This window comes from Actinoplanes sp. NPDC049118, assembly GCF_040648555.1.
GTDB lineage: Bacteria > Actinomycetota > Actinomycetes > Mycobacteriales > Micromonosporaceae > Actinoplanes.
This window is the reverse complement of record NZ_JBEZDY010000004.1, coordinates 317,478-427,450: the sequence shown is the minus strand read 5'-3', so window position 1 is coordinate 427,450 and position 109,973 is coordinate 317,478. Positions and strand designations below refer to the sequence as shown.

Sequence of the window (109,973 nt, the reverse complement as noted above, 5' to 3'; positions counted from 1 at the left end):
GATCCGGGCAGGGCGGCGGCGTTCAACCTGTCGGTGGGTACGGTGCACGGTGCGGCCGGTCAGTTCAACGCGCCGGTGTCGTTCGACCAGCGGACCCAGCTGCTCCCCCCAGCGCCGCCGGTGGCCGGGTAGGGGCAGCGGCCGCCGGCGCGGACCCGCCCGGCATGGACATCGGCACCTCCTACGGGGCGGCTGGGGTCTTCAACGCCCCGGTGACGGTCAACGGCCGCGCCCTGGCGGAACTGCCACACCGGGTCGGGGCGGTGCCCCGGCTCGCACACAACCGCCAGCGGCGCCCGGCCGACGATCTGCTGGCCACCACGATCACCGGTGGGGGCACCGCGGTGGTGTGCCAGGTCCTCGCCGGGATGGGCGGGGTCGGCAAGACCCAGCTCGTCGCGAACCTGGCCGAACAGCTATGGCAGGCCAGGACCCTGGACCTGCTCGTCTGGGTGACCGCGGGCAGCCGCGACAACATCATGAACACCTACGCCCAGGCCGCCACCGACATCACCGGGGCCGGCGATCCGGACCCGGTACAGGCCGCGCAGCGGCTACTGGCCTGGTTGGCCGGCACCGATCGGCGGTGGCTGGTCGTGCTCGACGACGTCGCCGATCCGCAAGATCTGGCCGGGCTGTGGCCACCCGACACCGCCTCCGGACGCACCGTCGTGACGACCCGCCGCCGCGACACGGCCCTGCTCGACGGGCGGCGCCTGGTCGACGTCGGCGTGTTCACCAAGCAGGAGGCGGCCGACTATCTGCGGGGGCGTCTTGGCGACAGCCCGCACCGCTTGGACGAGGCCGACCAACTGGCCGCCGACCTCGGCTTCCTACCGTTGGCCTTGGCGCAGGCGGCCACTTACATTCGCGACCAGGACCTCACCTGCGCCGGCTACCGCCAGCGACTACGTAAGAAACGCCTCGACCGGCTGCACCCGAAGACGCTGCCCGACGGGCAGCAACAGGCCGTCGCCGAAACCTGGGGCCTGTCGATCGAACTCGCCGACACCGACACCGACGGCCTGGCCGGGATCGTGCTGCAACTCGCCGCGATCCTCGACCCCAACGGCATCCCCGCCAACCTGTTCACCACCACCGCCGCGCTCGGCCACTACCGGCAGCGCCTCGGCCGCGAGGTCGACGGCGACGACACCCACGACGCGGTACGCGTGCTGTACCGCCTCGGCCTGGCCGACACCACCACCGACCCCGACGGCGCCGGCCTGCTGCGCGTACACGCCCTGGTCCAACGGGTGGTCCGTGAGGCCACCCCCGAACCGCAGCAACCCACCCTCGCCCACACCGCCGCCGACGCCATCAACCAGCTGTGGCCGGGCATCGAACGCGACAACACCACGACCCGGCTCGGGCAACTGCTCCGCGCGAACACCACCACCCTCGCGGACGTCACCGGCGACCACCTGTGGCACACCGCCGACGACGTACACCAGGTGCTGTTCCGCGCCGGCCAGAGTCTCGGCGAGATCGGCCTGGTCGCCGCCGCCCGCGACCACTACGAACGCCTGCACGCCGACAGCGCGCGGGTGCTCGGCCCCGACCACCCGCACACCCTTGCCGCCCGCAGCCACCTCGCCCGGTGGCGGGGTGAGGCCGGGGACGCGGCCGGAGCCGCCGCCGCGTTCGAGCCGCTGCTCGCCGACTACCTGCGGGTGTTCGGCGCCGACCACCCGCAGATCCTGACCACCCGCCACCACCTCGCCCGGTGGCGCGGCGAGGCGGGGGACGCCGCCGGAGCCGCCGCCACGTTCGACCAGCTGCTGACCGACTACCTGCGAGGACTCGGCCCCGACCACCCGCACACCCTGACCACCCGCAGCAACCTCGCCTACTGGCGGGGCGCGGCCGGTGACGCCGCCGGAGCCGCCGCCGCGTTCGAGCCGCTGCTGGCCGACCGGGTACGGGTGCTCGGCCCGGACCACCCGGACACCCTGACCGCCCGCCTCCACCTCGCCTACTGGCAGGGCGTGGCCGGGGACGCCGCCAAGGCCGCCGCCGCGTTCGAACAGCTGCTCGCCGACTACCTGCGGGTACTCGGCCCGGACCACCCGCACACCCTCGCCGCCCGCAGCCACCTCGCCCGGTGGCGGGGCGTGGCGGGTGACGCGGCGGGGGCCGCGGCCGCGTTCGGGCCGCTGCTGGCCGACAGTGTGCGGGTACTCGGCCCGGACCACCCGCACACCCTCGCCACCCGCCACCACCTCGCCCGGTGGCGGGGCACGGCGGGGGATCCGGCCGGGGCCGCGGCCGCGTTCGAGCCGCTGCTGGCGGACTACCTGCGGGTGCTCGGCCCGGACCACCCGCACACCTATGCCACCAGCAGCAACCTCGCGTACTGGCGCCGCAAGGCAGGCGACACAGGAGACGGAAGCCCACCCGTCGACGCCGCCTGACAGAGCCCAGCGGCTCGCTGATCACTCACTTGGACGATCACGCCAGATGCGCGTCAGTCAATTCAGCTCTCTGCGGCCCTGAGGGCTCCCCGGCCCTGCTGGCGGCGACGATTGCCGGGTCGGGTCAAGCCACCGCTTGGGCGACGAGTTGACCGTCGACGAAGGCGTAGACCGGTTGGGCTCGGAAGCCGGCGAACAGCGCCTTGCGGTGCTTCTCGATGCGTACCTGGTGCTGCTCCTGCGAGCCCACCACGAAGTCATAGCGCTTCACCAGGTCGATCGATGCGAGCCGCACCGTGTTGACGACGTTGACGCCGTCGACCTTGATCGACAGCCCGCCCCAGAACTTGTTGAACGAGAACACGACCTGGTGGCGCTCGCTTACGCCGACATCAAACGTCATCTGCACCCCGACACTGTATGGCCGCGCGGCCGGGGGCATCGGCCGTCACCCGCCGTCAGTACCTTGATGATCAAGGCCTGATGATCCACGGGGGAAATGATGTCGTTCTGGGTGGATATACCGGGGGCGAGCAAGCTGCCGCCCGCACTGGACCGGTTGGGTGTCGACGCCCGCGCCGGCATGACGTTTGTGAAGGACAACACCGGCCTCGCCTACGGCGACGGGCTGCTGAACAAGATCAAGGACAGTCATGAGGCCGTCGTGTCGGCCGTCACGTACCTTCTCGAGGACATCGCCAAATACCCCGCCGAACAGGGCAGCGCCGCGGTGACCCTGGCGCTACACGCCTACGAGAGCGCCGACCGTGGCGCCGTGACGCGGCTCGATGACGCCGGCCGCGCCGTCTTCGTCGACCGCACCAAGTTCTCGGGCTACTACCGGATGGACGGCGATCCGACGAGCTTCACCGACGCCTACGAACCCCAGGGCCGGTACAAGGCGACGATCGCCGACTACAACAAGGCCGACCAGTTTCAGTACGCCCCGGCCCTGTGGGACGTCGCCAGCCCGACCTCATGGATGCGCGACGCCATCTGGGGTGCCACCGAACTCGGCGCCAAGATGGGCATCTTCGACCGCGCCTACGACCCGTTCGAGTCCTGGGTCAAACCCCTCGCGGGCGACTGGGCCGGCGTACGGGCCTGCGCCGACGTGTGGGACAGCATCGCCCTGGCTCTGGAGGATATGTCCGGCAACCTCCGACGCCATGCCCTCGGCGTCGACGGCGTGTGGGGCGGAAATGCCGCCGACGCACTCATCTCCCACTGCTGGTACAACGGCGAGAAGATCCTCGACGTCACCACACCAATGCGGGGGCTCGCCGCACGCTACCGCGAATCAGCCGACGCGATGTTCGAGATCGGCAAGGTGATGGGCTCACTCATCGCCGACCTCTGCGACGCTGCGATGATCTTCATCAGCGAGGCGTCCCTGGCCGCCGCGACCTCCGAGACCATCGTCGGTGGTGTCGTCTTCGGCGGCGCCGCCATCTACGAGGGCTACAAGATCTGGGACATCGTCAAGGAGTGCCTCGACCTGGTCGGCCGCGCAGACTCCCTCACCAGCGCCCTGAGCTCCGCCGGAGGCGACTTCGGGCTCATCGGCGACGTCGGCAACCTGCCTATTCTCACCGGGCCACTCGACCTACCGATCCCCGCGAGGTGACCGACGTGCCGCGAGAAACAGACCGCCTCAGAGACATCGTCGACGCGCTCGACGGCACCCCGTACGGCAGCGTTCTCCGCGACGAACGCCGCCGGCGCCAGATCGTCTTCGAGGCCATGGCGGGCAGCACCGATCCGATGACCCGCGAGGTCGGAGAACAACTCCTCTCCGGTGCGACCACGCCACGCGAGTTGCTCCAGCACGGCGACTACCGGCAGTTCCTCACCGACTCGTTGGCGACTGCCCAAAACCTCGACCTCGACCGGCTGCAATCCGACATCGCCGCCGCCCGAGCGGATGAACGGCTCACCGGCGACCCCGACCAGGACCTGCACGCCGGCGAGCCTCCGGCACGCCGCGAGGACGAGCCGGACAAGGACCACCGGCGATGACCGGACCCTCGCGGAGCCGGTCCACGACGATCACCGGCCGTACCCTCGTCGCCGTCGGAGCGGCCATCGTCCTGCTCTGGGCACTGCTACTCGGCAGCGCCTACTCCGGCGACTACAGCACCGCACACACCATGACCACTACACCCGGCTATCTCAACGGCGACGCCCGCGACGACGCCCGGAAATGCCGGGTCACACCCGCCAACGGGGAACCACGGGACATCACCGTCCCCGCCATGCCCCAACGCGGCATCGACATCAACGGTGCCCGCATCGACGCCTGGTTCGAAGGCGAAGCCGCCATCGCCTGCGACCAGCCCACCCGGTTCACCCAAGGCACCCTGGTCCGTTTCCATCCCCTCGTCGAGCAATGGATCGTGCTGCTGGTCGGCCTGCTCATAGCCGGCGGCGGCCTCTATCAACTCGGACTGTTCCGGCACGTATCGCGCTACCCATGACGGACTCACTCGTCCGGCCGCCCTGCACCGTGGAGGTAGGCGCGGCTCTTCGTGCCCGCACACTCGTCCGCTACTTCAGCATCGACTCGTGCCTTGAGGGACGTTCGGACAGCGTTCTACTCCGGCCACCGGTCGCGAGAAGAGTGAAGTTCTGGAGAGCTTGCGAGATCCGACGTCAATAGACTGCGTCGAATGGGCCAAGCGACACCGCACACGGTTCGGTCCCTGGCGTCTGACCTGCGCAGGCTCGGCATCGCCTCGGGTGACGTCGTGCTCATGCACTCGTCGTATCGGAGCCTCGGGTTCGTTGCCGGAGGCACCCAGGCGGTTGTTCAGGCATTGCTGGACGCGCTCGGCCCAGAAGGCACCCTCGTCGTGCCGACACAGACGTTCGAAAACACCGACCCGGCCGGGTGGCGGCATCCGCCCGTGCCAGAGGCGTGGTGGCCGGTCATTCGTGAGCAGACCCCCCGGATTCGACCCGGCGCGGACTCCGAGCCGTGGGATGGGAGTCATCGCCGAGACGGTCCGCACTTGGCCGGGAGCATTGCGCAGCGATCACCCCCTGGTCTCGTTCGCCGCGGTGGGCGCACGGGTCGCCGAGATCGTCGGCGGGCATCGGCTCGACGACGCGTTCGGCGAGGCCTCGCCGCTCGGCGCGGTGTACCGGCTCAACGGCAAGGTGCTGCTGCTCGGATGCGGCCACCGCTCCAACACCTCACTTCATCTTGCGGAGTGACGGCAGACGTCCCCGGCGCGTGCGGTCACCGGATCGTCGGTCCGGCAGCCGGACGGAACGCACAATGGACCACCTGGCTCGACGTCGATGCCGACGAGAGTGATTTCGAGCGGCTGGGCGCCGAATTCGACGCCACCGCTGCCGCGATTGTCGGCCGGGTCGGCGATGCGACAGCACGCCTGATGCGTCAGCCCGCTGTAGTCGACTTCGCGACGGCGTGGATGGCCGTCAACCGGGGCCCAGGCGGCAGCGAGGACAGGAACACATAGCGTCCTTGAGCAGGAAATCGACGATGACGACATACGACCAGTGGCTCGACGCGTACAGCGCCGCCTACGACATGGTTCCCGGTCCGCTGATGGACGGGTGCCCGAACTGCGGGCGCCGCTGCCTGCAGCTGGTCTTCACCGGCGATCTCGACCGGATGGTGGGCTACGCGCACTTCTGGTGTGACAACTGCCTGCAGGGCATCGGCATTTCCCGCACCACCATCCCGGACGATGCCGTCATCCAGGACATTCGGCAACCCAGCGAGCAGCGCGAACCGAAGATCCCCAACTATCGGCTGGTTCAGTGACCACCGCACGGCGATGCCTTGCGGCCTAAGTTACCGATGAGTAACGTCGACCTCCTGTGAACGGTGCACCGCACCCCACCGCTGACGAGGAGCCGACGTGCCAACACTCGACCGCCAGAACGACGTGTTCGTCCTCGATCTCGGGGATGGCGAGAACCGGTTCCACCCCGACTGGATCGCCTCGGTCAACGCGGCCCTGGACGAGGTGGAGAAGGCGGACGGCCCTCGCGCCCTGGTGACCGCCGCGACCGGGAAGTTCTTCTCCAACGGCCTGGACCTCGAGTGGCTGTTCGCGCACGGCGACCAGTACCAGGAGTACGTCGTCAGCGTCCACGAGCTGTTCGCGCGCGTTCTCTCGCTCCCGCTGATCACGGTGGCCGCCCTGCAGGGGCACACGTTCGCGGCCGGCGCGATGCTCTCGCTGGCGCACGACTTCCGGGTGATGCGCGCGGACCGGGGCTACTGGTGTCTGCCGGAGGCGGACATCGAGATCCCGTTCTCGCGGGGGATGTCGGCGCTCATCCAGGGCCGGCTCGCCCCGCAGACCGCGCACGAGGCGATGACGACCGCCCGCCGCTACGCGGGCCCGGACGCGCTCACCGCCGGCATCGTCGACCGCGCCGTCGACGAGGACGCGGTGCGCCGGACCGCCGTGGAGATCGCCGAGTCCATGACCGGCAAGGCCGGCGACACGCTCGGCACGATCAAGACCCGCATGTACGCACCGGCCCTCGAGCTGCTGCGCGACCGGGAGAACCCCCTGGGCTGAGCGCGTCGGGGCCCCCGGCACCTGCCGGAGGCCCCGCGCCGGCCGTCAGCCGCCGGTGATCGTGAAGCCCGAGCCCGGCTGGATGACGATGTTGCCGTCGGCCGAGTTCGTGATCGTCACGTTCGTCAGCGTCGCGTTTCCGCGGGCGCCGCTCATCGCGAGGATCCCGGCGCCGTTGGTGGATCTGTCAATCCTGACGTTGGTGATGGCGACGTTCGGCATGTTGCCGCCGCCGTTCTTGAACTGGATGCCGTCGTAGGTCGAGTCGGAGATCTCGGTGTCGCGGATCGTGACGCCGGTGATGTCCCTTGTCGACGGGAACAGGGTGATCGCGCCGAACTCCTGGTCCTCGTTCCAGAACGCCCCGCCCGTACGGTAGAGGCCGTTGTTGGCGATCAGCGTGGTCCCCCCGAACGGGAGCGGGCTGTGGTCCGTCGCCAGCATGATGCCCGGGTAGTTCATCGTGTCGTAGATCAGGTTGTTCTCGATCGAGTTGTTGGAGCCGCCGTAGATGGCGATGCCGTTCGCCCGCCACGGCAGCTGCACCGTGTTGTTGACGAAGTGGTTGTTCGACGCGATGTCGACCGCCTGGTCCTTCACGTACGGGTTGGCCCAGACCGCCAGCGAGTCGTCGCCGGTCGTACGGAACGACGAGTTGAACACCCGCGAGTTGCGCGTGCCGTTGCTGAAGTTGATGCCGTCCGCGTACGTGTTGCGGATCCGCATGCCGGAGAAGTCGAGCCCGTCGCCGGGGTTCCAGTAGGCGGGCGTGTCCGAGTAGTCGCGGCCCACCCAGGCGCCGACGTTCACGTGCTCGATCCAGACGTTGCTGATCTTCGTGTTCCTGCCGAACCGGCCGTTGAGGCCGTGGCCGCGGTTCGCCCGGTTCTGGGTGTTGCCGAAGATCGCCAGGTCGGAGATCTGGGTGTTGTCGTCGATGTCGAAGCCGACGTTGCCCTCGTGCGGGTGGTTGATGTTGCCGACCACGTTCTGCGGCTGGGTGTTCGTGTAGAGCTGGGAGTGCCACATGCCCGCGCCGCGGATCGTGACGTTGCGCAGGCCCTTCTGGTTGTACTGGCCGCGGGCCGGGTCCGGCGAGAGGATCTTCTGCTCCTGGCGCCACTGGCCGGCCGGGATCCAGACGCAGCCGATCACACCGTTCTGGTTGTCCGTCACGGCTCGCTGGATCGCCGCCGTGTCGTCGTTGCCGTCGTTCGGCACCGCGCCGTACGTCGTGATCGAGGTGCAGCCGGCCGGCTGGCTCGCCGCCGGTGCCACCTGCTCCAGGTCGATGAAGTCGATGATGTAGAACGAGGCGTTGTCCGCGGCGTCCCGCTGCAGCTTGAAGCGGGTTCCGGCCGGATACGACTGCGAGAGCAGCGCGTGCGACTCGTCGAAGAGCCGCCGGGCGTCGGCCGAGGGCGAGTTCGACAGGGACTCGGTGTCGTCCGTCGTGCCGTACAGCCAGCTGTTTCGCGACGAGAGCGTCAGCTTCTGCGCGAACTGGTCGTTGATGTAGAGGCTGATGCTCGCCTCCTGACCGCCGCCGCCCGGTGCGTCCGGGATGGAGTTGCGGACCACGATCGAGTTCGACTGGTTGACCGACGTGAACTCGACGAACTGCCCGGTGCCGGTCAGCCGCACCGACCTGCGCCCGGACGACTCCGTGGCGAAGTTGGTGTGCCCGAACGTGCGCAGGGCGTCGGTCTCCAGCAGGGTGCCCTGGTAGCGCGCCGCCTCCGCCTCGTACTCGACGTACGGCACCGCCGCGCCGCGGCCGACCACGACCGAGCGGGTCAGCACGTTGTTGCTCTCGTTCGTCTCGGCGACGGCGCCGGTCGCGTCCGCGGTGGCGGTGAGGGTGGCGCCGCCGCTGGTCGCGGTCCAGGTGCCGGCGATGGCCACGTTCGCGGTGGCGCCTGCGGCGATCGCCGGCGTGCTTCCGTTGAGCGTCGTGCCGCCCGCCGTCAGGCGGGTCGTCGAGGCGCCCGCGCCGCTGGTGCCGCGGTTGTTCACCGCGACCGTGAAGGAGACCGCCGCGCCGACGGCGGGGTTCGCCGGGTTCGTCGTGATGCCCAGGACCTGCAGGTCCGGGCCGGGCGCCTGGCCGACCACCAGCTGCGTGGCCGCGGTGAAGGTGTTGTTGTCGTTGTTCTGCTCCGCGACCGTGTTTGCCGGGTCGACCACCGCCGCGACGCTGTAGCTGCCCATCGGCTGCGCCCCGACGTTCGCCGAGACCGTGGCCGACGCGCCGGCCGCGAGGGCGCCGACCGACGCGCCGCCGACGACGTTGCCGCCGAGCCTGAAGTCGACCCGGGTCGCGGCCGCGGCCGCCGTGCCCTGGTTCCTGACCGTGGCCGAGAGCGTGACCGCGGTGGCCTCGCTCGGCGACGCGGGCGTCCAGGTCGCGGCGGTGACGACGAGGTCCGGGTTCGGCGCCCAGCCGCCGAGCACCTGGAAGTCGGCGACCTGGCCGCCCGGCGCGCCGGTGTTGCTGAAGAACTGCAGCTGGAGGTCGGCGGCGCGGCCGGTGACCGGGATCGTGACCGAGTTCTGGTTGGTGGCCGGGTTGAACGTGTAGTCGGCCCGCGCCTTCAGCGACGTGAAACCGGTCGCGGCCTGCGCGCGGCCGAGGACCTGGATGTTCTGCGTACGGGTACCCCAGATCGGGTCCGGGTTGAGCTTGACGACGACTCCGGTGACGTCGGCGTCGGCACCGAGCTTCACGGTCAGCGTCGCCGGGTAGCCGTTGGACTCCCAGTAGCTGGTCGGGCTGGTGTCGTTGGCGTTGCCCGCCACGAAGGTGAACACCGACGACGACGCCTCGATCGGCTTGCCGCCGGCCAGGTTCGTGCCCGTCGGCGGGTCGCCCGGGTCGCCCGGGTCCCCGCCGGCCACGCCGTAGATCTCGAACTCGGAGACCTGCGCGGCCGGCCAGCCCGTGTTGGCGGTGATGTGCACGCGTACGTATCGGACGGTCGCCGCGGCGAAGTCGATGGTGACCGTGTTGGCCGAGGCCGGATCGAAGACCCGGCCGGCCGAGGCCGAGAGAACGCCGAAGCCGCTGCCGTCGGTGCTGCCCTGCACACTGAGCGTCTGGGTACGGGCACCCCACGCCGTCGCGGGCGGCAGCTTGAGCACGACCTGATCGATGGCGACGGCACCGCCGAGATCGATCTGCACCCATTGCGGGAACGCGTTCGACGGGCTCTCCCAGTACGTCTGCGGGTTGCCGTCGTTGACGTTGCCCGCGACGTACGGGCCGTTGGCGCCGCTGGCGGCGACCGGCCTGCCGGCGGAGAGGTTGGGTCCGCCGGCCGCGAGGGCGGGCGTCGGGGTAAGCGCCGCGGCGGCGACCAGGCCCGCCGCGAGGAGGCCGCTGAGCAGCCTCCGGCTGAGTTGCTTCCGTTTCATGGCGTCCTTGTTCTGTGAGAACGACAGAGGGGATTGCCACGGGTCGACACCGCCGAGGGGGTGTGCGGCGGCGTGACGCGTGGCAGAGGTGCGCCGAGTCGGGGAACGGGGCTATTTCGGGGGAAACACGGATGACAGGCGCGTGAGCGATGCGCTTGCCTCGATCTTTCGGGCCACTCCGCAGAAATTGCGTGGTGTCTGCCAACTTCTTGCGGCGCGAGGCATCCAATGTTTCAGATGTGTCACTGTTTCGTCAACGCCCGAGGCAGATGTGAACGGCGTCAGATCGGGAGGGTGACCGCCGTCGGGGATCCGGCGACGCAGGTCACCGTCATCCGGATCCGGCTCGCCACGTGCTTGAAGACGATCGAGGCCGTGAACGCGGGTCCGGCGCTGACCCGCTCCACCTGGTACGGGTCCTTCGGCGCCCAGGCGACCAGCTTCGCCTGGCCGGAGTCGTCGCAGCTCGCCTCGACCGTGCCGCCGGGCGACGTGAACGTGCGCACCTTCGCGATCGGCTCCGCCGTGGCCGGCGCGACGGACGGCGCCGGCTCCGCGCTGGGCGCCGGGCCCCCGGACGCCTCCGGCGCCGAGGCGACGGCGGACGGCGCGACGGACGGATCCGGGTTCTGCTCGGGCGCGATCGGGGACCGGGCCGCCGCGGTCGGTCCGGCAGACGGCGCACCGGTCGCCGCCCGCGCGGGTATCGACGGCACCCCGGCCGGCGCGCCGCCGGCGTCGTCCTGGGCGCCGATCGACGGCAGCAGCCCGGCCATCGCGATGGCGACGACCACCGCCGCGGCACCGCCGACGAGCAGGCGCTTCCGCGGCCTCCCCGGCGGCGGCGCCGGCTCCCCCTCGGGGACCGCGACCGTGGCATCGCGCTCCGGGGCCGCGACCGGCGGATCCTCCTCGGCGGCCCGCTCCAGGATCGCGGCGGCCTCGGCCGCCGTCGGCCGCTCGGCCGTCTCCTTGCGCAGCATCTGATTGACCAGGGCGGTCACCGCCGCCGGCACGTCCGCCAGCGGCGGTAGCGGCGCGGGCTCCACGTAGACATGCGCCGTCAGCATCTGCGTCGTCGTGTCGACGCTCCACGGCGACTCGCCCGCCAGGAGCCGGTACATCAGCACGCCCAGCGCGTACACGTCGGAGGCCGGCTCGACGGCGTCGCCGGTCAGCCGCTCGGGCGCCAGGTAGGCCGGGGTGCCGAGCAACTCGGCGTCCGGATCGGCCGGCCCGACGGTAGCGGCGATGCCGAAGTCGACGACCTTGGCGCCGTCCTGCGTGACCATGACGTTGGCCGGCTTGATGTCGCGATGCACCAGCCCGTCGGCATGTGCGGCGGCGAGCGCCGCCGCCACCTGGCCGCAGATCCGGAAGACCTGCCTCGGCGCGAGCTTGCCTGACTTCACCCGCTGCTGCAGCGTGATGCCGTGGATCAACTCCATGACCACGTACGAGACCGGGCGCCCGCTCTCGTCCGACTCGCCGAAGTCGTACACCTGGGCGATGTTGCGGTGCGACAGCGTGGCGGCGGCGCGGGCCTCGTCGCGGATCCGGGCACGCCACTGCGGATCTCCGGCATAGCGACCGGCGAGCACCTTGACCGCCACCGCGCGCCCGAGGACCTCGTCGCGGGCACGCCAGACGACGGACATGCCGCCGCTGCCGAGCTCGTCCATGAGCACGTAGCGGCCGCCGAGTGTGCGCTGCCGAACCTCCATCCGAAGAAGTCTGCCGACAAATTCGCGGTTTCGCACCGTACCAGGCCGGTGAAAAAGCTTCACCTTCGCCAATTACATACCAATAACGTCCAAATCAGACTTCGATCATCACGTACGGGATGAGGCGCACTCCACACGGCCGGCCGCCGGCCGACCCGCACGGCGCTGGCGAGCGACCCATCCGCCGCCGACCCCCACTCTCCGGCCGGACCGCGCCGGCCGGGTCGCCGCACCGGCACCAAGGTGAGCGATCATCTGAACCGTGTGTTCCCGCCAAGGAGTTACATGAGAATCGCCGACCGCGTCCTGTCCCGCCTGCTGGGCCTGCCACCCGCACGCAACGGGTACACGGTCGACCACGGCCTGCGGATCCCCATGCGCGACGGCGTCGACCTGCGTGCGGACCACTACTCGCCGCAGACCCGGGACCCGCGCGGAACGGTGCTGGTCCGCACCCCGTACGGGCGGGGCTTCCCGGAGTCGGCGCTGCACGGCCGGATGCTGGCCGCCCGCGGTTACCACGCGCTGATCGGCAGCGTGCGGGGCACGTTCGGCTCGGGCGGGGCGTTCGAGCCGATGGCCCAGGAGACGGCGGACGGCCGCGACACCATCGCCTGGCTGCGGGAGCAGCCCTGGTTCGACGGCCGGCTGGCGACCGTCGGCGGGTCGTACCTCGGGTGGGCACAGTGGACACTGCTGCAGGATCCACCGCCGGAGCTGCGGACGGCGCTGGTCTACGTCGGCCCGCACGACTTCCGCGAGGCGGTCTTCGGCACGGGCGCGTTCACGCTCGGCGACTTCCTGAGCTGGAGCCACCAGATCGCCGGCCAGGAGGCGCGCGGGCTGCGGCGGCTCACCGCCCGGGTGACGGCCCGGCGCCGGCTGGAACCGGGCCTGCGCGACCTGCCGCTGGCCGAGGCGGCGGAACCGGTACTGCGGGGCCGGGCGCCCTGGTACCGCACGTGGCTCTCGCACCCGCAGGGCGACGACCCGTTCTGGGGTGCGTACCGGGCCGGCGCCGCGCTGGAACGGGTGCGGGTGCCGGTGCTGCTCGTGAGCGGATGGCAGGACCTCTTCCTGGACCAGACACTGATCCAGTACGAGACGCTGCGGGCGCGCGGCATCGAGGTGTCGCTGACCGTCGGGCCGTGGACCCACGTCGGCACGGCCGTCTCAGGCGCGGGCCTGGTGGAAAACCGGGCCCTGGCCTGGCTCGACAGACACCTGGCCGGTCCCGCCGACAGCATGGCCGGTCCCCTGCCGGCAGACCCCAGCGACCCGACCAACGCCGAGAGCCTCCAGGTGCGCGGTCAGTCCTTCCTTGAGCACCACCCCAACTACCACGGCACCACCAACCCCACACCAGCAAACCACCGAGACCCAACCAACCCCGACTACCCCAACGACCACCACGCCAGCCGCCCCACACCAACAAACCCCGACCACCCGACCGTTGCCGGCCACCCCAACGACCACCACACCAGCCGCCCCACGCGAACAGACCGCGGCCGGCCGACCGTTGCCGGCCACGCGAACGATCGCTGCGCCAGCGGTTCTGCGCGGGCGAGCGGGGTCGCCGAGCCGGGTGAGGCGCCGGTGCGGGTCTACCGCACCGGTGAGAAGCGGTGGCACGCGATGGCGGTCTGGCCGCCCGCCACGGCACCGGCGTCGTTCGTGCCGGATCCGGTCGGCGGACTTTCCGCCGGCGACTCGGTCGAGGGCGAGATCAGCTTCCGCTACGACCCGGCCGATCCCACGCCCTCGGTCGGTGGGCGGGTGCTCTCCGGCACCGCGGGCGTGCGGGACAACCGCCGGCTCGAGGCCCGGCGCGACGTGCTGACGTTCACCACCGCTCCGCTCGCCGCCGACCTCGACGTCGCCGGCCCGCCCATGCTCGAACTCGCCCTGTCCGTCGACAATCCCCACGCCGACGTCTTCGTGCGGCTCTGCGACGTAGATCCACGCGGCCGCTCCGCCAACTTCTCCGACGCGATGCTGCGACTCGATCCGGGCGTGCCCGCCGGCGACGTGCAACACCTGCGGCTGGCCCTGGACGGCTGCTTCCACCGGCTGGTCGTCGGACACCGGCTGCGTCTGCAGATCTCCGGCGGCGCACACCCCCGCTTCTCCCGCAACCTCGGCACTGACGGCACGTTCGTCGACGGCGCGAAACTCGCCACCTCCCTGCACACCGTCCACACCGCACAGACGCGGCTGGTCCTGCCTATTTCTTCGGATGTTCCATCCACCACTCGGTGAACTGGCGCGCCTGGCCGGAATGGTCCAGGCGCAGCACCCACATGTTGCTGTAGGTCCGCGGCGGATCGCGATAGACCGTCCTGGCCTCGATGATCGCGAGATCATCGGTCACGATCAGCGGATGCCACTCGAACGTCGTGTCGCCGGGCTCGTCCTTGTTCTCCAGCCAATTCGCCACGATCTCGTCGCGGCCGAGCCAAGGCTTCGCAAAGGGTTCGGTGAAGTAGGCGGCATCGTCGGCGAAGAGCCCGCCGACGTCGTGCGGGTCGTTGGACTCCCAGGCCACCCGGTAGCTCTGCACCCACGCGGTGACAGCATCAAGGTTGGTCATCGTCGTCTCCCTTTCCCGCCGGGAACCACGCCTGGAGCGTACCCAGCATCACCCCCGCCGGCGGCTGACGATCTCGTCCGGTTTTCGCATGGACCGCAGCCGTAGAGGCCACGGATCCCCGCGCTCCGGTGCGAATGCCCGAACCCTCGACAACCGACACGCCCCGCGCCGCCACCGGCGGGGGCGAAGGCTGTGTGCCGGAGGGCTTCGTCTGCTGCTCGGGCCGGCGCGGCCAGGGGTCTCCGCCGTGCGCTCGATCGGCGGCATGGTCGGGGCTCGGGTGATTCTCGGGATCTCCGTCAGGTGTATGCCAGTTCGCGGAACTCCTTCATCGCGCCGTTCCACATGAAGTCGGTGACCTGGGTCATCGCGATCGCGGTGAGCTCCTCGTGCGGGTCGTTGAACCAGTGGGTGCCGTAGCCACCGCTCCAGCCGTATTGCCCCGGGGCGGCGGCGGGTGGGGACGGGGTGACGGCCACCGCCATGCCGAGGCCCCAGCCGGAGTTTCCAAGGATCGTCCCGCCGGTGGCGGACTGTTCCGGCGTCAGCCGGTTGGTCGTCATCAGCTCCACGGACTGCTCCGACAGCAGCCGGGTGCCGCCGTGCACGCCGCGCCGCAGCAGCATCCGTGCGAAGGAGTGGTATTCGTCCACGGTGGACACGAGGCCACCCGAACCCGAGGGGAAGACCGGCGGGCTGCTCCACACCGTGGGCGGGGTGGTCGCTGTCCGATCCTTCATCTCGTTGGTCTCGGAGTCGGTCATGTAGTAGGAGGGGAGCTGCGCCGCCCGCTCGGCGGGCAGCCAGAAGCCGGTCTCGGCCATTGCGAGCGGATCGAAGAGCCGTTCGCGCAGGAGGTCGCCGAGCGGCTGGCCGGCCGCCCGGGCGAGCAGCACACCCAGCACCAGGGTGCCGGCGTTGTACAGCCAGCGCTCACCGGGCTGATACATCAGCGGGAGCGTGGCGAAGCGCCGGATCCACTCGTCGGGGTCGTGCGGAGTCCGCGGATCGGGCTCGGCAAGCACGAGCCGCAGCTTCTCCGCGGCCTCCACGATCGGGAAGGGCGGGTTGAAGGTCGGCTCGGTGAGCGTGCCGAAGCCCATCCGGAAGGTGAGCAGGTCCTCGATCGTGACCGGGCGGACCGCCGGGACGGTGTCGTCGAGCGGGCCGTCGATGCGGGCCAGCACCCGCTGGCCGGCCAGCTCGGGCAGCAACCGGTGGATCGGCTCCTCGAGGTCGATGAGGTCGTCCTCGACCAGGATCATCGTGGCGGCCGCGAGCACCGGCTTGGTCAGCGACGCGATCCGGAAGACGGTGTCGCGCCGCATCGGCACGTCGCCGCCGAACGCGGTCGTGCCGATGGTGTCGACACGGACGTCGTCGCCGCGCGCGACCAGCGTGACGATCCCGGGAAACCCGCCGCTCTCGATGCGTGCCGCCATTGCTTTGTGCAACGTCATGCCAGTCACCTTGCCAGGAGCCTCTGACAATATCCGGGATCCGGCGGGGACGGTCCGGATGATCGCCGGACCTACCCGACGGAGGCATGTGCTCGGCGCGGGCCTCGGCGTCGATCCGCCGATCCGCTCCGCAGGGGACGGCTGCGGGCGGTGGGCTCCGCTGCGCCACAGGGTGATCGGCAACATCGACCGGGCTCCCGCGTGGAGGCCGGGAATTGTCGGACCCCGGGGCTAGCGTCGAAGCGTGACGAACCAGTGGCGGCATCTCCCCGCACCCGCACGGCCGATCGCCGCGGCCGTCGACGCCGCGGTGACGGCGGTGCGAGCTCACGACACCGAGGCCCTGGCGTCGGCGGCGGGCGAACTGGCCGCGCAGGACCGGGCCCAGGCCGCCCTGATCCTCGGCACGACGGTTCGGCTGTTGCTCGAGGCCACGCACCCGGACGGCCTGGACGGCGACGCCGTCCGCGAGGTCCTCGAGCAGTGCGTCCGCGCGTCTGCGCAGTGGCACCCGGAGGTGGATCCGCACGTGGTGCTGATTCTGCTGGCGGGTTCACTGGGTGTGCACGACGACGAGGAGCCGTCCCCGAAACCGGACGCGCTGGCCCTGCACTCGGCGCTGCTCATCGCGTACCTGCTCGGGCCGCGCCCGCTGCCGGAATTTCTGACGCTGGCGCTGGGCGAGATCGAACGCGCCCAGCTCAACGACTAGACGAGCGAAAGGGGTCGGTGTCTGATCCACTCGCCCTACGTGATCAAGCCGTCCGAGGCGATGAGAGGCTTCCGGGTGGTCGGCCTGGTGGTCGGGGGCACGGCGAGACCGTCCGCCTGCAAGTCGCGCACCAGCGACTCCCCGGCCGGGGCGCCGTCCAGCCGGGATGTGTAGTCCCGGGCCTGCGGATCTCGATGGTGGCGGTCTTGCTCAGGCCGAGCAGGAGCGGGACAGGACCCTTCCCGCGAGGTAGCCGGCGTTCGAAACCGTTCGCGCGACGTCCGCCGTTGTGGATGTTGGCGGGTAGGGCGCGGAGCTCACCGTTTCTCCGCAAACTTCCACCTGTCTCACACCCCGCTCTCGTTGGGTCCCGGAGGTGGCGCTTGCCATCCGGATCCGGTGGGCGGGTCACCCGACAGGGTGATCCGGCCGGGCGGGCCGCAGCCGGCTCGGCACGACGGCTGGGGGTTTCGTCTGCGCTGGGCGGTGATCGTCACGCCGATCGACACCCGGTCCGGTTCCGGGATGGATGTGGCCCTGGATGCCGATCCGGTGAGGATCGGTGCCACGCCGCGGGGCGCCGCCGGATCCGCGGACCCCGGTTGTCGGCCGGGCGGTCGGAGGCTGATGACGGCCCGCCCGGGCACGGGCTGATTAGCACGGCGGGATGTATCGATGAGCCCCACGGGTCGTTGAGTCTTTCGGCGGCGGCATCTCGCCGGCGCCGAACGTTCGCTCGACAGGAGCCCGCCATGGCCAACAAACGACCGGTTCCCTCCGGCAGAAAGCCGGCGAACGCCCGGGGTAGGCAGAGCGCCCCCGACAGTCCGGCACGCCCGCAGGCCGCGGCGGCCACTCCCAGCCCGCGCCGTCCGTCGTCGTCGGGTGGGCCGTCGGACCCGCGGCCGATCGCGGCGCCCTTGATCAAGCGCACGATTCCGTCAAGCCCGCCCGAGCCGCAAGCGCCGAGCACCCCGGGGGGCAACGAGCCGACGCGCGAGCCTCACGCTGCGGCCACCCCGGCCAACGTCCACTCCACGGCCAACCCAGCCACCGCCACCCCTTCCAGCATCCAATCCGCGGCCAGCCCGACCACCATTCACTCCGCGGCCGACCCAACCACCGCCCAACCCGCGGCCAACCCGACCACCGCCCCCTCCGCGGCCAACCCGACCACCATCCAATCCGCGGCCAACCCGACCACCATCCATTCCACGGCCAACCCGACCACCATCCATTCCACGGCCAACCCGACCACCGCCCGCTCCGCGGCCGCAGCCCGCGGTGCGACCGCGGCCCGCTTGGCCAGCTGGCCGCAGCCCGGCGCTCAGCGCAGGTCACGGACGGACAAGGCCGAACAAGCCCCACCCCACGCCGACAGCCGAGGCCCGGCCTCCGGCGCGACCGCCGCCGTAGCGACCGGCGCGAAAGCCCAAGACGCAGCCCTCGCCGGAGCAGCAGCCGCCACCCCCGAAGCGGCCCCTATCGCCGCCGCCGGAACGGCCCCCGGAACGGCCCCCGGAACGGCCCCCGGAACGGCCCCCGGAACGGCATCCTCCTTCGGCCTGGCACACACCGGCCGGGCGCGCGTGGATCTCCGCGGCGTCCGTTCTCCCGCCAGTCCCGCCGGCGGGCACAGCACCGAGCCGAGCACCGGCCCAGGCACGCACCGGCCCGAGACGATCGGGGGCGCCAAGGTTCCGCCGCCCCGGCCCTTCCTGCCGGGGCTGCAGCTCCAGCCGATGGTGCATGTCGGCGACATGGCCACGGCCGTCGCGTTCTACGAGAAGCTCGGCGGCGAGATCAACCACGGCGACCGGAACGGCGACTGGGTGCTCATGCAGGTGGGCACCGCCCAGATCGGACTGGTCACCCGCCCGCCGGACGCCGCGCGCGGCGCGAGCACCGTCGAGCTCAACTTCTCCGCGACCATGCCCCTCGACCGGCTCGAGCGGTGGCTGCGGGACCACGGGGTCAAGATCGTGGAGGTGGCCCGGGACCTGGATCTCGGCACCCAGTTGCACGTCGAGACGCCGGACGGTATGCCCATCCGGATCCACCAGGTGGAGTCGGACCTCATGGTCTAGGACACATTCAGGACTACGCCGCCGCCTCCGGAGATTGGCATGGGTGGAGATACGGAGGATCGGCATGAAGATCGGCATCATCGGCGCCGGGCACATCGGTGGCAACCTGGCGCAACTGCTCGTTCAGCATGGCCACGAGGTCGTGATCGCCAACTCGCGCGGACCGGCGACGCTCGGTGCCGTCGCGCAGCGGACCGGTGCCACCCCGGTCGAGGTCGCGGACGCGCCGCGGGACGCCGAGGTCGTCATCGTCGCCGTGCCGCTCAGGGCCGTCGCCGAGCTGCCCAAGGGGCTGCTGGACACGGCGCGGCCGGGCGTGGCCGTGATCGACACGAACAACTACTACCCGCAGCGGGACGGGCAGATCCGGCCCATCGACGACGGCATGACCTCCGCGCGCTGGGTGAGTGAGCAGCTCGCCCGACCGGTCGTGAAGGCCTTCAACAACATCGTCGCCCAGCAGTTGCTGGACCGGCACACCAAACCCGGCACCGAGGGCCGGCGGGCGCTGCCGGTGGCCGGCGACGACGGGGCGGCCAAGACCGTCGTGCTCGGGCTCGTGGACGAGATCGGCTTCGACGCCGTCGACGTCGGCGGCCTCGACGAGTCGTGGCGCTACCAGCCCGGGACGCCGGCTTACGGCCCGGACGTCACCGCGGCCAAGCTGATCGAGCTGCTGGAGGGGGCCTGAGCCGACGCCGCCCACTCGCAGATCGCGGCCAGGGGTTCCTCGAGCGTCCTGCCGAGCGGCGTCAGGGCGTACTCGATGTGCTGCGGCGGGTCCACTTTGAGCACCCGCCGCTCGACCAGGCCGTCCGACCGCATGCCGCGCAGCGTCTCGGTCAGGACCTTCTGCGTGATTCCCGGCAGTCTTCGCCGCAGGGCTGCCGGCCGTTGCGGGCCCGCCAGCAGGGCGTAGATCAGAAGCACGCGCCACTTCGCGGAGAGCCGCTCCAGGGCCTGCCGCGTCGCGCAGGTCTCCTCGAGCACGTCCGGAATCATCAGCGTCATTCGAAACCCCCGAAAGCGGACGGAGAACCCGCGAAAGCGGGTGGGGAACCCGGGAATGCGGATGGGCACCGCCAGGTGCCTACTGGCAGGCGGCCTCCGCCGAGCCTAGCGTCGATGCGTGGACGACATCCGTACCGAAGAAGTGACCTTTGACAGCGACGGCCTCACGCTGATCGGCACCTTGCGGGTGCCGGCCGCGGCGGACGGCGGCGCGGTCGTGCTGACCGGGCCGTTCACCGGCGTGCAGGAGCAGGTGACCGGGCTGTACGCCGACCGGCTGGCCCGGCAGGGCCTGATCACGCTGGCGTTCGACCATCGCGGCTTCGGCCGCAGCGCGGGCCGCCGGGGTCACGAGGACACCCAGGGCAAGCTCGCCGACCTGCGGTCGGCGGTCGGTTTCCTGCGGGCGCGGCGCGAGGTGGATGCGGACCGCATCGGGGTGGTGGGCATCTGTCTGGGCGGCGGGTACGCGGTGAGCGCGGCCGCAACCGATCCCCGGATCCGAGCGGTGGCCGGGATCGCCGGCGCCTACAACAGCCCCGCCTGGTTCGCGGTCGACACGTCCGGCTACCGCGCGGCGTTGCGGGGCTTCATCGACGCCTACGACGACTACCTTCCGGCGGTCGCGCCGGACCACGGCGAGGCGGCGATGGCCGGCGACGAGCCGTGGTCCTACTACGGCACCGCCCGGTCCGCCGCGGTGAGCTGGGAGAACCGGGTCACGCGTGGTTCGCTGCACGCGCTGATGACCTTCGACGCGCTCGGCCGGGCCGCGCTGCTCGCCGAGACGCCGCTGCTGATCGTGCACGGCCGCAAGGACGACTACTGCAGCCCCGAACTCGCCGCGCGGATGCATGCCGACACCCCCGGCGACAAGGAGATCGTCTGGCTGGACGCCGACGAGCACGTCGATCTGTACGACGTGGAGCCGTACGTCACGCAGGCGGTGACGGCGACGACGGCCTTCCTGCGACGCACGTTGCGCGGTGCCGCGGCGACGGCACCGCCAGCCGCAGGATGAGCAGGCCGAGCAGCGCGCCGCCGGTGTTGGCGATCAGGTCGTTGACGTCGACCGTGCGGCGGCTGCCCAGCGTCATCCCGAGCGCGAACTGGGTCAGCTCGATCGCCAGGCTCACCGCCGCCGCGTGCGCGGCGAGCCGGCGTACCGCGTCGAGGCGGGGCCTGAGCAGCGGCAGCAGCACCCCGAACGGGATGAACATGATGACGTTGAGGACGAAGCTCGGGCCGTCCACATCGCCGGGAATCAAGTGGATCGTCGTGCGCCACGGCTCGTCGGCCCAGTAGGCGGCTGAACGGACCCGGATCGGGAAGATGGTGACGGCGACGACGCTCGCGGCGTACAGGAGAAGGACCGTGATCGTGACCCGCCGCCGCAGCATGATCTGTCAAACGTAGGCGAACGCTGTCCGTTTCGGCACCTGGGTGACGGCCGTCACTTGCAGCCTATAGAGGTTCCGTGGGCGTCCTGGTTGGCCGGTGGCACGATCCGTCCGGGTCGAGTCGAGGGCCGCCGACGTGCCGGCGTACGAACTGGGCGCGACCACGTCCTCGCTCACGTTCTTCCGGTGCATGGGCGGCGCGATCGGCGTCAGCGCCCTCGGCACGGTCCTGGCCAGCCGGTTGACCATCCTGACGACCGAGCGCTTCGGCCCCGGCAGCGCCCGGCGGCGGGGGTGCCCGACCTTGCCGCCCTCCCGCCGCAGGTCCGGGCCGTCCTCGACCAGGGACACTGCCGAGTCGTTCCTGTAGGCGCGCCGGTCGCGGCCCTCGTCGTGATCGCGGTCCTCTTCATCAGGGAGAAGCCGCGGGGCGGCTATGCCCCGCGTGGGGCGTACATGATGACGCCGACGCCGGCCAGGCACAGCGCCGCGCCGATCAGGTCCCAGCGGTCCGGCCGGAAGCCGTCGAGCAGCATCCCCCAGCCGAGCGACCCGGCGACGAAGACCCCGCCGTAGGCGGCGAGGATCCGGCCGAAGTTCGGGTCCGGCTGCAGGGTCGCGACGAAGCCGTACGCGCCGAGCGCCGCCACGCCCGCGCCGACGAAGTGCAGGCCACGGTGCTCGCGGATGCCCTGCCAGACGAGCCACGCCCCGCCGATCTCGGCGAGGGCGGCGAGCAGGAACAGACCGATGGAACGCAGCACGGACATGCGCTGCATTCCAGCACAGGGCCGCCGGTCAGCTGGGCCGCAGGCCGACGGACGTACGCGGGGACGACGGCTCGGCGCAGCCGAGCAGGCCGACCAGGCCGGAGATCCAGAGCTGGCGGTAGACCGTCGGGCTCGGGTGGCTGACCACGAGCTTGACGCCGCTGGCGGCCGCCGCGTGGAAGCAGGCCACCAGGATGCCGATGCCGATACTGTCGATCAACATCACCCGTTGGAGGTCGAGGTCTATCTTGCCCGGCGTGGTGCCGGTCAACACGTCGTTGACGGCGTCGCGCATCACGTGGGCGTTGTCGAGATCGATCTCGCCGCTCGGCGCGATCTCGACCGTGCCATCGGCCAACTGGCGAGTGGTGATCGGCAGATACACAGCTGCCCTCTTCCTGGCGTCGTGCGGGCGACGCCACCTTCGCGCGGGTCTCAGCGCCGACAGCGCAGTTCGGCACCTCACCCAGGCGCCGACCGGACACCGCATCCCAACAACAGTCCGCTGGTCTGCAAGTTACGCCAGGTAGGCGCGGAACGCCAGAGTAGTTCATATGGCCAGAATGTGCTGGAACGGCCAGCTGATGGCGTGAACGTTGACGACGTACCAGTCAGAACCAAATACTCACCGTATGCGTAGGAGCGCCTCACGAGATGGGTGAAGCTAAATTCAGGACGGTATCGTCCGGTTCGGCATCCCCGACGACCGCAAGCTTCAGCAGCGTGGACATCGATGACACGCGCTCGTTGCTGAATCGGTTCTACTATCCGCTCGCCGTGGGTGCGCCCGAGGGCGCCGAGGGCTTCCGGTTCAACGCCGAAGTGATCAAACTCGGACCGCTCACCGTGGGGCAGCTCGGCTTCGGGGCTCCCGTGACGCTCATCGCCTCGGAGCTGGACGCCTACCACGTGACCATTCCGACGGCGGGCCGGGTGCACGCCCGGCACGCCGGCCACGAGGTCGTCGCCGGGCCGTCGACCGGCATCGTCTTCGGCCCCGGCAGGCCGGTGTACACCCTGCATGACGCGCACTCCGCCGAGCTGGACGTCAAGATCGAACGGCCGGCTCTCGAGAACGAGCTCGCGGCGCTGCTCGGCCGCCCGGTGGTCGGCCCGATCGACCTGCCGCCGGCCATCGACCTCAGCGGCGGGGCGGTGCAGAGCTGGGGCCGGCTGGTGCGGCTGCTCAGCGGCGAGAGCGAGGACCCCGGCAGCCTGATCTGGCAGCCGCTGATCGCCGACCTGCTGCGGCGCAGCGTGCTCAACGGGCTGCTGCTGAGCGTGCGGCACCGCTACAGCGACGAGCTGAACGCGCCGGTGGCCGCCGGTCCGCCGCAGGCCGTCCGGCGGGCGATCGACGCGATCCAGCACGAGCCGGAGCGGCCGTTCAGCGTCGCCGACCTCGCCCGGATCTCCGGCATCAGCGTGCGGTCGCTGCAGGAGGGCTTCCGGCGGCACGTCGGTTGCGCGCCGATGGCCTACCTCCAGTCGGTGCGGCTCGGCCGGGCGCACGACGCACTGCGTCGCGAGGACCCGGCCCGGGTCACCGTCGCCGCGGTCGCGCACCGCACGGGCTTCGCCCACCTCGGGCGCTTCGCCGCCGCCTACCGGGCACGCTTCGGCGTCTCACCGTCTCAGACGCTGCGGGGGCCGGCGTAGGGGCCGCGGCCTACTCGCCGGGGTCGCTGCGGCGCCGGGGCCGCGGCATCTCCTTGACCCGGGGCGCACCGGCCATCTCGCCGAACAGGTCGCCCCGCGGCGGCACCCAGTGGCGCCAGGGCCCGAGCCGCGGCGGCACGGTGGCGGCGACGCCGTCACCGGAGCCCTGCAGGGCGCGCAGATACTCCAGGACCCGGGCGGCCGACACGCCGCCTTCCAGGGCCATCCCGAGCATCGCCTGGGTGTCGTCGTCGAGCACGAACTCCCGCCGGCGCAGCAGCGCGGCGAACGCCGCCAGCAGCTGCACGACCTCGTTCGCGTCCCGCTCGGCGTCCGGCAGGCTGCTCACCGCTGCACTTCCCAGCGATCGATCATGTGTCACGTTCCCCTCGCGCCACGTGCCGCGAGTCGCCGCCGGCGGCCCACGCATTGAGTGATCCCCGCCGGAACACTCACACACGCGCCAACGCAGAAATGTATTCGTCTCGTAACTCACAGTCCATCCGATGCGCGCGGCGGCTGTCCGAATCACGCTCGCTTGGCAGTTGAAGTGTTTGATCGTCCGATTTATGGGGACGCGTCAGTGAGTCGCTGGTCAGCGGGGGCACGACGGGGTAGGAACTAGGGGAAGGGCATCCACCGATGGAGGAGCCATGACCGAGCAGAACCCCGACGACCCGGGACTCCTGCGTTCCGGCGCGAAGCCGGTGCTTCGTACCGGGGCGGACCAGCCCTGGGATCCCGAGGACCTGGCCCTGGCCGAGGGCCGGGACCCGACACCGGAGAACATAGAGCGGGCCCGCAGGGAGCTGGAGCGGGACGGCCCCGCCGCCATCGAGCGCACGGTGCCCTGACGGCCGCCGGGCCGACCAGAGGCGGCCTCAGGTCAACGGGACCTGGGCGACGATCTGCGACGCGGTCGGGACGCGCGAGCCACCGGACGGCTCCACCGAGACGGCGAAGACGTCGTTGCCCGGCACGCCGTCCACCACCCGCACGGCCGACGCCTGCCCCGCGGGCAGCACACCCGCATCCACCGCCGGGCCGGTGCCCCTGATCTTCCACATCTGGAAGGCCCGGTCGGCGGACGGCGCCTCGTCGGCCCGCAGCGAGACCACGCTGGCGCCCTGCTGCTCCGACGAGGCCACGGTGACCCGGCCGCCGCCGATCATCGGTGCGGTGCGGACCACCAGGTCGGCGGCGGCCAGGATCGCCTCGGTGCGGGCCTCGCGGGTGCGGGCCTCCGCAACCACGGCGCTCTTCTCCCGTACGCGCTGCTCCTGTACGGCCCACACGGCCGCACCCGCCCCGGCGGCCAGGATGCCCGCCGCGGCCGCGGCCGCCGTGTACCGCCGCCAGCGCGGCGCCGCCGCGCGCGCGTCCGCCCGCGGTCGTGCCGACTCCACCGGCGGCAGCTGTCGGGTCCGCCCGACCGCGGCCAGCACCTCGGCGCGAAGCCGGGGAGGCGGGACGGACCAGGTGCTGTCCGCCAGCCGCGATGCGGTGCCGCGCAACTCGTCCACCTCGGTCCGGCAGGTCTCGCAGTCGGCGATGTGCCGCTCGAAGGAGACCCGCTCGAGGTCGTCCACTGCGTCCAGCGCATAGGCGCCGACCAGGGCGTGAATGTCGGCGGTGGTCACGCGGTCACCTCCACACCCAGGCAGTCGCGCAGGCGGATCAGGCCGTCGCGCATCCGGGTCTTGACCGTGGGCAGCGGGGCTTCGAGCAGGTCGGCCACCTCCCGATAGGAGTGACCCTGGTAGTACGCCAGCGTCACGGCCTGGCGTTGCAGCTCGGTCAGGCCGTCCAGGCAGTGCCGGACCTGCTGGCGTTCGAGCCGGCCCGCCACCTCGTCGACGACCTCGTCGTACGGGGTGTCGACGGAGGCGACCCCGACCTTCATCATGCGGTCGGCGGACGCCTGCTCGGCGCGGACCCGGTCCACCGCGCGGCGGTGCGCGATCGTGAATATCCAGGAGGTGGCCGAGCCCCGGGCCGTGTCGAAGCGCGCCGCCGTGCGCCACACCTCGACCAGCACCTCCTGGGTCACCTCCTCGGCCTGCGCCGGGTCGCGCAGCACCCGCCGGATCAGGCCGTAGACCCGCGGGACGACCAGGTCGTACAGGCGGCCGAAGGCACCCTCGTCGCCGCGGGCGACGAGGCGGAGCAGGTCGCCCGCGTCCGCCGGCGGCCCGGACCCGGGCACGGCCGAGAGGTGGTCCGGCCGGCGGGCGGCACCGCGCTCGGTCATGGGTCAGCCCTCTCCATCGTTCCCGCAGATTCAACCCTCATTCGGCGCCGGGAGCTACTCGGATTGGTCCCAGCCGATTGCGAACCCGAGGGTCTACTAGTTTTCGGAATCACCTCTCCGGAAGACCACAAAACGGAAGACTCCTGGCTTGGGCCCTATCACCGGGGCCGCCGGAGCAGCATGACCTGATGCCGTGACCTGTGCACCAGTTGGTCAGAGGCGGGCGCGGTCGGCCTGTCCGGCCGGTGGGTTCTGGTCGATCGGCGCGGGGTTCGGGTTATGACTTTGTTGGCGGAATCGTTCGACCCGGCGCCGTCGTGGCGCGCCCAGACGAGCATCGCCGTGGTGGACTCCACCGACCTGCCGGCGGACATCGAGCTGCTGGCCGTGCCCGTGTCCAGTACCGGCGACGTACCCGCCGAGGTGGGCATGGCCTGGGATCGGCTGCGGGGTGCCGGATTCACCGGCCGGGTCGGCCAGTCGCTGCTCGTGTCGGTGCCGTCCGGTCCGCCGCTGGTCGTGTACGGCGTGGGTGACCCGGCGGCGCTGGACGCGGCGGGAGTGCGCGACGCCGCGGCGGCCTTCGCACGCGCGGCGGGGAAGCAGTCCCGGCTGGCCATGGTGCTGCCGGGCGGCGATCGCGCCGGGGAGGACCACGCGCAGGCCGCGGTGGAGGGCGCCCTGCTGGCGCGGTACGCCTACCGCGGACTGCGGAAGGCACCGGAAGAGGTCGCGGTCACCGAGCTGACGCTGGTGGCCGACCCGCGGTCGAGGACCGCGGTCGAGTCCGGCGCGCAGCGCGGTGCGGCCTACGTCCGGGCGGCGTCGCTCGCGCGGGACCTGGCGAACGGTCCGCCCAGCCTGCTGACCGCGGCGCGGATCGCCGAGTACGCGCAGGCCCTGGCGCCGGAGTGCGGCCTGTCGGCGGAGGTGTTCGAACGCGACGCGCTGGTGGAGCTCGGCTGCGGCGGCCTGCTGGGCGTGAACGCCGGCAGCGTGGACCCGCCCCGAATGATCAAGCTCAAATACGAGCCGGCGGGCGACGGGCCGGACGTGCCCCGGCTGACGCTGGTGGGCAAGGGCATCATGTACGACTCCGGCGGCATCGCCCTGAAGCCCGCGGACGCGGTGCACGCGACGATGAAGAACGACATGTCGGGTGCCGGGGCGATCCTGGCCGCGATGTCCGTACTGCGCGACGTGGCCTGCCCGGTGGCGGTGACGGCCTATCTGATGTGCACCGACAACATGCCGTCCGGATCGGCTACGAAGCTCGGTGACGTGCTGTCCATCCGGGGCGGCATGACCGTCGAGGTGGTCAACACCGACGCCGAGGGCCGTCTCGTGATGGCGGATGCGCTCGTGCTCGCCACCGAGGAGCCGGTGGACGCGATCGTGGACATCGCGACCCTGACCGGTGCGTGCATGCGGGCGCTGGGCACCCGGATCGCGGGCGTGTTCGGCAACGACCAGGTGCTGGTCGACCAGGTGAAGGCGGCGGCGGACCGGGTGGACGAGCCGGTCTGGCAGCTACCGATGGCGCGCCGCTACCGCAGCGAGATGGACTCGCACGTCGCCGACATCAAGAACATGGGCGGCGCGAACGGCGCGGCGATCCACGCCGCCCTGTTCCTGGAGGAGTTCGTCGCCGGCCGGCCGTGGGCACACATCGACATCGCCGGCACCGCCCAGAACGAGTCGTCAACCGGGTGGCAGTCGGCGGGCTGCTCGGGCTTCGGGGCGCGGCTGCTGGTGGAGTTCGCAGTTAACTTCAGCCGGCCGCAACCGGGTAAGCAGGGGGATGAGCGGGGATGACGGCGGAAGCGACCGGGAAACGGACGTTCAGCCAGCGGATGCTGGACGGCATCGAGAAGGTCGGCAACAAGGTCCCGCACCCAGTGATGATCTTCCTCGGGCTGATCGGGGTGATCATCATCCTGTCGGCGGTGTTCGCCGCGATGGGGGTCAGCGTCACCTACGAGGTTGCCGAGCCGGCGCCGGTGGTCGGCGTTGAGACCTATCCGGGTGGCACCCAGGAACCGTCGGTCAGCATCGAGCCGAGCGAGTACTACCACCCCGAGATCGAGACGCACACCGAGACCACCGAGATCAAGAGTCTGCTGACCGCCGACGGGATCCGGTTCATCTTCACCTCCGCCGTCACCAACTTCACCAACTTCGGCGTGGTCGGTGTCATCCTGGTCGCGATGATCGGCGTCGGGCTGGCCGAGCAGGCCGGACTGATAGGCGCCCTCATCCGCAAGCTGGTCGCGGTCGCACCGAAGTGGTCGCTGACGTTCATCATCGTCCTGGTCGGCATCCTGTCGTCGATCGCCTCGGACGCCGGCTACCTGGTCCTCATCCCACTGGGTGCGGTCGCGTTCATGAGCGTCGGCCGACATCCGCTCGCCGGCCTCGCCGCGGCGTTCGCGGCCGTCGGCGGCACGTTCATGGTCAACGTGCTGATCACCCCGACCGACGGCATCATCACCGAGATCACCAATGAGGCCATCGCGCTCGCCGATCCGGCGAAGACGATCAGCCTCACCTCCAACGTCTACTTCGCCATCGGGTCGTCCCTGTTCCTCGCCGTGCTGATCACCTTCGTCACGGAGAAGGTCATCGAGCCGCGCCTGGGCACCTTCACCGGCGCCGTCGAGCGCGGGGCCACCGAGATTCCCGACGCAGATCCCCCGGAGGCCGAGGTCACCCCGGCGGCGCAGGCCCGCGGGCTGCGGCTGGCGCTCTACGGCTTCCTCGGGGTGCTCGCGGTGCTGGTGCTGCTGTCCGCGCCCAGCTGGGGCATCCTGCGCAATCCCGAGACCGGCAGCCTCATCGAGGACTCGCCGCTGATGGACAGCCTGATCTTCATCATCATGCTGATCTTCCTCGTCGCGGGCCTGTGCTACGGCGCCGGCGCCGGCACGCTGAAGGGCAGCGCCGCCGCGATGGCGGCCATCACCAAGACGTTCGCCGGCCTCGGCGGCCTGATCTTCATGCTCCTCGTGATCGCCCAGTTCATCGCGTACTTCAACTACACCAACATGGCCACCATCGCCGCCGTGAAGATGGCCGACGGCCTCGAGTCGGCGAACATCGGCCCGCTGTGGCTGCTCATCGGCTTCATCCTCGTCACGCTCGTCCTCGACGTGATCATCCCCGGCGTGATCCCGAAGTGGGCGATCTTCGCGCCCATCTTCGTGCCGCTGTTCCTGCGTCTCGGCGTCGCGCCGCAGACCGTCCTCGCCGCCTACCGGATCGGCGACTCACCGGTCAACGTCATCACCCCGCTGATGGTCTACCTGCCCTTCATCGTGCTGCTCGCGCAGAAGTACAAGAAGGGCGCGGGGGTGGGCACCGTCGTGTCGCTGATGATCCCCTACACGCTGATCATCGCCGTCGCCTGGACCGTCTTCTTCGTCGTCTGGTACCTGGTGGGCATCCCGCTCGGCCCCGGCGCACCCGTCGAGCTCCCGTAACCGGGCACGTGCGACCACGGCGCGGTGACGGCGGATGAGTGACGCGGTGATCTGCCTGCTCGTCCTGGCGGCCACCCTCGTCATGTTCGTGTGGAACAGGTTGCCGGTCGAGCTGGTGGCGCTCGGATCGGCGGTCGCCCTCTACTTCACCGGGCTGCTGACCGCGGGGCAGGTGTTCGCGGGGTTCGGCGACCCCGTCATCGGCTTCATCGCCGGGCTGTTCGTCGTCAGCGCGGGGCTCAACGCATGCGGCATCACGGCGTGGGCCGGGCAGCAGCTCATCGCCCGGGCCGGCACCGAGCGGCGCCGGCTGCTCGTGGCGATCATGGTCCTCGCGGCCCTGATGACCGCGCTCATCGGCGTCAGCGGCACCACCGCGGCGCTGCTGCCGATGGTGGTCCTGCTCGCGGTGCGGCTCGGCCGGTCGCCGTCGGGCCTGGCGATGCCGCTCGCCTTCGCCGGCCACGCCGGATCCCTGCTGGTGCTCACGGGCACACCCATCAACATCCTCGTCTCGGAAGCGGCCGCCGACTCCGGGTCGAGGCCGTTCGGATACTTCGAGTTCGCGGTGGTCGGCATCCCGCTGACGGCCGGTGTGGTCCTGATCGCGGTGCTGTCCGGGCGGCGGCTGCTGCCCGAGCGCACGCCCCGGTCGCTGCCCGCCGACCTGAGTGGACACGCGCGCGTTCTCGTCGGCCAGTACGGCCTGGGCACCCAGGCCGTCGGCCTGCGGGTGCCGGCGGGTTCGCCGGCGGTCGGCGTACCGGTCACGGAGCTTCGCCGGCAGGACGCCGACGGGCCGCTCGTGATCGGCGCCGCCGGCCACGGGGCACCGCGTGGCGATGCGCCCCTGCGGGAGGACGACGTCATCGCCGTGCACGGCGCCACCGCCGCGATCGACCGGTTCGCCGAACTGCACGGGCTCGAACGGGTGCCGCAGGGTGTCACGCCGCAGCTGGAGCAGATCGTGCTCAACCGCTACGTCGGCGCCGCCGAACTGGTCCTGGGTCCCCGGTCCGCGCTCGTCGGCGACACCGTCTATCCGGGCATGACCACCGACAGCGGCGAGCTGGTCATCCTGGCCATCCAGCGTCAGGGGCACGAGCTCGGGCCGCGGCGCGAGGTCCTCGCCGCCGGGGACATGCTGCTGGTGCAGGGCACCTGGGCGGCCATGGAGCGTCACCTCGACCCGTCCGAGGGCGTGCTGATCGTGGACTCCCCCGCAACCGTGCGGCGCCAGGCGGTGCCGTTCGGCCCCGAGGCCGTCCCGGCGGTCGTCATCGTCGTGGCGATGGTGGTCCTGCTCTCCACCGGCCTGGTCCCTCCGGCGATCGCCGCCGTCCTCGCCGCCGGGGCGATGGTGCTGACCAAGGTGCTGACGATGGATCAGGCCTACGAGGGCATCTCCTGGACGCCGCTCGTCGTCGTCGCCGCCATGTACCCGATGTCGACGGCGATGGCACAGTCCGGCGCGGCGGACGAACTCGCCGCGATGGTCGTGACGGTGTTCGGCGGCTACGGCCTGTTCCTGCTGCTGGGGCTGTTCCTGCTAACCGCGGTGCTGGGCCAGGTGATCAGCAACACGGCGACCGCGCTCATCGTCATCCCGATCGCGGTGTCCGCCGCGGCCGAGGTCGGCGTCTCGGTTTTGCCCGTGATGATGTGCGTCGCCGTCGCCGCCTCCGGTGCCTTCCTGACACCGATCGCCACCGCGGCGAATCTGATGGTCAAGCAACCCGGCGGGTACCGGTTCGGCGACTACTGCCGGTTCGGGCTACCCATGATCACCTGGTTCCTGGTGATCGCCGTCGGGCTCGTCCCGCTCGTCTGGCCGCTCTGAGCGGCGTGCCCAACGGCTACCGGGAACCCTCGGCGGCCTGCGAGGCGAAGAGGTCCAGGCCCAGCCTCCGCGACAGGAACGCCGCCGCCAGCTGGCCCTTCACGCTGTTGCCCGCCTCGTCCAGCAGCGGGGCGAAGGTACCCAGGCCGCCCTTGCCCGGCGACACGGTCACGATGCCGCCGCCGATGCCGCTCTTACCCGGCAGCCCCACGTCGTAGAGCCAGTCGCCGGACGTCTCGTACAGGCCCGCCGTGGTCATCACCGCCAGGGCGCAACGGCAGCTCTCGGCGCTGATCACCTGCACGCCGGTGATCGGGTTCAGGCCGCCGTCGGCGAGGGTCGAGCCCATCACCGCGAGGTCGCGGGCGCTGACCAGCAGCGAACTCTGCCGGGTGTACAGGTCGAGGGCCTCGGCCGCGTCACAGCCGAGGCCGCCGAAGCCGTCGAGCAGGTGGGCCATCGCCCGGTTGCGCTGGTTGGTCTGCGACGCCGACGCGTACATCTCCGCGTCGAGGGAGAGCGGCCGCCCGGCGAACCGCGACAGCCCGTCGGCGAGAAAGCCCCACCGGGCTTCCGGCGTTCCGCCCGGAGCCAGGCTCGTGGTGGCGATCGCACCCGGATTGACCATCGGGTTGGTACGCCCGGCCGGGCCGCGCTCGACGGCCGCGAGGGAGTTGAACGCCAGGCCGGTCGCGTTTACGCCGATCGCCCGGCGCGCCTCGTCCGCACCGATGGCGTCGCAGACCAGTGCGAAGACGAAGGGCTTTGCGATGCTCATGACCGTGAAGAGCACGTCGGCGTCGCCGGCCGCGTAGACGTCGCCGGCGGTTCCCGTCGCCGCGACCCCGAACAGGCCGGGCGGCACCCGGGTCAACGCCGGATAGACCGTCGAGAGGGAACCCCGGTCGTCGGACGCGTACCGCTGATGTGCCTGCCGGACCAGGTCCGTCACGACCTCCGAGGGCGGAAGCCTGCCGGTGGAGACGAACGGCGGTTCCCCACGATCAACGAACATCTACCGGAGGCCTACCCGCTGTCCCGCTTGGCCTGACGCCGCGCACCCACGGCCTTGGTACCGGCGTGGCGCTTGCGCATGGCCGGAGCCGACGCCGGAGCCCGCTGCGGCCGCTGCGGTTTCGCCGGCGCGGACGCCGGCCGGCGGACCGCCTTCGGCGGGGCGGCGTTGCGCTGGGCGCGTGCCGCCTCCAGCCGTTCGGCCTTCAGCTCCGCCGCGGCCTGCCGCGCCGCGGCGGCGAGGTGCCGGCTCACCCGGGCCAGCGCGTCCTCGAACACCTCCGCCTTCTGCGCGTTGCGGGTGTTCTTCGGACGAGCCTTGCCCCGGCCGCCCTGCTCGGCCACCTTCATGCTGGCCTCGCGCCGATACGACTTCGTGTATTTGTTGCGGGCCCGCCGGACCCGCGTGTGCAGCTCGACGAGTCCGTCCTCGTCCAGCTCCGCCAATTGAGCGGTCTCAGTCTCGCGGACCAGCAGGAACTCCGCCTCGGTCAACGAATTCAGCAAAGCATTCATGGCCCGCCCCGATCATTCCCACATAGCGGTGAAGGACGTCATCAAGAGCAACCCTAACCACGAAAGCGGCGTTATGTGAGCAGGACCCGCATTTCGCCGAGCTGTCGGAATGCCCTCTGCGGACATTGCCAGGCTCCGCCCCTAGCCGAGCTTGACCGTACGGCCGGTCTTGATCGACTCCGCCGCGGCGGCCAGGATCTTCACGACCTCGGTGCCGAACGCCAGGTCCAGCGGCGACGCCGGTCCGCCGCCCGCCGCGCCGATCAGCGCGTCCACGGCCCGGGTGAAGGCCTCCACCGGCAGCCACGGCACCGGCGGCACGTCCGCCACGCCGGACTCGCCGAAGAACGCCGCGTCCTCACGCTCCAGGGCCGCCGGCGCGTCGACCGACAGGGTCAGCGTGCTGACCGCGCCGCTCGCGTGGCCCAGCAGCACGTGGGTCATGTCGCGGGCACCGGCCAGCGCGGTCACCTCGGCGACCGGGCCGAGCACCGGAAGGATCAGCGCGACCGCGTGCGGGCCGACGTCCCAGAGGCCGCCGCTCTCCTTGCGCCACACCGACGCCCCGAACGGGTTGCCCGGCTGGAAGATCGAGCCGAGGTGGTCGATGCGCGCCTCGAGCCAGCCCTCGGTGGCCTGCGCCCGCTCGATGAAGTGCTGGATCTCCGGCATGAAGCGGCGGGTGAAGAACACCACGCCGGCCACCTCGTGCTCGGCGGCGGCCGCGACGATCTCCGCCGCGGCCTCGGGGGTGAACGCCACCGGCTTGTCGAGGAGCAGGTGCTTGCCCGCGCGGGCCGCCCGCAGGGCGATGTCCGCCTGCACGTCGGGCGGCAGCGCCACCGCGACGGCGTCGACGTCGGCGATCAGGTCGTCGATCTCCGCGTACGGCTTGGCGTCGTGCTCCTGCGCCAGGGCCGCCGCCTTCGCCGGGTCGCGACCCCACACGCCGACCAGTTCGACGTCCGGGTGGGCCGCCAGCGCCGGAGCGTGCGCCTGGTGTGCCCAGGGTCCCGTACCGAAAAGTCCGAACCGCATCCTCGTGCCGCCTTCCATTCAAGATCACACCCGGCCGAAAGCTAACACGCCGGATGGGCTCAGTACGCTGTGCCGGTGATGAACGGCCCACTATCGACCGCGACGATCGTCGTGGCCCTGCTGCTGGGTATCTGGTATCTGGTCCGCTGCACGCTCGACCGCGCGCCCAGCAACACGGATCTTTGGGCCATGCTAGGCCTGAGCGCGCTGGTCGCGGTGCTCGTCGTGGTGGCGGTCGTCGGTCTCTTCGTCGGCGAGCGGCCGAGCGACTGGACGACGTTCGTCGGCTACCTGATCACCACCGTCGCGTTCGCCCCGGTCGGGTTCTATCTGGCCCGGCTGGAGCCGACCCGATGGGGCTCCCTGATCCTCGGCGTCGCCTGCCTGGTGCTGCCGGTCCTGGTGCTGCGGCTACAGCAGATCGCGGAGGCGACCGGTGCCTGAGCCGTCGACCGCACCGGCCCGGCCGCGGGACGCCGCCATCGGCACCGGCGCCGGCCGGGTGCTGCTGTTCGTCTACGGCGTCTTCGCCGTCTCCGCCAGCGCCCGCGCGGGCGTGCAGATCGCCACCAAGTTCTCCGAGGCGCCGCTCGCCTTCCTGCTGTCGGCGTTCGCCGCGCTGGTCTACATCGCGGCAACGATCGGGCTCGCCGTCGGCGGCACCCGGGGGCGGCGCATCGCGCTGATCAGCTGCTCGATCGAGCTGGTCGGCGTGCTGGTGGTCGGCACGCTCAGCATCTTCGACGAGGCCGCCTTCCCGGACGCCACCGTCTGGTCGCAGTTCGGCAGCGGCTACGGCTTCGTCCCGCTGGTCCTGCCGCTCGTCGGCCTCTGGTGGTTGTGGCACAACCGCCCGCGCGCCTGACCCCGCCGATCCTCAGGAATCGCTCGCGCCGACGGTGTGCGGCAGGAAGTTGCAGCGGTCCTTGGTCACCAGGCCGTCGGCGCCGAGGCCCTCGCGGATGCCCATGCCGGCCGGCTCGCCGTCGATCAGCCACGCGCCGATCACCGGGTGGACCGTGCCCTCCAGTCCCTCGAACGACGGAAGCTCCAGCAACTCCTGCACGACGTAGCGGCCGTCGGTGCCGTACTCCGACGGATTGTCCGAGATGGTGACCCCGTCCTTGACCAGGGTGACCGAGCCACCCTCGCGACCCCAGACGGGCTTTTTCGCGTACGAGGTGAGCGTGGCGGCCGAGGACGACTCCGCGAAGTAGGCCGGCAGCAGGTACTTGCCGCGTTCCGGGTCATCGCCGAAGAGCTTCCACAGTACCGGCAGCAGCGCCTTGTTGCCGATCAGCGCCGCCTTGTACGGCGGTTCCATCCAGACCGTGCCGCGCTTGGCGGGGTCGGCCATGTTGCGGAAGAAGGCCTTGCCGCCCTCCTCGTTCCAGAACCATTCCCACGGGTACAGCATGAAGATGACGTCGATCGGCTGGGCCTTGTGCTCCTGGCCGGGCGCGGGCACGAAGAGCACCCGGTCGCCGGCAACGTCCCAGCCGATCTGGCTCATGGCGATCAGCTCGACCGGATAGCCGGCCTCCTCGGCGGTCGCCATCAGGTAGGCGACGTTCATCCGGTCCTCGCCGGTCGTCTCGCTCGTCTCGTACGCAAAGAAGATCTTGGGTTTCTCCGGCAGCCACGGGCGCGCCTCGCGCAGCTTGCCGATGTTGCGCCGCCAGGCGCCGGGGTTGGCCGGCTCGCCGTCCGCGGCCTCCCAGCCGACCAGCCGGTCGTGTATGGAGTTCCACTGCCGCCACGGGTGCTTGGTCAGATTGGTCTGGTCGACCCAGTGCCACTGGATGACCGCGGCCTCGACCAGCGACGTCGGCGTCTGCGCGTTGTACTCGAGCAGGCGCGGCGTCGTGCCCGCGCCGTTGTACCAGAGGTCGAAGCGTCCGTAGACGGTCGGCGAGAAGTCCGGCGTCTGCATCGGCAGGCGGCCGTCCGGGTCCTTGTCCTGGTGCGTCCAGGTCTCGGCGTCACCGTCGAACCACGTGCGGATGATCTGCTCGTGTGCGTACTCCGGGATGCCGATCTTCGTCAGGAAGCAGGTCTCCGGGCCGCAGATCGAGGCGAAGTAGCCGTCGCGACGGCCCTGCGCGGTGTGCCGCGGGCACTGCCGCACCATCCAGTCACCGGCCTCGATGCACATGCCGTCGAGGACCGCCGTCGCCGTCTCCAGCTCCTCGATCTCGGCCTCGGTGAAGTCGTAGTACGGCCCCTCCTGCCAGTACGACATCATGGTGCCGTCCGGCAGCTCGGTGTCGTTGTAGGTCAGGCCGAGGCTGTAGTTGGTCAGCCGCCAGCCGTCGCGGACCGGCCCGTAGGGAATCCGGCGCAAGGTTCAGCCACCGGACTTGCTGCTGGAGCCGCTGCCGCCCTTGCCGACCACGCTGGTCTTGACCGTGCCGTTGCTGACCCGGCCGGTCGACGGCAGCCCGTACTTCGCCCGCGCGACCTTGTCGTTGTAGGCGAACTTGGCGCCGCCGGCCGGGAGCTTGGAACCGATCGGATAGCCGGGCCGGTAGCCCGCCGAGTGCCAGAGGAAGAAGGCGCCACCGCCGCCGCCGAAGTCGTCGTCATCCTCGTCGCAGTAGTCCTCGTCGACGATGACGCCGTTCTCGTCGGCGCAGTAGAAGCCCTCGTCCTGGTAGTCGTCCCCGCTGTCACAGGCAGCCGCGCCGCCCGCGGCCAACAACAGAAACGTGCTGCTCAGAGCCACGCTCCGCGAGCTCATCCGTCGATTCACAGTCCGCTTCTCCGCCCTTTCACCGTCCGGGGTCGCATCATCATGTGTAGCGCCCCGGATCAAGCCGGAGCGCTAGTCGCGGGGGCCACCCGCCACGTAGATGACCTGCCCGGAGACGAACCCCGCTCCGTCACTGACGAGGAAGGATACGGTGTTCGCGACGTCTTCGGGACGGCCCGCCCGGCCGACTGGAATCTGACCGATCGCCGCCTTCTGGAAGTCGGCGAAGTCGACACCCACCCGCGCGGCGGTCGCGGCGGTCATATCGGTGACGATGAACCCCGGCGCGACCGCGTTCGCGGTGACGCCGAAGCGGCCCAGCTCGATGGCGAGCGTCTTGGTGAAGCCCTGCAGGCCGGCCTTCGCGGCGGCGTAGTTGGCCTGGCCCCGGTTGCCGAGCGCGGAGGTGCTGGACAGGCTCACGATGCGGCCCCAGCCGGCCTCGACCATGTGCTTCTGCACGGCCCGGCTGAACAGGAAGGCGCCGCGCAGGTGAACCGCCATGACGGTCTCCCAGTCGTCGTCGCTCATCTTGAACAGCAGGTTGTCCCGCAGCACGCCGGCGTTGTTGACCAGCACCGTCGGTGCGCCCAGCTCGGCCGCGACCCGTTCGACGGCGGCGGCGACCTGTACGGCGTCGGAGACGTCGGCGCCGACGGCGAGCGCGGTGCCGCCGGCGTCGTGGATCGCGGTCACCGTGTTGGCGCAGGCGCCCTCGTCGAGGTCGACGACGGCGACGGCCATCCCATCGGCGGCGAGCTTGCGCGCGGTCGCCTCGCCGATGCCGCGAGCGGCCCCGGTCACGATCGCTACCCGATTCGGCTGGGTCATCCTCGGCCTCCCGCTGCGGTCGAAAGCAAGTCCGGCCGACTCTAACCCAGTAGTTACCCGCGGGTTACATGGCGGGTTCTTCTCACAAGTGGTTGCACCGGAGCCATTCTCGCACTAGTAGTGCAAATTCACTCAGGCGCGGCGGCGGAGCCTGATCCAGCGGTAGCCGTAGCCCGCGATCGCCAGCTTGTCGAGCTTGCCGGGCTCCTCGTACTCCCGGTCGGCGAGCACGTCGTTGGGGAACTCGGCCTCCGGGCGCAGGCTGCCGAGGTCGACGACCCCGTCGGTGTCCGAGAGGTTGTGCAGGAACAACATGGTGCCGGTCACATCGTCGGCGCGATGCACCAGCACGCCCGCCGGTGCGGGCACGTCGACGTGCGTGCAGCTGCCGCTGCCGACCTCGGGCGCCTCCCGCAGGGTACGGATCATCCGCTCGAACCAGGACAGCAGCGACGCCGGATCGTGCCGCTGCGTTGTCGCGTTGACCCGCTCGTAGCCATACTCGCCGCCGGAGATCACCGGGCGGACCAGGTCGCCGGGCTTCGCGCTGGAGAAGCCGCCGTTGGGCAGCAGGGACCACTGCATCGGCGTACGGATGGCGTTGCGCCCGTCCTGCGACAGGTCCTCGCCCATGCCGATCTCCTCGCCGTACCGCAGCACCGGGGTGCCACGCAGGCTGAACTGCAGCGCGTAGGCCAGCTCGATGCGCCGGCGGTCGCCGCCGAGCATCGGGGCCAGCCGGCGGCGGATGCCGCGGCCGTACAGCCGCATGTTCTCGTCCGGGCCGAACTGCTCGAACACCTCGTTGCGCTGCTCGGCGGTGAGCCGCGACAGGTCGACCTCGTCGTGGTTGCGCAGGAACGTCGCCCACTGCCCGCCGGCCGGCAGCTTCGGGGTGTCGTGCAGCGCGTCGATGATCCCTTCGGGGTTGCCGCGGGCGAGCGCGAGCATGAGCCGGCCGTTGAGCATGAAGTCGAAGAGCATGTGAATCCGGTTGGCCGTGCCGCCCGCGTCGCCGAAGTACTCCTTGAGCTGGTCCGGCTCGACGTTCGCCTCGGCCAGCAGGACCGCGTCGCCCCGGCGCCACTGCACGTGCTGGCGCAGCTCGCTGATGAACTCCATGTCCTTGGGCGAGTCCGGTCTGCCCGCCTCGGTCTCCTCGACGATGAACGGCACGGCGTCCATCCGGAAGCCGGAGACGCCGAGCTGCAGCCAGAACGAGCAGATTTTCCGGATCTCCGCGCGGACCTCCGGGTTCTTGATGTTGAGGTCCGGCTGGAAGTCGTAGAAGCGGTGGTAGAACCACTTCTTCGCGGTGCGGTCGTAGCTCCAGGTCTCGGCCTGCTCGCCGGGGAAGACCATGCCCTGGCGCCGGTCCGGCGGCGCGCTGTCGGACCAGACGTACCAGTCCCGGTACGGCGAGTCCGGCGACGACCGCGCCGACCGGAACCAGGGATGCTGGTCGGAGGTGTGGTTGACGACCAGGTCGATGATCACCCGGATGCCCAGGTCCCGGGCCTGGTGCAGCAGTTCGGCGAAGTCGCCGAGGGTACCGAAGCGCGGATCGACGTTGTAGAAGTCCTCGACGTCGTAGCCGTCGTCGCGGTTCGGCGTCGGGTGGATCGGGTTCAGCCAGATGCAGGTCACCCCGAGCCGGGCCAGGTAGTCGAGGCGCCCGATCAGCCCCTTGATGTCGCCGACGCCGTCGCCGTCGGAGTCGGCGTACGTGTCGATGTCGAGGCAGTAGATGACAGCCTTCTCATACCACCGGTCGCTCATGCTGGGCTATGTCACCCCTGCGACGGCGGCTAAAACATCGCGACTCCGGTACGAACGGCCGATCATGGCGATCGGCAGCCGGGCCGCACGGCATGGGAATACTCAGAATGAAGCATCACCCAGCCGGCAGACATCAAATGGTGCAGGCATTTCGTTGGGCGAGAAGAAGCACCAGATCGCCTCGGACGACGCCAAAGCAGAACAGCTGACGGTCGAATCGTTGAGGGCGGCTTCACCGCCTCAGCAAAGGACACCACGTGTCAATCATCACGCTTGACTGATACCAGCGCTCCCGCAATTACCTTTCATTCCCCCGCGTCGCGGCCTACCTGCCGCCCGCGCAAGATCATGACACAACATCGATCGACGCGCAAGCATGCATGCATTACCGACACTATCGGCTTGCACCAATCAAACGTCTCGCGTACCATCCCATCCTTGCATAGCGCACGGGGTTCTATGCATAGGGAGGTTCCCTTGTCTCGAAAGCCACGCCAAATCATGATCGCCTGCCTTACCGGCGGCGCGACTTTGGCTGCACTTCTGATCGCCCCTCAGGCCGCCAATGCGGCGTCGAAGGACTACACCAAGTCCCGCAGGTGCGGGTCCTACGAGTTCCACAGCTCCAAGACCTACGCGTATAGCAAGAAGAACGACGGCGGGACCTGCGCGGGACACGCCTGGGTCCGGGCGAAGGACAACCTCGGGCGCATCTCCGACTGGCGGCACCACGCCAACTTCACCTCGGTGCCCAGCCCCGGAGGCAGCGCCTACTACGTCACCACCTGGCACAAGAGCCAGGAGAACGAGGACGCTTGGGTCTGGAATCCCTGATTGGTGACACGGACTCGGCTATCGATACCGGTACTGCTTGCCGTACTCAGCCTGACCGCCTGCGGGAATCAGTCGACCGACGATTCCGGCGACGAGAAATTCGTCGCCGCCGGAACGTCACAGCAGCAGAGCATCATTGCTGCAGGACCGGTCGGCAAGGTCGAATACGAAGCAGCAGTGGAACGCGTGCGGTCCTGCCTTCGCGACCGGGGGATCACCCTGACGAACGAAGGATGGGATCCCGTCAGGCAACTGGGGATGCAACTGTACTACTCCAGCCCCGGGATGGCCGACGACGAATTGATCCGCCTGTCGGATCAGTGTCGGAAGGCTCACCTCGACGCCATCGAGGACTCCTATCAGCTCCACCGGAAGCCGGAGATGGACCCGAAACTGCACCGCGCACTCATCACGTGCCTGGGGCAGCGAGGAATCTCCATGACGAATGCTTCAACGGACGCGTCGAAATTCGCTGAAGCCATTCCCGGCACAAAGACGGAGGAACTGGCATCCTGCGTGAACGAGGTGTCCGCAAGGCTGTATCCCAGCATGCAGCAGGTCTCCTTTTAGCCTTCCCATACCGGTAAGTCAGATCGAGCGATGAGGCGTGGTGCAGAATGAGGCACCACGCCTCATCGTGTCATCCACCACCCGGGTGAGGACGCTGTGCGGCACTTACCGATGGACGGCAGATACGGCAGGAGCGGTTTGTACCCTGGATCGCGGGTAAGCCGTATCGATCCGACGACGGCGGAGGTCAGCCGATGAGCGTGCCGTATCCCCTGGCGGCCGAGACCGAACCCGGCCAGCTGGGCGGCCTGACCGGCTGGGTGGCCTCGGTCATCGAGTCGCTCGGCGCGGTGGGCGTCGGCCTGCTCGTGGCGCTGGAGAACCTGATCCCGCCGATCCCGAGCGAGATCGTGCTGTCCATGGCGGGCTACCTCGCCAGCACCGGCAAGGTCAACGTCGTGCTGGTCGCGATCGCGGCGACGGCGGGCTCGGTGCTGGGCGCGCTCGTGCTCTACTGGCTCGGGTACGCGATCGGCGAGGAGCGGCTGCGCCGCTGGCTGGACCGCATCCCGCTGGTCGACGCCGACGACCTCGACGTAGCGGACCGGTGGTTCGAGCGCCACGAGAAGGGCGCCGTACTGCTCGGCCGGATGGCGCCGGTGATCCGCAGCCTGGTGTCGATCCCGGCCGGCGCGAACCGCATGAACCTGGGCACGTTCACGCTGCTCACCGCGATCGGCAGCGGGATCTGGAACTGCCTGTTCATCGCCGGGGGCTACGCGCTCGGCACGCACTGGCGCCGGCTCGAGATGTACAGCAGCTACTTCGACTACGCGATCGTGGCCCTGCTCGCCGCCGCGACCGGCTACTGGGTGGTCAAGAAGCTGCGCAAACGCCGGCGCGCGGCCGCGGAGAACTGATCCGCGACCGCGCGCCCGCCCGGTCAGAAGCCGGCGCTGATCCGGGTGAACTCCCAGTCGGACTGCGCGATGCCGCTGCAGTGTGAGACGACGCCGCCGCCGGGGCAGCCGCGGTCCCGGTTGACCGCCCAGAAGGTGAAGCGGGCCAGGTTGTTGTTCTTCGCGTAGTCGCGGATCCGCGTCCAGGTCGCGGGCGTGGTGAGCTCCTGCTGGTCGGAGAGGCCGTTCATGCCGGAGATGCCCATGTGCGAGTACGCCTGCGCGTCGGTCCAGCCGAACGTCGACTTGAGCTGGTTCTTCAGCCCTTCGGTCGCGCCGACGGTGCTCGCGTACATGTCCGCGCCGCCGCCGAAGTCGAACGGCATCTGGGCGAAGATGTCGACGTTGGCGCCCATCGCCTTGGCCTGGTTGATCAACCGGACGCCGTGCACGTTCGGGCCGCTCGGCGTGGTGCCGAAGGTGAGGATCGTCTTCACCGAGGGGTTGTTCTGCTTGATGATCTTCAGCGCGCCGACGATCCGGTCCGCGACCGTGTAGTTCTCGAACTCGTCGGTGTTCTCGATGTCGATGTCGATCGCCTTCAGGCCGAAGGTGTCGATCACCCGCTGGTACGCGCCGGCGAGCGCCTGCGGGGTCGAGCAGTTCGGGCCGAGTTTGTTGCCCTGCCAGCCGCCGATCGACGGGACCACGCTGCCGCCGGCCGCCTTGATCGCGTTGATGGTGCTCTCGTGCACGCCGCCGGTCAGGCCGCCCTCGCCGTCCCAGACCGGGTTACACCCGTTGGCCAGGACGAACGCGATGGTGAACGCCTTGACGCCGGTCGCGTTCATGACGGTCGACGGCGCGGGCGGGTTGCCCCAGCCCGGGTAGATGTACGGCGCGGCCGCCATCTTGGTTCCGGTGGGCGGCGGAGTCGTCGGCCCGGTCGTCGGGGGCGTGGTGGGCGGCGTGGTGGGGCCGCCGCAGGCGCCGTTGTCGATCCAGACGTCCCATTGGCCGCTGTGCGTCGCCGGGCTCTCGTTCTGGTTCCACCACTTGGCGGTGTAGTTGTGGCCGTTCTGCGAGGCCTGGTTGTCCTTGACGTAGACCGCCGTGGAGTTCCAGGCCGGGGCGCAGGCGACGGCCGCGGAGGCACCCGGTGCGAGCACGACCGTGGTGCCGATTCCGGCGACGGCCAGCACTATCGCGAGCGCGGCCGGATACGCCTTCTTCAGTCTCATGGGGATTCCTTCCAGTGGGGGCTGGTTCAGGGCAGGGTGGACAGGTGGGGCTTGATGGTGTTGGCCCAGCCGTTACCGGCGGTGACGTCCCAGTTGATGGACCAGGTCATCGCGCCGCGGATGCCGGGGTAGGTACGCGGCGGCCGGAACGAGCCGCAGTTCGTGCCCCGGGCCAGGCAGTCGAGGGCCTGGTTGACCACGGACGGCGCGACGTAGCCGCCGCCGGCCGCGCTGGTGGTCGCCGGCAGGCCGAGGGCGACCTGATCGGGCCGCAGCCCGGCCTCCAGCTGGATGCAGGCGAGTGCGACCAGGAAGTTCACCGTGCCCTGTCCGTACGCCGCGTTCTGATCGCAGCCGAGCATCGCGCCGGAGTTGTAGTACTGCGTGTGTACGACCGTGAGGATGTCCTTGATGTCGAGCGCGAGCTTGAAGTACGAGCCGGCCGGGTTCTGCATGTCGATGGTCTGCGGCGCCATCGTGATGATCAGGTTGGCGCCGACCTTGGCGCGGAGGCTGCGCAGGGCCTGGCCCATGTACGTCGGGTTGAGCCCGTTCTCCAGGTCGATGTCGACGCCGTCGAAGCCGTACGTCTGCATCAGCGAGTGGACCGAGTTGGCGAAGTTGGTCGCGGCGGCCGCGTCGTTGACGGCGACCGAACCCCGCTCGCCGCCGACCGAGATGACCACCTTCTTGCCGCGCGAGTGCAGCGTGGCGACGTCGGCCTTGAACTGCTCGTTGGTGTAGCCGCCGACGGAGGCCGAGAGCCCGGCGTCGATGGTGAAGGAGACCGCGCCCGGCGTGCCGGTGGCGTCCGCGAAGGCGACCGCGATCAGGTCGTAGGTCGCGGGCACGGCGGCCAGCTTGATCTCGTTGGCCGGGTTGTCGAAGTTCTGCCAGTACCCGGTGATGAAGTGCGCCGGTAGCGTCCCGCCGGGCGGCACCGTGGTGGGCGGCGTCGTCGGCGGCGTTGTGGGCGGGGTCGTGGGGGGTGTGGTCGGCGGCGTGGTTGGCGGGGTCGTCGGGGGTGTGGTCGGCGGTGTGGTCGGCGGGACCGTTCCGCCGCAGGCGCCTTTGTCGGCCCAGACGTCCCACTGACCGCTGGCGGTGGGCACCTCGCCCTGCGTCCACCACTTCGCGGTGTAGTTCCTGCCCTGGTGGGAGGCGGAGTTGTCCTTGACGTAGACGGTCGACGCGCTCCACGCCGGCGCACAGGCGACGGCGGCGCTCGCGGACGAGGCTATGTAGACGGCGGAGCCGGCGGCCGCCAGCGCGGCGGACACGGCCAGGGCAAGGGATCGGCGCATGGGGCGGGCCTTCCACATCGAACAGTTAGGTTTGTCAATTATTAGGACTATTAACAATCCAAGTCCAGACCCCGGCGACCTTAAAGTTCTTTAAGGCGACGGGGCCGAAGGCGCTGGCAGCACCCTCGGCCCTTACACCTAAATATTGAAGAAAGTCGCTACCTGCGGAACTGGATCCAGTTCACATTCACGAAGTCGGCCGGCTGGCCGCTGGTGAAGGTGAGGAAAACCGTGTGCCGGCCGGACACGTTGGACGCGTTGCCCGGCACCGACCGCCAGGACTGCCAGCCGCCGGTGTTGCCGAGCGCGAAACCGCCGATCGGCGCGTTGCCGCGGCTGTCGATGCGCACCTCGATCAGGCCGCTGGCCCCGCCGGCCGCACCCGACGCCACCCGCGCCACGAAGTCCCGGACCCCGCCGGAGCCGAACTCCACGTTGTTGAACTGCAGCCAGTCGCCGTTGGCGATCCATCCGACGTTCTCGCCGCCCTCGGCGCAGGCCTCCTTGGCGACGGCCGACGCGGCGTCGTACGACTCGGCCTGGATCGTCGCGTACGCGTCCCGCACGCCACCCGTCGGCGGCGTCGTGGGCGGGGTCGTCGGCGGGGTCGTGCCGCCGCCGCGGCTGTAGACGGCCACGTAGTCGACGAGCATCGGCCGCCCCGGAACCGTCGCGGCGGTCGGCGTCCCGGTGCCGGCCACGCCGTTCGGGAACGCGCCGCCCATCGCGACGTTGAGCAGGATGTGGTAGCCGGCGTGCCCGGTCATGTTCGTCCAGTGCGGCTCGCCGACCTGGCTCTGGCTGACCGAGTGGTACTGCTGGCCGTCGACGTACCAGCGCAACTGGTTGGGCGTCACGCTGCGGTCCCACTCGAAGCCGTAGGTATGGAACGCCGACTGACAACTGGCACCCGGGCACGCCCGGTTGGCGCCGATGCCGTTGTTCTCGTTGCACGGCCCGCCCGGCGCGACGCCGCAGTGCAGCACGCCCCAGACCGCGTTGATGCCGTTGACGTTCTCCATCACGTCGAACTCGCCGATCGCCGGCCAGCTGTACCGGTCGTTGCGGTACGGCGCGCCGAGCGCCCAGAAGGCCGGCCAGTACCCCGCGGCCTCGGCGCCGGTGACGTTCGGCATCTGAATCCGGCCCTCGATGCGCAGCACCCCGCCGGCCGGCGCCTTGAAGTCGGTCCGCTGGGTCTCGATGCGCGAGGAGGTCCACTGACCGGATCCGTTACGCAGCGGGGTGATCCGCAGGTTGCCGGCGCCGTCGTGTGCGACGTTGGCGGTGCTGTTCGTGTACGTCTGGATCTCGCCGGTGCCCCACTGCGGCGGCCCGCCCGGGTAGCTCGTACCGGTGTCGATGATCCAGTTGCCGGATGACGGCAGGGTGTTGGCCGCGCCGGTGAAATCGTCGGCCCAGACCTGCGACCAACCGGCGGGCGGGGCGGGCAGGGCCGCCCGGGCGGAGACGGCGACGGCCGCGGAGCCGCACGCCGTCGCGAACACGGCCGCGACGGCCAGCAGGCGGCGGCGGTGTTTCCAGGGGGTGGAGGAGGGGGTCATCGCGATGGCCTTTCTCTTCGGCGGTCGGCGGAGAAGGCGCTCATTGATCGACGGACTCGAGCGCGTGAGAGCGCTCTCAAAAAGTTTCCTGCGTGTTACGCACCGTTGTCAATATGAACAACTATCGATTGACCGCGGCCGGCGGACGGCGCAGCACGAGCTGTTCCAGCGCGCTCCAGGCGGTGGAGGTGACCAGGTAGAGCGCGCCGGCCAGCGGCAGCCACGCCACCAGCGCCACGGTGAGGAACGGCAGCACGGCCATGATCCGGCCGACGGCATCGGGATCGAGACCGCCCGGCGTCGCGCCGCCCTTACCGGGCGGCGGAAGGGCCGCCGTCGACGCGGCCGCCAGCTGCCGCATGCGGCGCGACGACCACCAGGCGAGTCCTAGAGCGAGGGCCAGCAGGACGGCGAAGACCGGGAGCCCGGCGGCGAGATGGGCGGTCAGCGGCACCCCGGCCAGGTGCCCGCCGAGCACGCCGGCCGGCACGCCCAGCCCGGGCCGCACCAGGTGGAACATCAGCATGAAGAACGGCGCCTGCACCAGCGCCGGCAGCAGCGCGGCGAACGGGCCGGCACCGTGTGCCCGCCGCAGCGCGAGCGTCTCGGCGGCCAGCTTCATCGGGTCGTCGCGGTGCTTCTCGCGCAGCTCGGCGAGCCGCGGCGCCAGCGCGGCCCCGCGCCGGGCCGAGCGGGCCTGCAGCCAGCTGAGCGGGCTGATCGACAGTCGTACGGCAACGGTGAACACGACGATCGCGAGCGCGGGCGCGAACCCGCCGGCGACCGGCATCAGGAGGGCGGAGAGACCCTCGAGGGCGGAGTGCGCGACACCGACGACGGTGTCCAGCGCGGCGGAGATGGACATGGGCGTACCCCTGCGGTCCGGGCGGAAGGATGGACGCGGAGGCGGTGTGACTCCCGGCGCTCAGCACGCGGCCGGATTCGGCCGCGATCAGCTCGCGGCGAGGCGCGGGAGAAGGACCGCCGGGTACGCCGTCGGCGCTCGGGGACGCGGCCGCCCGGCCGCGTCGGGATCCAGCAGCCGGGGCAGCCGGCCGGCGCGTGCCCGCACGCCTCGCGCCGGGCCCGCGGCGGCGGGGCGCGGCGCCGGCACCGCGGGAACGGCCGCGGCGAGCACCACAAGCATGGCCGCCGCGACGGCGGCGAGGCCGAGCACGAGCTGCGAGGAGGCTCCCGGTGCGGGGCTCTGCACGGCGGCGAGCACCCAGAACCCCAGCAGCAGCATGCCCCGAGGCTACGCGGGGTTCGCAAAGGTCCGTTTTCGGTCGGTGGCGACCGGGTAGAACGAAGGCATGGCAGCTTCGGAGGGCGCGGCAATGGCGACGACGATCTCCGAGGAGATGGCTGGCGAGGCGGAGGCGCAGGACCTACTCACGCTCGGCGTCGAGGAGGAATACCTGCTCGTGAACGCCGACGAGCCGCGGACCGCGGAGGCGGTCGACGAGGTGTTCGCACAGCTCACCGAGGACATCCGCGACTCGGTGCAGCACGAGTACATGCGCAGTCAGATCGAGTCGGCCAGCCCGCCGCAGCTCGAGCTGAGCGACCTCGCCGACTCGATGACGCGGCTGCGGGCCGGGCTCGCCGGCGCCGCCGAACGGGCCGGCGTCCGCCTGGTCGCCGTCGGGGCCGCCCCGGCGGCGGGGTCGCGGGCGCGGATCGTCGACGTCCCGCGCTACCACCGGATGCGCGAACACTTCGGCGACCTCTCCCCCGGCGCCGGCCTGAACGGCATGCACGTGCACGTCAGCGTCCCCGACCCGGAGACGGGCGTACAGATCCTCAACCACCTGCGGCCGTGGCTGCCGATCTTCCAGGCCGCGACCGCGAACTCGCCGCTCTCCGGCGGCCACGACACCGGGTACGCGAGCTGGCGTTCGATGCTGTGGGAGCGCTGGCCGACGGTCGGCCCGACGCCGTACCTGGAGTCGCACGAGCAGTACGAGACGCTGGTCTCGGACCTCGTGGCGAGCGGCGCGATGCTCGACAAGGGAATGCTCTACTGGTACGCCCGGCTGTCGGCGAACTACCCGACCGTCGAGATCCGGATGGGCGACGTCTGCCCCACCGTCGACGACGCGATGCTGCTGGCCGCGCTCGCCCGCGGCCTGGTCTCGACGCTGCTGCGCGAGGTACGCGACGGCAGGCCGGCGTCGAACGTGCCGCATCCGCTGCTGATGGCCGCGCACTGGCGGGCCGCGCACGACGGGCTCGAGGGGCTCAACATCGACATGGCCACCCGGCAGACCCGGCCGGCGTGGCGGCTGATGCGCCAGCTCTTCGAGTACGTGAGCCCGGAGCTGGAGCGCCACGGCGACCTCGAGATGTCCTCCGCGCTGCTGAGCGGCCTGCGTTCGCGGGGAACCGGCGCCGCCCGCCAGCGTGCCCGGCTGTCGCGGCAGGGCACGGTCGCGGACGTGGTCGACTGGCTCGCGGCCGCCACCAGGGGCGAGCGGTGAAGCTCGTCGTCGTCGGCGGCGACGCGGCCGGGATGTCCGCCGCCTCGCAGGCCCGCAAGCGGATGGGCCCCGGCGACCTGGAGATCGTCGCGTTCGAGCGGGGCAACTTCACCTCGTACTCGGCGTGCGGCATCCCGTACTGGATCGGCGGGGTCGTCCGGGACCTCGACTCGCTGATCGCCCGGGGGCCGGAGGCGTTCCGCGAGGCGGGCATCGACGTCCGGACGCGGCACGAGGTGGTCGGGATCGACATGCGGCGGCGCGAGGTGACCGCGCGGGACCTCGAGGGCGGCGGCGAGCTCCGGGAGGGCTTCGACCAGCTCGTGTACGCGGCCGGCGCCGTACCCGTGACGCCCGGCTGGGCGCGGGTCGACGGCGGCGGCGTCTTCGGCGTGCAGACCCTCGACGACGGCACGGCCGTGCACACCTGGCTCGATCGCGATCCGCGGCCGCGCCGGGCGGTCGTCATCGGCGGCGGATACGTCGGTGTCGAGATGGCCGAGGCGCTGGTCCGGCGCGGACTCGACGTGACGCTGCTGGAGCGGGCGCCGCAGCCGATGTCCACGGTCGACGAGGACATGGGCGAGCGGGTCGGCGAGGCGATCCGCGGGCTGGGCATCGAGGTCCGGGTGAAGACGGAGGTGCGGGGCCTGGAGACGGCGAACGGCCGGGTGTCGGCGGTGGTCACCCCGGACGGCGCGCTGCCGGCCGACATCGTGGTCCTGGGCCTGGGGGTACGCCCGAACACGGCGCTCGCCGTGGAGTCCGGCATCCCGGTCGGGGTGACCGGCGGGCTGCGCACCGACCTGCGGATGCGGGTCGTCGGGCCGGAGGGGCACATCGACGGGCTCTGGGCCGCCGGCGACTGCGTGCAGACCGTGCACCGGGTCACCGGCCGTCCGGTGCACATCGCGCTCGGCACCCACGCGAACAAGCAGGGCCGCGTCGCGGGCATCAACATCGGCGGCGGGTACGCGACCTTCCCCGGCGTGATCGGCACCGCGGTGACCAAGGTCTGCGATCTCGAGGTGGCCCGCACCGGGCTCACGGAGTCCGAGGCGGCCGAGGCGGGCTTCGAGTACGTCACCGCCGCGGTGGAGTCGACCAGCCGCGCGGGCTACTACCCCGGCGCCGCCCCGATGGTGATAAAGCTGATCGCCGAACGGCGGACCGGCGTCCTGCTCGGCGCGCAGATCGTCGGCCGCGAGGAGGCCGGAAAGCGCATCGATGCACTGGCGATCGCGATCTGGAACAGGATGCCGGTGGAGGAGATGACCGCTTTGGACCTGAGCTACGCGCCGCCGTTCTCACCCGTCTGGGATCCGGTGCTGATCGCGGCGCGCAAGGCCACGGAGGCGGTACACGCCGCGGGCTGATGCTTATCGTCCGATGTGTCGTCATCAATCCGCTCTGCACGCAACGCCCTGAGCGGCACTGATTACTTCCGGTCACATGATGATCACGAATGTGGTATCGTCTTCGATCTTGTAAACCGGTAGGCATGACGAATGCCGCCGCACCCACCCTCCCGCTCGGCGCCGAAATCCGGACCGCGGCACGCGGCCCGACCGGCGACGCGCGCCCGTAGTGGCGACGCGCTCACCGCGACGACCGGCGGTTTCCCGCACGTCCAGGTCCTCGAGGGCGAGACCGCCAGCGGACGGCACCGACGGCCCGAATCGCTGGCCGACCCCACCGTGTTGCGGCCTCCCGCATCGGTCCGGATCGCCGGCGGACGGCGGGTCGCCCTTGCGCTGACCCCGCGCGGTGCCGGCGTCGGCGGCGCCGCCCGGTCCGCGAACGCGGCGCCGCGGCGCTCGACCGGCGGCGCGCCGCGCGGCCGGCACGCCAAGGCCACCGACCCGCTGGCCATCACCGTGCGCCCGCTGCCCGTCGTCCGGGACGCGGCCGGCGCGGTCCGCGACTGGGCCCTTGCGGACAGCGGCCGCCGGCCCGTCGCCGGCACGCACCGCGCCCCCGGCACCCTGCCGATCGAGTCCTGGCTGCTCGTCGGCCGGCGGCGGCAGCAGGCGCTACTCGCCTCCCTGGTCGCGATCGGACTGATGCTTGTCGTCGTGCCGATGCAGCAGGGCGGCGGCGTCGACATCAACCCGGTGAACGCGGCCGGCCAGGCGGTCGTCACGGCGCCGAAGGCGCCGAAGAAGAAGGAGAAGCCGGCCGGCGAGACGGCCGCACCCGAGCGGGCCGGTGCGCCCGCCGGGCCCACCTCGCCGGCGCCCGCCGGGCCCGCGGGCGAGCAGCCCGCCCCCGCGAAGCCGTCGGCCACCGCGGCGTCCGACGCACCGGCGATCGTGGTTCCGGACGGCGACGGCCCGGCCAAGTCGCTGCGCACCACCGGCACGGCCGCCGTCGCGCTCACCTTCGACGACGGTCCCGACCCGGTGCAGACCCCGAAGATCCTCGAGCTGCTCGCGAAATATCGGGTCAAGGCGACGTTCTGCCTGGTCGGCGACCAGGTCCGCAGGCACCCGGACATCGTCCGGCAGATCGCCGTCGCCGGGCACACGCTGTGCAACCACACGTGGGACCACAGCCTGAGGATCGGCAAGGACAAGCCGGCGAAGATCCACGCCGACCTGCGGCGCACCAACGACGCCATCCGCGCGGCGGTGCCGGGTGCGGCGATCCCGTTCTTCCGCGCCCCCGGCGGCAATTTCACCGACGCGCTTGTCGAGACGGCGTACGCGGACGGCATGACCTCGCTCTACTGGGAGGTCGACCCCCGCGACTGGGAGCACCTCGAGAACGAGGACGACGCGTCACACACCGATAAGATCATCAAGAGCGTGCAGAAGGAGGTCCGGCCGGGCTCGATCGTGCTGTCGCACGACTTCAACCAGCCGGACACCATCCGCGCCTACGACGAGCTGCTGCCGTGGCTGGTCGACAGGTTCGAACTGGGCCTACCGTCCGAGCCGAAGCCGCCGGCCGAACAGCCCGCCGCCGAGGCCCCGGCCGCGGACGCTCCCGCGTCAGACGTCTCCTGAGGCCTGACAGGCGGGACACCAGTAGAGGTTGCGTCCGGCGAGCGGCCCCCGAGCGATCGGGGTACCGCAGACCAGGCACGGCTGACCGGGACGGCGGTAGACGTAGACCTCGCCGCCGTGCCGGTCGACCCGCGGCGCCCGCCGCATGGCCTCGGGCGTGTGCTCGGTGTGGACGGTGTCGATCCGACCATGGAGGACACCCTCCTTCATGAGGGCGCGCAGGTCGTTCCAGAGCTCGTCCCAGCGCTGGGCACCGATCGCGCTGCCCGGCATGGTCGGCGGGAGGCCGGCCCGGAAGAGCACCTCGTTGGCGTAGATGAGGCCGCACCCGGCGACGATGGCCTGATCCATCAGCAGGGCGAAGAGCGGCCTGGTGGCCGCGGCGATCCGGGCGTACGTGATCCGGGGGTCGGCGTCGTCACGCAGCGGGTCCTGGCCCAGGCGCGCGCGCAGCGCGGCGACCAGGCCGGGATCGAGCACCTCGCAGGTGGTCGGGCCGCGCAGTTCGAGCCAGTGCCGCTCGTCGGCCATCCGCATCCGCACCTGCCCGACCGGGGCCGGCACGGGCAGCTCGCCGTCGGCGAACTTGCCATAGAGCCCCAGGTGGACGTGCAGCGTCGCCGCTCCGTCGAAGTGATGCAGCAGATGCTTGCCGTACGCCTCGGTGTCGATCAGGGTCCGCCCGTCGATCCGGGCGGCCCCGGCGGCGAACCGCCCCTGCGGGCTGGCGACCTCGACCGTGCGACCGGCGAAGAGCGCCCGGTGCCGCGCGGCGAGCCGATGAATGGTGTGTCCCTCTGGCACCCGAGAACCCTAGCCGGGCTTTCGCCCTGAGGAGAATCGCTGGGTTCCCCGGCTCCTACCGGGGAAGGTGTATAGGTCGAATGCCGGGTGGGTGCACCACGCGCCCGGCTGGTGCGAGAGGGTGGGTCCATGAGTGTTGACGAGATCGCGATGCGGGCCGGTGGCGCATCGTTTGACGACCAGGTCTTCGAGCGGCTGCTCCGGGAGCGCATCATCTTCCTCGGCAGCGAGGTCAACGACGAGGTGACCAACCGCATCTGCGCACAGCTGCTGGTGCTGGCCTCGGCCGACAGCGAGAAGGACATCGCCCTTTACATCAACTCGCCGGGTGGTTCCATCAGCGCGGGCATGGCCGTTTACGACACGATGCAGTACATCAAGAACGACGTCGCCACCATCGCGATGGGCATGGCGGCCTCGATGGGGCAGTTCCTGCTCTGCGCCGGCACCCCCGGCAAGCGGTACGCGCTGCCACACGCACGGGTGATGATGCACCAGCTCTCCGGCGGCATCGGCGGCACCGCCGCCGACATCGCCATCCAGGCCGAGAGCATGCTGCACATCAAGAAGGTCATGAATGAGCGGATCGCCTTCCACACGGGGCACACCCCGGAGGAGATCGGGACCGACTCCGACCGTGACCGTTGGTTCACCGCCCAGGAGGCGAAGGACTACGGCATCGTCGACCACGTGATCGCCAAGGCCGCCGACGTGTCCGCGACGTCCGCCCTGGTCTGAGGCGTTTCCGCGACGGGCGCCCGGAGGTTCCGGGCGCCCGTCGCGCCGCGTTGTGTCACCTTCGGGCTTTGGGGGTATAGCCACGGGCATCCCCGAAGATCTGAGGAGGTGCTGACGTGAAACTCCCGACGTTCTCCCGCCAGTCCGACACCACCGATCGCCCCGCCGTGGCCACCGGCGGCACCGGCGCCACCGATGCGGTGCGTCCGCGCACCGATCCCCCGACCGTGAAGCCGCCGCCCGCCGCGCCTGCGACGGTCGTCGAGCGCCGCCGCCCGGCCGAGGAACAGACCCTGGTCGACCAGCGCACGACCGACCCCGATCTCAACAGCCGCGACCTGCGGGCGCCCGCGCGCGGGCCCGTGCAGCGGCCCGTCGACTCCTCCGACGAGAAGACGATCGAGCAGCGGCCCGTCGTCGCCGGCCCGAAGCCGCGGGCGAGCCTGCTCGCCACACTCGGGCTGATCGTCAGCGTCGCCGCCGCCCTGCTCGTGCTCTCCGGGCCGCTCCTGGGGTACGGCATCGGCCTGGCCGTGCTCGGCCTGGTCCTCTCGCTCGGCGGCATCTCCGCGACCGGCAAGCGGCACATCGCCGGCAAGACAGACGCGCTGATCGGCATGGCCCTCTCGCTCGGCGCGATCGTCGTCGGCGTCTTCGCCCTGACCGGCTCGCTCTCCTGGCTCGGCACCGACATGCAGCCGGTGACGAGCGTCCGGGAGTGGCTCGACGCACAGTTTGTGAACCGCTTCTGACGGGCATTTGATCTTCGCCGGCGGCGATGCGTCGCCGGTGAATCCGGAACCGGGGCGGCCTCGCGGCCGCCCCGCCCCGGCGTCTTCGGCGGTTCGCCGGAAAGCGGCCCCTGAGCGGGGCCGCAAGGCTGTGCGGGGGTGGCGGTTCGCCGCCCCCGCCGCCCATGCAACGAATCTCCGCGGAGGGCTCTGATCACGCAACGATCCGCCGCTGCGCGCATGGTTGTTATAGGGCGTACGCAGGCACTTCGCGCATAGCGTTGCCGTCATGACGCCCACCGCCACTCCGCGCCGCTACCTCATGTGCCGGCCCACGCACTTCGCCGTCACGTACCGGATCAATCCGTGGATGGATCCGACGGCGCCCTACGACAACGCCCTGGCCGTCAGCCAGTGGGAGAACCTGCGCCAGACCTTCCTCGACCTGGGCCACACCGTCGACCTGATCGATCCCCTGCCGGGCCTGCCCGACATGGTCTTCGCCGCGAACGGCGCGACCGTCGTCGACGGCAAGGTGCTCGCCGTGCAGTTCCGCGACGCCGAGCGGGCCGACGAGGCCCCGGCGTACGCCGCCTGGTTCGCGGGCGCCGGATTCCAGGTGTTCGAGTCGAAGCACACGAACGAGGGCGAGGGCGACATCCTGCTCGCCGGCGACGTGCTGCTGGCCGGCACCGGCTTCCGCACCGCGCACGCCGCGCACGCGCAGACCCAGGAGGTCTTCGGCCGCCCGGTGATCACGCTCCAGCTGGTCGACCCCGCCTACTACCACCTCGACACCGCGCTGTGCGTGCTGGACGAGCGCAACGTCGCCTACCTGCCGTCCGCCTTCTCGCCGGGCTCGCAGGCCGTCCTGCGCCGGCTCTTCCCCGACGCGGTCATCGCCACCCCGGCCGACGCCGAGGTGCTGGGCCTCAACGCCGTCAGCGACGGACGTACCGTGGTCCTGCCGGTGCAGGCCACCGCGCTGGCCGCCGCCCTGCGCGAGCGCGGTTACGAAACCGTCGGCGTCGACGTGTCCGAGCTGCGCAAGGCCGGCGGCGGACCGAAGTGCTGCACCCTGGAGGTTCGATCGTGACCGACCTTGACCTGCGGACGCCCGCCGCGCTGGCCGACGCCGAGCGCTGGACCGCACACAACTATCACCCGCTGCCGGTGGTCATCGCCGACGCCGAGGGTGCCTGGGTCACCGACGTCGACGGCCGCCGCTACCTCGACTTTCTCGCCGGCTACTCGGCGCTGAACTTCGGACACCGGCACCCCGAGCTGATCAACGCGGCGCACGCCCAGCTGGACCGCCTCACGCTGACCAGCCGCGCGTTCGTGCACGACCAGTTCGCCGACTTCTGCCGCGGGCTGGCCGAGCTCTGCGGCAAGGACCTCGTGCTGCCGATGAACACCGGCGCCGAGGCCGTCGAGACCGGCATCAAGGTCGCCCGCAAGTGGGGCTACCAGGTCAAGGGCGTGCCCGACGGGCAGGCGGAGATCATCGTCGCGGACGGCAACTTCCACGGCCGCACGACGACGATCATCAGCTTCTCCACGGACACCGACGCGCGCGACGACTTCGGGCCGTACACCCCGGGCTTCCGGATCGTCCCGTACGGCGACCTGGCGGCGCTGGCCGGCGCGATCACCCCGAACACGGTGGCCGTGCTGCTCGAGCCGATCCAGGGCGAGGCCGGCGTGCTGGTGCCGCCGGCGGGTTACTTCGCCGGCGTGCGCAAGCTGTGCGACGACTCCAACGTGCTGTTCATCGCCGACGAGATCCAGTCCGGCCTGGGCCGGACCGGCAAGACGTTCGCGATCGAGCACGAAGCGGTCGTCCCGGACATGTACCTGCTCGGCAAGGCGCTCGGCGGCGGCATCGTGCCGGTGTCGGCCGTGGCGGCGAACCGCGACGTGCTCGGCGTGCTCAAGCCCGGCGAGCACGGCTCCACCTTCGGCGGCAACCCGCTGGCCTGCGCGGTCGGCGCCGCGGTGGTCCGGCTGCTGGCGACCGGCGAGTTCCAGGAGCGCTCCGCGCGACTGGGCGCCCGGCTGCACGAGGGCCTGAACGCGCTGGTCGGCAAGGGCGTGCTCGCCGTGCGCGGGCGCGGCCTCTGGGCCGGGGTCGACATCGACCCGGCGCTGATGACCGGCCGGCAGGTCGTCGAGCGGCTCGCCGCGCGCGGGGTGCTGGCCAAGGACACACACGGCTCGACGATCCGGCTGGCACCGCCGCTGGTCGTCACCGAGCAGGACCTGGACCACGCGGTGGCCCAGCTCGCCGCGATCCTGGCGTAGGGCCGATTAAGGGGGGAGGCGGCGCGCCGCCTCCCCCCTTAACGCTCGAACTTGCGGATGGCCATCGTCGGAGCCTCCGCCATGACCGACGACGGCTGCGTCACGCCGCCCGTCGACCACAGCTTGGCGCGTCCCACGTTGACGCCCCCGTAGAGCTCCACCACGTCGTTCGCCGCCAGGGCGCGGGTCTCGTCACGGTTCAGGGTGACCCGCTGGTCGTCGTCCAGGGAGCCGCCCGGGCGGATCCCCGTACCGTTGGTGCTCACGTCCTGTGCCGTCAGCTCTCCGCCCCGCAGGCTCAGGCGCACGTGGCCGCGGCTGATCCACTTCCGGGCGTCCTCGGTGAGCCACTGGCCGAGCATGATGCCGCCGCCCTCGGGGGCGCGGCCCACCACGACCGGCTTGTCCTCAGACACCACGAAGCGCTGGCGCACCACGCCGTCGATGCGTACCGAGAGCACCTCGACCGCCGGCCGCGCACCGGCGTCACGCAGGCGCGTGCCGTGCCGCGGGCAGGTCGGCGCACCGGAGCGCAGCGACGGCGGCGGCTGCGCGACCGGAGCGGTGACCTTGCGCATGTCGGCGAACGGGCTGTCCGGGTCGCCGCCGGAGTCGAAGGCGTTGCAGTTCGACTCGGGGCAGCTCCAGACCCGGGCGAGCAGCTTCTGCCCCATCGGGGACGGCTCGCCGACGGCCGGGATCTCACCGCGGCCGACGCGGGCCACCAGCACCGGGCCGGCCGCGCCGGAGACCGCCGCGAGAAGCCGGCCCGGCTCCTCGACCCACGGACGGCGGTCCCGGAACTGTTCGGCGCGGTTGCGGGTCAGCACGGGCAGCCCGAGCAGCTCGGCCACCTCGAGGACCCGGTCGTCGAGCTGGGGCACCACCTCGACCACGCCGTCGTCCGCCCAGCGCCGGACCACCATGCGCTCGTTCGAGGTCAGGTCGGCGTCGGAGAGCAGGCCGCGCGGGACCACCGCGTACACCGGCACGTTCTCCTCGGAGACATGCCGGCCCAGCGCGTCGATGACCAGGCCCAGCCGCAGCATGCTGGCCGGGCGCCCGCCGTCGAGGTCGGCGTAGCGCACGATCTCGGAGAGGTCGACCACGGCGCGGGCGAGGGCCGGGTCGGTGGTGAGCCGGGCCTCGATGGCGTCGAGGACCTTGCTGACCTCGAATCTCACGGGGCCTCCCTGAACGTGCGCATGCGGCTACCTCCGGCCATCATGCCGTCTGGTCCCGGTGCGCCGCGAATCAGGGCGCTTCAGGACGCGTCGGCGAGGATCCGGTCGATGCGGTTGGCGAGGGCGATGTCGCGCGTCGTGACGCCCCCGGCCGAATGCGTGACGCAACGAAAGGTCAGGGTGCGCCAGCGGATGTCGATGTCCGGGTGGTGGTCCATCTCTTCCGCAACCTTCGCGACCCGGTCGACCACCGCTATCGCCGCGGGAAAACTGCGTAGGCCCACGGTGCGCACGATCGCGTCGGTGCCGCCCTCCCAGCCGTCGAGGACGGCCACGGCACTGCGTACGGAATCGGCGTCGAGCAGGTCAGCCATGACTCAACCTTAGTGCCCGGGCGCCGCCCGGCCGTGGCGGCCCGGACCCCGATGTCGCACCCCTTCGCTATCTTGGGCGCCGAAACATGGGGGACGACGGGGAGGAACACACATGATTAATCGACGGTTGGCGATCGCCGGGCTCACCCTGGTGACCGCACTCGGCCTGGCCGGGTGCGGCCCGAACGACGATAAGGCGAGGTCGGGCACCGGCGCTCCCGCGGCGGGCAGGGCCGCCGAGGCGGCCGCCGACGAACTCGACCCCGCGGCCGCACTCGCGGCGGCCGCCAAGCGCCTGGGCGAGCAGAGCATGCGCATCGACATGGACATGGCCGGCGCGATCAGCATGACCGGCGTGGCGGACCCGAAGGCGGGCGTCGCGGAGATGTCGATGGACATGGGCGCCCTCGGCGACGGCACCAAGGTCGAGCTTCGCAAGGTGGGCCAGGACGTCTACATGAAGTTCGGCGGCTCGATCGGGAAGTCGCTGGGCGGCGGCAGCGGCAAGCCGTGGATGCACGTCGACGCGACGAAGATCACCGAGGGCAGCAGCTTCAACATCCTGCCGAAGGCCGACCCCGCGGGCACCAAGGCGATGATCGCCGCGATGACCAAGGTCGAACGGGTCGGTGAGCACGGCTTCAAGGGCCTGCTCGACCCGACCAGGATGCCGCAGTACAACAAGAGCCTGAAGGCGCTCGGCACCAAGGCGGGCGAGATGCCGTTCACGGCGAAGACGGACGACCAGGACCGGCTCACCGAGCTCACCCTGGACATGAGCGCGCTCGGCGCGGGCGCCGGCAAGGTCAAGACCAGGTACTCGGACTTCGGTACGCCGGTCTCGGTCGAGGCGCCGCCGGCCGCACAGGTCGCCGAGCTGCCGAAGGAGCTCTCGGGTCTGATCCAAGCCTGATCGCCGGCCGGGCCGGACGGGCTCCCGCCCGTCCGGCCCGGTGTCCGTTTGCACGGCAGCCGCATCGGGCACTGCACCTGTCGACCGTCGTCACCCCCGGACGACCGGCAGGGCAAGGAAGGACCGACATGCGGACGCCACGACTCGCCGGCCTCGCAACGATCGCCGCGGTCGCCATCGCGGCGAGCGGCTGCTCGGCTGCGAACGACGCCACCCCGGGCGGCGGCGCTTCGGCGGCAGCCACACCCAGCGCCTCCGGCAGCGCGGGACCCGCCGACCCGGCCGCCGCGGCCGAACTGGCCTCCGCCACCGCCGCACTCGGCACCACCAGCTTCAGGGTCACCATGACCTCCGGGCCCGGCTTCAAGCTGAACGCCCTGATGGACGCCCCGAACGGCGTCGGCACCGCCGACCTCACCGCGACCGGGCCGAACACCGAGATCAACATCAAGACCCTGCTCGTGGACCAGGACCTCTACCTCCAGGTCGGCGGCATCACCAAGGCCGGCACGTGGACCCACGTCGACGTGTCCCGCCTGCCCGAGGGCGCCGACGTCGGCCTGCGCCCCGGCCAGATCGACCCGGCCGACACGGCCCGGCTGCTGAACACCACCACCGACGTCCAGAAGCTCGACTCGCGCAGCTACCGGGGCACCCTGGACCTGTCGAAGGCCGCCGGCGTCGCGGGCGTGGACCAAAAGATGATCGACACCTGGGGCGCGCAGGCGCAGGACGTGCCGTTCACGGCGGGCCTCGACGACCAGGGCCGGTTGTCGGCGCTGACGATCCAGCTCCCGGCGGTGAACGGCCGGCAGACCCCGCCGCTCGAGGTGCTGTACACCGACTACGGCGTCAAGGTCGACGCGAAGAAGCCCGCCGCGGGACAGATCACCGAGGCGCCGGACAGCCTGTACACCAGCCTGGGCGGCTGACCGCCGCGCTGGAGTCGAACGCCGGGTGGTTCTCTCAGGGAGCCACCCGGCGCCGTGTGATCCAGTCGGAGCCGAGCGGCCGGGACCGCGGCTTGTTCTCCTCGATCCAGGCGTCGATGCGCGCCCACCAGTCGTAGAGCCAGAGCACGCGCTCCTCCTCGCCGGCCGGTATCTCCTCCGGCGGTACGCTCCAGAACCGCATCACCAGCTGCTTGTCCATCGGCAGCTCGCGCCACACGTCGCCGACCGTGACCATCCGGTCCAGCCCGGTGTGCGCACAGAAGATGACCCCGGCGTCCGGCGCGGCGTCGATCGCCGTGAACAGCCCCGTGGGCTTCGGCGGCAGCACGTTGCGCAGGCCCTCCGCCCGTACCGCGATGTCCTCCATGCCCCGGGACCGCAGGAACGCGATCGCTCGGATCCGCCGGCGCGGGGTGAAGTTGCCGCCCTCCGGAAAGATCACGAACGCGTCGTTGTCGTCCAGGCCCGTGGCCAGTTCGCTGATCTCCTGCTCCAGGGAGCGGGTATGGGTGTGTCCGGGCGAGATGAACCTGTTGGGGAGCCGGTTGAGCAGGATGTCGACCGCCGGATCCCACTGCAGCGCCGCCTTCAGCACGATCCGCGGCTCCCGGTCGAACCAGTTGACCAGCCCGTGGATCAGGATGAACGAGTCGCCGGGCCCGGCATGCCGGCTCACCACGATCTCCGGCCGGCCCGGCATGCCGGTGTCCGGGTCGGTGCCGACGATGTCGACGCTCAGGTGCAGAGACCACTTCGCCAGCCAGAACAACACGCCGAGGAACCGGCCGGTCAGCACATAGTGCGCACGCTGGAACGCCGCGCTGCGAATCTTCCACCCGAACCCGGACGCGAACCACAGCGCGGCGAGGCAGACGAGCGCGGCCGCGTCCCACACCAGGTAGACCATCGCCAGAAATGCCAGCCGCGGCACCCGCAGACGCCCCGGCACAAGCGGCGACACCGCGAGCGCCAGAAGCAACCAGACCGGCATCGTCGTGAGCATCAGGACGGCGAGCACCACGACCAGCGGGGCGATCACCAGCCGTCGGACCCAGACCGGCGGCAGCATCAGACGCCGTCGGGCCGGGCGGTCACGTTGGCGGCCAGGTAGCGACGCGACGCGGTATAGGCCCGGCTGATCCGCCGGCCGGCGGCCGCCATGTCCCGGTAGGCCCACGGCGAGTCGTCGCGGCTCTCGCCGCCCCCGGTCGGTAGCACATGCACCCGTACATCGTCGGGCAGCGACGCAACATCCCGCGCGAACCGATGTCGCCGAGCGATCTCGAACGCCACCTGCGCCACCTCCCACGGCCGCTTGGGCACCGCCAGGGGTCGCTCGATCCGCCCGACCTGGAGCACGAAGATCTGCTTGGCACCCACCCGCACAGCCTCGCTGATCGGGATCGAATTGACGATCCCCCCGTCCACGAAGTGCTCGCCGGAGATCTCCATGGGCGGCAGCAGCCCCGGCACGGACGACGAGGCGAGAACGGCATCGACCAGCGGACCGCTGTCGAACCAGTGCTCGGCGGCGCGCTCGATGCTGGCGGCGCAGCAGCGGAAGGGCACCTTGAGGTCGGCGAAGTCGCAGTGCTCACCCAGCTCCGAGGTGAGCAGGCGGCGCAACGGCAACGGCGAATGCAGGTGGGTCCGCGCGGCGAAACGCCGCAGCTGCCGGGCCAGCGAATCGCCGTAGACCTCCGCCGCCTCGGGCGAGGACCAGAGCCGGACGAGCCGGCCGGTGACGGCCTCGGACGGGTCGGCGGCGACCAGCGCACCGTTCACCGCGCCGATGGACGTGCCGATCACGACGTCGGGTCGATAGCCGGCCCGGAACAGGGCACGCAACATGCCCACCTGCACGGCGCCGAGCACGCCACCCCCGCCAAGCACGAACGCAACCGGCCCATCCATGCGCTCATCGTGTCACGGCGTGAACGCCGTCCCCGCCGGGCCGCGCGGGCCCGCCACCAGGCGGGCCCGCCGGCGTGGACGGTCGCGGCGGTCAGCCCAGGCCGTTGAGGAACGGCTCGTGGCTGTTCCTGAACTCCCAGCTGTAGAACCTGTCCCAGTTGATCGACCAGGTCATCAGGCCGCGGAAGCTCGGGTTGGTGCCGCTGCGCACCGTGTAGCCGCCGCAGTTCACGCCCTTGACCAGGCAGTTCACCGCCTGCTGGACGCCCGCCGGTGCCACGTAACCGTTGCCGGCGCTCACCGACGACGGCGCGCCGAAGGCGATCTGGTCCTCACGCAGGGCCGGGAACATGTTGGCGGTGTTGCCCGCGACCGGGAAGCCCGCGAGCATCATGTCCGTCATCGCGATGTGGAAGTCGGCGCCGCCCATGCTGTGGTACTGGTTGTCCAGGCCCATGATCGAGCCCGAGTTGTAGTCCTGGACGTGCAGGACCGTGAGGTCGTTGCGCATGGCGTAGATGACCGGGAGGTAGGAGCCCGCGCGCGGGTCCTGGCCGCCCCACGGCCCCGAGCCGTAGTACTGGTATCCGAGTTGGACGAAGAACGTCTCCGGAGCCATGGTCAGCACGAAGTTCGCGCCGTACCGGGACTTCAGGGAGCGCAGCGCCGCGATGAGGTTGACGATCACCGGGGTGGTCGGGTTCTTGAAGTCGGTGTCGCCCGTGTTGAGCGACAGCGAGTGGCCCTCGAAGTCGATGTCGACGCCGTCGAGCCCGAACTTGTCGATTATGGCACCGACCGACGTGACGAACCGGTCGCGTGCCGCGGTCGTGGTCAGCTGGACCTGGCCGTTCGCGCCGCCGATCGAGAGCAGCACCTTCTTGCCCGCCGCCCGCTTCGCCCTGATCGCGGCGATGAACTCGGCCTCGCTCTCCACGCCCGGGCATTCCGCCGCGGGGCAGAGGGTGAAGCGGATGTCACCGGAGGTCGCGCTGGTCGGCTCGCCGAAGGCCAGGTTGATGATGTCCCAGTCCGCCGGCACGTCGGCCATCCGCAGGTAGCCCGAGCCGTTGGCGAAGCTGGAGTGCAGGTAGCCGATGAGCGCGTGCTTCGGCAGCCCCGTCACCGGCGGCTGCGTGGTGGGCGGTGGGGTGGTCGGCGGTGGGGTGGTCGGTGGCGGCGTGGTGGGCGGTGGGGTGGTGGGAGGCGGCGTGGTGGTGGGCGGCGGGGTGGTGGGCGGGGTGGTGCCGCCGCAGGCGCCGTTGTCGATCCAGACGTCCCACTGGCCGCTGTGCGTCGCCGGGCTCTCGTTCTGGTTCCACCACTTGGCGGTGTAGTTGTGGCCGTTCTGCGAGGCCTGGTTGTCCTTGACGTAGACCGCCGTTGAGCTCCACGCCGGGGAACAGGCGGCGGCGGCGCTCGCGGACGAGGCTATGTAGACGGTGGAGCCGGCGGCCGCGAAGACGGCGGACACGGCCAGGATCAGTGAGCGGCGCATGGGGGTGGCCTCCACGTCGGGATATCGACAGTTGGCCAATTATTAGGACTGTTAACTGATTCTGTCCAGTGATGGCAACAATTACCGGGCGGCGAATCGGATCCGCCGGCCGCCGCGGTCGAAGAGCAGCAGGTCGTCCAGCCCCACCCCGACGGCTATCCGCTCGCCCCGCACGACCCGGCCGGGCGTCGAGATCCGGGCCATCACCTCGCCCATCGGCGGCGGGTCCACCGCGTCGTACGCCGGGTAGAAGCCGTACGGGGTGCTCGGCGCGGGCGCGGCGGCGCGGGCGGACGGCGGCTGCATCCACGGGCTCGGCACCCCGCCGACGTCGACGTGCGCCAGCAACTCGTGCCCGAGGTTCTCCACCGCGCACACCGTGCCCCGCAACGTCATGCCCTGCGAGCCGGGCGAGAGTGCCCGCAGCGCCACGGTGACCCGCTCGGTGTGGTGGCCGGCCAGCACGGCCGTGCGCGGATCACCCACCGGCAGCTCCAACACCTGCGAGCCGAGGTCAAGCACCACCCGGCAGCCGTCGGCGTAGACGGCCGCCTCCAGCAGGCTGGTGCGGGGGGTGCCGAGGAACGCCGCCACGAACAAGGTGTCCGGGTCCGCGTACACCTCGGCGGGTGGGCCCACCTGCTGCAGGACGCCGTACCGCAGGACCGCCACCCGGTCGGCCATGCTGATCGCCTCGATCTGGTCGTGCGTCACGTAGACCGTGGTGACCCCGAGCCGCCGGACCAGCGCCACGATCTCGCCGCGCAACGCCGAACGTGCACCCGCATCCACATTCGACAGCGGCTCGTCGAGCAGGAAGACCGCGGGATTGCGCACCAGCGCGCGTGCCATCGCCACCCGCTGCCGCTGGCCGCCCGACAGGTGTTCCGGATAGCGGCTGAGCAGGTCGCCGACGCCGGCGTTGCGGGCCGCCTCGGCGACCCGCGGGCCGATGTCCGCCGCCGGGACCGGCACCGTGCGCAGCGGAAAGCCGATGTTCTGGGCGACGGTCAGGTGCGGGTAGAGGGCGTGGTCCTGGAAGACCATCGCGATGCCACGGTCGCGAGGGTCGATCTCCGTCACCGGCACGCCGTCGAACAGCACGGCACCCGAGGTCGGCTCCTCGATCCCCGCGAGCAGGCGCAGCAGCGTCGACTTGCCGCAGCCCGTCGGGCCGAGCAGCACCATGAACTCGCCGGGCGCCACGTCCAGATCGACGTGGTCCACCGCGACGACGTCGTCGAAGGTCTTCGTAAGCTCGCGCGCGGCGATCGCCACCATGCCCATCATCGTGGGCTTCGGCGGCCGTCAATACCAGAGCCGGGCCGCGGCTACTGGAAGACCGTCCGGTCCAGCCAGCCGTCGCCGTCGTCGTCGTACATGCGCTTCTCGAAGACGCCGTCGTGGTCCTTGTCGTAGTCGGCGTAGTCGACCCGGTTGTCGAGGTCCTTGTCCACCCCGACGAAGTCGGCCTCGCCGTCGCGGTTCAGGTCGACCCGGATCTCCGCGCCGCCGCCCTCGCGGCCGCGATAGGTCGCCTTGTCCAGGCGACCGTCGCCGTCGGCGTCCACCCGGTTGTCGTAACCCTTCGGCGGTGCCAGGTGCTCGGCCTCGGCCTGCCCCTCGCCGACGCCGCCCAGCGCCTCGCCGACCTCCTTGAACGCGTCGCCGAAGCCGCTGCGGGGCGCGTCGCCGAGCCGGGAAACGGCCGGCAGCTCGTCCAGGTCGGGTACGCCCTCGAGGTCCGGAGCGCCGTCTAGGCCGGGCGCCGACCCGAAACCGGACCGCGCGGTCATCTCGCCGCCGCCGGCGCCCCAGGCGTCCGGCGCCGAACCGAAGCCCTCGACCGCCGGGTGCTCGACGGCGCCGCGCGCGGCGAGCCCGGCGGCGCTGCCGAACTCCGACCACTCCCCCAGGGAGTCCCGGACCTCACCGGGACCGGCGTCCTCCGGCGCGGGGCCGAGGCCCTGCCGGGCCATGCCGCTGCCGAAGGTGTCGGACACCCCGCTCAGGTCACCGAACGAGGAGAACAGCCCGAACGTGCTCGACTTGCTCACCCGGTCCTCGACCACGGCCGCGGACGCGCCGGGATCGGCGCTGACCTGCTGCCGCAGCAGCTCGGCCTCGCCGGCCTCAAGTCGGTAGCCGGCCAGGGCACCGGCCGCGTCGGCGGCGAGGTGCGCCTGGAACGACGGGTCGGTGAGCAGCCGCTCCAGCACCGCGTCGAAATCGCTCATACGGACCACGTTAGGAGCCCGGGTCCAGTGCACACCATCGGGAGGGTGGTCAGTCCAGCTCCGGCATGGCCACCGGCTGTGGCCTGGGCCGACAGGTGCCGCACTGGACGGCGTCCTCGACCACGAGCGCCTCGGCCCGGCCACGCGACGCCGAACGACTCACCTGAAGGAGGTACGGCCCGAAGCGGGCGTGGTCCTCACAGACCCCTCGACCGCAGAACCGGCACGACCCCCGGGCTGCCTTGGCACAGAACCAGCAGAGCACTTCGTCATCCAATCACAGGTGGCGAGCTAGAGGTCGGTGGCGTCGTGCTCGGCGACGTCGGCGGCGTCGAGCTGGGCGTGGTCGGCGGGGGCGAGGACGTCGGGCGCGAGGTACGCGGCGTGGTCGGCGGCGGCGTGGTCGGCGGCGGGGTCGTCGTCGGCCGGGTCGTCGGCGGGTTGGTCGTCGGCTCCGGAACGTCCGGAGTCGGGTCGACCGGGTCGTCCGTCGGCTGCGGCACCTCGGTCGCCTCCGTCGGCGGAGCCGAGCTCGGCGTCGGCGACACGGCGTCGGTCGGCAGGTCCGACGGCAGCGGCTCGTCGCTCGGCGACGGGCTGGGCGAACCGGCCGGCGGCTCGACCTTGACGCCGTCACCGCAGCTCAGGTCCGTGCCGCTGGGCTGGCTCGGCGTGCCGTCGACGTAGACCCGCCCCGTGGCGACGCTCAGGCCGACCGGCTCGACCGCGTACCAGGCGGCGCCGCTGTTGGTGACCAGGCCCGCCGCCGGCCGGGACAGGGCCATCTCGAGCGGCTGATAGGCGCCGCTCGTGCTGGCGGTGTCGGCGAGCAGCCGGCCGGCGTCGAGCTTGAGGCTGCCGTGCGGCACCCGCTGCCGCCCCGCGTCGGTGTAGAGCCGGCCGACCGTTGCGCTGGAGCCGGCGCAGAACAGCGTCGCCGAGCCGCCCTGGAAGGTCAGCCGCCCGGTCGCCTTCGGCGGGACCGTGATGCGGGCGCCCTCATCGACGTACCGGCGTTCGCCCTCATCGATGGTCACGATCCGGCCGTCGATGGTCGCGGTGACCGTGCCGCGGTCCGAGGTGAGCAGCGCCCGGTCGGTGGGCATCTCGGCCCACGCCGGCCCGGGCACGAAGTTCATGCCCGTGAGCAGCAGCGCGAACAGGAGCAGCAGCAGGACGAGCCACCACATCCGGCGCTCGAAGCGGCGGTCGACCTCGGCGTCCTCGGTGCCGTCCGGCGGCCCGGGCGGCGCGGCGAGGGGCGGATAGACGCCGGCCGAGTGCACCCCGGACGCGGCCGGCCCGCTATCCGCCGGCCCGCCGGTCAGGTGTGCGGCCGAGCCGACCAGCGGCGGCAGGTCGGAGGCGTCCGGGATGACCCACAGTCGTACGGGCGTGCGGGCCTGCGCGACCATGCCCGGGTTGCCGTCGCCGACCGGGCCGACGAGCGTGCCGCGGCGCAGCTCGACCCCGTCGGGCATGGCGATGACGCCGGACTCCACGACGACGGCGTGGGTGGGGCCCGGCAGGACGACCGGCGCGCCGGGTTCGAGGTCGACCGGGTGCGCGGAGGCGATCAGCGCGAGCCGCTCGTCGCCGGCCAGCCCGGCCAGCGCGGGGGTGTCGGCGAAGAGCGCCTCCGCCTCGGCCCGGTCGGCGGGCGGCGGGCCCGGCAGCGGGCCGACCACGGTCGCGACCGTGGCCGTGGGAACGGAGAGCAGCGTGGTGCCGGCCGTGTGCCAGTCCAGCGAGGTCGAGCGGCCGGTGAGCGCGTTGGCCAGCCCGACGACGCCGCCGGCGCCGACGTGGTGGCGGATGGTGCCGCCCGGATCGCCCGGCTTGCGGGCCTGCATGGCGCCGTCCACGACGACGTACACGGCCTGCTGGGCAGCGCCGGCCACGACGAGCTGGGTGCCGGAGGCGGGCCGCAGCCAGCGCGCCCGGGCGGCGAGCCCGGCCAGCGCGGGCTCCGGCAGGCCGCCGAGGTCGGAGTTGCGCAGCGCGGCGAGCCGGCGGGGCGCGTCGGCCTCGCGCTGCTTCTCGGAGGCCCGCGCGCGGGCGGCGCTCCACCAGCGGGCGAGCCGTCCGGCGGCGATGTAGATCAGCGGCGCGCAGAGCCCGAGCACGATCAGCACCAGCAGCGCCTGCCCGGCGAAACCGCTGTGCCAGAGGCCGGTGGCGAGCCCCGCCACCCGGTCGGCCCAGATCCGGTACGCCAGGTTCGCGGCTATCGCCAGCCAGAGCACCGCCAGCACGCCGTAGAGGGCGACGATGCGCCCCTCACGGTCGAGCCCGGACCACGCCGGCGGGCGTCCCCGCAGGCGGCCGGTCACCCACGCCAGGCCCCGTCCGCGCAGGTTCGGGATCTCCAGCCAGTCCATCAGCAGGTAGTAGCCGTCCAGCGCGAGCAGCGGGTTCAGGTTGAACAGCACGTTGAGGTACCAGGCGAAGGCCAGCTTGAAGGCGAGCGGCCCGAGCGCCGGCACGGCCAGCCCGATGAGCTGCATCGACCCGGCCAGCACCAGGCCGGTGAGCGGCCCGGCGGCGGTGACGAGCATCCGGGCGCGGCGCCCGGCCATCCACACGTCGGTGGTGTCGACGAAGACGGACGGGATTCCGAAGAAGACCAGCACGCCGGCCGCGGGCACCTCCCGCCCGGCATGTTTCGTGGCCAGCGCGTGACCCAGCTCGTGACTCGCCAGGGCCAGCAGGTTGAGCAACAGCAGGACGATCGCGCCGAGCAGATAGGACCCGTTGGCCAGGAAGATCGCCTGACTGCCCCGCCACCAGGTGGCGACGAAGAGGCCGATCCCGGCGACCGCGAAGACCGCCATGACGATCATCGCGGCCCGGGTGAACAGGAACCGCCCGCCGCCGCGGTAGAGCGCGGAGACCACGCGGTCGATGTCGAAGACCAGCATGCGGCGGCCGCGCACCGCCGCGAGCACACCGCTGCCGAGGCGCTTCGGCAGCGGCTGACGCTCGAGCTCCTGCAACGGGCGGAACGCATCGACGGGAAGCTCGTCGAGCATCCGGTTGCCGGCCAGGTCGGCGACGACCCGCCGGACCTGGTCGGGTGCGAGCCGGCCGGCGAGCCGGGCGAACTCGGCGACCAGCCGGGCGACCGTGTGCGTGCCGTCCATCATCAGCGCGAGCTGCCACTCGTCCGGCGTCAGCCGCAGATAACAGGCGCGGCCGCCGTCGTCGGGCGAGCGCAGCATCACGTACGTGGCACCGCGCACGCTGGTGAGCTCGACGGCCTCGATGCCGGCGCGCAGCACGGGCCGGGCCCGTGCCGGGTTGAGCCGGTCGACCACCGCGCCCCAGAGCCCGGGATCGGCGGGGCCGAGCGGTTCGCCCGGGGCGCGTCCGGCCAGGGCTTCCCAGACACTCATCCGGGTCTCGACGTAGGTCACTGGGGTCGACCTTCCAATCCGCTATGGCGAATGGAGACTAAGCGGTCAGCCCGGGGATGGCGACCCCCCGATAAGCCGTTCAACACCAGAAATTGCGCAAGGTGGACAAATAGGTGCGGTGGGTGGTCGCGACCAACCCCCTTGGTCGCGACCACCCACCGCGGTGGGGAGGTGGTGCCGTCCGATGGCCCGGACGGCACCGGATGCGTTCGTGCGTCAGGCCGATTCGGCCAGCGTGGCGTTCACCGTCTGGCGCGCGCCGTTGCGGGTGAAGTCGATCGACACCTTGTCGCCTACCTTGGCGCCCTGCACGATGGCGACCAGGTCGTCGGAGTCGTTGACGGCCTTGCTGTCCACGGAGAGGATCACGTCGCCCTGCTCGAGGCCGGCCTTGGCCGCCGCGCTGTTCGGGGTGACCTCCTTGACCAGCGCGCCGCCGCCCTCGGCCTCCGTGACGCTCACGCCGAGCGCCGGGTGGCTGACCTTCTGGCCCTTCATCAGCGCTTCGGCGACGGACCGGGCCTTGTCGCTCGGGATGGCGAAGCCGAGCCCGATGTTGCCCGAGCCCGCGCCCGAGGTGGCGATCGCGGAGTTGATGCCGATGACCTCACCGTTGGTGTTGACCAGCGCGCCACCGGAGTTGCCCGGGTTGATCGGCGCGTCGGTCTGCAGCAGGCCGGACATCGAGGTCGCGCCGGAGTTCTGCTGCTGGCCGCCGAACGGGTTCTGCTGACCTTCCTCGCCGCCGGCCCGGATGGTGCGGTCCTTGGCGCTGACGATGCCCTCGGTCACCGAGCCCTCCAGGCCGAGCGGGCTGCCCAGCGCGAGAACGGTGTCGCCGACCTGCATGTTGGCGCTGGAACCGAACTTCGCCGGGGTGAGGGCCGAGACGCCTTCGGCCTTGATCACCGCGAGGTCCGTCCGCGGGTCGGTGCCGACGATCTTCGCGTCGACCTTCTTGCCGTCCGCGAAGATCACGGTCACCGTGCTGCCCTGCGCGTTCGCGACCACGTGGTTGTTGGTGACGATGAAGCCGTCCGCGGTGAGGACGACGCCGGAACCCTCGCCGGTCCCGGTGGTGATCGAGACGACGCTGTCCTTGACGGCCGCAACGATCGCGGCCATCGACGAGTGGTCGACCACGCGGGTGACCGACGAGTTGCTGGTCTGCACCGAGCCGGGGTTGTCGTCGTCGAACGCGAGCGCGGTGGCCGCGCCGATGCCGCCGGAGGCGAGGGCGATCAGGACCGCGGCCGCGCCGGCCAGGAAGACCTTGCGGCCCCGGCCGGTCCGCGCGGGCTCGCGAACGTCGGTACCGACCGCCTGCGCCCAGGCCGGGGCCTCGGGCGACGGCGGCGCCTCGCCGGGCACCCAGGTGCCGGGCAGGCCGGCCGGACCCGGCGCCGGGTGCTGAGGCTGGCCGGGGTAGGCGCCCGGGTAGGGCTGCTGGGCCTGGCCGCCCGGGTAGGCCTGCTGGCCGTAGGGGAGCTGATGGGCCGGGTTCTGGCCGGTGTGCTGCCATGGCGACGCGGTCCAGGGGCCGGGCTGCTGCGGGCCACCGGCCTGCGGCGCCGCGGCCAGCGGGAAGCCGGCCTGCGGCGCCGGCGACTGCGGGAAGCCGGCCTGCGGAGCGCCGGACTGCGGGATGGCGGACTCCGGCGCGGCCGGCTGGCTCAGCGCCGGCTGCTGGGCCGTGACGTCGGACTGTCCCCGCTCCGGGTTGCTCTCGCGGGAGGCGTCCGCCGGCCGGTGCGACTGCTCCTCGGAGGGGGAGCTCTCGTGCCGCTGCGGGTTGGTCTCGTACTCGCTCATGGGTACAACCATGCCCTCACCCGCTCCGATTGACCTGTGATACCCCTGGACGTTCTCTGTGAATGGTGCATGACCACAGAAGTCATGATTCGTCGGGAACCAGCGCGGGCAGGCTGACCCGGAAGGTCGCGCCCTCGCCGGGCTCGCTGATCACCTCGACAGTGCCGTGGTGCGCCCGCACGATCGCCGCGACGATGGCCAGCCCGAGGCCCGTGCCGGTGGCCCTGCGGTCGGTATGCCGTGTCCGCGCCTCGTCGGCGCGGTAGAAGCGCTCGAAGACGTGTTCGCGCTGCTCGGGTGAGAGCCCAGGGCCGGTGTCGCTGATCTCGATGACGGCCCGGTTGCCCGTTTCCGGATAGAGCGCGAGCGTCACCGACGCGTCCGCGGGAGTGTGCACCAGCGCGTTTGTCATCAGGTTGCCGATGACCTGCCGCAGGCGCGCGTCGTCGCCGTACGCGACCAGCTTCTCCGGCGACTCCCGGACGTCCAACTCGATCGTGCGCTCGGGCGCGGTGGCATGCGCCGCCTGAACGGCGTCGACCGCGAGCACCGTCAGCTCGACGGGTGCCAGCGTGATCGGCCGCTCGCGGTCCAGCCGGGCGAGCAGCAGGAGGTCCTCGACGAGCAGGCCCATCCGGGCGGCCTCGTCCTCGATCCGGCGTACCAGCTTGGCGACGTCCTCCGGATCGCCGACCGCGCCCTGGCGGTACAGCTCGGCGAAGCCGCGGATCGAGGTCAGCGGGGTACGCAACTCGTGGGAGGCGTCCGCGACGAACTGCCGCATCTTCTCCTCCGAGCGCACGGCGCGGGCCTCGGACGCCCGGGCGGCCTCGGCGGCGTCCCGCGACTGTGACTCGGCGGCGCGGGCCGCGGTCTCGGACAGCGCGCGGGCGGTGAACGCGGCCTCGATCTGGGCGAGCATCGCGTTCAGGGCCCGGGAGAGGCGGCCCAGCTCGGTCTGCGGCTCCTCCACGTCCGGCTCCGGATCGGGTACGCGCTGGGTGAGGTCGCCGGCGGCGATGGCCGCCGCGGTCCGCTCGATCTGCCCGAGCGGGATGAGGCTCTGCCGGACGATCGCCGCGCCGACCGCCGCGAGCGCGAAGAGCACGCCCGCGCCGACCAGCGTGTCGACCCAGATCAGCCGGCTGACCGCGGAGTCGATGCCGATCAGCCGCTGGCCGACGTGCAGCACGGTGCCGTCATCCAGGTACGTGATCAGCATTCGCCACACCACGCTGCCGTCGGCGGACTTGATCGTGAACGGCTTACCCAGGTGCTTCTCGACCTCTTTCCGGCCCTTGATCACCGGCGGCAGCTGACTCGCCCGCAGCGAGGGGTCGTACTTCGTGTCCTTCGGGTTGCCGACGCCGTCGACCGAGGTCGCCGCCACGTAGTAGTCGGCAGGCAGCACCAACCGCTCGTCCCCGCTGAGGTTCTCCAGCGTGACCGTGAACCGCTCCAGCCCGGCGTCCAGCCTGGTGATCATGTAGCTGTGCAGCGCGTACGTGCTGGCGGCGCTGATCAGGGTCAGCGCCGCGAACACCAGCGCCAGGACGGCGGCCACGAGCTTGGTGCTCAGCGGCACCCGGCGCAGGCTGGCGTGCAGCAGGACGCGTCTGCGGAGCCGGTCGGTGAGGGTCAGAGTCACGGGGTTGCTCAAGCCGCCGGTTTGCGCAGCACGTATCCGACGCCGCGGAGCGTGTGGATCAGCCGTGGCTGCACGTTGTCCACCTTGCGCCGCAGATAGGAGATGTACGACTCCACGATGTTGTCGTCGCCCCGGAAGTCGTACTTCCACACGTGGTCGAGGATCTGCGCCTTGGAGAGCACCCGGTTGGCGTTCAGCATCAGGTAGCGCAGCAGCTTGAACTCGGTCGGGGAGAGCTGCACGCGCTGCCCCGCCCGGTAGACCTCATGGGTCTCCTCGTCCAGCTCGAGGTCGGCGAAGACCAGGCGCGAGGGCTCCTCGTCGCCGGCCGTGGTGCGGCGCAGCACCGCCCGGATCCGGGCGGTGAGCTCCTCGAGGCTGAACGGCTTGGTCACGTAGTCGTCGCCGCCGAGCGTCAGGCCCCGGATCTTGTCGTCGGTGCCGTCCCGGGCGGTCAGGAAGACGACCGGCGTGCGGGTGCCGCCCTCGCGCATGAGCCGGATGACCTCGAAGCCGTCGAGGTCGGGCAGCATGACGTCGAGGACGACGAGGTCGGGAGTGGCGTTCTTGGCCGCGCTGACGGCGGCGCTGCCGCTGGTGGCGGTGCTGACGTCGAACCCGGCGAAGCGCAGGCTGGCGGAGAGCAGCTCGAGGATGTTCGCATCGTCCTCTACGACGAGGAGCTTCGCCTCGCTCTGCTTGCCCTGGGTCTGAGAAGCGGCCATGTAACCATCTTCACCCCGAGGGCTGCGCTTACGCTGCGCAGTACCTGAAAGTTTTCTGTGAGACAGCTAGGCGGCAAGATCAAAGGTGCCCGGCCGCAGCCCGGCCGTCGCCTCGGCCGCCCTCGCCAGCGATCGGCGGTCCGCGCCGGGCTCGGGGAGCAGCGCCGGCGCACCGCCGAGGGTAACCGTCAGCCCGCGCGACGCCGCCACCCGCCGGACCGAGGACCACAGGGTGTCCTCGCCGACGAAGGCGGCCGCCGGTGAGGCGTACCGGATGGAGACCGGCACGACCGGCGCGCCGGCGTCGACCGCGGCCTGGAACACGGCCGGCCGGAAGCGCCCGCGATCGGCGCCGCAGAACGTCGTGCCCTCCGGAAACACCGCGACCGTACGGCCGGCCCGCAGCGCCGCCGCGATCTCGGCGACCGTCGCCGGCAGGCTCTTCGGCCGGGTCCGGTCGACGAAGATCGACCCGCTCGCGACCGCGAGCGCGCCGATACCGGGCCAGCCGCGCACGTCGTGCTTGGCGACCAGCCGGACCGGCGCCACCGCGTGCAGCGCGATGACGTCGAGCCAGGAGACGTGGTTGGCCACCAGCAGGCTGCCGGGCCGCGGCGCGGGGCCGCGCCACACCAGCCGCACCCCGAGGGCCGCGAGGATGCCGCGGGACACGGCCCGTGCCGCGGTGTGCCGCACAAACGGCGCCAGGACCAGGGCCCATACGAGTACGCCGAACAGGGCCGACAACCGCAACACCGTGGTGACGGCTCCCGCGGCCCGCTCGCCGCCCGGCCGGCACTGCGGACCGCACGCGGAGGTGGGCTGCCACATCGCCGGGCTCATCGGGTCGCCCCGAGGAAGTGCCGCCGGTAGCGCGGGTCCATCCGGTCCATGGAGAACAGCACGTAGAAGTCGGCGCAGCGGAAGTCCGGGTCGTAGGCCGGCTCGCCGCAGACCCAGCTGCCCAGCCGCAGGTAGCCCCGCAGCAGCGGTGGCGGCAGGATCCTCGGGTCGCCGACGAGGTCGGTGCCGGCGAGCCAGGAGTTGCGCGGCCGGACCCGCAGCGCGGGCGGCGAGAGGTGCCGGGCGGAGACCCGGGCCCAGACGCCGGCCGCGGTCGCCCCGCCGTCCTCGAGGCCGACCGACGCGCAGCCGCCCAGCCAGCGCAGGTTGTTGAGGTGCAGGTAGCGGGCGATGCCGGCCCACATCAGGTTCACCACGGCCCCGGAGCGGTGGTCCGGGTGCACGCAGGAGCGCCCGGTCTCGACCAGCTGGTCGCGCAGCGGTCGGAGGCCGCTGAGATCGAACTCGCCGTCACCGTAGCGGCGCCCGGCCCGCTCGGCGGCCTTGGGGGTCATCATCCGGTAGGTGCCGACGACCTGGCCGGTCGAGTCGTCGCGGACGATCAGGTGGTCGCAGAAGTCGTCGAACTCGTCGGCGTCGCGCCCGTCGAGGGTGGCCCCGGGCAGCGTCGCGCCGAGCTCGGTGGCGAAGACGTCGTGCCGCAGCCGCTGCGCGGCCGCGACCTGATCGGCGCCGTCGGCGATGAGGAGTGAATAGCCGCTGGTCCCGGTGGAAGCGGCGGCGGTCATGAGTACCGTCATGAGAACTGTGTAGGGCTCGTGTCTGCCGACGGCGTGTCGGCCCAGGTAGTGGTGGATGACCGCTGTATGAACGGCTCTGTGTCGCACCCGTGTGAGAACGTCGGTGACATGCAGATCGCCTCCCGCTACAACGGCCCGGCCGGCTCGGGCAACGGCGGCTGGTCCGCCGGCGCGTTCGCCGTGGCGGCGGGCGCGGGCGCGGACGGGCGGGCCTTCGAGGTGACGCTCCGGGTGCCGCCGCCGCTGGAGACCCCGCTGACCGTGGCGGACGGCAAGGTCACCGCGCCCGACGGCGCCCTGGTCGCCGAGGTGGTGCCGGTCACCGACGCCGGCACCGGGGTGGCACCGGTCTCCCCGGCCGAGGCGGAGGCCGCCGCCGCCGGCTACCCGGGCTTCGCCGACCACCCGTTCCCCACGTGCTTCGTGTGCGGGCCGCGGCACCCCGACGGCCTCCGGATCTTCGCCGGGCCGCTGCCCGACGGCCGGATGGCCGCGCCCTGGGTGGTCCCGCCGGACGTGCGGGTGGAGACCATGTGGGCGGCGCTGGACTGCCCCGGCGGCTGGTCGGCACTGCGGGCCGGCCGGGTCTACCTGCTCGGCCGCATCGCGGTGGCCGTCGACGCCCTGCCCGCGGCGGGCAGCACCTGCGTGGTGGTCGGTGCGGCGGTTTCTGTGCAGGGCCGCAAGGCCGTGGTCGATTCCTCGATCTACGCACCGGGTGGCGAGCGCATCGCCACCGCAAGGGCCACCTGGATCGCCGTCGAAGCGGTAGGTTGATCCACCAGCCGAGCGGGAGGAGTGAGCGTTGCCGACAGGCTCCGAGGAGATCGTCGTCTCCAACCTCACCAAGCACTACAAGGCGCTGCGCGCCGTCGACAACCTGTCCTTCACCGTGCACTCCGGGCGGGTCACCGGCTTCCTCGGCCCCAACGGCGCGGGCAAGACCACGACGCTGCGCATGCTGCTCGGGCTCGTCACCCCGACCTCCGGCACGGCCACCTTCTCCGGCGTACGCTACGCCGACCTCGACCAGCCGATCCGGCACGTGGGCGCGGTCCTCGAGGCGTCCAGCGCGCACAAGGGCCGCAGCGGCATCAACCACCTGCGGATGATCTGCCTCGCGGCCGGGCTGCCGCGGCAGGCGGCCGACGATGCGCTCGCCCGCGTCGGGCTGACCCCGGCCGCCAAGCGCAAGTTCAAGGGCTACTCGCTGGGCATGAAGCAGCGGCTCGGCATCGCCGCGGCGATGCTCGGCAACCCGCGGGTGCTGATCCTCGACGAGCCGGCCAACGGCCTCGACCCCGAGGGCATCCGCTGGCTGCGCGACCTGCTCAAGTCCCTGGCCGCCGAGGGCCGCACGATCCTGGTCTCGAGCCACCTCCTCAGCGAGATGCAGCAGCTCGCGGACGACGTGGTGATCATCGCCGCGGGCCGGCTGATCCGGCAGGGCCCGGTCGGTGAGGTGCTCGGCTCCATGGCGGGCACCAGCCAGGTCCGGGTGCGCACGCCCCAGCCCGGCGTGCTGACCGCCGCACTCGCGGCCGAGCAGGCCGGCGTGACCACGCTGCCCGACGAGGCCCTGCTTGTCACCGGCCTGGAGGTCGCCAAGGTCGGCAACATCGCCTTCAACGCGGGCGTCGAGTTGCACGAACTCACCGGCGAACGCGCCGACCTGGAACAGGTATTCCTGCAGCTCACGGCCGGAAAGGCGGGAATTCGATGAACCTCGTCAAAGCCGAGCTGTTCAAGATCCGATCCACCTCCACCTGGTGGATCTTCGGCCTGATCTCGCTGGCGCTCTGGGCGCTTGCCCTGCTGGCCAACTGGGCGAGCAGCAACTTCACCGCGGACGTTGACCCGGCCGAGCAGGGGCTGACCGGCGACGAGGCCGAGCAGGTCCGGGTGGCGCAGGCGGCCGTCAACGTGGCGGCGAACCTCTACACGAGCGGCCAGTTCTTCGGCGTCCTGATGGTCATGCTGCTGGGCGCCATCGTCGTGACCAACGAGTTCTTCCACCTGACGGCCACCACCACCTTCCTGGTGACACCGCGCCGGGAGCAGGTCATCTTCGCCAAGCTGGCCGCCTCGGCCCTGTTCGGCGTCGGCTTCTGGCTCGTCACGACCCTGCTCAACCTGCTCTTCGTGCCGTTCATCCTGAACTCGCTGGACGTCGGCCCACAGCTGGGCGAGCCGGCGGTCTGGCGTGCGATCGGCCTCAACGCGCTCGCATACGCCCTATGGGCGATTCTCGGCGTCGGCGCGGGCGTGCTGATCCGCAGCCAGATCGGCGCGACCATCGCGCTGAGCACGATCTACGTGATCGGGACCTTCGGCGCGTCCACGTTCTTCCTCCTGCTCACGCCCCGGATCGGCGAGTGGTTCAGCAAGCTGCAGGTGCTGGTCCCGCCGCTGGCGTCGCAGCTGATGATCTCCGGAACCGAGTTGCCGGGCAATCCGCCCCGCTGGGTCGGCGCCGTCGTGCTGATCGGCTACGCGGTGCTTGCGGGCGGTCTCGGCACGTGGATCATGAAGCGGCGCGACATCACCTGATCGTGTTCGGCAGGTCACACGTCTCCCCTGCGCCTTGGCAGTTCGTCACACACTGGACGTCCGGATGGCCACGCAAATCTCACGGCGTAGCCTTGACGGCGATTCCTTTCGTCCCGTGTGACGAATCGTCGCGTGCTGACAACATGGTGAAAGAGGCGAACACGGCAGTGTCGACCCAGCAGACTTCGAATGACAATCCACTCGCGGACTTCGGACCCAACGAGTGGATCGTCGACGAGATGTACCAGCGCTACCTGGCCGACCCAGCCAGCGTCGATCCCGCCTGGCACGATTTCTTCGCCGACTACAAGCCGGCCATGGCCTCGGGCTCGATCGCCACCCCGGACGAGGCGACCGCCGCGAACGCGAAGGCGACCGCCGCCAAGGCGGGCACCGACGCCCCCGCGGCCTCGACCATCGCCGAGGAGAAGCCGACGGTCCCCGCCGCGACCGCGCCGGCCAAGGCCCCGGCGCCCGCCAAGCCGGCCGCCGCGGCGAAGCCGGCCGCGAAGACGCCCGCGCCGGCAGACTCCTCGAAGGTCACCACGCTGCGCGGCGTCGCCGCCCGCATCGTGCAGAACATGGACGCCTCCCTCGAGGTGCCGACCGCGACGTCGGTGCGCGCCGTCCCGGCGAAGCTGCTGGTCGACAACCGCATCGTGATCAACAACCACCTCGCCCGCGGCCGCGGCGGCAAGGTCAGCTTCACCCACCTCATCGGGTGGGCGTTGGTCCGCTCCGCGATCGCCCACCCGGAGATGAACAACTCGTTCGCCGAGGTGGACGGCAAGCCGGCGCTGGTGCAGCCCGAGCACATCAACCTGGGCATCGCCATCGACCTCGCCAAGAAGGACGGCACCCGCACCCTGGTCGTGCCGTCCATCAAGAACTGCGAGCAGATGGACTTCCGCAAGTTCTGGCAGGCGTACGAGGACGTGGTCCGGCGCGCCCGCCGCAACGAGCTGACCATGGACGACTACGCCGGCACGACGATCTCGCTGACCAACCCCGGCGGCATCGGCACCGTGCACTCCATCCCCCGCCTGATGACCGGCCAGAGCGCCATCATCGGCGTCGGCGCGATGGAGTACCCGGCGCCCTACTCCGGCATGTCCGACGAGACCCTGACCGAGCACGGCGTCAGCAAGGTCACCACGCTGACCAGCACCTATGACCACCGGGTCATCCAGGGCGCGCAGTCCGGCGAGTTCCTCAAGGCGATGCACGAGTTCCTGCTCGGCGAGCACGCCTTCTACGACGACATCTTCACCTCGCTGCGGATCCCGTACGAGCCGGTGCGCTGGGTGCGCGACGTCGCCCGGACCTCCGAGGGGCAGATCGACAAGGCCGCGCGGGTCGTCGAGCTGATCCACGCGTACCGGGTGCGCGGTCACCTGATGGCCGACACCGACCCGCTCGAGTTCGAGATCCGCCGGCACCCCGACCTGGACGTGCTCCAGCACGGCCTGACCCTCTGGGACCTCGACCGGATGTTCCCGGTCGGCGGCTTCGCCGGCAAGCAGAAGATGAAGCTGCGCGACGTGCTCGGCGTCCTGCGCGACACCTACTGCCGCCGGGTCGGCATCGAGTACATGCACATCCAGGGCCCCGAGGAGCGGCGCTGGATCCAGGACCGGATCGAGATCAAGTACACCAAGCCGGACCCGGACGAGCAGAAGCACGTCCTCAACCGGCTGAACGCGGCCGAGGCGTTCGAGACGTTCCTGCAGACCAAGTACGTCGGGCAGAAGCGCTTCTCGCTCGAGGGCGGCGAGTCGCTGATCCCGCTGCTCGACGAGGTGCTGCAGGCGTCCGCCGAGGGTGGCCTCGACGAGATGGTCATCGGCATGGCGCACCGCGGCCGGCTCAACGTGCTCGCGAACATCGTCGGCAAGCCGTACGAGAAGATCTTCAACGAGTTCGAGGGTCAGATGGACCCGAAGTCGGCACACGGCTCCGGCGACGTCAAATACCACCTGGGCCAGACCGGCAAGTACACGACGCCGGACGGCGAGCACAGCACCACCGTCAGCGTGGTGGCCAACCCGTCCCACCTCGAGGCGGTCGACCCGGTGCTCGAGGGCATCGTGCGGGCCAAGCAGGACCGCCTCGACCTCGGCCTGCACGGCTACACGGTGCTGCCGGTCCTGGTGCACGGCGACGCCGCGTTCGCGGGCCAGGGCGTGGTTGCGGAGACGCTCAACCTCTCCCAGCTGCGCGGCTACCGCACCGGCGGCACGGTCCACGTGGTCGTCAACAACCAGGTCGGCTTCACCACCGCCCCCGAGTACAGCCGCTCGTCGCTCTACTCGACCGACGTGGCGCGCATGATCCAGGCGCCGATCTTCCACGTGAACGGCGACGACCCCGAGGCCGTCGTGCGGGTGGCCCGGCTCGCGTTCGAGTACCGCCAGGCGTTCAACAAGGACGTGGTGATCGACCTGGTCTGCTACCGCCGCCGCGGGCACAACGAGGGCGACGACCCGTCGATGACCAACCCGCGGATGTACCAGATCATCGACACCAAGCGCTCGGTCCGGAAGCTGTACACCGAGGAGCTCATCGGCCGCGGTGACCTGACCGTGGACGACGCCCAGGAGCAGCTGCGCGACTACCAGTCGCAGCTGGAGCAGGTCTTCAAGGCGACCCGGGACTCGGCCGGTTCCCCGCCGCGTCCCCGGCCGACCCGGACGGACGAGCCCGAGCCGCAGGTCGACACCGCGATCGACCCCGCCAGCGTGCGGGCGGTCGGCCAGGCCCACCTGGATCTGCCCGACGGCTTCGCGCCGCACAAGCGGGTACAGCAACTGCTCGACCGGCGCGCCAAGATGTCCGCCGACGGCGGCATCGACTGGGGCTTCGGCGAGCTGATCGCGTTCGGCTCGCTGCTCGCCCAGGGCGTCACCGTGCGCCTCGCCGGCCAGGACTCGCGCCGCGGCACGTTCACCTCGCGGCACGCCGCGATCGTGGACTCACGGACCGGCGAGGCCTTCCTGCCGCTCACCACGCTGGCCACCGGCAGCGCGCGCTTCTTCGTCCACGACTCGCTGCTCAGCGAGTACGCGGCGATGGGCTTCGAGTACGGCTACTCGGTCGAGAACCCCGAGGCGCTGGTGCTCTGGGAGGCGCAGTTCGGCGACTTCGTCAACGGCGCACAGTCGATCGTGGACGAGTTCATCTCCTCCGGCGAGGTCAAGTGGGGCCAGCAGTCCTCGGTCGTGCTGCTGCTCCCGCACGGCCAGGAGGGCCAGGGCCCGGACCACTCGTCGGGCCGCCCGGAGCGGTTCCTGCAGCTCTGCGCGCAGGACAACATGCGGGTCGCCAACCCGACCACCCCGGCGAACTACTTCCACCTGCTGCGCCGGCAGGCCCTGTCGGCCAAGCGCAAGCCGCTGATCGTCTTCTCGCCGAAGTCGCTGCTGCGGCACAAGCTCGCGGTGTCGTCGGTCTCCGACTTCACCACGGGAACGTTCCAGCCGATCGTCGGCGACGCCGGCGTGAACGGCACGCCGCTGGACGACGGCGCGGTGAAGCGGGTCCTGCTCTGCTCGGGCAAGGTCTACTACGACCTGTTCCAGGCACGGGCGGAGCGCGGCATCACCGACACGGCGATCATCCGGATGGAGCAGATCTACCCGCTGCCGGTCGAGGAGCTGAAGGCCGTGCTGAACCGGTACCCGAACGCGGAGGACTTCGCGTGGGTGCAGGAGGAGCCGGCCAACCAGGGCGCCTGGTCGTTCGTGGCCCTCAACCTGCTCGAGCACCTCGACGGCGTGCGCCTGCGCCGGATCTCGCGCCCGGCGGCGGCCGCACCGGCCGTCGGCTCGGCGAAGCTGCACGAGGCCGAGCAGTCGGCCCTGATCGAGGCGGCGCTCCCGCGCCCGTGACCGTCTGTTAGAAAAAGGGCGCCCCGCAACATGCCGCGGGGCGCCCTTTCACCTTTGGGAGAGACCGTGTACTTCACCGACCGTGGCATCGAGGAACTGGTCGAGCGGCGCGGCGAGGAGTCCGTGACGCTGGAGTGGGTGGGCGAGCAGCTCCGGAACTTCGTCGACGCCCACCCCGAGTTCGAGACGCCGATCGAGCGCTTCGCGACGTGGCTGGCCCGCGGCGACGAGGACGACGAGGAGTAGGCCGCGGCGTTGAGCAGAGCACCCGGCCGGGAACCGGGGCCGATCCGCCGCGTCGAGGCGGACCTCGGCGCCGAGGTCGACCGCGACGCCTGGTGGGCGAGGATCCCGGCGATCGCGGCCGTCCTGGAACACGGCCTCAACATCCCGGCCGGCGTGACGTTCCTGGTTGGCGAGAACGGCTCCGGGAAGTCGACGCTTGTCGAGGCCCTGGCGGCCGTGCACGGCCTGAACCCGGAGGGCGGCTCACGCGGCGCCCGGCACAGCACCCGGGTGACCGAATCGCCGCTGGGCTCGGCCCTGCGGGTGATCCGCACGCCGGGCCGGGCGGCGAACGCGTACTTCCTGCGTGCGGAGACCACGCACGGCCTGTACACCTACCTCGAGGCGCTGCCGGGCCCGAATCCGGACACCGACCTGCACGACCGCAGCCACGGTGAGGGCTTCCTGGAGCTGCTGGACCGCAAGTTCCGGGGGTACGGCTTCTACCTGATGGACGAGCCGGAGGCCCCGCTGTCGTTCACCTCGACGCTCGGCCTGCTCGCCCGCCTGGACGCGTTGCGCGGGCAAGGCGCGCAGGTGGTCGTGGCGACGCACTCGCCGGTGCTGACGGCGCTGCCGGACGCGACGATCCTGGAGCTGGGCGATCACGGGATCCGCCGGGTGAAGTGGGACGAGCTGGAGATCGTCGCGCACTGGCGCCGCTTCCTCGAACGCCCGGACGGCTACCTTCGCGCGCTGCTCTGACAGCCGGCCGCTATCCACAGGGTCCGGCGACATCGGGGTGGGATCATGGGCCGCCCGGTAGGTTGAGGACGTGGCAAGCAGCGTCTACGTCGCCGGGCTCAGTCCCGGCGTCGGGAAGAGCACCGTCGCCCTCGGGCTGGTCGAGCTCCTGTCCCGGCAGGTCGCCCGCATCGGCGTCTTCCGGCCGCTGGTGCCCGGCACCGGCGCGGACCCGCTGCTGACCCTGCTCACCACCCGCTACCCCGTCGTCGCGCCCTACCCCGAGTCGTTCGGCGTCACCATGACCGAGGCCGCCGCGCTGGTGTCCGACGGCAAGCGGGAGGAGCTCATCTCCCGGATAGTCGAGCGTTACCGCGAGGTCGAGCGGCGCTGCGGCTCCGTGGTCGTGATCGGCAGCGACTTCTCCGACGGGCAGGACGACGGGCAGGACGAGATCCCCCGCGAGCTGGCCTTCGACGCACGGCTCGCGACCGAGTTCGGCAGCGTGGTGGTTCCCGTCGTCGGCTGCCAGGGGCGGCGCCCGGACCTGAACGCGACGGTCCGCTCGGCATACCACTCCCTTGTGGAGCTCAACGCGACCGTCCTGGCGGTGATCGCCAACCGGGTGCCCGAAGGCGTGGCGCCCCCCGGCGGCCTGCCGGTACCGGTCTGGGCCATCCCCGAGGTTCCCGCGGTCGCCGCGCCGACCGTCGCGGAGGTCGCGGCCGCCCTCGACGCGACCATCGTGACCGGCGGCGACGCCGCCCTCGACCGCGACGTCCTCGACTACGTCGTCGGCGCCGCACACGTGCCGGCCCTGCTCGACCACCTGACCGACGGCGCGCTGTTGATCACCCCCGGCGACCGGGCCGACCTGCTCGTCGCGGCGAGCGCCGCGCACGCCGCCGGCAACGTGACGCTCGCCGGTCTGGTGCTGACCCTCGGGGAGCTTCCCGACCCCCGCGCCGTCCGGGTGATCGAGCGCCTCAACACCGGCCTGGCGATGCTGGTCGTGCGCTCGGACAGCTACCACACCATCAGCGCCGCGGGCCGGATCGAGGCGAAACTCAGCGCCGACACCCCCCGCAAGGTGGAGGCGGCGCTCGGCGCGTTCGAGGCCCATGTGGACACCGCCGAGCTGACCCGGCTGCTCGACGTCACCCGCTCCGGCAGGGTGACGCCGCTGATGTTCGAGAACGACCTGATCGACCGGGCACGCGCCGACCGCCGCCACCTCGTGCTGCCGGAGGGCACCGACGAGCGCATCCTGCGCGCGACCGAGACCCTGCTGCGGCGCGGCGTCGCCGACCTCACCCTGCTCGGCGACCCCGCCGAGATCACCCGGCGGGCCCGTGAGATCGGCGTCGAGATCGGTGCCGCCCGGCTGGTCGACCCGGCCGCCAGCGGATGGCGCGACGCCTTCGCCGAGCGCTACGCGGAGCTGCGCAGGCACAAGGCCGTCACGCTCGACCTGGCATACGACGTGGTCCGCGACGCCAACTACTTCGGCACCCTGATGGTCGCCGCGGGGCTCGCCGACGGCATGGTCTCGGGGGCCAGTCACACGACCGCCGCGACCATCCGGCCCGCATTCGAGATCATCAAGACGGTGCCCGAGGTCTCGGTCGCGTCCAGCGTGTTCTTCATGCTGCTGGCCGACCGCGTGCTCGTCTACGGCGACTGCGCGGTCAACCCCGACCCGGACGCCGCCCAGCTCGCCGACATCGCGTTGTCGTCCGCGCAGACCGCGGCGGCGTTCGGCATCGAGCCGCGGGTGGCCATGCTCTCCTACTCGACCGGCAGCTCGGGCTCGGGCGCCGACGTGGAGAAGGTGGCCGCCGCGACCGCCCTGGTCCGGCAGCGCCGCCCCGACCTACCCGTGGAGGGACCCATTCAGTACGACGCGGCAATCGATCCCGGGGTGGCGGCGACCAAGCTGCCCGACAGCCTGGTCGCCGGCAAGGCGACGGTGTTCGTCTTCCCCGATCTGAGCTCGGGCAACAACACCTACAAGGCGGTGCAGCGTTCGGCGAACGCCGTGGCGGTCGGGCCGGTCATGCAGGGCCTGCGGCGGCCGGTCAACGACCTGTCCCGGGGCGCGACGGTCAAGGACATCGTCAACACGGTGGCGATCACGGCGATCCAGGCCAGCTCATGAAAATCCTCGTGCTCAACAGCGGCTCCTCCTCGGTGAAATATCGACTCTTCGACGGCACCGCGACGCTGGCCAAGGGCCTGATCGAGCGGATCGGCGAGCAGGACGGCGAGGTGGCCGACCACGAAGCGGCCCTGCAGCGGGTCATGTCCTCTGTCGACCTCGCCGGGCTCGACGCCGTCGGGCACCGCGTCGTGCACGGCGGCGCCGAGTTCGCCGAGGCGACGCTGGTCGACGACGTCCTGGTCGCGACGGTCGAGCGGCTCGTCCCGCTCGCACCGCTGCACAACCCCGCGGCGCTCAGCGGCATCGCGGTGGCCCGAAAGCTGCTGCCGGACGTACCGCAGGTGGCGGTCTTCGACACGGCGTTCCACCAGACGATCCCGCCGGAGGGCACGACGTACGCGATCGACGCGTCGCTGGCCGACCGGTGGCAGATCCGCCGCTACGGCTTCCACGGCACGTCGCACGCCTACGTGGCGCGCAAGACCGCCGAACTGCTCGGGCTCCCGTCGGCCACGGCCAAGGTGATCACGCTGCATCTCGGCAACGGCGCGAGCGCCTGTGCGGTCGACGGCGGCCGCAGCGTAGCGACCTCGATGGGCATGTCGCCGCTGGCCGGGCTCGTGATGGGCACCCGCTGCGGCGACATCGACCCGACGGTGATCTTCCATCTGCACCGGGTCGCGGGCCTGCCGGTCGAGGAGATCGAGCGGTCGCTGACCCGCTCCGCGGGCATGCAGGGCCTCACCGGCGACAACGACATGCGATCGGTGGAGCATCGCTGGGAGCAGGGGGACCCCGCGGCGACGCTCGCCTTCGACCTCTACTGCCGGCGCATCAAGGAATACGTGGGGATGTACCTGGCGGTGCTGGGCCGCGCCGACGCGATCGCTTTCACGGCCGGCGTCGGGGAGAAGTCCCCGGAGGTCCGCGCGGCCTCGCTGGCGGGCCTGACGGCCCTGGGCATAGCGATCGACGAGGACCGCAACGCCCGCAGCGACCGCATCATCTCGCCGGAGGGCGCGGCGGTGACGGTGTGCGTGGTCCCGACGGACGAGGAGCTCGAGATCGCCGGCCAGGTCGCCGCCGTGCTCTCCCGCTGAGCCAAAGCACGGCACCCGCCCAACGCCGCGGCCCACGGCGCGACGGCCTCGACGCCGGGCAGACGCGACAGCGCGGAGGCCCGGGACGGCGCGGAAGCCGCCCGCCCGAAGCCGTGCACCGCGGCAACGCGGCAGGCACCGCGGAAGCGGGCACCCCCGCAGGCAACGCGAAAGCGGGCAACGCCACAGGCAACGCGAAAGCGGGCAACGCCACAGGCAACGCGGAAACGGGCAGCCCCGCAGGCAACGCGGAAGCAGGCAACGCCGCGGGCAGCGCGGAAGCAGGCAACGCCGCGGGCAGCGCGGAAGCGGGCAGCGCGGAAGCGGGCAGCGCGGAAGCGGGCAGCGCGGAAGGGGTAGCGCGGGCGGGCCGGCGGGCGGAAGCCCGCGTAAAGCCCGGCCCGCGCTCAGCCCGGATCAGGTCGGCTGGAGCTCGGGTCAGCCCAGCGCCAGCCAGGCGATCAGCGCGATCAGGACGATCGCGGCGACACCCACGCCGATGATCAGAGGGGTTTTGGACGGGGCCGGCGGCTCCTGAGGAGCCTTCTGCGTGAAGGCGCGGAACGCCTCGGTGTTGCCGCTCGGGTCGACGGTGTTGTCAGGCATGCGCAGGACAATAGCGAAGCCGGGCAGGTCCGCGACAGGCCGTCCTGCCCCGTAGCAGGGAGTTCGCCCTTCGCCCGGAAATTTCACCCGTCCGTGGGAGTGTCTTGCTGCCTACCCTGACCGGATGAGCACGGAGCCTCAACTGCGCGCGATCGCCGACATCGTCCGGGTCGCCGGTGCCGGGCTCTGGTTGCGGGGCGGCTGGGCGATGGACTTCTACCTCGGCCGGGTGACCCGGCCGCATCGGGACATCGACTTCCTCTGCCGGGCCACGGACGCGGGCCGCATCGTCGCCGCGCTGCGCGGGCTCGGCTACCGCGACTTGCCGGGCAACGCCCCGGCGGGCCTGCAGCACGATCTGGAGACCCCGGCCGGCGTCGACGTCCAGGTCACGCTGCTCGGCGAGGACGCAGACCGTTGCCCGACGGTGCCCGCCGGCCCGTATGCGGGTACCCGGTGGCCGGCGGATCTTCTTTCCGGACCGCCTGGCCGGATCGGGGAGGTGAGCTGCGCGATCGTCAGCCCGCGGGCGCAGATCGAGATCAAGGAGATGATGCCGGTCTGGGTGCCGGGCCTCCGCCGCCGCGAGAAGGACCGGCGGGACGTCGCCCGTCTCCGGGCCGCGATGGCCGAGCGCGAGATCACGCCCGGCCGAGCCACGATCGCCGAGCACGAAAACACACCCGGCCGAACCACGACAGCCAAGCACGAAAACACACCCGGCCGAACCACGACAGCCAAGCACGAAAACACACCGGGCCGGGGCGCGAACCCGGGCACAATGGGCGCATGAGACAAGGGGCAGTCGCGCTGTTGATCGCCGTTGCGGCGCTGACCTCCTGCTCGACCGAGTCGGTTTCACCACCGGCGAGTGCCGGAGCGGCGGCCACGGCATCGACGGCCACGAAGGCGCCGACGGCCACGAAGACATCAGCGACAGGCGCACCGGCCGCGGCGGCACCCGCGGGAAAGGCGCCGAGCGGGAACCTCCCGGTCAAGGTCAGGAAGCTACGGCTCAGCCGCGGCAAGGACCGTCCGCTACCGACGACCGTCTGGTATCCGGCCACCGGCGAGGGTCCGTTCCCGGTGATCGTGTTCAGCCACGGGCTCACCGCCCGGCCGGGCGACTACGGCCGGCTCCTCACCCGCTGGGCCGGTGCGGGCTTCGTCGTCGCCGGCGCGGCCTACCCGCACACCTCCGCGGGCGTCGCCGACTTCGACGTGATCGACCTGATCAACCAGCCCGCCGACGCCTCGCACGTGCTCACCGAGGTGCTCGCCCTCGACACCCGGGCCGGCGATCCGCTGCGGGGCCGGCTCGACGGTGAGCATGTCGCGGCGGCCGGGCATTCCGGCGGCGGCATCACCACGATCGGCATGCTCAGCGGCGACCGGGACGACCGGCTCGACGCCGCCGTCGTCCTGGCCGGCCGGCAGGTGCTGCCGGTGCCGTTCTCCGGGCCGGCCGCCCCCGTGTTCTTCGTGCACGGCAGCCTCGACCGGACCGTGAGGTACGCCGACGGCCTCGCCGCCTTCGACGCCGTGCCGTGGCCCAAGGCGATGCTGACCATCCCGGACGGCGGGCACGTCACCACCGACGGCGGGGACTTCAGCCTCGTCGCCACCGCGACCACCGACTTCTGGCGCTGGAGTCTCTACGGGGACACCGCCGCCAAGCGGCGACTCGAAGGCCGCCGGAACGTCGAGAGCGACCTCTGAGACACCCCTGAGTCGGTCTCGCCGATCACGGAGCCGCCGAGCCGAGGCGGCCGCGGGGCGGAAGCTGGGCCAGGCAGAGTCCGCCAGATCCGCGAGCCACCCATGGTGCAGGCGGAGGCTGGGCCACGCGGAGGCCATCATGATCCGCGAGACACCCCTAGTGCAGGTGGTCGACGGCCACCTTGCCGAAGACCTCGCCCGAGTTCAGCCGGGCGAACGCGTCGCCGACCGCCGAGAAGCCATAGGTCGAGTCGATCACCGGGCGGATGCCGCGGTCCACGCAAAGCTCAAGCAGCGCGCCCAGTTCCGCCGCCGTGCCCATCGTGCTGCCGAGGATCTCGAGCTGCATCATGAAGACCCGGCGCAGGTCGACCTTAGGGAACGGGCCACCGGTCGCCCCGCAGACCACGATGCGGGCGCCCGGCGCCGAACACTTCAGCGAGTGCTCGAACGTCGGCGCGCCAACCGACTCGATCACCACGCCCACCCGTTCCGGGAGGCGGGCGCCGGGTTCGACCGCTACGGCACCGAGTTCGGCGACCTTCTCGCGCTTGGCGGCGTCGCGGCTGGTCGCGTACACGCGCTTGCCGAGCGCGACGCCGAGCATGACCGCCGCCGTCGCCACCCCGCCGCCGGCGCCCTGCACCAGCACCGATTCGGCGTCCGCGACGCGGCCGCGGGTCGTGAGCATGTGGTACGCGGTCAGCCACGCCGTCGGCAGGCACGCCGCGTCCAGGAACGAGATGCCCGCGGGCTTGGGCACGAGGTTCTCCGCCGGCACCGCCACCCGCTCGGCCAGCGTCCCGGGCCAGCGCTCGGAGAGCAGCGAGAATCCGCGCGGGTCCTGCGGGTCCTCGATGACCGGGTAGACGACGATCTCGTTGCCGTCGGCGTCCACCCCGGACGCATCGCAGCCGAGGATCATCGGCAGCCGGTCGGCGGGCAGGCCGACACCGCGCAGCGACCAGATCTCGTGGTGGTTGAGCGAACTCGCCCGCACGTCGACCGTCGCCCATCCGTCGGGCGGGGACGGCTCGGGCTGGTCGCCGACCGTCAACGCGGCAAGGGGCTCGTCGGGCTTCGTCGCACTGGCATAGGCGGCACGCATACCGGCAGCTTAAAGCGAAACCCCCGGACCCGGCGGGGCCGAGGCACATTGAGCGCCTCGGCCCCGCCGGATCACGGGGGTCAGGACCCGGCTACAGCGACGCCGACACGACCTCGGGGGCCGGCGGGATCAGCGGCGAGGGCACGGTCAGTCCGGCGGAGGGCGCCGGCGGAGGCGGGGCGGGGCGAAACCGTGCGACGCCGTCACGCTCGGCGGCACGCGCGACCGCCGCCGCAACGGCGGGCGCGACCCGCGGGTCGAGCGCCGAGGGGACGATCGCGTCCGGGCGCAGTTCGTCCGCGACGACCTCGGCGATCGCCTCGGCCGCCGCGACCTTCATGCCCTCGGTGATCCGGGTGGCGCGGGCGTCCAGCGCGCCCCGGAAGATGCCCGGGAACGCCAGCACGTTGTTGATCTGGTTGGGGAAGTCGCTGCGCCCGGTCGCGACGATCGCAGCGTACTTGTGCGCCAGGGCCGGCGGCACCTCGGGCGTCGGGTTGGCCAGGGCGAAGATGATGCCGCCCGGCGCCATCCCGGTCAGCGCGCTCTCCTCGATCTGCCCGCCGGAGACCCCGATCAGCACGTCGGCGCCGATCAGCGCCTCCTTGATGCCACCGGTACGCCCGGAGTAGTTGGTCGTCCGCGCCAGCTCGATCTTCGCGCCGGAAAGCCCGGGGCGCTCGGCGTGGATGATGCCCCGCGAGTCGCAGACGATGACGTTCGCGCCCTGGATGCCGGCCGTGATCAGCGTGTTCGTGATCGCGACCCCGGCCGCGCCGGCGCCGCTGATGACCACCCGCAGGTCCGCGAACCGGCGGCCGAGCAGGGTGGCCGCGTTACGCAGCGCGGCGAGCACGACGATCGCGGTGCCGTGCTGGTCGTCGTGGAAGACCGGGATGTCCAGCGCCTCGTCGAGGCGGCGCTCGATCTCGAAGCAGCGGGGTGCGCTGATGTCCTCGAGGTTGATGCCGCCGAAGGACGGGCCGAGCGCCTTGACCACGGCGATGATGCCCTCGACGTCCTGGGTGTCGAGGCAGATCGGCACGGCGTCGACGCCGCCGAACTGCTTGAACAGCACGGCCTTGCCCTCCATGACCGGCATCGCCGCTTTCGGGCCGATGTTGCCGAGGCCCAGGACGGCCGAGCCGTCCGTGACCACGGCGACGGTGTTACCGGCCCAGGTGTAGTCCGCGGCGAGTTCGGGGGATTCGGCGATCGCCTCGCAGACCCGGGCGACGCCGGGGGTGTATGCCAGCGACAGGTCGTCGCGGCTGGACAGCGGAACGGTGCACGAGATGGCCATCTTGCCCCGCTTGTGCAGGTCAAAGACGGGATCCGCGGCCAGGGCAGGGTCGAGCTCGAAACTGAAGAAAGACACGAGGGCTCCAGACAACGCATCGGAACGTCGGAGTGCCAGCCGGTCGAAAAGCGCGAGTCTGCGCGGACCGACGTGCGATGCGGGGGTCGCCCGAGATAAAGCAACCGCAAGACTTCGGTGTGCTGCGGTTACTGGAGATTAACTTAGCCGACCGGGGCACGGCCAGTAGCGAAACACCACCAAGCCGATGACATCCGCCACCCCGAACGCTCGGGAGTCGTCCGTTACGAACTCGTTGTCACCCTGCACCCACCATCCACCGTCCCGCTCGTGTAGTGCGCGTTTCACGATCAGCAGGTCCGGCCGGGACCGGAAACGGGCGACGACGACGTCACCCGGACGGGGCCGGGTCGATCGCCGCACCAGCAGGGCGTCCCCGGCCCGCAGGGTGGGTGCCATGGAGGGCCCTCGCACCTGTACGGCGAAGAGCGGCAACTGCCAACTCATGGCATGTCTCCCGCGTCGAGTGTGGGCAGATCCGAAAGGGGTAATGTCAGCATCGGATCATCGCAAACGTATGAAGGGGTCCTGATGCGACTTCCGCGTATTTTCACGCCGCGCACTATGGTCAGCGCGCACTGCGACCTGCCCTGTGGGGTGTACGACCCGGCGCAGGCACGCATCGAGGCGGAGTCGGTGAAGGCCATCGCTGAGAAGTACCAGGCGAACACCGACCCCGAGTTCCGCACCCGCGCCATCCTGATCAAGGAGCAGCGCGCCGAACTGGTCAAGCACCACCTGTGGGTGCTCTGGACCGACTACTTCAAGGCGCCGCACTTCGAGAAGTACCCGAACCTGAACCAGCTCTTCAACGAGGCCACCAAGCTCGCCGGCGCCGGTGGCGCCAAGGGCTCGATGGATCCCGCGGTCGCCGAGCAGCTGCTCGGCAAGATCGAGGAGATCTCCAAGATCTTCTGGGAGACCAAGCAGGCGTGAGTCCCGCAACGGTCCGGCCGGCACGTCGTGACGATGTGCCGGCCGTTGTCGCGATGGTGCACGAACTCGCCGATTTCGAACGCGCCGCCGACTCCTGTCACCTCACCGAGCAACAGCTGGCGGCCGCCCTGTTCGGCCCGCGGCCCGCCCTCTTCGGGCACGTCGCGGTCGACGCGGACGACGTACCGCACGGCATCGCGCTGTGGCACCTCAACTTCTCGACCTGGGAAGGAACCCACGGCATCTACCTGGAGGACCTCTATGTCCGCCCGCAGGCGCGCGGCGCCGGCGCGGGTGGCGCCCTGCTCGCCGCGCTCGCGGCGGAGTGCGTGGCGCGCGGCTACCGGCGCCTCGACTGGGTGATGCTGGACTGGAACCCGGCCGCGGAGTTCTATGCTGCGATCGGGGCGAACGTGATCGAGGGCTGGCTGCCGTACCGGCTGACCGGGTCCGCGCTACTGCGACTCGCCGAGCGCTCCGCCCCCGTCAGGGGCTAGAGTTCCGTCCATCGGGAGGATGGGGTCGGTGACTCAGCTGCAGACAACGCATCCGGAGCCGGCGTTCGGTGACGACGTCGTGCTGCTGACTGTGCCCGCCGACGGCGGTTACCTCGGCGTGCTCCGCACGGCCACGGCCGGCCTCGCCGCGCGCCTGCACTTCGCGCTCGACGAGATCGAGGACCTGCGGATCGCGGTCGACGAGGCCTGCGCGATGCTGCTGGCCATCGCCACCCGCGGCGCGGAGCTCGAGTGCCGCTTCGCCGTCACCGACGACGCCCTCACGGTCGAGGTCACGGTGTCGACGGTGCGCGGTGCGCGGCTGCCGTCCGAGTCCTCGTTCGCCTGGAAGGTGCTGACCGCGCTCACGACGTCGGCCTCCGCGGAGGCGACCGGCCGGCACGCGACCATCCGGCTGCTCACCCGCCGCACGGAGATCTGACCCGCACGGAGATCTGACCCGCACGGATCGGATTCAGCGCGCGTTCGCCATCGCGATGTAGTCGAGGTGCCGGCGGCCCACGTCCATCGCGGCCTCCGAGTCCCGGCCCTTCACGCAGGTCAGCAGCTCGCGGTGGTCGGCGTCGACCCGCGCCCAGTAGCCGTCGGGCAGGCTCTCGACGACCTCCTCGCCGTAGGTGACGTGGTAGAGCGGGCGGGTGACCAGCTCGAAGAGCGGATTGCCGGTCGCCGACGCCACCGCGGCGTGGAACGCGGCGTGCGCGGTCAGCATCGTGGCGAGCTCGTCCAGGTCGGGGTCGAACATCGCATTGCGCAGCTCGACCAGGTTGGCGTCGGTGCGCCGCATCGCGGCCAGCCCGGCGGCCGGGATCTCCAGCGCCCTGCGCAGCTCGAGCAGATCGGCGAGGCCGACCTCGGCGGAGTTGCTCAGCAGCGTCAGCCCGGTGGAGAGCGCCTCGGACAGCTGGTCGGCGTCGGGATGCGCGACGAAACTACCGCCCGTGACCCCCCGGGTCGTGACGATGAGGTGCTGGCTGGCGAGCAGGCGTAACGCCTCGCGTACGGTGCTGCGGCTCACGCCGGAGCGCACGCACAGCTCGGGCTCGGGAGGCAGGCGCTCGCCGGGCTGCAGGCGACCCGACGTGATCTCGTCACGGAGCTCGTCCGCAAGAAGCTGGTACGCCGGCGGACGCACCGTCGATCCCGCCACTACCCTCACCCCCCTCGTGATCCGCCCACTCAGAGTAGGCCTTGAAACGCGAACGGGGAGTGGCGTTCAGTCGAGTCCGAGAGCGCGGGTGGTCGGCGGAAGGACGCAGAGCAGCCCGACCGCCACGCCGAAGGCCATCATGGCCGCGCCGATCCACGGCGTTCCGGTCTGCAGCAGGAAGCCGCCGGCGGCGATGACGAAGAGCTGCACGACGATCGCGGGACCGCGGGCGTGCGACGAGCGCCGCGCGAGCGCCCGGGCGATGAGGAGCACGGCGACCGCGCCGACGGCGGTGAATCCGGTCAGCGCCACCGCGACCGCGATGCTGCTGGAGTCGGCCGTGAAGTCCAGCACCAGCAGGTACGCGGTGAGCACCACGAGCGCGACGGCCTCCGCGAAAAGCAGGCGTACCGCCCAGACGAGCGTCGCCGGGGAATCCAGTTGTCGGGGAGTCACCGCTGTACGATACCGGCCAGTTCAGCGCCCTCCTGAGAGGTACAGTGCCGCCCATGCGAGCGTTACTGGTGGTCAATCCCAAAGCCACCACGACGAATGAGCGCAGCCGCGACGTGTTGGTGCGGGCCCTGCGCAGCGAGGTCGACCTGACGGTCGAGTACACCCGCAAGCGCGGCCACGCGGCGGCGCTGGCCAGGGCGGCCGCCGAGAGCGGCGTGGACGTGGTGGCGACCCTCGGCGGCGACGGAACGGTCAACGAGGCCGTGAACGGGCTGATGACCGCGGAGGCCGGCCTCTCCGCCCGCGGCACGTCTCCGGCGTTCCGGCTGCCGGCGCTGGCGGTGGTGCCGGGCGGCTCGACAAACGTCTTCGCCCGTGCGCTCGGGCTGCCCCGCGACTGGGTCGAGGGCACCGGTGTGATCCTCGACGGGTTGCGCTCCGGACGGCACCGGGTCATCGGGCTCGGCCGGGCGGACGACCGGTACTTCACCTTCACCGCCGGCCTTGGCCTGGACGCCGCGGTGACGCGCCGGGTCGAGCAGGCGCGGCTCCGCGGGCGTAAGTCGACACCGTCGCTCTACGTCCGCTCGATGATCGGGCTTATCTTCTCCGGCGAGGACCGCAGGTCACCGCCGCTCTCGATCGAGCGACCCGGCGAGGAGCCGGAGACGGGGCTGGGCACGGTCATCGTCCAGAACACCGCACCGTGGACATACGTCGGCGACCGCGCGATCAACCCCAACCCCGACGCCTCGTTCGATCGCGGGCTCGACCTGCTGGCCGTCCGTAACCTGCACATAACAAGCACGACACGGACAGTGACCCAGATGGTGTCCCGCAACGCGGAGCCGCACGGCAAGCACGTGCTGCGCCTGCACGACCAGGCCGAGTTCACCGTCATCGCCAGCCGCCCCCAGGCGTTCCAGCTGGACGGGGACTACCTGGGCGAGCGCCAGAAGGTGCACTTCCTGTCCGTCCCCGAAGCCCTGCGTGTGATCTGCTGAGGGATCTGGCGGGGCCTCCCCGGGCCGCCCTCACGATCCGTTACAGAAAGACGGGCAAAAGGTCGGCAAGGGGCTGCGTACCGTACTACATTGATGGGAGCGTTCGTCCGCGGGTCCTGGGACATGCCCCAGAACCGGACAAAGGGGTCGTGAGTTAGCTCACGCGCTCGGAGAATTTCCGAGCGCTACCCTTGACATCGTGGGAGTTCGTGAAAGCATTCACAAGCGATAAGAAGTAACCCGATGCCGCTCGCGCACGTTCCTAATCCAGAAGGCGCGGAACGGCTTCACGAACAAAGCTTGCTCACGCACCGGTAGTCAGACGGACGCTCTCCGTCGGTCCAGTGCGGACGCAGATAAAAGTAAGTAGCACCATTTTCTCTACCCAATCCGAAACAAGGAGTGTTGCCGCCATGGACTGGCGTCACCATGCGATCTGCCGCGACGAGGACCCGGAGCTGTTCTTCCCGATCGGGACGTCAGGCCCCGCACTCCTGCAGGTCGAGCAGGCCAAGGCCGTGTGCCGACGGTGCACCGTGACCGAGTCGTGCCTCTCCTGGGCGCTCGATTCCGGTCAGGACGCCGGCGTCTGGGGCGGTATGAGCGAGGACGAGCGGCGTGCCGTGAAGCGCCGCGGTGGCCTTCGGGTCAGTGCTCCCACCGCCTGAACAATCCCCTCACAGCATTCACGCCTCGGGCCACTTCGGCACCGAGGCGTCGTGCTGTCCGGGCCCGGGCTCATGTCCGAGTCCGATCATGCACTGTTTCGGATCGATTACCCCGAGCAATGGTGACGCACGGCATGAATAAGATCACGGGCATCGCGAAATGATCTCGAAATCATCGTTATCGCCGACACCATTAGTGGGCCTGCTCACCGTCCGCCGGTACCGCCGGCGCCACGCGGTCACTCTGTGTCGTCACGGTGATACCGACGGCCCGCGCTGGTAGCGCTCAGCCGGTTCGGGCGCGGGATGACACGCTGTAACAGCGGGATGCGCCCCCACGATCGGGCCGATGTCAAGACTGAAGCCGCCTCACACCGGCCCGCGCGCCCGTCAGGATCCTCGTCACACCCCGAAGGGCTTGATCAGGCGGTGCGGGCGGCGACAGGACGAACGGCGGCGAGGCGGGCCGCTGCGGCCCGGATCCGGCCGGCCACGAGATGGACCAGGTCCGGCGCGTCCGTGAGGGGCTCGGCGACGGCCGTGACACCGGCCTCGCGGGCCGACCGGACCGTGTTGTCATAGAGGAGCCCCGGCGCCAGGAAGTACGACGCGAGGCCCACCCGGTTGTGGCCCTGCGCACGCAGCTCCGCCGCCGCGTCGCCCGAGAGCGGCGAGGCGGCCGAGGCGTAGGCGACCCGGCAGGGCACGCCCAGGCGCTCCCCCAGCGCCGCCGCGGCCCGGGCAACCGTCGCCCGCGCCCCCGCGTCCCTGGTGCCCGCCGCGGCGAGCACGACCGCGTCCAGGCCGCCCGGGGCGGCCTCGAACAGGCGGGTCTCCAGGCCGTCCAGCAGCAACGGCGGAACGTGGCCGTCGAGCGGGCCCAGGACGTCCGCCGGTTCCACGTCCATGCCCAGGCCGTCCGCCCGGGCCGCCGCGATCTCACCCGGCACGTCCACCCGGCCGTGGTAGGCCGCCGTCAGCAGCAGCGGCACCAGCACCGCGCGCTCGTGGCCGCGGGCCTCGAAGTCGGCCAGCACCTGCCGCGGCCGCGGCACGCTGTGGTCCAGGTAGGCCGCCCGGACGTCCCACAGCGGGTACTCAGCACCCACCGCCCGGGCCAACGACTCCGTGGCCTGGGCGGCGCGGGGATCGCGGCTGCCGTGTGCGACCAGAACGACAGCTAGACGTGCAGGCCGCATTCGGTCTTCTCGAACATCGCCCAGCGGCCCGCGCGTGGGTCCTCGCCGGCCTTGGTGCGCCGGGTGCAGGGCCAGCAGCCGATCGAGGAGTACCCCTTCTTGAAGAGCTCGTTGACCGGCACGTTCCACCGCGCGATGTAGCGGTCCACGTCCGCCTCGGTCCACGTCGCGATGGGGTTCACCTTGACCTTGCCCTTCTTCGCGTCGAACGCCACCACGGGGGTGTTCGCGCGGGTCGGGGACTCGTCGCGGCGCAGGCCGGTGGCCCAGGAGTCGTAGTCGGCGAGCGCGCGCTCCAGCGGCTCGACCTTGCGCAGGAAGCAGCACTCGTCCGGGCTGCGGGCGAAGAGCCGGGGCCCGAACTCGCCGTCCTGCTGGCCGACCGTCCTCCGGGGGCGGATCGAGCGGACGTTGACGTTCATCGTGCGGGCGACCGTGTCGCGGACCTTGAGGGTCTCCGGGAAGTGCAGGCCGGTGTCGAGGAAGACGACGTCGACGCCGGGAGCGACACGGGAGAACAGGTGGGCGACGACCGCGTCGGCCATCGAGCTGGTGACGCAGAAGCGGTCGCCGAACGTGTCGGTCGCCCAGCGGGCGATCTCCTCGGCGGGTGCGCCCTCGAGCGCGACGCCGGCGGCGTCCGCGAGCGCCTTGAGCTCGGCGGCCGGGCGGCGGGTCGGGTCGGCGGGGGCGGCGGGCGCCCCGAGGGACACCAGTCCCAGGCCGACGGCGGTCACCACAGTCATCGGTTCACTCCCTTGGCGAGCAGTCCGTTGAACTTGACCGTGAAAACTCGGGCGCAGGAGTGGCACTCCCACGCGCCGTGTGAAGCCTCGTTGGGTCGCAGGTCCTCTTCGCCGCAGTAGGGGCAGTACAGCGGGGCCGATCTGGCGTCGCTCATTTCAGCAGCTCCTCATCCGCACGGACCACCCAGTCGGCGAAGGACTCGCCGTCGCTGCGCCCCGCAATGTAGTTACGGGCGAGACGCTCCACATACCTCGGAAGCTCTTCGGCGGTCGCCTTGAGACCGCGCAGCTTGCGGCCGAAACCGGCGGTCTGGCCCTGCGCCATGCCGAGCCCGCCGCCGAGGTGCACCTGGAAGCCCTCGACCTGCTCGCCGTGCGCGTTCATGACCAACATGCCCTTGAGGCCGATGTCGGCGACCTGGGTGCGGGCGCAGGCGTTGGGGCAGCCGTTGATGTGGATCGAGATGTCGGTGTCGAAGTCGCGCAGCTGCTCCTCGAGCCGGGCCACCAGTTCCTCGCCGCGGGCCTTGGTCTCGACGATCGCGAGCTTGCAGTACTCGATGCCCGTGCAGGCCATCGTGCCGCGGCGCCAGGCCGACGGCCGGGCCTCGAGCCCGATCCCGCGCAGGCCCTCGACCAGCGGTTCCACCTGGTCGTCGGCGACATCCAGGACCAGGAGCTTCTGGTACGGCGTGAGCCGCACCCGGTCCGAGCCGTGTGCCGCCGCGAGGTCGGCAACGCTGCTCAGCTGCGTACCCGAGGAGCGGCCGACGACCGGGGCCGCGCCGACGTAGTTACGTCCGTCGCGCTGCTTGTGCACTCCGATGTGGTCGATCGGCTTCTCCGGCAGCTCGGCCGACGGCCCGTCGAGGAGCGCCCGGCCCAGGTACTCCTTCTCCAGGATCTCGCGGAACTTGGCGACGCCCCAGTCGGCGAGCAGGAACTTCAGCCGGGCCCGGGTACGCAGCCGGCGGTAGCCGTAGTCGCGGTAGACGCCGACGACGGCCTCCCAGACGTCCGGGATCTCCTCCAGCGGCACCCAGACGCCGAGCCGCTCGGCCAGCCGCGGATTGGTGGACAGGCCGCCACCGACCCAGAGGTCGAAGCCGGGCCCGTGCACCGGGTGCTCGACCCCGAGGAAGGAGATGTCGTTGACCTGGTACGGCGTGTCCGCCAGCCAGGAGATCGACGACTTGAACTTGCGCGGGAGGTTGGAGTAGCGCGGGTCGCCGATGTAGCGCTCGAGGATCTCGTCGATCGCCGAGGTGGGGTCGAGGACCTCCGCCGTCGAGACGCCGGCGACGGGGCTGCCCAGGACGATGCGCGGGCAGTCGCCGCACGCCTCGGTGGTCTGCAGGCCGACCGCATCGAGCCGGCGCCAGATCTCCGGCATGTCCTCGACCCGGATCCAGTGGAGCTGGATGTTCTGCCGGTCGGTGATGTCCGCGGTGTCCCGGCCGAACTCGGTGGAGATCTCCGCGATCGTGCGCAGCTGCGCGAGGTTCAGCGCGCCGCCGTCGATGCGGACGCGGAGCATGAAGTACTCGTCCTCGAGCTCGTGCGGCTCGAGCACCGCCGTGCGGCCGCCGTCGATGCCGGCCTTGCGCTGGGTGTAGAGGCCCCACCAGCGGAAACGCCCGCGCAGGTCCTGCGGGTCGATGCCCGCGAACCCGGTGTGGGCGTAGATGTTCTCGATCCGGGCCCGGACGTTGAGCGGGTTGTCGTCCTTCTTGATCCGCTCGTTCGGGTTCAGCGGCTCGCGGTGTCCGAGCGCCCACTGACCTTCGCCGCGCGCCTTGCGGGGTGCGGGTGCGGGCTTGGTGGCCGGGGTGCTGTCCAGCGCCATGTCGGCGTTCCTCCAGATATCTCAGCCGTGGTGAGCGCGCGGAACGCGATCGGCCGCCTTGGAAGGCTCGCGACATCAGTGTCTGGAGAAGGCCGGCGCGTCTTGCGCGCCCGAAACAGAAGGTCGGGCGGCGTCAGGAAGCCGGACACATCGCGCTGCGGACACGGCCGTAGTCCACGTGGCGCCGGGCCACGAAGCGGCGGTCAACTGCAGCGGTCATGCCGGTAAGCCTCTCACGCGATGCCCTTCTCGGCCAGCCCGGTCCAGATTGCGGGAGTGTGGCGACGGACACCGCGTTCGTCACACCGCGCACAGGAGGACCTGCTAACCCTTGACGTGTGCAGACCCTCACGTCCACCGCGCCGGCACCGACGGCGGTCGAGCCGGCGCGCACCACGCCGCGCGCACCCCGGCTCGGCCGGGTGCTGTGCTGGCTGGTGCCGACGGTCCTGACCGGGCTGCTCGTGAGCTTCCGGATGGCGCGGCCGGAGCCGTGGCGCGACGAGCTCGCCACCTGGAGCGCGGCGACCCGGACGGTGCCGCAGATCTTCGCCCTCGGGCAGCACATCGACGGCGTCACCGTGCCCTACTACCTGCTCGCACACGTCTGGTCCGGCTGGTTCGGCGACTCGGTGACCGCGCTGCGGATGCCGTCGGTGCTGGCCGTCACCGCGACCACCGCCGTGGTGGCGCTGCTGGCCCGGCGCCTGCGGGGCCCCCGGGCCGCCCTGCTCGCCGGGCTGCTGTTCGCGGTCATGCCCGTCGCCTCGCGCTTCGCGCAGGAGGCCCGCGGCTACGCCTTCGCCGGCCTCTTCGCGGCCCTCTCGACCCTGCTGCTCCTGCGCGCCCTCGACCGGCCGGCGCGGTGGTGGCCCGCGTACGCGGTCAGCGTCCTGCTGCTCGGCTGGTCACACCAGATCGCGCTGCTGCTGCTCCTCGGGCACGGCCTCGCCGTGGCCGTGCTGAACCGGCGCCACCTGCAGCGGTGGCTGCCGGCGGTGCTGCTGGCGGCCGCCGGCGTGCTGCCGTTCACGCTGCTGGGCCTGGGCCAGCGCGAAACCCAGCTGGACTGGCTCGTCGCGGCGACACCCGGGGACCTCGCGGGCGTCGCCGGCAACATGTTCATCTCCGGCATCGTCGGTGGCGCGGTCTGCACGCTGGCGGCGCTCGGGCTGCGTGCCGACCGGGACCGCCGGGCGACGCTGGTCTTCATCGCCGCCGTGGCCCCGGTGCTCACCCTCTACCTGGTGGATCAGCTCGTCGCACCGATCTTCGTGGGCCGCTACCTCTACTTCACCGTGCCGCTGCTCTGCGCCGTCGCCGGGCGCGCGCTGGCCGGCCTCCGCGCCCCGCACGCGGTCGCGGTCGTCCTGGTCGTCGGCCTGGTCGGGCTGCCGAGCCAGGAGGAGATGCGCCGCGGGCACTCGGGCTTCGACTACCGCCGGGCGGCCGCGATGGTCGAGGCGAACGCCCGGCCGGGCGACGCGATCGTCTACGCGCCCCGCGGCGGCTGGCAGTTCACCGACACGGCCCTGCGCTACTACCTCGGCGACGACCTGCCGCACGACGTGCTGCGGTGGTCGGACCAGGTCCGGAACGCGTCACTCTGGGCGACGACCTGCCCGGCCCCGGACACCTGCCTGTCCGGCACGGCACGGGTGTGGACGCTCAGCGCGGACAACCTGGAGACCGGCCGCCGGGCCGGGGAGACCGACCAGCTCACGGACGCGGAGCGGCACGCACTGGCGCCGTTCACCCGGCTGATGAGCGTCCGGGTGGACGGCTTCACGCTGGTCCTCTTCGAGCGGCGGCCGCGGCCGGTCGGGGAGCCGGACGAGCCGACCGCCGCCTACCGGCACTGGGGACCGGGAGTGGTCACCCGCTCCGCCGACTGGGGCTGAGCCCCGCGGCGGGTAGCGGCGGTCAGCGTTTGCCGAGCGGGACCACCAGGACGGCCTCGGTGCCGCCACCGGCCCGGTTGCGCAGCTCGATGCTGCCGCGCAGCTCGCCGGTGGCCAGCGCCCGGACGATCTGCAGGCCGAGCCGTCCGCTGGCGTCGGCGGCGAAGCCGTCTGGCAGGCCCCGGCCGTTGTCGGCGACCGTGACGTGCAGCTGCTTGCGGAACCGGTGCGCGGAGACCACGACCTCGCCGGTCGGCGCCGGCGGGGTCAGCGAGGGCTCGGCGGGCGGCGCGTCCTCGTCCGGCGCCGGGAAGCCGTGCTCGACCGCGTTGATCAGCAACTCGTTGAGGACCATCACCAGCGAGGTGGCGATCTCGGCCGGCAGCACGCCGAACGTGCCCTCGCGGCGCATCTTCACCGAGATCTCGGTGGCGGCCACCTCGGTCGCGGCGGTGGCGACCCGGTCGACGATGCCGTCGAAGTCGACCGCCTCGTCGCTCGACATCGACAGCGTCTCGTGCACCAGCGCGATCGACGCGACCCGGCGTACGGATTCCTCGAGGGCCACCCGGGCCTCCGGGGCGTCAACCCGGCGGGCCTGCAGGCGCAGCAGCGCCGCGACCGTCTGGAGGTTGTTCTTGACCCGGTGGTGGATCTCGCGGATCGTCGCGTCCTTGGTCATCAGCGCGCGGTCGCGGCGGCGGACCTCGGTGACGTCGCGGGCCAGCACGAGCGCGCCGATCGGCACTCCGGCCGGCATCAGCGGGAGCGCCCGCATCAGCACCGTCGCGCCCCGGGCCTCGACCTCCTTGCGCGGCGGCGCCTCGCCGCGCAGGGCGCTGAGGATGCGCTCGGCCGCGTCGGTGCCCTCGAGCGGGTCCGCGGCGAGCCGGCTGGAGAGCACCGAGAGCTCCTCGCCGACCAGGTGGGCGTTGAAGCCGAGCCGGCGGTACGCGGACTGCGCGTTCGGGCTCGCGTAGGTGACCTTGCCGCCCGCGTCGAGGCGGATCAGGCCGTCACCGACGCGCGGCGCCGAGGTGGTCTCGCCCGGGTGCGCCGGCGGCGGGAAGGTGCCGTCGGCGACCATCTGTGCCAGGTCGTCGGCGGTGGTCAGGTAGTTGAGCTCGAGCTGGCTGGGCGTCCGCGCGGTGGACAGGTTGGTGTCCCGGCCGATGACCGCGATCACCTCGATGTTCTCGTCCGGCCCGCGCAACCGCACCGGGATCGCCTCGTGCCGGGCCGGGGTGTCGCCGTACCAGACCGGGTCGCCCTCGCGCCAGATCCGGCCCTGTGTGTACGCGATGTCGAGGTGGGCGACCTCCGCGCCGCCGACGATCTTGCCGACCTGGTCGTCCTGGTACGCCGTCGAGGAGGTGTTGGGGCGGACCTGCGCCACGCAGAGGAACGTGCGCGGCCCGCCCTCCGACCGGATCGGGATCCAGAGCAGCAGGTCGGCGAAGGACAGGTCGGACAGCAGCTGCCAGTCGCCGGCAAGCCTGGTGAGGTGGTCGATGTCGGGTGGGCCGAGGTCGGTGTGCTCTTCGGCGAGATCGCGCAGCGTGGACACGGCACAAGCGTGCCATGCCCACGGCGCGGACTCCCATGATCAGAGCGTCGAGGTGATCTTCTTCAGGCCGCGCGGCGCGTCCGGGTCCTCGCCGCGGGCGAGCGCGAGGGCGAGCGCGAGCCGCTGCAGCGGCAGGATGTCGAGCAACGGGGCGTACCGCTCGTCGACGGCCGGTACGGACAGCCGGCCGGACGCGCCGGGGATGTCGGCGGCACCGACCGTCACGACGTCGGCGCGACGCTCCCCGAGGCGGGTGACCACGTCGGTCATCGACCGCCCGCCGGGCCCCGCGCCGACGACCGCCAGCACGGGCACGTCGGGGTCGGCCATGGCGAGCGGCCCGTGCAGCAGGTCCGCTCCCGAGAAGGCCAGCGCCGGCAGGTAGGAGGTCTCCATGAGCTTGAGCGCGGTCTCCCGCGCGGTCGGGTACGCGTATCCCCGGCCGGTGGTGACCAGGCGCGACGCGAAGCGGTAGCGCTGGGCGAGGTCGTCCGTGCCGTGGTCGGCGAGCGTCTCCTCGGCCAGTCGCGGCAGCTTCTCCAGCGCGGCCCGCTCGTCGGCGGGCAGCGTGCCGTCGCCGTTGCGGATGCCCTCGACGAGCAGGAGCAGCGCGAGCAACTCGGCCGTGTAGGTCTTGGTGGCGGCGACGGCACGCTCGTGCCCGGCGGCCACGTCGATGGCGAGCTCGGCGGTCTGCGCGAGGGTGGAGGCGGGGTTGTTGGTCACCGCGAGGGTCAGCGCGCCGCTCTCGCGGGCGACCTTGAGCACCTCGGTGAGGTCCGGCGAGCCGCCGCTCTGGCTGACGCCGACGACCAGGGCGCCGGCGAGGTCGGGCCGCGCTCCGTAGAGGGTGATCGCGCTGGGCGACGCGAGGCCCACCGGGATGCCCAGCCGGATCTCGGTCAGGTACGCGGCGTAGAGAGCCGCGTGATCGGACGTGCCCCGCCCGACGAAGACGGCGTGCCGGGGGCGCCGTTCGGCCACCTGGGCCGCGACGTCCGCGATCGCCTTGGCGGGCTCCCCCTCCAGCAGCCGTGCGTAACCCTCCGGCTGCTCTGCGATGTCGTCCGCCATGCCCTGGCCTCGCTGAGTCACTGAACCGTCCTCTCGTGCGCACTCCCGCTCATTTCATGCGCAGTCTTGCACGCTAGCGCCGTGAATCGCAACGTTTCGAGCATGGGTGCGCACAACTCGCGGCCTGACATATCGAGATTCGTCGCCTAGGCTCGCGTCGGTGGCACACGGCGTGCCACGCAGGAAAGGCGTGGTCATGGATGATTCCCGGCGTTCCGCCGACCGCGACCTCGAGCAGGCCCGGGCGGCACTCGAACGCGGTGAGATGCACCACGCCGCCGATCACCTGGCTGGCGCGATCGCGCACGCGCCGACCCTGCCGGAGACGCACGAGCTGCTCAGCCGCCTCGCCGCCCGCGCCGACGGGGGCCTGGAGCTCTTCCCGCTCGAGCAGCACGCGTTCGTGGGCACCGTCGTCGCCCGGGCGCACCTGCTCGCCGCCGCGGGCCGCCCCGAGGACGGCCTGCCTTTGCTGGTCGCCGCAAGCGGGCACACGCCCGGCGTCGACTGGGCGGGCGTGCCCTGGGTCATCGCCCCCGAGCTGGGCGTCCGGATGGAGCCCGGGCTGCTGGCCCAGATCGTCATGCAGCTCTGCACCGCCATCGGCGACCCCGCGCCCGAGGCCGGGCGCGACGCCCTACGGCCCTACCTGACGCTGGTACGGCACGCCGTCGACGCGCACCCCGAGCAGGCCATGCTGCTCGGCGCGGGTTCCGCGCTGGCACGCCGGCTCGGCGAGGCGAAGCTTGCCGTCGAGTGGGCGGTACGCGGCGCCCGGCTCCGGCCGTCCAAGCTGTCGGAGATCTGGCTCGGCTACGCCTACCGCAGCGCCGACCGCATCCCCGAGTGCCTGGCCGCCCTGCGCCGCGCGGTCATGTACGACCCCGAGGACCTCTCCGTCTACGCGGACATCGCCGGCACCCTGGCCGACCACGGCCGCCTCGACGACGCGCTGGCCTGGGCCGACCGGGCGCTGGCCAAGGACCCGGAGTTCGACTGCGCGGTGCACACCGCGCACCGGCTGCGCTACCGCGCCGACGGCGACCTGGCGCACCTGGTCCAGCTCGCCGACTTCCAGCGCGACCACCCCGACGCCACCCACGAGCACACCGACCTGGCCGACTGCTGCGCCGACCAGCCGTGGCTGAGCCGGGTGCCGACCGCGCCGACCATGACCACGGATCCGGCCCGGGAACCGTTCGTCGCCGGGCGGCCGAGCGAGCTGGCCGTGCAGCGGCTGCACCGGATCGCGCACCCGTTGTGGCCGCACCCGCCGGCCGCCTACGACGCGGCGCTGGGGCTCGTGCTGGTCGAGCCGGAGGATCTGCTGGCGCTCATCGCCGGCCCGCCGCCGGCGCCGGACAACGAGGTCGGCCGGGCGCTGGCCACCCACGACCCGGAGCTCTGGGCGCGCTGCGCGCAGGTGTGGGCCTGCCTGGGGCTGCTGCACCACCGCACGGACGAGCCCTGGGCCCGGTCGGCCCGTCGCCGGATGCTCGTCGAGCTCGCCGTCGGCGGCACCGATCAGATCACCGAAGCGGCGCTCTTCGCCCTGGTCACGAGCGCCTGGGTCGAGCCGGACGCGCGGGCCGACGTGGCCGCGCTGGTGACGCGCCGGCTCGACGAGATCGCGGGCGCACAGCACCCGATCGCCTGGTCGGTGGCGCACCTGGCGCTGGCGACCCCCGACCTCGGGCCGGACGTCCGGGAGCGGGCCTCGGCCGTCGTGCGTGCGGAGGAGGACTTCGCAGTGCCGCTGGTGCCGCGCCAGCGCCGACTCGGCGTACGCCTCCGGCGCTGGCTGTCGGGCCGCACTACTCGATGACGGCGATCAGGTCGCCTTCCTGGACCACGTCGCCCTCGTTGACCGCGAGCTGAGCCACGACGCCGTCGGACTCCGCGAGCACGGGGATCTCCATCTTCATGGACTCGAGGATCACCAGGGTGTCACCCTCCTCGACCTCGGCACCGGCAGCGGCGACGACCTTCCACACATTGGCCACCATCTCGGCTCGGATCTCGTCGGCCATGGTGAAGTCCTCCTAGTCGGCGCTACTCGGGTGAACGGTATCCAATCATGGTGGCGCCGTGCGGGCATATGGGGCGTGCCGGGGCGTCGTTCCGACGCCGTCTACCATCGGCGAGTTGGACGCGAGGACGAAACGGAGATCGACATGGCGAAGAAGTCTCGCAAGAAGAAGGCCAGGAAGAAGAGCGCGGCGAACCACGGCAAGCGCCCCAACTCCTGAGCCGTGGACGACGAGGAAGGGCCGGCAGCGATCGCTGCCGGCCCTTCCTCGTCACCGTCCGGTTCTCAGGGGAGGTACTCGCGCGTCTCCACCTCGACCACGTACTCGCTGAGCTTGCTCCGGAGCCGCTCCCGCAGCTCCTGAGGCGCCGTCTCGTCGCCGCAGCAGCGCGCCACCAGGGCCTTGACCTCGTGTTCGATGCCGTACTCCCGCAGGCAGTCCGAGCAGTCGTCGAGGTGCCGGTGTATCAGCTGCCGCCGGTCGTCGCTGCACTCCAGGTCGAGGTACAGGTAGACCTCGCTGATCACTACGCTGCAGTCGGTCTTGTTCTCGTCGTCGTTCACGTCGCTCACGCCTCCTGTGCGGCGCTCGCGCCGGAGCTACGGGTGATGCCCCGGTCGGCGGCGTACTGCTCGAGCATCTTGCGCAGGTTGCGCCGCCCGCGGTGCAGGCGGGACATGACCGTGCCGATCGGCGTGTTCATGATGTCGGCGATCTCCTTGTACGAGAAACCCTCGACATCGGCGAGGTAGACGGCCAGCCGGAAGTCCTCGGGCAGCTGCTGCAGCGCGTCCTTGATGTCGCTGTCGGGCAGCTTGTCCAGCGCCTCGGTCTCCGCCGAGCGCAGGCCCGCGGAGGTGTGCGACTCGGACGACGCGAGCTGCCGGTCCGAGATCTCCTCGGTCGGCGCCTGCACCGGCTGCCGCTGCCGGCGCCGGTAGGAGTTGATGTACGTGTTGGTGAGGATGCGGTAGAGCCAGGCCTTGAGGTTCGTACCCTCCTCGAACTGGTGGAAAGCCGAGAAGGCCTTGAGGAAGGTCTCCTGCACGAGGTCCTCGGCGTCGGCGGGGTTGCGCGTCATGCGCAGGCCCGCCGCGTACAGCTGGTCGACGAACGGCAGCGCGTCCCGTTCGAAGCGCGCACGGCGCTCCTCGGCCTTCTCGCTGCGTTCGGTCCGTTCGGTCCGCTCTGCTGGCGTCACCCGCAAGTCTCCCCTCGACCGCCACGCCGAGGATACGGGTAGTGCCCCGTCCGTAGATTCAAAAACCGCCGGTGTGCCGACCCTCACCGACGACCGGGCGGGCACCGGGGCGGCCGCCGGCCACTCGGGCGAGCGCAGCAGGCCACTCATCTGGCGGGCCCGCAGACCGTCGCGCTCCACGAATCCGGTTTCGGCTCGCACTTTGGGGTACCCCTTCCGACACACACAGCCTTCCGGCTGGTGCAACGGCGGCAGGGCTGTCCGCATTCCGACTCAGCGCGCCCAGCTGTTGGCCACCAGCCAGGAGGCCACGATCGCGGCGGTTCCGGCCAGGTCACGGCGCAGATCGTGCACCGCTCCGGGGCGTACGGCGACCTGCACCGGTCCGCCCGGCTCCGGGACGCCGAAGGGGTCCCGGTCGCCGTTGACCACCAGGGTCGGCAGGTCGGCCGGCAGTTCCGCGGCGCGGCTGCGCTCGGGCCTGCCCGGCGGGTGCAGCGGAAAGGCCAGGGCGAGCACGCCCGCCGCGCCGAGCGCCGATGCCGTGCGGCAGGCGACCCGGGCACCGCTCGAGCGGCCGCCGACGATCAGCGGAAGGCCCTGGGTGCGGATCTCGCCGACCACCGCCGTCCAGGCCTCGTCGAGGTGGCCGGCGGGAGCGGGAGCGCGGCGGCCGGCGACCCGGTAGGGCTGGGTCACCAGCGCCACCCGGACCCCCGCGGCGACCGCGATGTCGTGTACCGCGGTCAGGTCGGGGGCGTCGACGCCGCCACCGGCGCCGTGACCGAGTACGAGCAGACTGACGGGCGCGCCGGCCGGGTCCGTGATCCGGATCCCCGCCGGCCCGCGCGGCGTTTCGATGAAGGAGCTGTGCACAACTCCTATGTCTAGCGGCTTATCGGCACCAGCGTGAGCAGGCGGCGGTCTTCCTCGTCCGGGCCGTCGTCGACCGCCGCACCGTCGGGCTGCACCCGTTCGCGCCAGGCGACGAGCATGGCCCGCCGCTCGCGGGGCGTCGTGCCGCCCCAGACGCCGTGGCAGTCGCCCACCTGCAACGCCCAGGCCAGGCACGGCCCCTGTACGTCGCAGCCGCCGCAGAGCGCGACGGCACTCTCGGAGGGTTCGTTCGGAGCCGGAAAGAACGTCTCCGGGTCGACGGTGCGGCAGGCGCCGCGGGTCCGCCAGGCCTCGTCGGACCTGCGTTCGTCGATCGCACTGAGCAGCCGCGGGTCGCGTCTTGCGATGGCTACCTCATGCGGCCGCGGCATTCGAGCACGTGTCATCAGCCCACCTCCCCCGTGGGTGCCGGTAGGGCCGTGACGGGCGGTCCGCACCGTGCGGACCGACATCACACCGGCCCTGGTTTCTATCGCACGGAGGAAGATCAGAACAAGGGTCTTATCTATCTCGCAACAAAGTGCGCCGATAGAAGTGCCTGCATTTGCGGCAAAAGTGCGTCGCGTTTCGCCACGAAGCGGCAATTCAGACAGGCAATTGAGATCACAACTTCTGTCAGAACAGGGTCGCCTGCGCCTCGGTCACCGGCTCGGGGGCCGTCAGCAGGTGCGGGCCGTTGTTGCGCACGTTTCCCACGTCCGGGCGGACCGGGCGGACCTCGATCGCCGCCAGCTCGGCGGGCGACATCGGCCGCAGCAGGTCGGGCCCGTCACCCCCGCCGGCCAGCCACTCGGACCAGCGCGCCCGCGGCAGGATCAGCGGCATCCGGTCGTGCACGGCCGCGAGGCCACCCAGCGCGGAGGTGGTCAGCACGCTGCAGGTGAGCGTCTGCTCGCGCCACATCGTCCAGATGCCCGCGAAGGCCAGCACCGACGAGTCGGCCGGCGTCATGTAGTAGGCCTGGCGCTTCCCGCCGTCGCGGACCCACTCGAACCAGCCGTCGGCCGGCACCAGGCAGCGGCGGCGCTGGAACGAGGGCGCGAACGCGGGCGACGTCGCCACGGTCTCGGCGCGGGCGTTGATCATCCGGGCGCCGGCCCGCGGATCGTCCGCCCAGGGCGGGATCAGGCCCCAGCGCGCGGTGTCGACGACCCGGCCGTCGTGGCGCCGCGACATCCGGACCACCGGCACCGGGTCGGTCGGTGCGACGTTCCAGCTCGGCCCCAGCGCCTCCGCGACGGTCACGGCGTCGAAGAGCAGGCTGAGGTCGGCCTCGCTCCGCGTCGTCGCGTACCGCCCGCACATGGCAGCGACCCTACGCCGCCCGCGTCTTTCGCGTTGCCCCGCGCAGGCCGTCGTACCCGACCGGCAGAATGGGGGCCGTGACTACTCAAGCGCGCCCCTGGACGGCTCCCGTCGCCGGCTCACCGGTCGCCACCACGGTGCGGCTCCCCGGGTCGAAATCCATGACCGCGCGGGCCCTCGTGCTCAGCGCGCTCGCCGACGGGCCGTCCGCGATCCGCCGCCCGCTGCGCGCCCGCGACACCACGCTGATGGCCGCGGGGCTGCGCGCGCTCGGCGTCACGCTCGACACCGGCTCCGACGAGCTGTGGCGGGTCGAGCCGGGCACCCTGCGCGGGCCGGCCCGCATCGACGTCGGCCTCGCCGGAACGATCATGCGCTTCGCGCCGCCGGTGGCCGCGCTGGCCGACGGCACGGTCACCTTCGACGGCGACCCGCACGCGCGCAACCGGCCGCTGCGGCCGATCGTCGAGGCGCTGCGCGCGCTCGGCGCCGACATCGACGCGTCGCCGACCGGCGGGCTGCCCCTGGTCGTGCGCGGCACCGGGGTGGTGGCGGGCGGCGAGGCGGTCATCGACGCCTCCGGCTCCAGCCAGTTCGTCTCCGGGCTGCTGCTCTCCGCGCCCCGCTTCGCCAAGGGGCTGATCCTGCGCCACGAGGGTCCGCCGGTGCCGTCCGCGCCGCACCTGCGGATGACGACACACATGCTGCGCGCCGCCGGCGCGTCGGTGGACGAGAGCGTGCCCGACGTGTGGGCGGTCGAGCCCGGCGGGCTGCGGGGGCGCACCTGGGACATCGAGCCCGACCTGTCCGGCGCGGCGCCGTTCTTCGCGGCGGCCATGGTCACCGGCGGCACGGTCACGCTGGCCGGCTGGCCGCGCGACAGCTGGCAGCCCGTCGGCCGGCTGTCCGAGCTGCTCACCGCGCTCGGCGCCGAGGTCAGCCAGACCGACGAGGGGCTGACCGTGCGCGGCACGGGCGCGCTGCACGGCATCGAGGCCGACCTGTCCGAGGTCAGCGAGCTGACCCCGGTGATCGCGGCGCTCGCCGCCCTGGCCGACTCGCCCACCGCGCTGCGCGGCGTGGCGCACATCCGCGGCCACGAGACCGACCGGCTCGCCGCGCTCGCCACCGAGCTGGGCAAGGTCGGCGCCGGCATCGTCGAGCACCCGGACGGGCTGGAGATCACTCCCGGGCCGCTGCGGCCGGCGACCTTCGAGACCTACGCGGACCACCGCATGGCACACGCGGCGGCGGTGATCGGCCTCGCCGTCGAGGGCGTGCGCCTCACCGACGTAGCGTGTACGTCCAAGACCCTGCCCGAGTTCCCCGAGCTCTGGGCACACCTCGTGACGGGGGGCTGAAGCTGCCGGCCAGAAAGCGTGAGTACGACGAGGACGACGTACGGATCAGACCCGGCCGGTCCTCGCGCCCACGCACCCGGACCAGGCCCAAGCACGAGGACGCCGTCGACGCCCTCGTGATCACCGTGGACCGCGGCCGCTACGGCTGCGTGCGCGAGGACGCCGAGCACCTGGACGAGCTGATCACCGCCATGCGGGCGCGCGAGCTGGGCCGCAAGTCCGTGGTGGTCGGCGACCGGGTCGCGTTGGTCGGCGACACCTCCGGCGCGCCGGGCGCGCTGGCCCGGATCGTGCGGATCGCCGAGCGCACCTCGGTGCTGCGCCGCACCGCGGACGACGACGACACCACCCCCGAGGGCCGGCTCGAGCGGGTCGTGGTCGCCAACGCCGACCAGCTGGTCATCGTCAGCGCGCTGGCCGACCCGCCGCCGCGGACGGGCTTCATCGACCGCTGCCTGGTGGCGGCCTACGACGCGGACATCGAGCCGCTGCTCTGCCTCACCAAGGCCGACCTGGCGGGCCCGGAGGCGGTGCTGGACTACTACACCGAGCTGGACCTGCCGTACGTGCTGGTCAAGCCCGACAGCGACCTGACGGACCTGCGCGACCGGCTGGCCGGGCGGATCTCGGTCATGGT

Annotated in this window: 108 protein-coding genes and 1 pseudogene (1 of these 109 only partly in view); 54 read left to right on the top strand and 55 right to left on the bottom strand. The window is 71.4% G+C overall.

Features of this window, described 5'->3' with window-relative positions:
* Window positions 1–164: 164 nt before the first annotated feature.
* Window positions 165–2,414 carry a tetratricopeptide repeat protein gene (locus AB0B58_RS08890; protein ID WP_360219843.1) on the top strand — a complete coding sequence of 750 codons (2,250 nt, stop codon included), beginning with the start codon at window positions 165–167 and terminating at the stop codon, window positions 2,412–2,414.
* 124 nt (window positions 2,415–2,538) lie between these two features.
* On the opposite strand, the gene AB0B58_RS08885 is transcribed toward AB0B58_RS08890, so the two are convergent.
* Complete coding sequence (locus AB0B58_RS08885; protein ID WP_360219931.1) at window positions 2,539–2,817, bottom strand: hypothetical protein; 279 nt, start codon at window positions 2,815–2,817, stop codon at window positions 2,539–2,541.
* A gap of 111 nt (window positions 2,818–2,928) precedes the next feature.
* Between AB0B58_RS08885 and AB0B58_RS08880 the strand changes: the two genes are divergently transcribed.
* From AB0B58_RS08880 to AB0B58_RS08845, 8 genes and pseudogenes are all read left to right on the top strand, one after another.
* A complete protein-coding gene (locus AB0B58_RS08880) occupies window positions 2,929–4,041 on the top strand; it encodes a hypothetical protein (protein WP_360219840.1) in 1,113 nt (370 codons plus the stop codon).
* Between the two features lie 5 nt (window positions 4,042–4,046).
* On the top strand, window positions 4,047–4,433 hold the full coding sequence (locus AB0B58_RS08875) for a hypothetical protein (protein WP_360219837.1): 387 nt from the start codon (window positions 4,047–4,049) through the stop codon (window positions 4,431–4,433).
* Window positions 4,430–4,891: a hypothetical protein gene (locus AB0B58_RS08870; protein WP_360219834.1), complete on the top strand. Its 462-nt coding sequence runs from the start codon at window positions 4,430–4,432 to the stop codon at window positions 4,889–4,891. The genes AB0B58_RS08875 and AB0B58_RS08870 overlap by 4 nt, the downstream gene beginning before the upstream one ends.
* 192 nt (window positions 4,892–5,083) lie before the next feature.
* Window positions 5,084–5,314: pseudogene (locus tag AB0B58_RS08865) on the top strand (AAC(3) family N-acetyltransferase); the annotation flags it as partial.
* A 34-nt stretch (window positions 5,315–5,348) separates the two neighbouring features.
* Complete coding sequence (locus tag AB0B58_RS08860) at window positions 5,349–5,630, top strand: AAC(3) family N-acetyltransferase (RefSeq protein ID WP_360219831.1); 282 nt, start codon at window positions 5,349–5,351, stop codon at window positions 5,628–5,630.
* Entirely contained in the window at window positions 5,627–5,899 is a 273-nt protein-coding gene (locus tag AB0B58_RS08855; protein ID WP_360219928.1) for an AAC(3) family N-acetyltransferase, read from the top strand. The genes AB0B58_RS08860 and AB0B58_RS08855 overlap by 4 nt, the downstream gene beginning before the upstream one ends.
* Window positions 5,900–5,922: 23 nt before the next feature.
* Window positions 5,923–6,207, top strand: a complete 285-nt coding sequence (locus AB0B58_RS08850) for a hypothetical protein (protein ID WP_360219828.1) — start codon at window positions 5,923–5,925, stop codon at window positions 6,205–6,207.
* A 97-nt stretch (window positions 6,208–6,304) separates the two neighbouring features.
* Entirely contained in the window at window positions 6,305–6,976 is a 672-nt protein-coding gene (locus AB0B58_RS08845) for an enoyl-CoA hydratase-related protein (RefSeq protein ID WP_360219825.1), read from the top strand.
* 45 nt (window positions 6,977–7,021) lie between these two features.
* Here AB0B58_RS08845 and AB0B58_RS08840 read toward each other — a convergent pair whose 3' ends face one another.
* Window positions 7,022–10,390, bottom strand: coding sequence for a CARDB domain-containing protein (locus AB0B58_RS08840; RefSeq protein WP_360219822.1), 3,369 nt, complete (start codon window positions 10,388–10,390; stop codon window positions 7,022–7,024).
* Between the two features lie 281 nt (window positions 10,391–10,671).
* A complete protein-coding gene (locus AB0B58_RS08835; RefSeq protein WP_360219819.1) occupies window positions 10,672–12,114 on the bottom strand; it encodes a protein kinase domain-containing protein in 1,443 nt (480 codons plus the stop codon).
* A 285-nt stretch (window positions 12,115–12,399) separates the two neighbouring features.
* On the opposite strand from AB0B58_RS08835, the gene AB0B58_RS08830 reads away from it, so the two are divergent.
* A complete protein-coding gene (locus AB0B58_RS08830; RefSeq protein ID WP_360219816.1) occupies window positions 12,400–14,373 on the top strand; it encodes a CocE/NonD family hydrolase in 1,974 nt (657 codons plus the stop codon).
* On the opposite strand, the gene AB0B58_RS08825 is transcribed toward AB0B58_RS08830, so the two are convergent.
* Together AB0B58_RS08825 and AB0B58_RS08820 are read right to left on the bottom strand one after the other, a co-directional pair.
* Entirely contained in the window at window positions 14,339–14,704 is a 366-nt protein-coding gene (locus AB0B58_RS08825) for a nuclear transport factor 2 family protein (RefSeq protein WP_360219813.1), read from the bottom strand. The genes AB0B58_RS08830 and AB0B58_RS08825 overlap by 35 nt on opposite strands.
* A gap of 299 nt (window positions 14,705–15,003) precedes the next feature.
* Entirely contained in the window at window positions 15,004–16,164 is a 1,161-nt protein-coding gene (locus AB0B58_RS08820; RefSeq protein WP_360219810.1) for a serine hydrolase domain-containing protein, read from the bottom strand.
* A gap of 244 nt (window positions 16,165–16,408) precedes the next feature.
* Between AB0B58_RS08820 and AB0B58_RS08815 the strand changes: the two genes are divergently transcribed.
* The 3 genes from AB0B58_RS08815 (at window position 16,409) to AB0B58_RS08805 (ending at window position 19,654) form a co-directional block, all read left to right on the top strand.
* Window positions 16,409–16,876 (top strand): hypothetical protein, encoded by a 468-nt coding sequence (locus tag AB0B58_RS08815; protein ID WP_360219807.1) that lies wholly within the window; start codon window positions 16,409–16,411, stop codon window positions 16,874–16,876.
* A gap of 1,589 nt (window positions 16,877–18,465) precedes the next feature.
* On the top strand, window positions 18,466–18,963 hold the full coding sequence (locus tag AB0B58_RS08810) for a VOC family protein (protein WP_360219804.1): 498 nt from the start codon (window positions 18,466–18,468) through the stop codon (window positions 18,961–18,963).
* Between the two features lie 43 nt (window positions 18,964–19,006).
* Window positions 19,007–19,654 carry an NAD(P)-binding domain-containing protein gene (locus AB0B58_RS08805; RefSeq protein ID WP_360219801.1) on the top strand — a complete coding sequence of 216 codons (648 nt, stop codon included), beginning with the start codon at window positions 19,007–19,009 and terminating at the stop codon, window positions 19,652–19,654.
* On the opposite strand, the gene AB0B58_RS08800 is transcribed toward AB0B58_RS08805, so the two are convergent.
* The gene (locus AB0B58_RS08800) at window positions 19,600–19,974 is read right to left on the bottom strand and encodes a helix-turn-helix domain-containing protein (RefSeq protein ID WP_360219798.1); all 375 of its coding nucleotides are present in this window, start codon (window positions 19,972–19,974) and stop codon (window positions 19,600–19,602) included. The genes AB0B58_RS08805 and AB0B58_RS08800 overlap by 55 nt on opposite strands.
* Before the next feature lie 118 nt (window positions 19,975–20,092).
* Here AB0B58_RS08800 and AB0B58_RS08795 point away from each other — a divergent pair, with 118 nt between their 5' ends.
* Complete coding sequence (locus AB0B58_RS08795) at window positions 20,093–20,995, top strand: alpha/beta hydrolase (protein WP_360219795.1); 903 nt, start codon at window positions 20,093–20,095, stop codon at window positions 20,993–20,995.
* Here AB0B58_RS08795 and AB0B58_RS08790 read toward each other — a convergent pair.
* Window positions 20,910–21,374: a VanZ family protein gene (locus AB0B58_RS08790; RefSeq protein ID WP_360219792.1), complete on the bottom strand. Its 465-nt coding sequence runs from the start codon at window positions 21,372–21,374 to the stop codon at window positions 20,910–20,912. The genes AB0B58_RS08795 and AB0B58_RS08790 overlap by 86 nt on opposite strands.
* Before the next feature lie 97 nt (window positions 21,375–21,471).
* Between AB0B58_RS08790 and AB0B58_RS08785 the strand changes: the two genes are divergently transcribed.
* Entirely contained in the window at window positions 21,472–21,744 is a 273-nt protein-coding gene (locus AB0B58_RS08785; protein WP_360219789.1) for a hypothetical protein, read from the top strand.
* Between the two features lie 64 nt (window positions 21,745–21,808).
* Here AB0B58_RS08785 and AB0B58_RS08780 read toward each other — a convergent pair whose 3' ends face one another.
* The gene (locus AB0B58_RS08780; protein WP_360219786.1) at window positions 21,809–22,144 is read right to left on the bottom strand and encodes a YnfA family protein; all 336 of its coding nucleotides are present in this window, start codon (window positions 22,142–22,144) and stop codon (window positions 21,809–21,811) included.
* Between the two features lie 28 nt (window positions 22,145–22,172).
* Window positions 22,173–22,529 (bottom strand): STAS domain-containing protein, encoded by a 357-nt coding sequence (locus tag AB0B58_RS08775; protein WP_184989705.1) that lies wholly within the window; start codon window positions 22,527–22,529, stop codon window positions 22,173–22,175.
* A gap of 338 nt (window positions 22,530–22,867) precedes the next feature.
* Between AB0B58_RS08775 and AB0B58_RS08770 the strand changes: the two genes are divergently transcribed.
* A complete protein-coding gene (locus tag AB0B58_RS08770; protein ID WP_360219782.1) occupies window positions 22,868–23,803 on the top strand; it encodes an AraC family transcriptional regulator in 936 nt (311 codons plus the stop codon).
* Window positions 23,804–23,813: 10 nt separating this feature from the next.
* On the opposite strand, the gene AB0B58_RS08765 is transcribed toward AB0B58_RS08770, so the two are convergent.
* On the bottom strand, window positions 23,814–24,152 hold the full coding sequence (locus AB0B58_RS08765) for a hypothetical protein (RefSeq protein WP_360219779.1): 339 nt from the start codon (window positions 24,150–24,152) through the stop codon (window positions 23,814–23,816).
* Between the two features lie 304 nt (window positions 24,153–24,456).
* Here AB0B58_RS08765 and AB0B58_RS08760 point away from each other — a divergent pair, with 304 nt between their 5' ends.
* Window positions 24,457–24,657 (top strand): hypothetical protein, encoded by a 201-nt coding sequence (locus tag AB0B58_RS08760; RefSeq protein WP_360219934.1) that lies wholly within the window; start codon window positions 24,457–24,459, stop codon window positions 24,655–24,657.
* A 27-nt stretch (window positions 24,658–24,684) separates the two neighbouring features.
* On the opposite strand, the gene AB0B58_RS08755 is transcribed toward AB0B58_RS08760, so the two are convergent.
* The gene (locus AB0B58_RS08755) at window positions 24,685–25,443 is read right to left on the bottom strand and encodes an anti-sigma factor (RefSeq protein ID WP_360219776.1); all 759 of its coding nucleotides are present in this window, start codon (window positions 25,441–25,443) and stop codon (window positions 24,685–24,687) included.
* Entirely contained in the window at window positions 25,440–26,054 is a 615-nt protein-coding gene (sigK, locus tag AB0B58_RS08750) for an ECF RNA polymerase sigma factor SigK (protein ID WP_360219773.1), read from the bottom strand. Before sigK ends, AB0B58_RS08755 begins: the two co-directional genes overlap by 4 nt.
* Window positions 26,055–26,333: 279 nt before the next feature.
* On the opposite strand from sigK, the gene AB0B58_RS08745 reads away from it, so the two are divergent.
* The 3 genes from AB0B58_RS08745 to AB0B58_RS08735 are packed head-to-tail and all read left to right on the top strand — an operon-like array spanning window position 26,334 to window position 31,373.
* Window positions 26,334–27,869, top strand: a complete 1,536-nt coding sequence (locus AB0B58_RS08745) for a leucyl aminopeptidase (protein WP_360219770.1) — start codon at window positions 26,334–26,336, stop codon at window positions 27,867–27,869.
* On the top strand, window positions 27,866–29,533 hold the full coding sequence (locus tag AB0B58_RS08740; protein WP_360219767.1) for an AbgT family transporter: 1,668 nt from the start codon (window positions 27,866–27,868) through the stop codon (window positions 29,531–29,533). The genes AB0B58_RS08745 and AB0B58_RS08740 overlap by 4 nt, the downstream gene beginning before the upstream one ends.
* Before the next feature lie 34 nt (window positions 29,534–29,567).
* Complete coding sequence (locus AB0B58_RS08735; protein ID WP_360219764.1) at window positions 29,568–31,373, top strand: SLC13 family permease; 1,806 nt, start codon at window positions 29,568–29,570, stop codon at window positions 31,371–31,373.
* A gap of 16 nt (window positions 31,374–31,389) precedes the next feature.
* Here the strand turns inward: AB0B58_RS08735 and glsA are convergent, their stop codons facing one another.
* The 3 genes from glsA to AB0B58_RS08720 form a co-directional block, all read right to left on the bottom strand.
* A complete protein-coding gene (gene glsA / locus AB0B58_RS08730; RefSeq protein WP_360219761.1) occupies window positions 31,390–32,388 on the bottom strand; it encodes a glutaminase A in 999 nt (332 codons plus the stop codon).
* 11 nt (window positions 32,389–32,399) lie between these two features.
* Window positions 32,400–32,903, bottom strand: a complete 504-nt coding sequence (locus AB0B58_RS08725) for a hypothetical protein (protein ID WP_360219758.1) — start codon at window positions 32,901–32,903, stop codon at window positions 32,400–32,402.
* Window positions 32,904–33,044: 141 nt separating this feature from the next.
* Complete coding sequence (locus tag AB0B58_RS08720; RefSeq protein ID WP_360219755.1) at window positions 33,045–33,941, bottom strand: Gfo/Idh/MocA family oxidoreductase; 897 nt, start codon at window positions 33,939–33,941, stop codon at window positions 33,045–33,047.
* Between the two features lie 78 nt (window positions 33,942–34,019).
* On the opposite strand from AB0B58_RS08720, the gene AB0B58_RS08715 reads away from it, so the two are divergent.
* Together AB0B58_RS08715 and AB0B58_RS08710 are read left to right on the top strand one after the other, a co-directional pair.
* Window positions 34,020–34,385: a hypothetical protein gene (locus AB0B58_RS08715; protein ID WP_360219752.1), complete on the top strand. Its 366-nt coding sequence runs from the start codon at window positions 34,020–34,022 to the stop codon at window positions 34,383–34,385.
* Window positions 34,378–34,806: a hypothetical protein gene (locus AB0B58_RS08710; protein WP_360219749.1), complete on the top strand. Its 429-nt coding sequence runs from the start codon at window positions 34,378–34,380 to the stop codon at window positions 34,804–34,806. The genes AB0B58_RS08715 and AB0B58_RS08710 overlap by 8 nt, the downstream gene beginning before the upstream one ends.
* A 12-nt stretch (window positions 34,807–34,818) precedes the next feature.
* Here the strand turns inward: AB0B58_RS08710 and AB0B58_RS08705 are convergent, their stop codons facing one another.
* The 4 genes from AB0B58_RS08705 to AB0B58_RS08690 all read right to left on the bottom strand — a co-directional run bounded on the left by AB0B58_RS08705 (window position 34,819) and on the right by AB0B58_RS08690 (window position 39,303).
* A complete protein-coding gene (locus AB0B58_RS08705) occupies window positions 34,819–36,285 on the bottom strand; it encodes a glutathionylspermidine synthase family protein (protein WP_360219746.1) in 1,467 nt (488 codons plus the stop codon).
* A 3-nt stretch (window positions 36,286–36,288) separates the two neighbouring features.
* Window positions 36,289–36,681, bottom strand: coding sequence for a hypothetical protein (locus AB0B58_RS08700; protein WP_360219743.1), 393 nt, complete (start codon window positions 36,679–36,681; stop codon window positions 36,289–36,291).
* An 84-nt stretch (window positions 36,682–36,765) separates the two neighbouring features.
* On the bottom strand, window positions 36,766–37,524 hold the full coding sequence (gene fabG / locus AB0B58_RS08695) for a 3-oxoacyl-ACP reductase FabG (protein WP_360219740.1): 759 nt from the start codon (window positions 37,522–37,524) through the stop codon (window positions 36,766–36,768).
* A gap of 132 nt (window positions 37,525–37,656) precedes the next feature.
* Window positions 37,657–39,303: an alpha-amylase family protein gene (locus AB0B58_RS08690; protein WP_360219737.1), complete on the bottom strand. Its 1,647-nt coding sequence runs from the start codon at window positions 39,301–39,303 to the stop codon at window positions 37,657–37,659.
* Here AB0B58_RS08690 and AB0B58_RS08685 point away from each other — a divergent pair.
* From AB0B58_RS08685 to AB0B58_RS08670, 4 genes are all read left to right on the top strand, one after another.
* On the top strand, window positions 39,302–39,580 hold the full coding sequence (locus AB0B58_RS08685) for a hypothetical protein (RefSeq protein WP_360219734.1): 279 nt from the start codon (window positions 39,302–39,304) through the stop codon (window positions 39,578–39,580). The genes AB0B58_RS08690 and AB0B58_RS08685 overlap by 2 nt on opposite strands.
* A 254-nt stretch (window positions 39,581–39,834) precedes the next feature.
* On the top strand, window positions 39,835–40,137 hold the full coding sequence (locus tag AB0B58_RS08680) for a hypothetical protein (RefSeq protein WP_360219731.1): 303 nt from the start codon (window positions 39,835–39,837) through the stop codon (window positions 40,135–40,137).
* Window positions 40,138–40,707, top strand: coding sequence for a hypothetical protein (locus tag AB0B58_RS08675; RefSeq protein WP_360219728.1), 570 nt, complete (start codon window positions 40,138–40,140; stop codon window positions 40,705–40,707).
* Between the two features lie 194 nt (window positions 40,708–40,901).
* Window positions 40,902–41,567 (top strand): DedA family protein, encoded by a 666-nt coding sequence (locus AB0B58_RS08670; RefSeq protein ID WP_360219725.1) that lies wholly within the window; start codon window positions 40,902–40,904, stop codon window positions 41,565–41,567.
* Window positions 41,568–41,590: 23 nt separating this feature from the next.
* Here AB0B58_RS08670 and AB0B58_RS08665 read toward each other — a convergent pair whose 3' ends face one another.
* The 5 genes from AB0B58_RS08665 to AB0B58_RS08645 all read right to left on the bottom strand — a co-directional run bounded on the left by AB0B58_RS08665 (window position 41,591) and on the right by AB0B58_RS08645 (window position 46,902).
* On the bottom strand, window positions 41,591–42,787 hold the full coding sequence (locus tag AB0B58_RS08665) for a glycosyl hydrolase family 18 protein (RefSeq protein WP_360219722.1): 1,197 nt from the start codon (window positions 42,785–42,787) through the stop codon (window positions 41,591–41,593).
* Between the two features lie 26 nt (window positions 42,788–42,813).
* Entirely contained in the window at window positions 42,814–44,091 is a 1,278-nt protein-coding gene (locus tag AB0B58_RS08660) for a glycosyl hydrolase family 18 protein (protein ID WP_360219719.1), read from the bottom strand.
* A 158-nt stretch (window positions 44,092–44,249) separates the two neighbouring features.
* Entirely contained in the window at window positions 44,250–45,656 is a 1,407-nt protein-coding gene (locus tag AB0B58_RS08655) for a carbohydrate-binding protein (RefSeq protein ID WP_360219716.1), read from the bottom strand.
* A 121-nt stretch (window positions 45,657–45,777) separates the two neighbouring features.
* Window positions 45,778–46,521 carry a membrane protein insertase YidC gene (gene yidC, locus AB0B58_RS08650; RefSeq protein WP_360219713.1) on the bottom strand — a complete coding sequence of 248 codons (744 nt, stop codon included), beginning with the start codon at window positions 46,519–46,521 and terminating at the stop codon, window positions 45,778–45,780.
* 87 nt (window positions 46,522–46,608) lie between these two features.
* Window positions 46,609–46,902, bottom strand: a complete 294-nt coding sequence (locus AB0B58_RS08645) for a DUF6412 domain-containing protein (protein ID WP_360219710.1) — start codon at window positions 46,900–46,902, stop codon at window positions 46,609–46,611.
* 67 nt (window positions 46,903–46,969) lie between these two features.
* Here AB0B58_RS08645 and AB0B58_RS08640 point away from each other — a divergent pair, with 67 nt between their 5' ends.
* From AB0B58_RS08640 to AB0B58_RS08630, 3 genes are all read left to right on the top strand, one after another.
* Complete coding sequence (locus tag AB0B58_RS08640) at window positions 46,970–48,136, top strand: glutamate--cysteine ligase (RefSeq protein ID WP_360219707.1); 1,167 nt, start codon at window positions 46,970–46,972, stop codon at window positions 48,134–48,136.
* Window positions 48,133–49,512 (top strand): FAD-dependent oxidoreductase, encoded by a 1,380-nt coding sequence (locus AB0B58_RS08635; protein ID WP_360219699.1) that lies wholly within the window; start codon window positions 48,133–48,135, stop codon window positions 49,510–49,512. Before AB0B58_RS08640 ends, AB0B58_RS08635 begins: the two co-directional genes overlap by 4 nt.
* Window positions 49,513–49,644: 132 nt before the next feature.
* A complete protein-coding gene (locus AB0B58_RS08630) occupies window positions 49,645–51,144 on the top strand; it encodes a polysaccharide deacetylase family protein (RefSeq protein ID WP_360219696.1) in 1,500 nt (499 codons plus the stop codon).
* Here the strand turns inward: AB0B58_RS08630 and AB0B58_RS08625 are convergent.
* Entirely contained in the window at window positions 51,130–51,948 is an 819-nt protein-coding gene (locus tag AB0B58_RS08625) for a DNA-formamidopyrimidine glycosylase family protein (RefSeq protein ID WP_360219693.1), read from the bottom strand. The two genes, AB0B58_RS08630 and AB0B58_RS08625, sit on opposite strands and share 15 nt — an antisense overlap.
* A 129-nt stretch (window positions 51,949–52,077) precedes the next feature.
* Between AB0B58_RS08625 and AB0B58_RS08620 the strand changes: the two genes are divergently transcribed.
* The 4 genes from AB0B58_RS08620 to rocD all read left to right on the top strand — a co-directional run bounded on the left by AB0B58_RS08620 (window position 52,078) and on the right by rocD (window position 55,721).
* Entirely contained in the window at window positions 52,078–52,686 is a 609-nt protein-coding gene (locus AB0B58_RS08620; protein ID WP_360219690.1) for an ATP-dependent Clp protease proteolytic subunit, read from the top strand.
* 116 nt (window positions 52,687–52,802) lie between these two features.
* Window positions 52,803–53,438, top strand: coding sequence for a hypothetical protein (locus AB0B58_RS08615; RefSeq protein WP_360219687.1), 636 nt, complete (start codon window positions 52,803–52,805; stop codon window positions 53,436–53,438).
* A 268-nt stretch (window positions 53,439–53,706) separates the two neighbouring features.
* Window positions 53,707–54,513, top strand: a complete 807-nt coding sequence (ddaH, locus tag AB0B58_RS08610) for a dimethylargininase (protein ID WP_360219684.1) — start codon at window positions 53,707–53,709, stop codon at window positions 54,511–54,513.
* Window positions 54,507–55,721: an ornithine--oxo-acid transaminase gene (rocD, locus tag AB0B58_RS08605; protein WP_360219925.1), complete on the top strand. Its 1,215-nt coding sequence runs from the start codon at window positions 54,507–54,509 to the stop codon at window positions 55,719–55,721. The genes ddaH and rocD overlap by 7 nt, the downstream gene beginning before the upstream one ends.
* A gap of 38 nt (window positions 55,722–55,759) precedes the next feature.
* On the opposite strand, the gene AB0B58_RS08600 is transcribed toward rocD, so the two are convergent.
* Together AB0B58_RS08600 and AB0B58_RS08595 are read right to left on the bottom strand one after the other, a co-directional pair.
* Window positions 55,760–56,905 (bottom strand): FHA domain-containing protein, encoded by a 1,146-nt coding sequence (locus AB0B58_RS08600; protein WP_360219681.1) that lies wholly within the window; start codon window positions 56,903–56,905, stop codon window positions 55,760–55,762.
* 80 nt (window positions 56,906–56,985) lie between these two features.
* Window positions 56,986–57,279 carry a 4a-hydroxytetrahydrobiopterin dehydratase gene (locus AB0B58_RS08595; protein ID WP_184989650.1) on the bottom strand — a complete coding sequence of 98 codons (294 nt, stop codon included), beginning with the start codon at window positions 57,277–57,279 and terminating at the stop codon, window positions 56,986–56,988.
* A 112-nt stretch (window positions 57,280–57,391) separates the two neighbouring features.
* On the opposite strand from AB0B58_RS08595, the gene AB0B58_RS08590 reads away from it, so the two are divergent.
* Both AB0B58_RS08590 and AB0B58_RS08585 read left to right on the top strand, forming a co-directional pair.
* Window positions 57,392–58,192, top strand: coding sequence for a hypothetical protein (locus AB0B58_RS08590; protein ID WP_360219678.1), 801 nt, complete (start codon window positions 57,392–57,394; stop codon window positions 58,190–58,192).
* Between the two features lie 128 nt (window positions 58,193–58,320).
* Complete coding sequence (locus AB0B58_RS08585; protein ID WP_360219675.1) at window positions 58,321–59,124, top strand: hypothetical protein; 804 nt, start codon at window positions 58,321–58,323, stop codon at window positions 59,122–59,124.
* A 34-nt stretch (window positions 59,125–59,158) separates the two neighbouring features.
* Here AB0B58_RS08585 and AB0B58_RS08580 read toward each other — a convergent pair whose 3' ends face one another.
* The 11 genes from AB0B58_RS08580 to AB0B58_RS08530 form a co-directional block, all read right to left on the bottom strand.
* Window positions 59,159–60,217 (bottom strand): 1-acyl-sn-glycerol-3-phosphate acyltransferase, encoded by a 1,059-nt coding sequence (locus AB0B58_RS08580; RefSeq protein WP_360219922.1) that lies wholly within the window; start codon window positions 60,215–60,217, stop codon window positions 59,159–59,161.
* Window positions 60,214–61,059 carry a patatin-like phospholipase family protein gene (locus tag AB0B58_RS08575; protein WP_360219672.1) on the bottom strand — a complete coding sequence of 282 codons (846 nt, stop codon included), beginning with the start codon at window positions 61,057–61,059 and terminating at the stop codon, window positions 60,214–60,216. Before AB0B58_RS08575 ends, AB0B58_RS08580 begins: the two co-directional genes overlap by 4 nt.
* Before the next feature lie 91 nt (window positions 61,060–61,150).
* The gene (locus AB0B58_RS08570; RefSeq protein ID WP_360219669.1) at window positions 61,151–62,557 is read right to left on the bottom strand and encodes a glycosyl hydrolase family 18 protein; all 1,407 of its coding nucleotides are present in this window, start codon (window positions 62,555–62,557) and stop codon (window positions 61,151–61,153) included.
* 81 nt (window positions 62,558–62,638) lie between these two features.
* Window positions 62,639–63,838, bottom strand: coding sequence for an ABC transporter ATP-binding protein (locus AB0B58_RS08565; protein WP_360219666.1), 1,200 nt, complete (start codon window positions 63,836–63,838; stop codon window positions 62,639–62,641).
* Between the two features lie 50 nt (window positions 63,839–63,888).
* Window positions 63,889–64,794 (bottom strand): hypothetical protein, encoded by a 906-nt coding sequence (locus AB0B58_RS08560; RefSeq protein ID WP_360219663.1) that lies wholly within the window; start codon window positions 64,792–64,794, stop codon window positions 63,889–63,891.
* 269 nt (window positions 64,795–65,063) lie between these two features.
* Window positions 65,064–68,210 (bottom strand): cyclic nucleotide-binding protein, encoded by a 3,147-nt coding sequence (locus AB0B58_RS08555; RefSeq protein ID WP_360219660.1) that lies wholly within the window; start codon window positions 68,208–68,210, stop codon window positions 65,064–65,066.
* A gap of 216 nt (window positions 68,211–68,426) precedes the next feature.
* The gene (locus tag AB0B58_RS08550) at window positions 68,427–70,022 is read right to left on the bottom strand and encodes a trypsin-like peptidase domain-containing protein (protein WP_360219657.1); all 1,596 of its coding nucleotides are present in this window, start codon (window positions 70,020–70,022) and stop codon (window positions 68,427–68,429) included.
* 82 nt (window positions 70,023–70,104) lie between these two features.
* Window positions 70,105–71,664: a HAMP domain-containing sensor histidine kinase gene (locus AB0B58_RS08545; protein ID WP_360219919.1), complete on the bottom strand. Its 1,560-nt coding sequence runs from the start codon at window positions 71,662–71,664 to the stop codon at window positions 70,105–70,107.
* Window positions 71,665–71,678: 14 nt separating this feature from the next.
* Entirely contained in the window at window positions 71,679–72,395 is a 717-nt protein-coding gene (locus AB0B58_RS08540) for a response regulator transcription factor (protein ID WP_360219654.1), read from the bottom strand.
* A 66-nt stretch (window positions 72,396–72,461) separates the two neighbouring features.
* A complete protein-coding gene (locus AB0B58_RS08535; protein WP_360219651.1) occupies window positions 72,462–73,238 on the bottom strand; it encodes a lysophospholipid acyltransferase family protein in 777 nt (258 codons plus the stop codon).
* Window positions 73,235–73,999 carry a GNAT family N-acyltransferase gene (locus AB0B58_RS08530; RefSeq protein WP_360219648.1) on the bottom strand — a complete coding sequence of 255 codons (765 nt, stop codon included), beginning with the start codon at window positions 73,997–73,999 and terminating at the stop codon, window positions 73,235–73,237. The genes AB0B58_RS08535 and AB0B58_RS08530 overlap by 4 nt, the downstream gene beginning before the upstream one ends.
* Window positions 74,000–74,107: 108 nt before the next feature.
* On the opposite strand from AB0B58_RS08530, the gene AB0B58_RS08525 reads away from it, so the two are divergent.
* From AB0B58_RS08525 to AB0B58_RS08490, 8 genes are all read left to right on the top strand, one after another.
* On the top strand, window positions 74,108–74,776 hold the full coding sequence (locus AB0B58_RS08525; protein ID WP_360219645.1) for a hypothetical protein: 669 nt from the start codon (window positions 74,108–74,110) through the stop codon (window positions 74,774–74,776).
* Window positions 74,777–74,804: 28 nt separating this feature from the next.
* Entirely contained in the window at window positions 74,805–75,722 is a 918-nt protein-coding gene (locus tag AB0B58_RS08520) for an ATP-binding cassette domain-containing protein (RefSeq protein WP_360219642.1), read from the top strand.
* Window positions 75,719–76,549, top strand: a complete 831-nt coding sequence (locus AB0B58_RS08515; protein ID WP_360219639.1) for an ABC transporter permease — start codon at window positions 75,719–75,721, stop codon at window positions 76,547–76,549. The genes AB0B58_RS08520 and AB0B58_RS08515 overlap by 4 nt, the downstream gene beginning before the upstream one ends.
* 167 nt (window positions 76,550–76,716) lie before the next feature.
* Window positions 76,717–80,436 (top strand): multifunctional oxoglutarate decarboxylase/oxoglutarate dehydrogenase thiamine pyrophosphate-binding subunit/dihydrolipoyllysine-residue succinyltransferase subunit, encoded by a 3,720-nt coding sequence (locus AB0B58_RS08510; protein ID WP_360219916.1) that lies wholly within the window; start codon window positions 76,717–76,719, stop codon window positions 80,434–80,436.
* 30 nt (window positions 80,437–80,466) lie between these two features.
* On the top strand, window positions 80,467–80,682 hold the full coding sequence (locus AB0B58_RS08505) for a DUF6104 family protein (protein ID WP_360219636.1): 216 nt from the start codon (window positions 80,467–80,469) through the stop codon (window positions 80,680–80,682).
* Between the two features lie 9 nt (window positions 80,683–80,691).
* Window positions 80,692–81,426 (top strand): AAA family ATPase, encoded by a 735-nt coding sequence (locus AB0B58_RS08500; protein WP_360219633.1) that lies wholly within the window; start codon window positions 80,692–80,694, stop codon window positions 81,424–81,426.
* A 70-nt stretch (window positions 81,427–81,496) separates the two neighbouring features.
* Entirely contained in the window at window positions 81,497–83,563 is a 2,067-nt protein-coding gene (pta, locus tag AB0B58_RS08495; protein ID WP_360219630.1) for a phosphate acetyltransferase, read from the top strand.
* Window positions 83,560–84,666, top strand: a complete 1,107-nt coding sequence (locus tag AB0B58_RS08490) for an acetate kinase (protein ID WP_360219627.1) — start codon at window positions 83,560–83,562, stop codon at window positions 84,664–84,666. Before pta ends, AB0B58_RS08490 begins: the two co-directional genes overlap by 4 nt.
* A gap of 438 nt (window positions 84,667–85,104) precedes the next feature.
* Here the strand turns inward: AB0B58_RS08490 and AB0B58_RS08485 are convergent, their stop codons facing one another.
* Window positions 85,105–85,272: a hypothetical protein gene (locus AB0B58_RS08485; protein ID WP_360219624.1), complete on the bottom strand. Its 168-nt coding sequence runs from the start codon at window positions 85,270–85,272 to the stop codon at window positions 85,105–85,107.
* A gap of 124 nt (window positions 85,273–85,396) precedes the next feature.
* Between AB0B58_RS08485 and AB0B58_RS08480 the strand changes: the two genes are divergently transcribed.
* Window positions 85,397–86,065: a nucleotidyltransferase domain-containing protein gene (locus tag AB0B58_RS08480; protein ID WP_360219621.1), complete on the top strand. Its 669-nt coding sequence runs from the start codon at window positions 85,397–85,399 to the stop codon at window positions 86,063–86,065.
* Entirely contained in the window at window positions 86,062–86,991 is a 930-nt protein-coding gene (locus tag AB0B58_RS08475; RefSeq protein ID WP_360219618.1) for a chlorophyllase, read from the top strand. Before AB0B58_RS08480 ends, AB0B58_RS08475 begins: the two co-directional genes overlap by 4 nt.
* Before the next feature lie 157 nt (window positions 86,992–87,148).
* Here AB0B58_RS08475 and AB0B58_RS08470 read toward each other — a convergent pair whose 3' ends face one another.
* The 3 genes from AB0B58_RS08470 to AB0B58_RS08460 all read right to left on the bottom strand — a co-directional run bounded on the left by AB0B58_RS08470 (window position 87,149) and on the right by AB0B58_RS08460 (window position 89,924).
* Window positions 87,149–88,099: a zinc-binding dehydrogenase gene (locus tag AB0B58_RS08470; RefSeq protein WP_360219615.1), complete on the bottom strand. Its 951-nt coding sequence runs from the start codon at window positions 88,097–88,099 to the stop codon at window positions 87,149–87,151.
* Between the two features lie 91 nt (window positions 88,100–88,190).
* Complete coding sequence (locus AB0B58_RS08465; RefSeq protein WP_360219913.1) at window positions 88,191–89,402, bottom strand: NADP-dependent malic enzyme; 1,212 nt, start codon at window positions 89,400–89,402, stop codon at window positions 88,191–88,193.
* A 213-nt stretch (window positions 89,403–89,615) separates the two neighbouring features.
* Window positions 89,616–89,924 (bottom strand): S26 family signal peptidase, encoded by a 309-nt coding sequence (locus AB0B58_RS08460; protein ID WP_360219612.1) that lies wholly within the window; start codon window positions 89,922–89,924, stop codon window positions 89,616–89,618.
* Window positions 89,925–90,008: 84 nt separating this feature from the next.
* Here AB0B58_RS08460 and sodN point away from each other — a divergent pair, with 84 nt between their 5' ends.
* The 3 genes from sodN to AB0B58_RS08445 are packed head-to-tail and all read left to right on the top strand — an operon-like array spanning window position 90,009 to window position 91,352.
* Window positions 90,009–90,413 carry a superoxide dismutase, Ni gene (gene sodN / locus AB0B58_RS08455; protein ID WP_184989599.1) on the top strand — a complete coding sequence of 135 codons (405 nt, stop codon included), beginning with the start codon at window positions 90,009–90,011 and terminating at the stop codon, window positions 90,411–90,413.
* Complete coding sequence (locus tag AB0B58_RS08450) at window positions 90,410–90,910, top strand: GNAT family N-acetyltransferase (protein WP_360219608.1); 501 nt, start codon at window positions 90,410–90,412, stop codon at window positions 90,908–90,910. The genes sodN and AB0B58_RS08450 overlap by 4 nt, the downstream gene beginning before the upstream one ends.
* Window positions 90,911–90,947: 37 nt before the next feature.
* Window positions 90,948–91,352: an ATP-binding protein gene (locus tag AB0B58_RS08445; protein WP_233624529.1), complete on the top strand. Its 405-nt coding sequence runs from the start codon at window positions 90,948–90,950 to the stop codon at window positions 91,350–91,352.
* Between the two features lie 33 nt (window positions 91,353–91,385).
* Here AB0B58_RS08445 and AB0B58_RS08440 read toward each other — a convergent pair whose 3' ends face one another.
* A complete protein-coding gene (locus tag AB0B58_RS08440) occupies window positions 91,386–92,081 on the bottom strand; it encodes an FCD domain-containing protein (protein WP_360219605.1) in 696 nt (231 codons plus the stop codon).
* 66 nt (window positions 92,082–92,147) lie between these two features.
* A complete protein-coding gene (locus AB0B58_RS08435) occupies window positions 92,148–92,537 on the bottom strand; it encodes a hypothetical protein (protein WP_360219602.1) in 390 nt (129 codons plus the stop codon).
* A gap of 53 nt (window positions 92,538–92,590) precedes the next feature.
* Here AB0B58_RS08435 and AB0B58_RS08430 point away from each other — a divergent pair, with 53 nt between their 5' ends.
* Together AB0B58_RS08430 and AB0B58_RS08425 are read left to right on the top strand one after the other, a co-directional pair.
* The gene (locus AB0B58_RS08430) at window positions 92,591–93,541 is read left to right on the top strand and encodes a diacylglycerol kinase family protein (protein WP_360219599.1); all 951 of its coding nucleotides are present in this window, start codon (window positions 92,591–92,593) and stop codon (window positions 93,539–93,541) included.
* 413 nt (window positions 93,542–93,954) lie between these two features.
* Window positions 93,955–94,209 carry a WhiB family transcriptional regulator gene (locus AB0B58_RS08425; protein WP_360219596.1) on the top strand — a complete coding sequence of 85 codons (255 nt, stop codon included), beginning with the start codon at window positions 93,955–93,957 and terminating at the stop codon, window positions 94,207–94,209.
* 422 nt (window positions 94,210–94,631) lie between these two features.
* Here the strand turns inward: AB0B58_RS08425 and AB0B58_RS08420 are convergent, their stop codons facing one another.
* From AB0B58_RS08420 to AB0B58_RS08410, 3 genes are all read right to left on the bottom strand, one after another.
* Window positions 94,632–95,408, bottom strand: coding sequence for a CbiX/SirB N-terminal domain-containing protein (locus AB0B58_RS08420; RefSeq protein WP_360219593.1), 777 nt, complete (start codon window positions 95,406–95,408; stop codon window positions 94,632–94,634).
* A complete protein-coding gene (locus AB0B58_RS08415) occupies window positions 95,390–96,154 on the bottom strand; it encodes a phosphoadenylyl-sulfate reductase (RefSeq protein ID WP_360219590.1) in 765 nt (254 codons plus the stop codon). Before AB0B58_RS08415 ends, AB0B58_RS08420 begins: the two co-directional genes overlap by 19 nt.
* Before the next feature lie 151 nt (window positions 96,155–96,305).
* Window positions 96,306–98,000 (bottom strand): nitrite/sulfite reductase, encoded by a 1,695-nt coding sequence (locus tag AB0B58_RS08410; RefSeq protein WP_360219587.1) that lies wholly within the window; start codon window positions 97,998–98,000, stop codon window positions 96,306–96,308.
* A 338-nt stretch (window positions 98,001–98,338) separates the two neighbouring features.
* Between AB0B58_RS08410 and AB0B58_RS08405 the strand changes: the two genes are divergently transcribed.
* Window positions 98,339–99,901 (top strand): glycosyltransferase family 39 protein, encoded by a 1,563-nt coding sequence (locus AB0B58_RS08405; RefSeq protein ID WP_360219584.1) that lies wholly within the window; start codon window positions 98,339–98,341, stop codon window positions 99,899–99,901.
* A gap of 22 nt (window positions 99,902–99,923) precedes the next feature.
* Here the strand turns inward: AB0B58_RS08405 and AB0B58_RS08400 are convergent, their stop codons facing one another.
* Both AB0B58_RS08400 and AB0B58_RS08395 read right to left on the bottom strand, forming a co-directional pair.
* Window positions 99,924–101,468: a histidine kinase N-terminal domain-containing protein gene (locus tag AB0B58_RS08400; protein ID WP_360219581.1), complete on the bottom strand. Its 1,545-nt coding sequence runs from the start codon at window positions 101,466–101,468 to the stop codon at window positions 99,924–99,926.
* A gap of 39 nt (window positions 101,469–101,507) precedes the next feature.
* On the bottom strand, window positions 101,508–102,542 hold the full coding sequence (locus AB0B58_RS08395; protein WP_360219909.1) for an SIS domain-containing protein: 1,035 nt from the start codon (window positions 102,540–102,542) through the stop codon (window positions 101,508–101,510).
* A 196-nt stretch (window positions 102,543–102,738) separates the two neighbouring features.
* On the opposite strand from AB0B58_RS08395, the gene AB0B58_RS08390 reads away from it, so the two are divergent.
* Window positions 102,739–104,367, top strand: a complete 1,629-nt coding sequence (locus tag AB0B58_RS08390) for a tetratricopeptide repeat protein (protein WP_360219578.1) — start codon at window positions 102,739–102,741, stop codon at window positions 104,365–104,367.
* Here the strand turns inward: AB0B58_RS08390 and AB0B58_RS08385 are convergent.
* From AB0B58_RS08385 to AB0B58_RS08360, 6 genes are all read right to left on the bottom strand, one after another.
* Window positions 104,357–104,572, bottom strand: coding sequence for a biotin/lipoyl-binding carrier protein (locus tag AB0B58_RS08385; protein ID WP_071808679.1), 216 nt, complete (start codon window positions 104,570–104,572; stop codon window positions 104,357–104,359). The genes AB0B58_RS08390 and AB0B58_RS08385 overlap by 11 nt on opposite strands.
* Window positions 104,573–104,856: 284 nt before the next feature.
* On the bottom strand, window positions 104,857–105,135 hold the full coding sequence (gene rsrA / locus AB0B58_RS08380) for a mycothiol system anti-sigma-R factor (RefSeq protein ID WP_360219906.1): 279 nt from the start codon (window positions 105,133–105,135) through the stop codon (window positions 104,857–104,859).
* Between the two features lie 5 nt (window positions 105,136–105,140).
* On the bottom strand, window positions 105,141–105,923 hold the full coding sequence (locus AB0B58_RS08375; RefSeq protein ID WP_360219903.1) for a sigma-70 family RNA polymerase sigma factor: 783 nt from the start codon (window positions 105,921–105,923) through the stop codon (window positions 105,141–105,143).
* A gap of 123 nt (window positions 105,924–106,046) precedes the next feature.
* Window positions 106,047–106,649 (bottom strand): alpha/beta family hydrolase, encoded by a 603-nt coding sequence (locus AB0B58_RS08370; protein ID WP_360219574.1) that lies wholly within the window; start codon window positions 106,647–106,649, stop codon window positions 106,047–106,049.
* A gap of 11 nt (window positions 106,650–106,660) precedes the next feature.
* Complete coding sequence (locus tag AB0B58_RS08365) at window positions 106,661–107,056, bottom strand: WhiB family transcriptional regulator (RefSeq protein ID WP_360219572.1); 396 nt, start codon at window positions 107,054–107,056, stop codon at window positions 106,661–106,663.
* A 229-nt stretch (window positions 107,057–107,285) separates the two neighbouring features.
* Entirely contained in the window at window positions 107,286–107,975 is a 690-nt protein-coding gene (locus tag AB0B58_RS08360) for an SOS response-associated peptidase (protein ID WP_360219569.1), read from the bottom strand.
* 68 nt (window positions 107,976–108,043) lie between these two features.
* On the opposite strand from AB0B58_RS08360, the gene aroA reads away from it, so the two are divergent.
* Together aroA and rsgA are read left to right on the top strand one after the other, a co-directional pair.
* Window positions 108,044–109,336 carry a 3-phosphoshikimate 1-carboxyvinyltransferase gene (aroA, locus tag AB0B58_RS08355; protein ID WP_360219566.1) on the top strand — a complete coding sequence of 431 codons (1,293 nt, stop codon included), beginning with the start codon at window positions 108,044–108,046 and terminating at the stop codon, window positions 109,334–109,336.
* Between the two features lie 2 nt (window positions 109,337–109,338).
* Window positions 109,339–109,973 carry the 5' portion of a ribosome small subunit-dependent GTPase A gene (gene rsgA / locus AB0B58_RS08350; RefSeq protein WP_360219900.1) on the top strand. Its footprint extends 418 nt past the window's final position, so the window shows 635 of its 1,053 coding nt (coding positions 1–635); it begins with the start codon at window positions 109,339–109,341; its stop codon lies off the right edge, out of view.

Excerpts from the sequence above, each read along its gene's own strand:
- AB0B58_RS08825 (WP_360219813.1), bottom strand. The coding sequence starts at position 14,704 with ATGACCAACCTTGATGCTGTCACCGCGTGGGTGCAGAGCTACCGGGTG.
- AB0B58_RS08425 (WP_360219596.1), top strand. The coding sequence starts at position 93,955 with ATGGACTGGCGTCACCATGCGATCTGCCGCGACGAGGACCCGGAGCTG.
- glsA (WP_360219761.1), bottom strand. The coding sequence starts at position 32,388 with ATGTTCGTTGATCGTGGGGAACCGCCGTTCGTCTCCACCGGCAGGCTT.
- AB0B58_RS08475 (WP_360219618.1), top strand. The coding sequence starts at position 86,062 with ATGAGACAAGGGGCAGTCGCGCTGTTGATCGCCGTTGCGGCGCTGACC.
- AB0B58_RS08665 (WP_360219722.1), bottom strand. The coding sequence starts at position 42,787 with ATGAGACTGAAGAAGGCGTATCCGGCCGCGCTCGCGATAGTGCTGGCC.
- AB0B58_RS08715 (WP_360219752.1), top strand. The coding sequence starts at position 34,020 with ATGAACGGCCCACTATCGACCGCGACGATCGTCGTGGCCCTGCTGCTG.
- AB0B58_RS08685 (WP_360219734.1), top strand. The coding sequence starts at position 39,302 with ATGCTGGGCTATGTCACCCCTGCGACGGCGGCTAAAACATCGCGACTC.
- sigK (WP_360219773.1), bottom strand. The coding sequence starts at position 26,054 with ATGACCGAGCGCGGTGCCGCCCGCCGGCCGGACCACCTCTCGGCCGTG.
- AB0B58_RS08460 (WP_360219612.1), bottom strand. The coding sequence starts at position 89,924 with ATGAGTTGGCAGTTGCCGCTCTTCGCCGTACAGGTGCGAGGGCCCTCC.
- AB0B58_RS08830 (WP_360219816.1), top strand. The coding sequence starts at position 12,400 with ATGAGAATCGCCGACCGCGTCCTGTCCCGCCTGCTGGGCCTGCCACCC.
- AB0B58_RS08820 (WP_360219810.1), bottom strand. The coding sequence starts at position 16,164 with ATGACGTTGCACAAAGCAATGGCGGCACGCATCGAGAGCGGCGGGTTT.
- AB0B58_RS08620 (WP_360219690.1), top strand. The coding sequence starts at position 52,078 with ATGAGTGTTGACGAGATCGCGATGCGGGCCGGTGGCGCATCGTTTGAC.
- AB0B58_RS08835 (WP_360219819.1), bottom strand. The coding sequence starts at position 12,114 with ATGGAGGTTCGGCAGCGCACACTCGGCGGCCGCTACGTGCTCATGGAC.
- AB0B58_RS08640 (WP_360219707.1), top strand. The coding sequence starts at position 46,970 with ATGGCAGCTTCGGAGGGCGCGGCAATGGCGACGACGATCTCCGAGGAG.
- AB0B58_RS08530 (WP_360219648.1), bottom strand. The coding sequence starts at position 73,999 with ATGACGGTACTCATGACCGCCGCCGCTTCCACCGGGACCAGCGGCTAT.
- AB0B58_RS08870 (WP_360219834.1), top strand. The coding sequence starts at position 4,430 with ATGACCGGACCCTCGCGGAGCCGGTCCACGACGATCACCGGCCGTACC.
- AB0B58_RS08525 (WP_360219645.1), top strand. The coding sequence starts at position 74,108 with ATGCAGATCGCCTCCCGCTACAACGGCCCGGCCGGCTCGGGCAACGGC.
- AB0B58_RS08485 (WP_360219624.1), bottom strand. The coding sequence starts at position 85,272 with ATGCCTGACAACACCGTCGACCCGAGCGGCAACACCGAGGCGTTCCGC.
- AB0B58_RS08745 (WP_360219770.1), top strand. The coding sequence starts at position 26,334 with ATGACTTTGTTGGCGGAATCGTTCGACCCGGCGCCGTCGTGGCGCGCC.
- AB0B58_RS08760 (WP_360219934.1), top strand. The coding sequence starts at position 24,457 with ATGACCGAGCAGAACCCCGACGACCCGGGACTCCTGCGTTCCGGCGCG.
- AB0B58_RS08550 (WP_360219657.1), bottom strand. The coding sequence starts at position 70,022 with ATGAGCGAGTACGAGACCAACCCGCAGCGGCACGAGAGCTCCCCCTCC.
- AB0B58_RS08780 (WP_360219786.1), bottom strand. The coding sequence starts at position 22,144 with ATGTCCGTGCTGCGTTCCATCGGTCTGTTCCTGCTCGCCGCCCTCGCC.
- AB0B58_RS08535 (WP_360219651.1), bottom strand. The coding sequence starts at position 73,238 with ATGAGCCCGGCGATGTGGCAGCCCACCTCCGCGTGCGGTCCGCAGTGC.
- AB0B58_RS08470 (WP_360219615.1), bottom strand. The coding sequence starts at position 88,099 with ATGCGTGCCGCCTATGCCAGTGCGACGAAGCCCGACGAGCCCCTTGCC.
- AB0B58_RS08660 (WP_360219719.1), bottom strand. The coding sequence starts at position 44,091 with ATGCGCCGATCCCTTGCCCTGGCCGTGTCCGCCGCGCTGGCGGCCGCC.
- AB0B58_RS08735 (WP_360219764.1), top strand. The coding sequence starts at position 29,568 with ATGAGTGACGCGGTGATCTGCCTGCTCGTCCTGGCGGCCACCCTCGTC.
- fabG (WP_360219740.1), bottom strand. The coding sequence starts at position 37,524 with ATGACCCAGCCGAATCGGGTAGCGATCGTGACCGGGGCCGCTCGCGGC.
- AB0B58_RS08560 (WP_360219663.1), bottom strand. The coding sequence starts at position 64,794 with ATGAGCGATTTCGACGCGGTGCTGGAGCGGCTGCTCACCGACCCGTCG.
- AB0B58_RS08630 (WP_360219696.1), top strand. The coding sequence starts at position 49,645 with ATGCCGCCGCACCCACCCTCCCGCTCGGCGCCGAAATCCGGACCGCGG.
- AB0B58_RS08375 (WP_360219903.1), bottom strand. The coding sequence starts at position 105,923 with ATGAGTGGCCTGCTGCGCTCGCCCGAGTGGCCGGCGGCCGCCCCGGTG.
- AB0B58_RS08800 (WP_360219798.1), bottom strand. The coding sequence starts at position 19,974 with ATGACGCTGATGATTCCGGACGTGCTCGAGGAGACCTGCGCGACGCGG.
- AB0B58_RS08595 (WP_184989650.1), bottom strand. The coding sequence starts at position 57,279 with ATGGCTGACCTGCTCGACGCCGATTCCGTACGCAGTGCCGTGGCCGTC.
- AB0B58_RS08670 (WP_360219725.1), top strand. The coding sequence starts at position 40,902 with ATGAGCGTGCCGTATCCCCTGGCGGCCGAGACCGAACCCGGCCAGCTG.
- AB0B58_RS08840 (WP_360219822.1), bottom strand. The coding sequence starts at position 10,390 with ATGAAACGGAAGCAACTCAGCCGGAGGCTGCTCAGCGGCCTCCTCGCG.
- AB0B58_RS08790 (WP_360219792.1), bottom strand. The coding sequence starts at position 21,374 with ATGCTGCGGCGGCGGGTCACGATCACGGTCCTTCTCCTGTACGCCGCG.
- AB0B58_RS08655 (WP_360219716.1), bottom strand. The coding sequence starts at position 45,656 with ATGACCCCCTCCTCCACCCCCTGGAAACACCGCCGCCGCCTGCTGGCC.
- aroA (WP_360219566.1), top strand. The coding sequence starts at position 108,044 with ATGGGGGCCGTGACTACTCAAGCGCGCCCCTGGACGGCTCCCGTCGCC.
- AB0B58_RS08850 (WP_360219828.1), top strand. The coding sequence starts at position 5,923 with ATGACGACATACGACCAGTGGCTCGACGCGTACAGCGCCGCCTACGAC.
- AB0B58_RS08395 (WP_360219909.1), bottom strand. The coding sequence starts at position 102,542 with ATGGCGGACGACATCGCAGAGCAGCCGGAGGGTTACGCACGGCTGCTG.
- AB0B58_RS08515 (WP_360219639.1), top strand. The coding sequence starts at position 75,719 with ATGAACCTCGTCAAAGCCGAGCTGTTCAAGATCCGATCCACCTCCACC.
- AB0B58_RS08645 (WP_360219710.1), bottom strand. The coding sequence starts at position 46,902 with ATGCTGCTGCTGGGGTTCTGGGTGCTCGCCGCCGTGCAGAGCCCCGCA.
- AB0B58_RS08700 (WP_360219743.1), bottom strand. The coding sequence starts at position 36,681 with ATGAGCTCGCGGAGCGTGGCTCTGAGCAGCACGTTTCTGTTGTTGGCC.
- AB0B58_RS08360 (WP_360219569.1), bottom strand. The coding sequence starts at position 107,975 with ATGTGCGGGCGGTACGCGACGACGCGGAGCGAGGCCGACCTCAGCCTG.
- sodN (WP_184989599.1), top strand. The coding sequence starts at position 90,009 with ATGCGACTTCCGCGTATTTTCACGCCGCGCACTATGGTCAGCGCGCAC.
- AB0B58_RS08430 (WP_360219599.1), top strand. The coding sequence starts at position 92,591 with ATGCGAGCGTTACTGGTGGTCAATCCCAAAGCCACCACGACGAATGAG.
- ddaH (WP_360219684.1), top strand. The coding sequence starts at position 53,707 with ATGACGCCCACCGCCACTCCGCGCCGCTACCTCATGTGCCGGCCCACG.
- AB0B58_RS08570 (WP_360219669.1), bottom strand. The coding sequence starts at position 62,557 with ATGCGCCGCTCACTGATCCTGGCCGTGTCCGCCGTCTTCGCGGCCGCC.
- AB0B58_RS08690 (WP_360219737.1), bottom strand. The coding sequence starts at position 39,303 with ATGAGCGACCGGTGGTATGAGAAGGCTGTCATCTACTGCCTCGACATC.
- AB0B58_RS08740 (WP_360219767.1), top strand. The coding sequence starts at position 27,866 with ATGACGGCGGAAGCGACCGGGAAACGGACGTTCAGCCAGCGGATGCTG.
- AB0B58_RS08725 (WP_360219758.1), bottom strand. The coding sequence starts at position 32,903 with ATGAATGCTTTGCTGAATTCGTTGACCGAGGCGGAGTTCCTGCTGGTC.
- AB0B58_RS08490 (WP_360219627.1), top strand. The coding sequence starts at position 83,560 with ATGAAAATCCTCGTGCTCAACAGCGGCTCCTCCTCGGTGAAATATCGA.
- AB0B58_RS08415 (WP_360219590.1), bottom strand. The coding sequence starts at position 96,154 with ATGACTGTGGTGACCGCCGTCGGCCTGGGACTGGTGTCCCTCGGGGCG.
- AB0B58_RS08720 (WP_360219755.1), bottom strand. The coding sequence starts at position 33,941 with ATGCGGTTCGGACTTTTCGGTACGGGACCCTGGGCACACCAGGCGCAC.
- AB0B58_RS08540 (WP_360219654.1), bottom strand. The coding sequence starts at position 72,395 with ATGGCCGCTTCTCAGACCCAGGGCAAGCAGAGCGAGGCGAAGCTCCTC.
- AB0B58_RS08365 (WP_360219572.1), bottom strand. The coding sequence starts at position 107,056 with ATGACACGTGCTCGAATGCCGCGGCCGCATGAGGTAGCCATCGCAAGA.
- AB0B58_RS08420 (WP_360219593.1), bottom strand. The coding sequence starts at position 95,408 with ATGCGGCCTGCACGTCTAGCTGTCGTTCTGGTCGCACACGGCAGCCGC.
- AB0B58_RS08590 (WP_360219678.1), top strand. The coding sequence starts at position 57,392 with ATGATTAATCGACGGTTGGCGATCGCCGGGCTCACCCTGGTGACCGCA.
- AB0B58_RS08465 (WP_360219913.1), bottom strand. The coding sequence starts at position 89,402 with ATGGCCATCTCGTGCACCGTTCCGCTGTCCAGCCGCGACGACCTGTCG.
- AB0B58_RS08575 (WP_360219672.1), bottom strand. The coding sequence starts at position 61,059 with ATGGATGGGCCGGTTGCGTTCGTGCTTGGCGGGGGTGGCGTGCTCGGC.
- AB0B58_RS08585 (WP_360219675.1), top strand. The coding sequence starts at position 58,321 with ATGCGGACGCCACGACTCGCCGGCCTCGCAACGATCGCCGCGGTCGCC.
- AB0B58_RS08885 (WP_360219931.1), bottom strand. The coding sequence starts at position 2,817 with ATGACGTTTGATGTCGGCGTAAGCGAGCGCCACCAGGTCGTGTTCTCG.
- AB0B58_RS08385 (WP_071808679.1), bottom strand. The coding sequence starts at position 104,572 with ATGGCCGACGAGATCCGAGCCGAGATGGTGGCCAATGTGTGGAAGGTC.
- AB0B58_RS08505 (WP_360219636.1), top strand. The coding sequence starts at position 80,467 with ATGCCGCGGGGCGCCCTTTCACCTTTGGGAGAGACCGTGTACTTCACC.
- AB0B58_RS08480 (WP_360219621.1), top strand. The coding sequence starts at position 85,397 with ATGAGCACGGAGCCTCAACTGCGCGCGATCGCCGACATCGTCCGGGTC.
- AB0B58_RS08565 (WP_360219666.1), bottom strand. The coding sequence starts at position 63,838 with ATGGTGGCGATCGCCGCGCGCGAGCTTACGAAGACCTTCGACGACGTC.
- AB0B58_RS08410 (WP_360219587.1), bottom strand. The coding sequence starts at position 98,000 with ATGGCGCTGGACAGCACCCCGGCCACCAAGCCCGCACCCGCACCCCGC.
- AB0B58_RS08890 (WP_360219843.1), top strand. The coding sequence starts at position 165 with ATGGACATCGGCACCTCCTACGGGGCGGCTGGGGTCTTCAACGCCCCG.
- yidC (WP_360219713.1), bottom strand. The coding sequence starts at position 46,521 with ATGTCCATCTCCGCCGCGCTGGACACCGTCGTCGGTGTCGCGCACTCC.
- AB0B58_RS08390 (WP_360219578.1), top strand. The coding sequence starts at position 102,739 with ATGGATGATTCCCGGCGTTCCGCCGACCGCGACCTCGAGCAGGCCCGG.